The following is a 110,073-nucleotide window of genomic DNA, read 5'->3' as shown; positions in this document are numbered from 1 at the left end:
GTTCTCGAGCTCGTCGAGCGGGCCGGTGAGCGTGACGCGCACGTGCGTGCCGTCCCCGAGCTCGGAGAAGTCGACCACCACGAGATCCTCGCGGCGCTCCCCGTCCTCGTAGCCACTCATCCAGTCCCAGCTGAGCACCATCCGCTTGCCCTCGTCGAGCTGGAGGTATCGCCCCTGCACGCCGACGCCGCCGCTCGACGCAGTGAAGCGGTACAGGCCGTCGTCCCGCGCGTCCACGTCGTAGCTGGCGTCGTCGAACATCGGCCACCACCACTGCTCGAGGCCGTCGACCGTCGTCCACAGCTGCCACACCGCATCCGCCGACGCCATGACGAAGCCCTCGACCGAGGTGCGCTCCACCTCTTCCGGGATCTCGATGCGCTCGCTCATGCCGCAACGCTATCCGTGCGCGATGCGCCCCGCACTATCGTTGTGGCGTCCGGCGATCAGCGCCCACGACGAGAGGCCCTCCCATGTCTGCCCTCCCCGACGCCGCCGCCGCGACCCGCTCAGAGCGGCTCGACCGGCTCCCCTTCACGCGCAAGCACGGCCGCCTGCTCGGCACCGCCGGCATCGGGTGGGCGCTCGACGCCATGGACGTCGGGCTCATCTCCTTCGTCATCGCCGCACTCGCGCAGCAGTGGCAGCTGACGAGCATCGAGACCAGCTGGATCGCCTCGATCGGCTTCGTCGGCATGGCGATCGGCGCGACCGTCGGCGGACTGCTCGCCGACCGCATCGGCCGCCGCAGCGTCTTCGCGCTCACGCTGCTCGTCTACGGCATCGCGACCGGCGCATCCGCCCTCGTCGGCTCGATCGCAGCGCTGCTGGTGCTGCGCTTCGTGGTGGGGCTCGGCCTGGGCGCCGAGCTTCCGGTGGCCTCGACCCTCATCAGCGAGTTCGCGCCCAAGCGGATCCGCGGCCGCGTGGTCGTCTGGCTCGAGGCGTTCTGGGCGGTGGGCTGGATCGCCGCCGCCGTGATCGGCACCTTCGTCGTCGGCACCTCAGACGACGGCTGGCGCTGGGGTCTCGCGATCGGCATGGCGCCCGCGATCTTCTCGATCGTGGTGCGCTGGGGCATGCCGGAGTCGGTGCGGTACCTGATGAGCAAGGGTCGCGTCTCGGAGGCCGAGCGCACCGTGCGCTCGTTCGAGGAGGCCGCCGGCGTGCCCGCACCAGAGACCGCGTCGTCGGATGCGGCGGTGCCGGCGCCGACGGGGCCCCGGGTCTCGATCTGGTCGCCAGCGCTCCGCCGCCGTACCCTCGCGCTCTGGACGGTCTGGTTCTGCATCAACTTCTCGTACTACGGCGCCTTCATCTGGATCCCGTCGCTGCTGGTCGCCCAGGGCTTCGATCTCGTGCGGTCGTTCGAGTTCACGCTCATCATCACCGTGGCGCAGCTGCCCGGCTACGCGCTCTCCGCGTTCCTGATCGAGAAGTGGGGCAGGCGGCCGACGCTCACCGTGTTCCTCGTCGGCTCCGCGCTCGCGGCTGCCTGGTACGGCACCGCCTCGACCGAGGCGATGATCATCGCGGCAGGCTGCGCGCTCTCGTTCTGCAACCTCGGCGCCTGGGGCGCGCTCTATGCCATCGGGCCGGAGCTCTACCCGACGAACGTGCGCGGCACCGGCACAGGCGCGGCCGCCGGCTTCGGCCGCATCGCGTCGATCCTCGCGCCGCTCGCGGTGCCCTTCCTGATCGCCGGCGGTGGCTCGGTCCTGCTGTTCGGCGTCTTCGCAGCAGCCTTCGCGATCGCCGCCGTCGCGGCATGGACGCTTCCCGAGCAGCGGGGCAAGCCGCTCGACTAGCACCCGCCGCCATGGCTGCCGTCGCCGCCCTCCGCACAACGCAAGCCCGAAGGGCGAGCGCAGCGGCATCGACGCCGCGATGCGGTGGCGGGCCGCGATCGGGCTCGCGCGGGCTTGCGTTGTGCGAGCGGCGGCTCAGGGCTTGAGCGAGTCGAGCGCCTGACGCAGATCCGCCACCAGGTCGGCGGCGTCCTCAAGGCCCACCGAGAGCCGCAGCAGGTCCTCCGGCACGGCGAGCTCTGTGCCCTTGACGGATGCGTGCGTCATCTCCGAGGGGTAGCAGACGAGCGACTCGATGCCGCCGAGCGACTCCGCCAGCTGGAACAGTCGCGTGCGCCCCACCAGCTCGTGCACAGCGGGCACACCGCCCGCGAGCTGGATCGAGACCATGCCTCCGAAGCCGCGCATCTGCCGCCCGGCCAGCGCGTGCTGCGGGTGGTCGGGCAGGCCCGGATAGTGCACGGCGGTGATCGCCGGGTGGCCGACGAGCGACTCCGCGACCGCCTGCGCATTGGTGCAGTGCCGCTCGACTCGCACGGCGAGCGTCTTGAGCGAGCGGGTGGTGAGCCAGGCGTCGAACGGGCTGTTCACGGCGCCCACCGCGAACTGCTGGAACCCGACTCGCTCGGCGAGCGCCGCATCCGCCGTCACCACGGCACCGCCGACGAGGTCGGAGTGCCCGCCGATGTACTTGGTGGTGGAGTGCACGACCACGTCGGCACCGAGCGTGAGCGGCTGCTGCAGGTAGGGCGTCGCGAAGGTGTTGTCGGCGACGACGATCGCACCGGCCGCGTGGCCGATCTCGACGAGCCCCGGGATGTCGGCCACCTTCATGAGGGGATTCGAGGGCGTCTCGACCCACAGGATCTTCGTGTTCGGGCGGATGGCCGCGCGCACGGCGTCGAGGTCGGAGGCGTCAGCCGTCGAGAGCTCGACACCCCACCGCGCGTGGATCTGCGAGACCAGGCGGTGCGTGCCACCGTAGACGTCGTTGCCCATCAGCACGTGGTCGCCGGGCTGCAGCACGGCGCGCAGCAGGGCGTCCTCGCCGGCCAGGCCGGAGCCGAAGGTGAACGCGTGGGTGCCGCCCTCCAGGCTCGCGAGCTGCTGCTGCAGGGCGTCGCGGCTGGGATTGCCGCCGCGCGAGTACTCGTAGCCGTCGCGGAAGCCGCCGACGCCGTCCTGAACGAACGTCGAGCTCATGAAGATCGGCGGGATGACGGCGCCCGTGCGCGGGTCGAAGTGCTGGCCGTCGTGGATCGCCCTGGTGGCGAAGCCGTCCGCGGATGCGCCGGTGGGGTCGGTCATGTCATGCCTCCTTCGACAGGTGGGTGAGCAGGTCGGTGCGCGTGATGACGCCGACCGGCTTGGCGTCCTCGAGCACGAGCATCGCGTCGTGATCCCGCAGTGCCGCGAGCAGCGCATCCACCGACTCCGTGATGCCGATCTGCGGGAGCCTCGGCAGCAGGTGCTTCGAGATGGGGTCGGCGAGCTGCGCGCGCTCGGCGAACACCGCGTCGAGCAGCGAGCGCTCGTCGACGGCGCCGGCGACCTCGCCGACGACGACGGGCGGCTCGGCGGTGAGCACCGGCAGCTGGCTGACGCCGTACTCGCGCATGATCTCGATCGCGTCGTGCACGGTGTCGGTCGGATGCGCGTGCACGAGATCGGGCATGGCCCCGGCAGTGCCGGGCGCGAGCTTGCCGGTCAGCACGTCGCGCACGGTCGTCTCGCTGTCGGGCGCGGCGAAGCCGTAGGAGCGCATCCAGGCGTCGGAGTAGACCTTCTGCAGGTAGCCGCGGCCGGAGTCGGGCAGCAGCACCACGACGACGGCATCGGCGGGCAGCTGCTGCGCGGCACGCAGCGCGGCGACGACGGCCATGCCGCTCGAGCCGCCGACCAGCAGCCCCTCCTCGCGGGCGAGCCTGCGGGTCATGGCGAACGACGCCGCGTCGTTGACGGCAGAGACCACGTCGACGACGCTCGGGTCGTAGTTGCCCGGCCACATGTCCTCGCCGACGCCCTCGACGAGGTAGGGGCGGCCGGTGCCGCCGGAGTAGATGGAGCCCTCGGGGTCGGCGCCGATGACGGTGACGCGGCCCTCGGATGCGCGCTTCAGGAAGCGGGCGGTGCCGGTGATCGTGCCGCCGGTGCCGATGCCTGCGACGAAGTGCGTGAGCAGGCCGTCGGTGTCGCGCCAGATCTCGGGGCCGGTGGTGGCCTCGTGCGCGGCGGGCGCAGCCGGGTTGAAGAACTGGTTGGGCTGGTAGGCGCCCGCGATCTCTTCGGTGAGGCGGTTGGCGACGCCGTAGTAGCTCTCGGGGCTGTCGGGGGCGACGGAGGTCGGGGTGACGACCACCTCGGCCCCATAGGCGCGCAGCGTCGCCAGCTTGTCCTCCGAGACCTTGTCGGGGCAGACGAACACGCAGCGGTAGCCCTTCTGCTGCGCGACGAGCGCGAGGCCGACGCCGGTGTTGCCGCTGGTCGGCTCGACGATCGTGCCGCCAGGGCCGAGCAGGCCCTTGGCCTCGGCGTCGTCGATCATCGCGCTCGCGATGCGGTCCTTCACGGAGCCGCCGGGGTTGAGGTACTCGACCTTGGCGAGCACGGTCGCGGCGATGCCCTCCGTGACCTTCGTCAGCTTCACGAGCGGGGTGTCACCGATCGTGTCGACGATCGACTCTGCGTAGCGCATGGGCCCTCCTGCCTGCCGAACGAGCCTAGCGCCGGGTCGCCGTCGCCTCCCCCGGCGCCCCCGGCGCACAACGCAAGCCTGCAGCGCGGCTCTCGCGCGTTCAGCGGCGACGGTTCCCGCAGCACGCAGCGATTCGTCGCGGGGGCTTGCGTTGTGCACGAGGGGTTCGGGTCAGTGCAGGATGTGGGGGTGGATGCGCGCAGAGAGCTGGTGATCGAGCGGGTGCTGCGCTGCGTCGAGCTGGTGCCCGAGGGGCGCGTCGCCTCCTACGGGGCGATCGCCGCGATCTGCGGCATCGGCCCGCGCGAGGTCGGCTCGATCATGCGGCACTGGTCGGATGGGCTGCCCTGGTGGCGCGTCACCAACCACGCGGGCGACTTCGCCGGCGACCTGCTCGAGCGCGCCCGCCCCCACTGGCGCGAGGAGGGCATCCGCGTCAAGCCCAACGGGCTCGGCTGCCGCTACGCCGACTACGCCGCCGACATGGGCGAGCTCGAGCTGCGGTGGCTCGAGGCGACCCGCGACCTGTCGGGGCCGGAGGCCGACGGCACCGACGACCCTCGCGCATCCGACGCATCCGATCGGCCGCAGACATGACCGACGGGCGGCCCCGTGAGGAAGCCGCCCGTCGGCGATGTGCGGTCGTGCGGTGCTTCCTGCTGCAGGATGCTTCCTGCAGCAGGGTGCCCGCTACTGCTCGGTGAGCGGCGCGAGATCCTCGTTGTCGGCGTAGGCCTCAGCGGCGTTCGTCTGCGTCACGATGACCGGCTCGAGCAGGTTCGCGGGAACCTCCATCGCACCGTTGTCCGAGGTGCCGGTGGTCGTCGGCTCCTCGCCCGCCTGCAGCGCCTGCGCCATCTCGATGGCCGCGGCGACGAGCGCACGCGTGTCCTTGTAGATGGTGGAGTACTGCGCGCCGGCGACGATCGACTGGACCGACTCGACCTCGGAGTCCTGGCCCGTCACGACCGGCACGTCGCGGCCGTCGTTCTGCACCGAGGTGAGGATCGCGCGAGCGAGGTTGTCGTTCGGCGACAGCACGCCGTGCAGGTCCTGGCCCTGGTACGAGCTCTGCAGGATGGTGTCCATGCGGTTCTGCGCGTTCTCTGCCGCCCAGTCCTCGGTCGCCGTCTGCTGCACCGTGGTCTGGTCGGTGACGACCGTCAGGGTGCCGTCGTCGATCTTCGGCTGCAGCACGCTCATGGCGCCGTCGAAGAAGACAGCCGAGTTGGAGTCGTCAGCCGAGCCCGAGAAGAGCTCGATGTTCCAGGCCTCCTGGTCGCCGTAGCGCTCCGCAAGCCCGTCGAGCAGCGACTGCGCCTGCAGCTCGCCGACGTGGAAGTTGTCGAAGGCGACGTAGAAGTCGACCAGCTCGCTGTTCTGGATCAGGCGGTCGTAGGCGATCACCGTGATGTCGGCGGCGTCGGCGGCCTCGAGCTGGGTCGCCAGCTGGTTGGTGTCCGAGGCGCCCACGATGATGACCTCTGCACCGGCGGAGATCATGCTCTGGATCTGCTGCTGCTGATCACCAACCGAGTTCGACGAGCCGGCGTACTGCACGTTGCCGGTGAAGCCAGCCTCCTCGAGCCCGTTGGTGAACAGGTCGCCGGCCAGCACCCAGTTCTCGCTGGTGCGGTCGGGCAGGGCAACGCCGATCGTGGCGTCAGCGGCGAACCCGGCCTCGGGTGCGGCGCCCTCGCCCTCGGGGTCGGTGCCGGTGTCTGCGCGGCCGCAGCCGGTCAGTGCGACGCTGACGGCGGCGATGCCGGCCAGCGCCACGAAGGTGGACTTCCTCATCAGTACTCCTGTTGTTCGATGGTTGGGATGGGTCAGGATGCGGTGGGCAGGGAGTCCCTGTCGCGCCCACGTGTGAGTCCGCGCTGCAGCAGCGCGATGATCGAGAAGCGGCCCTGCCGCTTGTTGAGCACGTCGATCGCGACGGCGATCAGCAGCACGAGGCCCTTGATGACCTGGATCCAGTCGGAGCCGGTGCCGATCGCGAACAGGCCGTTCGAGAGCACGGCCATGACGAGACCGCCGATGATGCTGCCCGCCACCGTGCCGATGCCACCCGCGACCGCGGCGCCGCCGATGAAGACAGCGGCGATGGCGTCGAGCTCCCAGCCGTTGCCGTCAGCGGGGCCGGCTGCCTGCGAGCGGGCGATCCACATCATGCCCGCGACCGAGGCGAGCACCGACATGTTGGCCATCACGAAGAAGTCGATCCAGCGCGAGCGCACGCCCGAGAGCTCCGCAGCGCGTCGGTTGCCGCCCACGGCGTAGACGTGGCGGCCGAGCGTCGTGCGCTGGGTCAGGAAGCCGTAGCCGAGCACGAAGGCGACGAGCAGGACGCCCGACAGCGGGAAGCTCGTGCCCGGGCGGCCGCTGGCGAACAGCAGCGCGGTGGCGACGATCACGCCGGAGACCAGCGCGAGGCGGGTGATGAGCACCCACATCGGTGCGACGTCGGCGCCGAGCCGCTGGCGGCGCGCGCGGCCGCGCAGCTCGAAGACCACGACCGCGATGATCGCGGCGAGGCCGAGCAGCAGCGTGAGGTTGTTGTACCCGGTGTCTGGCCCGATCTCCGGCAGGTAGCCGGCGAGCGCCTCGACGAAGCCGGGGTCGACGCCGATGCCGCGCGACTGGCCGACGAGCTGGTTGAGCCCGCGGAACATGAGCATGCCCGCGAGCGTCACGATGAACGCCGGCACGCCCACGAAGGCCACCCAGAAGCCCTGCCAGGCGCCGATCAGGAGGCCGAGGCCCAGGCCGATCAGGACGCTGACGCCCCAGGGAAGCCCCCAGTCGTTCATCGAGATCGCGACGACCACGCTCGCGAACGCGGCGACCGAGCCCACCGAGAGGTCGATGTGCCCGGCGATGATCACCATCACCATGCCGATCGCGAGGAGCAGGATGTACGACTGCGACTGCACGAGGTTGATGACGTTGCCCGGCGCCAGCGTGGTGCCGCTCGTGGCGAACTGGAACGCCAGCACGATCACGATGAGCGCGCCCAGGATGCCGAACTCCTTCAGCGAGCCCTGCTTGCCGAAGAGCATGCTGAACTCCGCAAGGAAGCCGCGGCGCTCGTTCACGCGATCGGTCATTCGTGGTCACCCTTCGTCGGCGCCATCCGGCGCATGAGCATCTCCTGGTCGGCATCGGCGGCACGCAGCTCGCCCGTGATGCGACCCTCGAAGATCGTGTAGATGCGGTCTGCCAGGCCGAGCAGCTCTGGCAGCTCGGAGGAGATGAGGATGACGCCCTTGCCGGCGTCTGCCAGCTCGCGCACGATCTGGTAGATCTCGCTCTTGGCGCCGACGTCGATGCCGCGCGTCGGCTCGTCCAGGATCAGCAGGTCGGGGTCGGTGAACATCCACTTCGCCAGCACGACCTTCTGCTGGTTGCCGCCGGAGAGCGTGTCGACGCCCTGCTCGACGCTCGGCGACTTGATGCGCAGCGCCGTGCGGTACTCCTCGGAGACCTGCGACTCCTTGAGCGAGTCGACCACGCCTCTCGGAGCGATCTTCGAGAGCTTCGCAGAGACGATGGAGCGCTTGATGGTGTCGAGCAGGTTGAGGCCGAGCGCCTTGCGATCCTCGCTCACGTAGGCGAGCCCGTGGCCGATCGCGTCAGACACGGAGCGCAGCTTGATCTCCTTGCCGTCCTTGTGGATGGTGCCGCCGAGCCAGGTGCCGTACTGGCGGCCGAAGACGCTCATCGCGAGCTCTGTGCGGCCCGCGCCCATGAGGCCGGCGAAGCCGACGATCTCGCCCCTGCGCACGGTGAAGCTCGAGCTCTTCGCGACCAGTCGCTCTGCGGAGAGCGGATGCTGCACCGTCCAGTCGCGCACCTCGAAGAAGACCTCACCCACGGTGTGGGCGCGCTCGGGGAACCGCTGGCCGAGCGTGCGGCCCACCATCCCTCGGATGATGCGGTCCTCGTCGACGGCGCCGTCGGCGATGTCGAGCGTCTCGATCATCTTGCCGTCGCGGATGATCGTGATGGCGTCGGAGATCTGCTCGATCTCGTTGAGCTTGTGGGAGATCATGATCGACGTCACGCCCTTGGCCTTGAGGCCGACGATGAGGTCGAGCAGGTGCTGCGAGTCAGACTCGTTGAGCGCCGCGGTGGGCTCGTCGAGGATCAGCAGCCTGACGTCCTTCTCGAGCGCCTTGGCGATCTCGACCAGCTGCTGCTTGCCAACGCCGATGTGCTTGATGGGCGTGTCGGGATCCTCGGCGAGGCCGACGCGCGCGAGCAGCTCTGTGGCACGCAGGCGCACGGTGTCCCAGTCGATCGCGATGCCGCGGCGCGGCTCGTTGCCGAGGAAGATGTTCTCGGCGATCGACAGCTCCGGCACGAGCGCGAGCTCCTGATGGATGATGACGATGCCGGCGCGCTCGGACTCGTTGATGCTGCCGAACGCGACGGGCGCGCTCTGGTAGACGATCCGGCCGTCGAAGGTGCCGTGCGGGTAGACCCCGGAGAGCACCTTCATGAGCGTCGACTTGCCTGCGCCGTTCTCGCCGCAGATGGCATGGATCGTGCCCTTGCGCACCTCGATGCTCACGTCGTCGAGGGCACGCACGCCGGGAAACTCCTTCGTGATGTGCTCCATCGACAGGATCACCGGCTCTGCCACCCTTGGCCCCCTCATACGTGCCCGCCGTCGTCGGCGGGATCGCGGATCAACCTACGCGCGCCGGAACGTTGCGTCAAGTCATGAACGCAAGTGTCCAAATCGTTATCTTCACATGAACGCGGCCGTGCGTGCCGTCTGGCGCGCGAGCGTCACGGCGCCGAGCACCTCGGCACGAGGTCCCAGCGAGGCGCCGACGATCTGCGTCGAGGTCGCGAGGGGGTGCAGCGCGAAGCGGCGGAAGCCGTCGCGCACGGGGTGCAGCAGCAGGTCGCCGACCTCGGCGAGCGGCCCGCCGACCACCACCACCGAGGGCGCAAGGATGTTGCATGCGTTGGCGATGGTGCGCCCGATCGCGACACCGGCATCCGCCACCACGCGCCGGGTGGCGGGGTCGCCATCGATGGCTTGGTGCACGATGTCGCTGGTCGTGACGGGCCTGCCGAAGGCGGCGGAGAGCGACTGTGCCATGACCCGCACGGAGGCCAGCGTCTCGAGGCAGCCACGGCTGCCGCACACGCACAGCGTGCCGTTCGGGTCCACCTGCACGTGGCCCAGCTCGCCCGCGATCCCGAAGGAGCCGCGATGCAGCTTGCCGCCGATCACGAGACCGCTGCCGATGCCGGTGCCGATCTTCACGAAGATGAGGTCGTCGACGTCGCTGTACGGCCCGAATGCGCGCTCGGCAATCGCCCCCAGGTCGGAGTCGTTGGCGACCTCCACGGCCATCCCGAAGGCCTCGCCGATGCGATCGCGCGTCACGCCGTCCCACTCCGGCAGGATCGAGTGGCCCAGGATCGTGCCGGTGCGCAGATCGATCGGGCACGGCACGCCCACGCAGATCGCCGCGACGTTCTTGCGGGACACGTCCGCCTCGCGCAGCAGCCGATCCAGCAGCTCTGCGGCGACCGCGAGGCTCTCCTCGGCCCGATGCCCGACAGGCAGCACCACCTCGTCCTCGACGAGCACGATCGGATCGTCGGCCGCGACGGCGATGCGCACGTGCTGCCTGCCGAAGTCGATGCCGACGACCGTCGGCCCCTCGGCGCGCTCGAGCGTCACGAGGCTCGCGCGCCTGCCCTGGTGCACGGTGGGCTCCGTCGAGACGGAGCCGCGCTCCCGCAGGTCGCGCACGATGTTCGACACGGTCGCGTGCGCGAGGCCCGTGCGCTCGGCGATCTCGGACTGCGTGGCCGGCGCTCCCCGCAGCGCCTGCACGATGCGCGCCTCGTTCGCGGCGCGCAGAGCGCCCTGAGATCCGGGGCTGCGTCGCTGTGCCATTGAGCCATGGTGGCGAGAGTCGGGCTTGCTGTCAAGAAATGAACACAGAAGTCGCCTGTCTGGTGATCAGTTGGCGCCCGCGCGCCTCAGCTCACCGCCTGCTGGGCGAAGAGCGTCGCGTAGGTGCCCTCCTGCTCGAGCAGTTGGGCGTGGGTGCCGCGCTCGACGATGCGCCCGGCGTCGATGACGAAGATCACGTCCGCGTCGCGGATGGTCGAGAGCCGGTGGGCGATCGCCAGCGTCGTGCGCCCACGCGCCGCCTCGTCGAGCGCCGCCTGCACGACGCGCTCGGAGACGGTGTCGAGCGCGCTGGTGGCCTCGTCGAGCACGAGGACCGCAGGGTCCTTGAGCAGCACGCGGGCGATGGCGATGCGCTGCTTCTCGCCGCCGGAGAGCCGGTAGCCCCGCTCGCCGACGATGGTGTCGTAGCCGTCGGGGAAGCGGTGGATCGTGTCGTAGATGCTGGCCGCCCGCGCGGCGGCGTCGAGCTCTGCGTCGGTCGCATCCGGCTTGGCGTAGCGCAGGTTCTCGGCGATGGATGCGTGGAACAGATAGGGCTCCTGGCTCACGATGCCGATGTGGTCGGTGAGCGCGGACGGGTCGATCTCGCGCACGTCGACGCCCGCGAAGCGCACCGCTCCCCCCGTGACCTCGTGGAGGCGCGGGAGCAGGTAGCCGATGGTCGTCTTGCCGGCACCGGACGGCCCGACGAAGGCGGCGAAGGTGCCGGGCTCGAGCGTGAACGAGACGCCGTCGAGCGTGTTCGGCTCGCTCTCGCGCGCATCCGGGTAGCGGAACTCCACGGCGTCGAACTCGACCTCGCCGAGACGCGATGCGTCCACCGGCACAGGGTCTGCGGCCGGCACGATCGTGGGCTTGAGGTCGAGGTACTCGAAGATGCGGGCGAATAGCGCCGACGAGGTCTGCAGGTCGAGCGCGACGCGCAGCAGGCCCATGAGCGGCATCAGAAGGCGCGACTGCACCGTCGTGAAGGCGACGAGCGTGCCCGCCGTGACCCCCACATCCCCACCCGTGATCAGGAAGCCGGCGATCACGTAGATCACGGCCGGCAGGATCGAGATGAAGATCGAGACGATCGCGAAGAAGGTCTGCCCGCTCATCGTCAGGCGCACCTGCAGACCGATCTGGCGGTCGTTCTCGCTGCGGTACCTGCGCGACTCGTCGGTCTGGCGACCGAACGCCTTGGCGAGCAGGATGCCGGAGACCGACAGCGACTCCTGCGTGATGGCGGTCATCTCGCTGAGCGACTCCTGCGTCTGCGTCGCGATGCGGGCGCGCACCTGGCCGACGCGGCGCTGCAGGATGATCAGCAGCGGTGTCAGCAGCACGGCGGCGATCGTGAGCTCCCACGACAGGATCAGCATCGTCACCAGGCTCGAGAGCACCGTGACGGTGTTGCCGACCACCGACGAGACCGTGTTGGAGAGCACGTTCGCGACGCCGCCGACGTCGTTCTGCAGGCGCGACTGGATGACGCCGGTCTTCGTGCGGGTGAAGAACGCCAGCTCCATGCCCTGCAACCGGTCGAAGAGGCTGTTGCGCAGTTCGCCCATGACGCGGTTGCCCACCTTGGAGGTGAGCCAGGTCTGCCAGATGCCCAGCAGGCTCGTGGAGACCCACAGCACCACCATGATGCCGACCAGGGTCCACAGCAGGCGCAGATCAGGGCCGCCCTCTGGCGGGAAGAGCGCCTCGTCGAACACGCGCTGCGTCAGCAGCGGCGGAAAGACCGAGATGGCCGCGACCACCACCACGAGCACGATCGTGAGGATGATCGCGTTGCGGTGGGGCTTGAAGAGGCCGAGGATGCGCTTGCCCAGGTCGGGCACGCGGGGTGCGGTCGCGTTCGCCTCGCGCTGGGCGGACTCGTCGCGCATCCCGACTCGCCCACCGCGGCCACCCATGCCCATGCTCATGGGGCAACCGTAGCGCCGCGTGCGAGCATGGCACCGTGAGCGAGCCGGAGCCCTTCCTGATGCCGACGATCCCCGTGCGGCAGTGGCTCGATGCCGAGGGCAGGCCGATCGCGTACGGACAGCGCTGGAGCATGAGCGGTCCGCCGGCATCGGCGTACTCGGGGACGTCGAACACCGAGCGCTACGCGCCGCTGCACGCGATCGCGGTCGTGTTCGGCTCTGACGCCTGGGTGCCCCGCCAGCGCTGACGGGCGCTGAGGCTGGGCGGTGCGGCGACCCGCATCGTGCTCGGCGTCGCACTCGTCGCAACGACCCACCGCGACAACCGCGACTCGGCTGCACTGTGCGCGCGAGCCGGCGCTCTCGCGGGGCTTTCGGGCGTTGCGCCGGCCGCTCAGCAGCGGCGGCGGGCGGCGAGCAGCGCGCGGTGGTGCTCGAGGCGCTCGTGGCCGCACGGCTCACCGTGGCCGGGCACGAGCAGCGGCTGCGCGTGGGCTGCCAGGCGGTCGAGGGCGCGCAGCCATCCGGGCACGTCGGTCGAGTCGTCGAGCTGCGCGTCGTCGGCGGTCTCGACCAGGTCGCCGGCGACGGTGACCCCGGCCCCTGGCACGTGCACGACCAGGTCACCGCCGGTGTGGGCGCTGCCGATCGGCTCGAGCGCCACCTCCAGCGCGCCGACGCGCAGGCGGTGCGGACTCTCCACCGGCGTCGTCGGGGCGACGATCGGCAGCGCCCGCAGGGCATCCGCCGTCTCGTCGCTCGCGAAGCCGAGCACGGCGTCGCGCTGCTGCTCTCCGTGCGCCGCGAGCTCGGCGATGACGGCGGGATGCGCGTACGACGCCACATCGGCGAAGGTCGAGAGCGCGAAGCAGTGGTCCCAGTGCGCGTGCGTGATGACGACGCCGATGACGCGATCGCCTCGCAGCTCGATCGCTGCCCGCAGCTCGGCGGCGCGCTCGGGCAGCGTGCCGGGATCGACGACGAGCGCCTCTCCCCCATCGGCGATCACCACGGCGTTCATGGCTGCCTCGGGCATCACCCAGCGGTCGACGCCCGACGCGACCGGCAGGAGCACCGCCGCTGCCTCCCTGCGCGCAGCGGCCTCAGACACCCAGTCGCCTGCCCTGCTGCTCGAGCGCCACCCGCAGGATCCGCACCGCCTTCGGCCCGACGCCGTGCAGGGCCAGCAGCGCTGCCTCGCCCATCGCGGCGACCTGCTCGAGCGTCGTGACGCCGATCGCCAGCAGCGCGCTGGTGGCGGGACGGCCGATCTTGGGCAGGTCGCCGATCTGCTCCGGGGTGTCGCGGGTGCTCATGGCCACCAGCGTGCCATGCCGGAAGGGCCGCGCCTCCGAGGAATCCGGCCCGGCCCTGGTGCTCGCCAGGCGCGTTCTGCGAGGCTCGAGGCGTGACACGACCGCCTGCCCGCTGGGCCACCTGGGGACTGCTCGGATCCTGGACGCTGCACGACCTCGAGGAGGCCCTCACCATGTCGGCGTGGACGCACCGCGTGGCCGACGACCTCGACCGCCGCGGGCTCGCGGTCGTCGGCCAGGCCGTGCGTCGCTCGCGTGCAGAGGTGTGGACGGCGATCGGCCTCGTCGGTGTGCCGTTCGCCCTTGCCGCCGCGGCAGGCGCGCGCACTGCGGGCCGCAGCGCGCTCTACCAGGGCGCCCTGCTCGGCTACGGCTTGCACGCCATCTCGCACATCGGCGGCACCATCGCGTCGCGCTCCTACACACCCGGCGTGGCCACCTCCCCCGTGCTCGTCGCGGGCTTCTCGATCGCTGCCGCCGCCGAGCTGTTCGAGCGGCGGGTGCCCATGCATCCGGCCGCGACCGCCGTCGCGATGGTGCTCGGCGCCTGGGTGCCGGCATCGCACGTCATCGCCCGCAGGGCCCTGCGCCGCATCCGCGTTCGGCACTGACCGACAGGGAATGACGAAGGGCCGCACCCTCTCGGATGCGGCCCCTCATGTTCACGAGAGCGTGATTACTTGATCACGACCGTCGCGCCGGCCTCTTCGAGGTCAGCCTTGGCCTTCTCGGCGTCTTCCTTCTTCGCGCCCTCGAGCACGTTGGCGGGAGCACCGTCGACGAGAGCCTTGGCCTCGCCGAGACCGAGGGACGTCAGCGAACGGACGACCTTGATGACCTGGATCTTCGCCGAGCCGGCAGCCTCGAGGACGACGTCGAACTCCGTCTGCTCCTCGACCTCCTCAGCAGCAGCACCGCCGGCGGCGGGGGCCGCAGCGACCGCGGCGGGGGCCGCAGCGGTGACCTCGAAGGTCTCCTCGAATGCCTTCACGAACTCGCTGAGCTCGATGAGCGTGAGCTCCTTGAACTGCTCGAGCAGCTCGTCAGTCGACAGCTTTGCCATCGTCATCTCCTTGTTTCTAGTACTGACCGTGGCCTATTCGGCCGCGGACTCCTGCTTGACCCGCAGTGCCTCGACCGTGCGAACGGCCTGGGCGAGCGGTGCGTTGAACATGTAGGCAGCGCCGAACAGCGAGGCCTTGAAGGCACCTGCCAGCTTGGCCAGCAGCACCTCCCGAGACTCGAGGTCGGCGAGCTTGTTGACGTCGTCGGCCGTGAGCGGGTTCCCGTCGAAGAAACCGTTCTTGACCACGAGCGCCGGGTTCGCCTTGGCGAAGGCACGCAGCTCCTTCGCGACGGCGACAGGGTCGCCGTGCACGAATGCGATCGCAGACGGGCCGGCAAGCGACTCGTCGAACGCCGAGATGCCGGCGTTGTTGGCTGCGATCTTGGTGAGCGTGTTCTTCACCACGGCGTACGTTGCGTGCTCACTGATCGCACGGCGCAGCGTCTTCAGCTGGCCGACGGTGAGACCGCGGTACTCGGTCAGCAGAACGGCGTTCGAGGTCTCGAAGAGGTTCGAGAGCTCGGCGACCGCAGCTTCCTTGTTCGCCATGGTGCTCCTTGCATCGTTGCCGGCTTCCCTGGCTCACACATGAAAAAGAGCTCCGGCGCATGCGCTGGAGCTCGGTCCTCGACGGGACATTCGCACCTGCGCGGGCCTTCGCTCTCACGAGCAAGCCTTCGGTTGTCGCGCACCTTTCGAGCACGCGCCAACGACCAGCGGTCTTTGGTATGTCGCAAGACTACGGCACGACGGATGCGCGGCGCAAGCTCGCGCGCTGGAGCTGCGCGCCCCGCGCGACCATGAGGCTCGCCCCCAGCACCAGCGCGGCCACCGCCCACACTGCAGGCAGGCTGCCGAAGACCAGCACGGCGAGCACGCCGGCGGCCCCGAAGAGATAGGCAGCGACCATCCCCGCTGCGCGCGGCGCCGCGCCCTCGACGGTCGCTGCGATGCGGGCAGCGAGCGCTCCGGTCTCGAGCACGCCCGCCATGCGCACGACCGCGATCGTGGCCACGCCGACGGCCAGCAGCCACAGCGGACGCGACTGCCACCAGGCGTCGCTGAGCGGTTCGGGCAGCAGCGCCGGGCTGACCAGGCTGGCCCCCGCGAGCCCGATCAGCACCAGCATGTGCCAGGAGTAGATCGTCATGGCGCGCGCGTTGATCGCTCCAACGGCCCTCGCGACGACGCGCGCACCGGCGATGCGGCGCAGGCGGTCGCGCACCATCACCATCGCCGCGGCCTGCGCGACGCCCAGCAGCACCAGCACGACCGACGGCGGGTTGAGCGCCTGGAAGAGGTCGGGCGTCGAGAGCCCCGCCGCGCACACCGCGATGGCCAGCGCCAGCGCTCCGGCACCGAGCCGCAGCAGCACGGCGCGCGACCACCGATCGACGCTGCCGTCGGCGATCCAGAACCCCAGCTGCTGCGCGCTGAGCCAGACGAGCAGCAGATTCGCGAAGCCGATCGCGTCGACCCCCGTCGCTGCCCGCAGCACGTCGATGCCCAGTGCGGCCCCCGCGAGGGCGAGCGTCGTCCGCACCCGGACGACCTCGTGCATCCGCACCATCACCGGCACGAGCAGCGTGCACAGCAGGTAGACGCCCATGAACCACAGCGGCTGGCTGAGGCGGAAGCCGGCCTCGCCGACGAGCTCCGCCGGCACCCCGGCGGCCACCAGCGCGGCGAGCGAGAGCGCCGTGACGGCGACGGCACCGATGACGGGAGGCAGCAGTCGGCGCAGCCGCGTCGCCAGGTAGTCGGCGGCGGTGCGGTCGCGAGCGCGCATGCCCGTCCACTGCCGGTGCGCCGAGAAGCCGCCCAGCACGAAGAACAGCGGCATCACCTGCACGACCCAGCTCGCGAGCGGGAAGCCCTCCCAGCGATCCATCGCGTTCTCGATCACCGGGGCGCCGTCGACGACGCTGACGCCGACCATCATCGCGTGCAGACCCACGACCACGAGCAGGCAGAGCGCTCGCACGAGGTCGACGGATGCGTCCCTGCGGCCGCGCGAGACCGCATCCGCTCTGGTCGTGGTCGTCGCCCGCTCCAGCATCGTGGTCATCTCGTCGTCTCCGCTCCTGCCCGCGCCTCGGGCTCGATGCAGGGATCGTCGCGGGGAGCGCAGGGCGACGGCATCGCCCGCGAGTGTCGAGCCGCATGACCCTCGAGTAGGGGTGCGGTGCACCCTGCAGGGTGATGCCGCGAGCGCCGGCTGGCCGTAGCGTCGCAGCATGGATGTCATGCGGATGGTGCGAGCGGGTGAGGCGCGGTCGCTGTCGGTCGCCGAGTGGATCGTCTGGCCGGCGCTCGCGATCGTGCTCGCGACCCTCAGCGTCTCGCTGCACGCCTCGGTGCATCTGGTCGCGCTGCCGATCGCCTTCGTGCTCGGCCTGCTGCAGGGCGGCAGCGTGCTGCTCGCGGCGATCGTGCCGTGGGCGGGCGCGCTCGCGCAGCTCGCCGCGATCCTCGGCATCGCCCTCTCGACGACGCCGGCGGCTGGGCCGTGGCCGATCACGGTGATCGGCATGATCACGCTCACCGCCGTGCTGATCGTGGTGGCGCTGCGCTCTGCATGGCAGCTGGGCATGGCCACCTGGGCGGCGGCACTCGTGACGACCGGTGCCATCGGGCTGGTCGCCGAGCTCGTGCTCGGGGCTGGCAGCGGCTGGAGCGTGAACCTCGTCATCGCGGGCGGCGTCAGCGGCTTGGCGCTGGCCGTCGTCGTCATCGCGCGGCAGCTGCGGCGCGCTCGGCGGGAGGTCGCGGAGGCGCGGGAGGAGACGGATGCGGAGCGCGCGCAGGTGCTCTGGGCGCAGGAGCGCGCACGCATCGCGCGCGAGATGCACGATGTCGTCGCGCACAGCATGTCGCTCGTGCACATGCGCGCCACCTCGGCGGCCTACCGGCTCGACGCGCTCGACGAGGCCGCGACCGCGGAGTTCGGGCTGATCGCCGACGACGCCCGCGCCGCCATGCAGGAGATGCGCGGGCTGCTGCGGGTGCTGCGCGACCCCGACGACGTGCTCACGGCGCCGCAGCCCGGCCTCGAGCGGCTCGACGCGCTCGTCGCCTCCGCCCGCTCGGCGGGTGCGACCGTCGAGCTGCGCGTCGAGCCGATCGAGCCCTCGCCGTCGCGAGCGACGCAGCTGGTGCTGTTCCGCGTCGCGCAGGAGTCGGTGAGCAACGCCCTGCGCCACGCGCCGCACGCGCCGATCGAGATCTCGCTGCGGCAGGATGGAGCCGACATCGCGCTGCGTGTGCGCAACGACCTGGTCGACGGTGCCGCGCGCGAGGGCGGGCGCATCGACGGCCACGGCGTCCGCGGCATGCGTGAACGGGTCGCCTCCGTGGGCGGCACGGTCGAGATCGGCGCGGCGGAGATCGGCACGGACGGACAGGAAGGCTTCATCGTGGACGCGAGGATCCCCGCACGCCCGGCCGCCGGCGGTGAGCGCGCATGACGATCCGAGTGCTGGTCGTCGACGACCAGGAGATGTTCCGGCTCGGGCTCGCCTCGATCCTCGCGGCACAGCCCGACATCGTCGTCGCCGGGGAGGCCTCCGATGGGCGCGAGGCAGTCGCGCGGGTGCGTTCGCTGCAGCCGGATGTCGTGCTCATGGACGTGCGGATGCCCGAGCTCAACGGCATCGAGGCGACCAGCGCGATCCTCGCCGACGAGATCTCCGGCCATCGGCCGCGCATCGTGATGCTGACGACCTTCGACGTCGACGACTACATCTTCGCCGCGCTGCGAGCCGGGGCGAGCGGCTTCCTGCTGAAGGACGCCTCGCCGGCAGAGCTGGTCGCCGCGGTGCGAGCGGTGCACGCAGGCGACAGCCTGCTCTCCCCCGGCGTGACACGCTCGCTGATCGCCGAGTACGTCTCCGCCGCGCCCCGCAGGCGAGCCCCAGACCCCCGGCTCAACGCGCTCACCGACCGCGAGCGCGAGGTGCTCGTGCTCGTCGCGCAGGGGCTCTCGAACGCCGAGATCTCAGGCGGGCTGTTCATCTCGGAGCAGACGACGAAGAGCCACGTGAGCCGCATCTTCACGAAGCTCGGGCTGCGCGACCGCGCGCAGGCGGTCGTGTACGCCTACGAGTCGGGTCTCATCACCGCCGGCGACACGCGACGCGGCTAGCTCACGACGGGGGCGCCGACGCCGACGGCGGCACCGGCACCGAGCCGTCGACCGCTCCGGCCTCCGCGGCGCCGTCGACCGCTGCGACCTCGCCATCCGGCGTCGGCCACAGCGGCAGCCGCACGGTGAAGGCAGTGCGACCCGGCTCGCTCTCCAGGCTGATCGAGCCGTGGTGGGCATCGACCAGCGCCTGCACGATCGCGAGCCCCAGGCCAGAGGAGCCGGTCGCGCGCGAGCGGCTCGAATCGCCGCGCGCGAAGCGCTCGAAGACGGTGTGCAGCAGGGCCTCGGGGATGCCGGGGCCCGCGTCGACGATCTCGACGACCGCGTCGTCGCCTTCGGAGCGCAGCCGCACGTCGATCGTGGTGCCGTCGGGCGTGTGCACACGGGCGTTCGCGAGCAGGTTCGCGACGATCTGCTGCAGCCGCAGCTGGTCTCCTCCGACGACGACGGGCTCCTCTGGCAGCTCGAGCGAGATCGGATGCTCGCGGCCGGCGGCCTGCGCGTCGGCGACGGCCTCGACGACCATGAGCGAGAGGTCGACCTCGCCGCGCACGAGCTCGCGGCCCTCGTCGAGCCTGGCGAGCAGCAGCAGGTCGTCGACGAGCGCCTGCATGCGGTGCGCGGCCGCCTCGATGCGCTCGAGCGAAGCGCGGGTGTCCTCGCTCAGCTCCTCGTCGTGCTTGCGGGTGATCTCGGCGTAGCCGCGCACGGCGGCGAGCGGCGTGCGCAGCTCGTGCGACGCATCGGCGACGAACTGCCGCACGCGTCGCTCGCTGAGCGCGCGCGCGTCGAAGGCCTCCTCGATGTGCTTGAGCATCCGGTTCATCGACTCCTGCACACGGCCGACCTCGCTCGCCGGCTCCTCGATACGCACCCGGTTGGTCAGCTGCGCGTCTCCGGAGGCGAGCGGCAGCTGCGAGATGCGCTCGGTCGTCGCGATGACGGAGGTGAGTGGTCGCAGCGCGCGTCGGATGATCCAGTCGCCCAGCAGCAGCACGATCGTGACGGCGGCGATGGCGGAGACGGCGATGACGAACCCGAGCGCGGCGAGCGTCTGGTTCGTGTCGGACAGGGACATGCCCACGATCACGCGGACATCGCCCACCTGGTGGGCGATGACCCGGTAGGAGCCGTAGGTCGGCAATGACACGGTCGTCACAGCATCCGTCTGCGCCTCCATCACGGCCTGCTGATCACCTGACGACAGTCCGAGCTTCTGTCCGAGGCGGTTGAGCACGAAGTTCGTGCCGAGCCCGTCGCCCGACTGGATCGCGAACATCGCTCCCGCCGCGCTGTTGGGGTCGACGAGCGCCTCCCCGTTGCGGTCGACGTCGATGGCGGTGCGACTGGCGAGCTCGACGAGCTGCTCGTCGACGCGCGTCTCGAGCACCACGCGCATCGTCATGACGCTCGCGATCGCGACGGCCGCGGTGAGCAGCGCGAACAGCGCCACCACCACGACCAGAAGCCGCCGTCGCAACGACCACGACGACGGATTCTGGATGCGTCGGCCCAGCTGGGCGGCGGACGCCGCTGCCTGGGTCACGCTCGGAGGCTCCTGCCGATCACTCTGCGGCGCGCAGCTGGTAGCCGACGCCGCGGACGGTGTGGATCATGGCCGGCCCGAGCGTGTCGATCTTCTTGCGCAGGTAGGAGATGTAGAGCTCGACGACGCTCGCGCGGCCGCCGAAGTCGTAGGACCACACGCGGTCGAGGATCTGCGCCTTCGAGAGCACGCGGCGCGGGTTGCGCATGAGGTAGCGCAGCAGCTCGAACTCCGTGGCGGTGAGGTCGACCTGCTGACCGCCTCGGCGCACCTCGTAGGAATCCTCGTCCATCATCAGGTCGCCGACCCAGAGTACGCTCGACTCCTCGGCGGCGGTCGCGGTGCGGCGGATCAGGCCACGGAGTCGCGCGACGACCTCCTCGAGGCCGAATGGCTTGGTGACGTAGTCGTCGCCGCCGGCGGTGAGGCCTGCGACGCGGTCGTCGAGCGAGTCCTTCGCGGTGAGGAAGAGCACCGGCACGTCGAAGCCGGCGGAGCGGAGCCGCTGGAGGACGGTGAGCCCGTCGATGTCGGGGAGCATGATGTCGAGCACGAGGGCGTCGGGGCGGAACTCGCGCACGGCCTGCAGCGCCTGCTGGCCGTTGGCGGCGGTCTTCACATCCCACCCCTCGTACTTGAGTCCCATGGCGACGAGGTCGGCGAGGCTCTGCTCGTCGTCGACGACGACCACGCGGATGGGCGAGCCGTCCTGGCGGGTGAGGCGGGGCTGGGCTCGCAGCTGCTGCTGAGCGGTATCGGTCATGCCATCCATTTCGCCAGAGTCTCCTATGTGTGCGTCCGAATCCAGGCTATGCGCTTCCTGTGCGTCTGCTTTCAGCGCTGAGCGAACGGAACCGAGCGCTCAGGCGGGAGTGCGCGTGAAGCTGCCGGTCTCGAGCCAGTGGCGGATGCGCTGCACCGAGGTGCGCAGGTAGTCGGCGGCCTGCGCGCGCAGGTCGGCGGTGTTGCTGGCGAGCAAGGCGTTCGCGAGCAGCAGCTGCCGCGACGCCACGATGGTCTCGAAGTCGGTGTGCGCGACCTCCGGCAGCGGCGCGAGCTCTGCATAGCCAGCGCGCATCGCGGCCTCGAGCGCCGGATCCTCCCCGCGCAGGTAGAAGGCGGAGATCGCGAGATCCAGCGCCGGCAGCCCGAGGCCGGCGTCGTCGAAGTCGAACACCGCGAGCCGCCCTTCGTGCCACTTGAGGTTGCCGCCGTGCAGGTCGGCGTGCAGCGGCCGCAACCGGGCGTCGGAGAAGAGCCGCTCGAAGACCTCGTCGGCGCGAGCCCGCGCCTCGTCGAGCACCGCGCGATCGCCCGCACTCAGCCCGGGTGCGGCCGCCAGCAGATCCTCGTCGCCGAACAGCGGCTCGTCGAACCGCGGCAGCGAGCCGCCCGCCGGCAGCGCCCAGCCATCGGCCTGCGCGTGCAGCGTGGCCATCGTGCGCCCGAGCGCCCGTGCCGACACGATGTCGAGCACGTCGGCGTCGTCGCCGTCGAGCCAGCCGGCGATCGTCACGAGCAGCGAGCGGCCGAGCTCGGGGGCAGCGACCTCCACGCACCAGCGCCCGTCGGGCGTGCGCAGCGGCTCCGGCACGCGCACCTCGGTCTGCTCGCCGATGGCGGCGATCCACGCCTGCTGCGCGATCGCGTGCTCGACGGTGCTGTGCGAGTTCGTGCCGAGGCGCAGCGCGAAGCGCCGGCCATCCGGCTGCTCGAGCTCGAAGGTCGTGTTGTAGGCGTGCAGCAGCACCTCGAGCCGCGCGACGTCGAGCCCGAACGCCTCGGCGGCGCGCATCGCGACGGGTCGCAGCGCCTCGACCTGCTCGGCCTCGGTCAGGTCGTCGTATCCGCTCGCCATTGCGACATCCCATCATGTGACTCGCCCGCGCTGCGCAGGCGAGCCGGGCCCGCCGCGTCGGTGCGGCGTGGGACGATGGCTGAATGGACGCGCAGCTCGACATCTTCGGCGATCTCGCCGAGGTGATCGAGCCCGAGGGCGACGGCACCGCGGTGCCGAGCACCGCATCCGCGACCCGCATCGTCATCGCCGCGCACGTGCATCGCATCGTCGCCCACTCGAGCAATCGCGTGGCGTGGCTTCGCGCCCGCTCGCAGGGCGTGACCGCCACCGACGCGGCGAAGCTCTCGACGCCGCGCTCGATCGAGACCGTCGCGCGCGAGAAGTTCAGCCTGCGCGGCTTCACCGGCAACGCCTTCACCGATCACGGGCGTGCGCGAGAGCCGCACATCGCCAGCTGGGTGCACGACCACTTCTCGCTCTCGCCCTCTGATGCGCTGTTCCACTCGGTGCCGGAGCGCCGTCACCTCGCGACGCCCGACTGCATCAGCGACGACGGCACCGTGCTCGCCGAGATCAAGACGACCTCGAAGCCGTTCGACCGCATCCCGAAGTCGTACCTTCGGCAGATCTGGTGGCAGCAGTACGTGCTGGGCGCCGAGCGCACGCTCTTCGTCTGGGAGCAGCACCAGGAGTTCGTGCCCGTCGGCCCGCCCAAGCACCACTGGGTCGAGCGCGACGAGGATGAGATCGCCGCGCTCGTCGACCGCGCCGACCGGCTGCTCGAGCTGCTGCGCCGCTGATGCTGCTGGCCATCCACGGGCTCGGATCAGACTCGAGCGCCATGCGTGGCTACCTGGCCGGCGCCGTGCCTGCAGGCGTGCAGGTGCTCGCCCCCGACCTGCGCGCGCACGGCGCGAGCCCGCTCATCGGCGAGCCCGACGACTTCTCGCTCGAGGCCTTGGCCGGCGAGGTGGCCGACGAGCTCGTGCGCGTCGGCGACGGCTCGCCCGTGTCGATCGTGGGGGTCTCGCTCGGCGCAGCGCTCGCCACGATCATCGCCCGCTCAGGTCGCTTCCCGATCGACCGCGTCGCACTCGTGCGCCCGGCGTTCACGCCCCAGCCGCTGCCGCCGAACCTCGCGATCTTCCCGCTCCTCGGGCGACTGCTGGGCGAGCACCGGCAGCAGCGGGCGCTCGACCACCTGCGCGCATCGGGCGCATGGCGCGCCATCGCGCACGAGTCGCCCGCGCATGCCCGCGCGATCGAGGCTCAGGTGACCCAGCCCGGCGCGGTCGAGCGACGCATCCGCCTCACCGAGATTCCCCGCAACGCCGCCTACGTGCCCGGCGAGCTGCGGATCGCTGCACCGACGGTGGTGCTGGCGAGCCCCCGCGATCCCGTGCATCCGCTGCACATCGCCGAGGCGTGGCGTGACGAGCTGGGATGCCGGATGCTCGTCTCACCCGCGCGGGACGACGGCGAGGAGGCGATGCTGCGGTGGTTCCAGCAGCAGCTGGGGAGCTTCCTGGTCGGCAGCTGAGCCCGCTCACCGTGCGGTGATCAAGGTCGAGGAGCGCCGCACGCAGCGCGACGCGTGGCGAGACCCAGCGGGGCACTCAGCGGAGCGTCGAGCCGACCGGCACGCGCGCGCGGCTCGGCTCGGCTGCCACCGCGCGGTCGGGCAGCGCGTGCACGACGACCATCGCGATCATCCACAGGACGCCGATCCCGGCCGCGACGTACTCGAGGGTCGAGCCGAGGTCGGTGTTGCCGCGGGCGAGCGAGATGATGCCGCCCGTCGCGGCGATGATGCCGACAGCGAGACCGCCCGCGATCGACAGGCGCGCCACCCAGCGGTCGCGCGCGGTGGCGAACTGCAGCATCGCGAGGCAGCCGGCTGCGAAGCCGAGCACGGCGGCAACGATGTGCACCCAGTCGCGCCACTGCGCCTCGGATGTGAGCAGCGACGGGCAGCCCGCAGAGCAGGGCACTGCCGCCGCGACCAGGAACAGCGCGCCCGCGAGGACGAGCGCGGCGGCGGGCGCCCAGCGGCGCAGCACGGGCAGCCGTGTGCGCACGTCGCGCAGCACGACCGCGACCAGCAGGATGCCGGCGATCACGAGCACGAATCCCAGCTGGAACTGCGCAGCGGTCGGCATCGTGAGCGCGCCGAGCTCCGAGATGTAGAGGAAGATGCCGAGCGATGCGCGCGCCTGTCCGATGACGACCGCACCCGCGACCAGGCACGCGGTCGCGAGCGCGGCGACGACGATGTCGAGGATGGCGACGCCATCGAGCCTGGGGCGGTGGAGCACACGTGCACTGTAGCCGCGCGTCGCTGGGCGTCACGCGTCGTCATCCGGACATCTGGCCGTCACACGCGTGCGCTACCGTCGAAGAGACCCAGGAGGAAGTGCGATGCGTGCAGTGCTGGTTCGGGATTTCGGCCCGACCGATGGTGTCGAGATCGGTGAGATCGAGGCGCCGATGAAGCTCGGCACCGAGGTCATCGTCGATGTCCATGCGGCAGGCATGAACCCGATCGACTTCAAGACGGTGACCGGCAAGGGCGCAGCGAAGGCTGTCGAGCCGCTGCTGCCCTGGGTCCCGGGCGGCGACGTCGCCGGCATCGTCGCGGCGGCTCCCTACGAGGCACACGACCTGCAGCCGGGCGACGCCGTCTACGGCATCGCGAATCATTGGCGCACCCGCGGTTCGTTCGCGGAGCAGGTGGCCGTGCCCAGCCTCGCGCTGGCGCCCAAGCCCGAATCGCTCAGCTTCGAGGAAGCCGCGGCCGTGCCCTGCGCTGCGCTCACCGCCTGGGACGCCGTCGTGCGCGTCGCCAAGGCCCGCGCGGGGCAGCGCATCCTGATCCACGCCGGCGCTGGCGGCGTCGGCCACTTCGCGGTGCAGTTCGCCAAGTACTTCGGCGCGCAGGTCGCCACGACCGTCTCAGAGCGCAACGTCGACTTCGTGCGCTCGCTGGGCGCCGACGAGGTCGTCGACTACGGCAAGGATCGGTTCGAGGATGTGCTGCAGAAGGTCGACGTGGTCGTCGACCTGATCGGCAACGTGGCAGACGACACCGGCACCCGCTCGCTCGACGTGCTCAAGCACGGCGGCCTCTACCTCAACGTGCCCACCGGCTCCTGGCCGGACTACGCATCCGTCGCCGCCGAGCGCGGCCTGCGCGCGTCGGCGATAAAGGTCGAGTCAGACGGCTCGAACCTCGGAATCATTGCTCGGCTCATCGACGCTGGCGACGTGCGCGTTGAAGTGCAGAAGGTCTACCAGCTCGGGCAGGTGCACGACGCGTTCGCGACGCTGCAGGGCGGCCACGTGCGCGGCAAGCTCGTGCTGAAGGTGCGCTGAGTCGGCGAAGTCGCGCTCGGCAGGGCAGGATGGTCGCATGAGCGACGCGAAGAAGCCGCTGCTGGAGGTCTCCGGCCTCAAGATCGAGTTCACCACCCAGGACGGAGTGGTGACCGCGGTCCATGAGGCGAGCCTGTCGATCGGCGAGGGCGAGACCATCGCGATCGTGGGAGAGTCGGGCTCCGGCAAGTCCACGACCGCGATGGCGGTGATCGGCCTGCTGTCCGGCAATGGACGGGTGGAGGCGGGCAGCATCCGCTTTGCCGGCGAGGAGCTGGTGGGCGCGAGCGAGTCGAAGCTGCGCACGATCCGCGGTCGTCGCATCGGCCTCGTGCCGCAGGATCCGATGTCGAACCTCAACCCGGTCGCGAAGATCGGCACGCAGGTCGCCGAGACGCTGCTGGCGCACGGCCTCGCCACGCGCAAGGACGTCGACCAGAAGGTCATCGAGACGCTGGAGGCCGCCGGCCTGCCCGACGCCGCGGCGCGCGCGAAGCAGTATCCGCACGAGTTCTCCGGCGGCATGCGGCAGCGCGCGCTCATCGCCATCGGCCTCGCCTGCCGGCCGCAGCTGCTCATCGCCGACGAGCCGACGAGCGCGCTCGACGTCACGGTGCAGCGCACCATCCTCGACCAGCTCGAGACGATGACGAAGGAGCTCGGCACCTCGGTGCTGCTCATCACGCACGACCTCGGCCTCGCCGCGGAGCGCGCGAAGCACGTCGTCGTCATGCATCGCGGCCGCGTCGTGGAGCAGGGCCCCGCGAAGCAGATCCTCGAGAACCCCCAGCACCCCTACACGCAGTCGCTCGTCAAGGCGGCGCCGTCCGTGGCGATGGCCCGCATGCGCCCTGCCGACTTCTCGGTGAAGGCCGTGGGTGCGGATGCCTCGGAGACGGATCCGTCGGCTCTGGCCGCGTCGGCGAAGCCCGACACGATCATCGAGTTCGAGCACGTCTCCAAGGAGTTCCCCGTGCGGGGCAGCCGCGAGCCGTTCAAGGCCGTGGACGATGTCTCGCTGTCGGTGCCGCGCGGCACGACCGTCTCGATCGTGGGAGAGTCGGGCTCGGGCAAGACCACCACCGCGCGCATGCTGCTCAAGGCCTTCGCTCCGACGAGCGGCACCATCCGGTTCGAGGGCAAGGATGTCTTCTCGCTCTCGCGAGAGGAGCAGCGAGAGTTCCGGCAGAGGGTGCAGCCGGTGTTCCAGGACCCCTATTCGTCGCTCAACCCGATGTTCACGATCGAGAAGATCATCGAGGAGCCGCTGTCGTTCTATGGCAAGGGCTCGCGCTCGGAGCGCCAGAAGCGCGTGCTCGAGCTGCTCGACCAGGTGGCGCTGCCGAGCACCATGGCCCGGCGCTACCCCTCGGAGCTCTCCGGCGGCCAGCGCCAGCGCATCGCGATCGCCAGGGCGCTCGCGCTCAAGCCCGACGTGATCGTCTGCGACGAACCGGTCTCGGCGCTCGACGTGCTCGTGCAGGATCAGATCCTGCGGCTGCTGGGCGACCTGCAGCGCGAGCTGGGCTTGAGCTACCTGTTCATCTCGCATGACCTCGCGGTGGTGCGGCTCATCAGCGACGAGGTCGCCGTGATGCAGCACGGCAAGCTCGTCGAGGCGGCGACCTCTGAGGAGATCTTCACCAACCCGCGCCACCCCTACACGCGCGCGCTGCTCGCGTCGATCCCAGGCAACGAGCTGAAGATCGCGAGCTGACCCTTCGCCCTACCGCTTCCGCGTGCGCGGGTCCATCGCCTCGCGCAGCGACTCGCCGAGCAGCGTGAAGCCCAGCGCCGTGATCATGATGCAGATGCCGGGCAGGAACGCCAGCGATGGCGCGATCGCGAGCTCCGCCTGCGCGTAGGTGAGCATGCGGCCCCACTCCGCTGTCTCAGGTCGCCCGCCGCCGAGGCCGAGGAACGAGAGCGCCGCGGCATCGATGACGGCCGTCGCGAGCGTCAGGGTCGCCTGCACGATCACCGGGCCGACCGAGTTGGGCAGCAGGTGCGTCATGGTGATGCGACCGGTGCCGAGGCCGAGCGTGCGCGCGGCGAGCACGTAGTCGGAGCCGCGCTGGCCCAGCATGGACGATCGCAGCAGGCGCGCGAAGATCGGCACCTGCGCGACACCGATGGCGATCATGATCGCGAGCGGGGTGCGGCCCAGGATCGCGGCGATCGAGACGGCGAGCAGCAGGTGCGGCACCGAGAGCAGGATGTCGACCACCCGCATGATGACGGTGTCGACCCATCCGCCGAAGGCACCGGCGAGGGCGCCGAGCACCATGCCGCCCAGGAGGCCGAAGAACGTCGACACGACGCCGATCATGAGCGATGCCTGCGCGCCCCAGATGAGCTTCGAGACCACGTCGCCGCCGAAGCGGTCGACGCCGAGCGGGAACTCCGGCACCTCGCCGATCCCGGGCAGCGAGGTCGGGCGCAGGTGCTCGCGGCCGGGGGTCTCGAGCTCGGCGTACGGCGCGAGCAGGGGCGCGAGGATCGAGACCAGGATGAACAGCAGCACGATGACTGCTCCGACCCAGGCCGCAGGGTTCTTGCGCACGCGGCGGAGCACATCGCCCCAGAAGCTGCCGCTGTGACGCGGCGCCCCCGCGGGGCCGGGCTCCGGCCCCGATGCGGCCGGGAGGACGTCTGCGGCGCTCACTGGATCCTCACTCTCGGGTCGATGAAGCTGTAGGAGACATCGACGATCAGGTTGATGAGTGCGTATGCGATGGCGATGAAGAGCACGAAGCCCTGCAGCACCGGGAAGTCTCTGGCGAAGATGGCGTTCGCCAGGAAGGCGCCGATGCCCGGGAAGGCGAACACGGTCTCGGTGAGCACCGCGCCGGAGATCAGTAGGCCTGCCTGGAGACCGATGGTGGTGACGACCGGCAGCATCGCATTCCGCAGCACGAACCGGTTGCGGATGATCTGCTTCGAGACGCCCTTCGCGCGGCCGGTGCGCACGTAGTCGGCGTTGACGACCTCGAGCACGGATGCGCGGGTGATGCGCACGATGATCGCGAGCGGGATGGTCGCGAGCGCCATCGCGGGCAGCAGCAGGTGCGTGAAGGCGTTGAACGCCGCGTCGAACTCACCCGTGAGCAGGCCGTCGAGCACGTAGAAGCCTGTCGCATGCGTGGCATCGATCGACCGATCCTGCCTGCCCGTCGTGGGGAGCCAGCCGAGCTGCACCGCGAACAGCCACTTGAGCATGAACGCGAGGAAGAACACCGGGATCGTGATGCCCAGCAGGCTCGCGCCGACCGAGAGGTGGTCGAACAGCTTGCCATGATTGCGCGCAGCCCAGTAGCCGAGCGGGATGCCGATGCCGACCGCGATGATGAGCGCGAGCACAGAGAGCTCGAGTGTGGCGGGGAAGCGGTTCGCGAACTCCTCGAGCACCGGCCTGCGGGTCTCGATCGAGTTGCCGAAGTCGCCCTGCGCGAGGCGGCCGAGCCAGGTGAGGTACTGCTCGGGCAGCGGACGGTTGAAGCCATATGCCTCGTTGATCCGCTCGATCGCCTCGGGTGTCGCGCGCTCGCCGAGCAGCGCGGCCGCTGGCCCGCCCGGCAGCGCCCGCACCCAGAAGAACAGCAGCACGGTCAGACCGAACAGGGTGGGGATCAGCAGCAGCAGGCGTCTGCCGATGGTTCGAAGCACGTGGTCTCTCCGTCGGGGGCGGGCTCAGATCGACCGGTCGGCGCTCATGATGCAAGCACCGGCCGGTCGTGCCGGATGCCGTGGGACGAACCCGCCCCACGGCATCCGGATGACCGATCGAGACTACTCGCTCAGCTCGATCAGGTTGTACACCTCGTCGTTGACGGGGCTCGCCGGGTAGTTCGTCACGCGCGGGCTGAACGCCAGCGACGGCGCCGGGTGTGCGAGCGGCACACCGGGCTGGAACTGTGCGATCTGCTCGTTGATCGCCTGGTAGGCCACAGCGGCCTCCTCCGGATCCGGGATCTGCCGCGCCTCGCCGAGCGCGTCGAACAGCTCCTGGTTGTCGAAGCCCCACTCGTTGCCCTGCGCACCGAAGAAGACGCCGACGAAGTTGTCGGTGTCGTTGTAGTCGCCGGTCCAGCCGAGCAGGTGGATGCCGTGGTCGGCGGTGCCCTGAATGCGGTCGAGGTAGTCGACCCACTCGTCTGCCACGGGGTTGACCGTGATGCCGACCTGCTCCAGCTGACCCGAGAGGGCCACGAAGATCTCCTCCGGGTTCGGCATGTACGGCCGCGAGATGTTCACCGGGTAGTTGAAGGTCAGCTCGAGGCCGTCCTCGTAGCCGGCCTCGGCCAGCAGCTCCTGCGCACGCTCGGGGTCGTAGTCGTAGGTCGTGACGTCTTCGTTGTAGCCGTTCACGACCGGCGGGATGAACTGCGTCGCCGCCTCCGTGCCCTCGGGCAGCACCTGGGTCACGAGCGCATCGCGGTCGATCGCGTGGGCGATGGCCTCGCGCACGAGCGGGTCCTGCAGCTCTTCGACGGTCTGGTTGAAGCCGAGGTAGAGCACCGTGAACGGGTCGCGCTGCATGACGTTGAAGCCGGCCTCGTCGAGGGCGGCGGTGTCGGCGGGAGCGACGAGGTCGTAGCCGTCGATCTCGCCGGCCTCGAGCGCCTGACGGCGTGCGGTCGGGTCGTCGATGACGCGGAAGACGACCTCCTGCACCTGGCCCTGCTCGCCCCAGTAGTCGGGGTAGGCCTGCAGCACCACTTCGCTGCCCGGGTTCCAGGATTCGAACGTGAACGGACCGGTGCCGGTCGGGTGCGCCTCGGCGTACTCGCTGTACTCCGGTGCCTCCTCGGAGCCGCCGACGTCATCCGCACCGAACTCCTCCATCGCGGCCGGGCTCTGCATCGCGAACGACGGCAGCGAGAGCGAGGCGATGAAGCCCGAGAACGGGCGGGTCAGGTTGATGGTCGCGGTCAGCTCGTCGTCGGCGGAGCACGACTCGTAGAGCGCGTTCTCGTCGCCGGCGAAGCCGCCGAAGAGCGAGCCGTAGTAGTACGACAGGCTCTCGGTCGCGGCGATCCCGGTCCAGTTGTACCAGCGCTCGAAGTTCGTGCAGACGGCCTCCGCGTTGAACTCGGTGCCATCGTGGAACGTGACGTCGGCCTTCAGGTTGAAGGTCGTCGACAGGCCGTCCTCGGTGGTCTCCCAGGTCTCGGCGAGCAGCGGAGCCGCCTCTGCCGTGCCGGGCTCGACGCCGATGAGGCCCTCGAAGATGTTGCGCGAGATGCGGAACGACTCGCCGTCGTTGGCGAACGCGGGGTCGAGGCCCGAGGGGTCCGACGATCCTGCGAACACGAACGTGGAGTTGACATCGCTCGGTGCGGCGGAGTCGCCGCCCTCGTCGTCGCGCTGGCTCTGGACGCAACCGGTGAGCACGAGCGTCATGGCTGCGCCACCGGCGAGGCCCACGAGGAGGCGTCGCTTTGCGGATGGGATCACGGTGCTGGACCTTTCCTGAAGGGACTGTTCGCACGCGTCCGCGCTCAGCGCCGAGCGTGCGTGTGCTCCAACCTAGCCCGCGCACAGCGCAAACATCGTGTCCAGACAGTCACAATCGCGCAACGACCCTGCTCTCCGCGCGCATGCGCCTCGTCCTTCGGGACGAGATGGAGGCGGATGCCGTGCACCGGTAGGAAGCGGCGGCCTAGCCTGTGCGCATGACACTCACGCGTCTCACCGGGCTTGCCGCAACGTGGTGGCCAGCGCTGATCGCCGTGATCGTGCTGCTGGCCAACACGATCACGTGGCGGTTCACCGGCCCGCTCGACTTGATCGCGCTCGTCGCCATCTGCGGAGTGCTGAGCATCTCGGTCGCCTTCCCGCGCATCGCGTTCGCCGCAGGAGCTGCTGCGACGCTGCTTGCTGCTGGTTCGCACCCTTCGATCGGCGTCTTCATGCTCTACGGCGCGCTGGGTATCGCCTGCATCATCACTTGGTGCATCGGGCCGCTGCGCACCCGCGCCCTGCTGGGCATCCCGGTCGGCGCCCTCGCCGCCATCGCCCTGGCGACGCAGACGACAGTGCAAGAGGCGACCGGCTATGGCGGGCTCACCAACAACGAAGGCCTGCTCGCATGGGTGCTGTGCATGCTGGTCTGGGCCGCAGCGCTCGGGATCCGCGCCCTCGCCGACGCGCTGCGCGCCGAGCAGGCGAGGGAGACCGCCGTCGCCCGCACCACCGTCGTCGAGTCGGAGCTGCGCGACGAGCGGCTGCGCGCCGACCTCACGCACGACTTCCACGACGTGATGGCGCACTCGCTCGCTGTGCTCGCCGCCCAGGCCGAGGGGCTGCGCCTGAGCCACCACGCGCATCCGGAGCGCATCGACCCCGTGCTCACCACCATCAGCGACACCGCGCGGCTCGCGCTCGTGGAGGTGCGGCAGCTGCTCGAGCGCGTCGACGACGACGCCCGCCGTCCGCAGCCGACCAGCGCCGACATCCCCGGCCTCGTCGCGCAGATGCGCTCCACCGGGCCCACCGTCACCATGCTCGACGTGGGCGCCCACGGGCATCTCTCTCGGTTGGGCGACATCGCCGCCTACCGCATCGTGCAGGAGAGTCTCACGAACGCGCTCCGCCACGGCGGCAGCGACAGCGACATCCTCGTGAGCCTGACCTGGACGGGGCCGGGCCTGACCTTCGTGGTCTCCTCCCCCATCCCCGACCGCGCAGCCTTGAAGCCCGCCGGTCGCGGCATCGCCGGCATGCACGAGCGCGCCAGGCTCGCCGGAGGCACCGTCGAGATCGATGCGGACGGCGACCGCTTCGTGGTGAGCGCCCACCTGCCCTATGAGCCGGTGAGCGACGCCCCCACCGCGCCGCTCACCGAGGAGCAGCTCTTCACGCTCCCCGTGCCGCGGCAGCAGCGGCCTGAGGATGTCGTTGCGCCATGGATCGTCGAGGCGACGAGGCTGCACAGGCTGCGACACCCCGAGCAGGCTCAGCACCAGTCGGGGCAGCACCCGACGAAGCCGCTGCCCGAGAACTGGTCGGAGGCGACCGCCGTCGATCTGACGCCCGCGCCCCTGCCGGACGGCCGCATCCCGAACCCCGCCGGCCCGAACGCTGCGCCGCGGCCGACCGACGGCAGGCCGCTGGGCCCGGAGCGGGCGTGATCCGGCTGCTGCTGGTCGACGACCAGGAGCTCTTCCTGCAGGGGATCTCGATGATCCTCGAGAGCCAGGACGGCATCGAGGTGGTCGGCACCGCGCTCGACGGCGAGCAGGCGATCGCGCGCACCCGCGAGCTGCAGCCCGACGTCGTGCTCATGGACATCCGCATGCCGGTGCTCGACGGCGTCAGCGCCACCGCGGCGATCCGGCGCGAGTCGCCGGAACCGCCGCCGCACGTGATCGTCCTCACCACCATCCGCCAGGACAAGGCGGTGGTGGATGCGCTGCGCGCCGGAGCGAGCGGGTTCCTGCTCAAGGACGCCAGGCCCGAGTTCCTCGTGCAGTCGATCCGGGCGGTGGTCGACGGCCAGCAGGTGATCGCGCCGGCGGAGACGTTCGACCTGCTGCGGGCGTTCGCACCCGTGCGGCCCGCCCCGGACGCGTCGATCCTCGCCGGCCTCACCGCGCGGGAGCGCGAGCTGTTCGCGCTCGCCGCTCGCGGCATGTCGAACGCCGAGATGGCGAAGCAGCTGTGGGTGGCGGAGACCACCGTGAAGACGCACATGCGCGCGATCCTCACGAAGCTGGGCGTCGCGAGCCGTGTGCAGCTGATCGCGCTGGCCTACGAGCATCGGCTGATCGAGGTGTGAGCCCGTTCGCCGTGCCGTAGGTCGAGGAGGCCGCGGGCGTCGCTCGCAGCCGTCACGAGACCGAAGTGGAGCGCAGCACGCTGCTCCGATCTCGTGACGCGAGCGCGCTCCGCACGCGCGCTCCTCGATCTACGGGTCAGCCGATCAGCCCTTCCGCGACCTCAGCGCCAGCAGCGCTCCCGCGGCGACGAGCAGGCCGCCGAAGAGCAGCACCAGCATCGACGGCTCGACCGCCGTGCGAGGCAGCTCCCCACCGGACTGGTCGTCGCCCGGCGCGGCCGTCTCAGCCGGCTCGGTCGCTGCAGGCTCCGTCTCGGCGGGATCCGTCGGGGCGGGCTCGGTCTCCACCGGATCGGTCGGCGCGGGCGTCTCGTCGACGAGCGGCGTCGTCGTGAGCGCCCAGTTGACGTCGGCGAACTCGGCCGGATCGATCGTGCCGCGGTCGGTGGCGTAGTCGATGAGCAGCTGGCGCAGCTCGAGCAGGCCGTTGTAGACCACGGGCGCGTCGACGACGTGCGGGTAGCCGGAGCCGCCCGACTGCCGGTAGTTGTTGATGCCCATCACGAACACGTCGTCGTCGGCGATGACGGTGCCGTCCTGGTGCTCGAACTGCACGAGGCGCTCCCCCACCGGCTGCGAGATGTCGAACGTGTAGTCGATGCCATCGACGACGTCGTAGCTGTAGTCGGGGAACGGACGGCCGTCGGCCTCGTCGTAGGCACCTGCGACGTCGGCAGTGATCTCGGCACCGACCTCCTGCTCGACGAAGTAGCGCGCCGACCACTCGAGGTAGTCGCGCAGCTCCGCACCGCTCAGCTCGACGGCCATCAGCGTGTTCTCGTAGATGTAGAGCGCAGCCATGTCGCGCACCGTCATGGATCCCGCCTCGACCACGACGTCGCGGTTGAACGGCGAGGCCTGCGAGATCACCGTGGAGCCCTCATAGTCCGTGCCGACGAGCGCGTCGCGCACCGTCTCGGTCTGCACCTCGTTGACGAAGTCGATCAGCGCGGTGTCCTCGTAGCGGCTCGTGGCGCCCGACATCGTCTCGGTGAGCGTTGCGATCTCGGTGTTCACGTACTCGACGGTCGCATCGTGCTGCGCCTGCACCGCCGCGACGACGCCCGCGTGCTCAGCCACGTCACCCGACGTGTACAGCTGCTCGCCGGTGGGAGCGGCATCCGCCCAGTTGACCTCGAAGCCGTCGCCGGCCGGCACGAGCTGCAGGTCGACGCGCGAGACGCTGCCGCCCCAGTAGACCGGCTGCGTGACGAGGGCCTGGCCGCCGTCAGCCTGCTCGACGATCGTCTGCGGGTTGTCCTGGTGCGAGTGGCCCGCGACGACCACGTCGACGCCCTGCACACCGGCGACGGTGGTCGCGAGGTTCTCCTGCAGGGCCGCAGGGTCGTAGGTCTGCGACTCGGGGTCGAAGCCAGTGTGCGCCAGCACCACGACGAGGTCAGCACCTGCGGCCTCGAGCTCCGGCACGTAGCGCTCGACGGTCTCGACCTGGTCCTCGAACTCGACGACTCCCTCGACGATCGCGCGATCCCAGACCCGCACGCCAGGGGTGACGACACCGATGACGCCGACCTGCACGGTCTGGCCGTCGATCGTGCGCTCGACCATCGTGGTGGGCGGCAGCGTCGGCTCGCCCGTGCTCGCGTCGACCGCGTTCGCGCCCAGCAGCGGAGCATCGAGCTGCGCGTCGTAGGTGTCGAGCAGGTCGAGGCCGTAGTTGTACTCGTGGTTGCCGACCACCTGCGCGTCGTAGTCGAGCTCGTTGAAGGCGGCGGCCATCGGATGCGTGTCACCGGTCTCGGTGACGGGCTCGAGCATGCCGGTCAGGTAGGTCAGCGGCGTGCCCTGGATGGCATCGCCGTTGTCGAACAGCAGCACCGACTCGTCGCCCCGCTCTGCGCGCACCTGCTCGATCAGCGTGCCGGCGCGCGCCAGGCCGAGCTCTTCTCCCGCCGGGTACGGCGCGTTCGTGAAGTAGTCCCAGTTGACCGCGTGGCCGTGGTTGTCGGTCGTGGACAGCAGCGTCAGGTCGATCGGGTCGCCGGGCGCCGCCACGGCGGCAGTCGCGGGAGCGATCGCCAGGGCTGCTGCTGCGGCGGCTGCGGTGATCGCCAGGCGGGTGCGGTTGGGCATGGGTGCCTCTCTCGATGGTGCGGGGACCGGCGCGCTGGGAGCACCGCGTCTGAGCCAATCGGAACTTTGCGCACTGGTCAAGCGAGAGCAGGTGAACATCTGGTGAAACGACGAATGCCCCGCCGAAGCGGGGCATTCGAGCGAGACGGATCTCAGCCGATGGTGGTGACGTCCACCGGGATGCCGGGGCCGAAGGTGGTCGAGACCGTGGCCTTCAGCACGTAGCGGCCCTTGGACGAGGACGGCTTGAGGCGCACGATCTCGTCAAGCGCGGCCGTGACGTTGTCACCGAGCTGCTCGGCCGAGAACGAGGCCTTGCCGACGATGAAGTGCACGTTCGAGTGCTTGTCGACGCGGAACTCGATGCGGCCGCCCTTGATGTCGGTCACGGCCTGCGCGACGTTCGGGGTGACGGTGCCGGTCTTCGGGTTCGGCATCAGGCCGCGCGGGCCGAGCACCTTGCCGAGACGGCCGACCTTGCCCATGAGCTCAGGGCTCGCGACGGCTGCGTCGAAGTTCGTCCAGCCGCCTGCCACCTTCTCGATGAGCTCGTCGGAGCCCACCTCGTCGGCGCCTGCGGCGATGGCTGCCTCAGCAGCGGGGCCCTGCGCGAAGACGATGACGCGAGCGGTCTTGCCGGTGCCGTGAGGAAGAGAAACGGTACCGCGGACCATCTGGTCTGCCTTGCGCGGGTCGACGCCGAGCTTGAGCGCGACCTCGACGGTCGAGTCGGTCTTCGCCGAACCCGTCTCGCGAGCGAGCGCGACCGCGTCGACGGCCGTGTAGGACTTGTCAGCGTCGATCTTCGCCGCTGCGGCCTTGTAGGCCTTGGACTTCTGTGCCATGTGTGTCTCCTTGTTCAGAGTGCGCGGTGCGCGCCTGGCCGGCGCTTCCACTGGTGAGCCGTGCGGCTCGGGTCTGCGCGAACGCAGCGTCGAGGTCAGCCCTCGACGGTGATGCCCATGGAACGGGCAGTGCCGGCGACGATCTTCGCAGCGCCTGCGAGGTCGTTGGCGTTGAGGTCGGGCATCTTCTGCTGCGCGATCTCCTCGACCTGCGCCTGCGTCAGCTTGCCGACCTTCGTCGTGTGAGGAACGCCGGAGCCCTTCTTGACGCCAGCTGCCTTCTTGATGAGCTCAGCAGCAGGCGGGGTCTTGAGCACGAAGTCGAACGAGCGGTCCTCGTAGACAGTGATCTCGACCGGGACGACGTTGCCGCGCTGGTTCTCGGTGGCAGCGTTGTACGCCTTGCAGAACTCCATGATGTTGACGCCGTGCTGACCGAGCGCCGGACCGACCGGCGGAGCGGGGTTGGCGGCGCCGGCCTGGATCTGCAGCTTGATCAGACCCGTGACCTTCTTCTTGGGTGCCATGTCTCTTCCTTCTTGGTGTATCGCGGTCGCGGGCTCACGTGTGGAGCCCTGGACCGCATCCAGCCCACGTGGGGGCTAGAGCTTGCTGACCTGGCCAAAGCCGAGCTCCACAGGAGTCTCGCGCTCGAACAGGCTGACGAGCACGGTGAGCTTGCGGCTCGCCGGCTGGATCTCGGAGATCGTGCCGGGGAAGCCCGCGAACGAGCCCTCGGTGATCGTGATGGTCTCGCCGACCTCGAAGTCGACCTCCACCGTGAGCTGCGCGGGCTTGTGGTCTGGCATCGCCTTCTGCTGCTCGGCGAGCTGCTCGTCGGCGATGGGCTTCAGCATCGTGAAGGCCTCGTCGAAGCGCAGCGGCGCGGGGTTGTGGGCGTTGCCGACGAAGCCGGTGACGCCGGGCGTGTGACGCACGATCGACCAGGTGTCCTCGTCGAGCTCCATGCGGACGAGCACGTAGCCGGGGACGCGCACGCGATTGACGCGCTTGGCCTGGCCGTTCTTCGTCTCCAGGACATCCTCGGTGGGGACCTGGATCTCGTAGATGCCGTCGACCTGCATGTTCTCGGCACGCGAGGCGATGTTGGCCTTGACCTTCTTCTCGTAGCCCGCGTACGAGTGGATGACGAACCAGCGGCCCGGCTTCATGCGCAGCTCGCGCTTGAAGTCCTCGTAGGGATCTTCCGTCGGCTCTGCCGGCTGCTCGTCGGCAGGGACGAGGTCGTCGAGCGCCTTGTTCAGCTCGATGTCGAGGTCATTGACGTCAGACACAGTCCACCTTCTCCTTCACGTCTTGGATCGGGCTCAGCCGACGAGGCCGAAGAGCGGCAGGTCGCCGAACATCCAGCCGACGAAGGAGCCGAACAGGAGGTCGAGACCCGACACGAGGAGCATCATGAACACGACGAACACGAGCACGACGAGCGTGTAGCGGATCAACTCCTTGCGCGTCGGTGTGACGACCTTGCGGAGCTCGACCAGCACTTCCTTGAGGAAGGCGACCAGACGCGCGAACGGGTTGCGAGAGGCTCCCTCGCGTGAGCGGGGTGCCTCCTCGATCGCGTTCTCAGCCACGGTGACCCTTCGTCATATCGGCCCGGCGAGTGCCGGAGCCCGTCAGGCTCCCATGCAGGAGCCTCGAGCAGGGCGGACAGGACTCGAACCTGCAACCTGCGGTTTTGGAGACCGCTGCTCTACCAATTGAGCCACCGCCCTGGGCTGGTGGTGCCCCATACGATCGTGAGCCCGAGGGCACGCGACAGCATGGCAGTCGTCAACCACCAAGGAGACAGCATACTTCGACTCGCACGCCCCTGTCCACTTCACCACCGGGCCGCACGGCGCGTCGATCGCGACCGTTGCATCATGACCAGCACCGCTGACCTGTAGGACGGGCGTGGCGACGAGCTGCAGTCGCTCGAGACGCAGCTGCTCGTGATCGACGGCGGCGTCGCAGTCCGCGCAGGTGCAGGGCTCTGGGCGGAAGAGGACGGGGTGCTCGTCGAGCGCTGATCACACCCTGCGCGGCGCATCCGGGCCGCCGTAGGCTTGGTGCCGTGAACCGCATCTCCGCGCGCATCGCCGCGATCAACGAATCCGCCACCCTCAAGGTCGATGGGAAGGCCAAGGCTCTCAAGGCTGCCGGGCGCGACGTCATCTCGTACGCCGCGGGCGAGCCGAACTTCGCCACTCCAGCGAACATCGTTGAGGCCGCGCAGCGCGCGCTCACCGACCCGAAGAACTACCGATACACGCCTGCGGCGGGGCTGCCGGAGCTGCGCGAGGCGGTCGCCGCGAAGACGCTGCGCGACTCGGGCCTCGCGGTCGAGCCGAGCCAGGTGCTCGTCACCAATGGCGGCAAGCAGTCGGTCTACCAGGCGTTCCAGACGATCCTCGACCCGGGCGACGAGGTGCTCGTGCCGACGCCCTACTGGACCACCTACCCGGAGGCGATCGCGCTCACCGGTGCGAGGCAGGTCGACGTCTTCGCCGGCGCCGACCAGGGCTACCTCGTCACGGTCGACCAGCTCGAGGCCGCCCGGACCGCGCGCACCAAGGTGCTGCTGATGGTGAGCCCCTCGAACCCGACGGGCGCCGTCTACCCGGCCGAGCACGTCCGTGAGATCGCGGAGTGGGCCGAGGCGAACGGCCTGTGGGTGATCGCCGATGAGATCTATCAGAACCTCGTCTACGACGGCGAGCGCGCCACCTCGATCGTCGAGGCATTGCCGGCGATCGCCGACCGCACCATCCTCGTGAACGGTGTCGCGAAGACCTACGCGATGACGGGCTGGCGCGTGGGCTGGATGGTCGGGCCGGCCGATGTCATCAAGGCCGCGAGCAACCTGCAGTCGCATCTGACGAGCAACGTGAACAATGTGGCGCAACTGGGCGCCGTCGAGGCGCTCAACGGGCCGCAGGATGCCGTCGGCGAGATGCTCACGGCTTTCGACCGCCGCCGCCAGACGATCATCGGCGAGCTCTCGAAGATCCCCGGCTTCTCGGTGCCGACGCCGAAGGGCGCCTTCTACGTCTATGCGGATGTGTCGGGGCTGCTGGGCAAGGAGTGGGGCGGGGTGACGCCCACGTCGAGCCTCGAGCTCGCCGACCTCATGCTGGAGCAGGCCGAGGTCGCGGCGGTGCCCGGCGAGGCCTTCGGCCCATCCGGCTACCTGCGCTTCTCGTACGCGCTCGCCGACGACGCGCTGCTCGAGGGCGTGCAGCGGCTGCAGCGGCTCTTCGCGGCCTGAGCCTCCCCACCGATCGGTGGATGCGGGCGGGTCCGGGGCGGGCCAGCCTGGGGGCATGAGCACAGCACCGGCGGTCGTCGTCGACGGCCTCAGCAAGCGCTACGGCGATCGCACCGTCGTCGACGACGTCTCGTTCGAGATCGAGCGCGGCGAGACCTTCGCGCTGCTCGGCCCGAACGGTGCCGGCAAGTCGACGACCGTCGAGATGCTCGAGGGCTTCCGCACCCCCACCGGCGGCAGCGCCCGCGTCCTCGGCATCGATCCCCGCAAGGGCGACCGCGCCTGGCGCAGCCGCATCGGCGTCGTGCTGCAGTCCACCGGGCAGGCAGGCATGCTCACCGTGCGCGAGATCCTCACGCACTTCGCCCGCATCTTCCCCAACGCTCGCGACGTCGACGAGACGATCGCAGCAGTCGGCCTCACCGAGCACGCGAAGCGGCGCGTCGGCAAGCTCTCCGGCGGCCAGCAGCGCCGCGTCGACGTCGCGCTCGGCATCATCGGCCGCCCCGAGGTGCTCTTCCTGGACGAGCCCACCACCGGCTTCGACCCGCAGGCGCGCCGGCAGTTCTGGCAGCTCATCCGCGACGTCGCGGACGACGGCACGACCATCCTGCTCACCACGCACTACCTCGACGAGGCCGAGCAGCTCGCCGACCGCGCGGGCATCATCGCGGGCGGTCGGCTGCTGGCGCTCGACCGCGTCGGGGCGATCGGCGGCGCCGAGGCGCGCACGCCGATCGTGCGGTGGTCGGATGCCTCGGGTCGCCACGAGGTGCGCACGCTCGAGCCCGCGTCTGTGGTGCGGGAGCTGACCGGCGAGCCCGAGGACCTCGAGATCGTGCGCCCCTCCCTCGAGGACGTCTACCTCGAGCTGATCGGCGCGGCGGAGGCCGAGCCGCCTGACGGCGGGCGCGACGAGCAGCCCCGACGCAGCACCGAGACCGAGGAGGTCGCAGCATGACCGCCCACGCCACCCCTCCCGCGGTCGCGCGCCAGGGCATCCGCTCGGGTCACACCGTGCGCTGCGCCATCGACCGCATCCGCGTCGAGCTGCTGCAGTACGTGCGGCGCAGCGACGCGATGGTCTTCACGTTCCTGTTCCCGGTGCTGCTGTTCGTGATCTTCGCGAGCGCCTTCAGCGCCCTCGACCCGCTGCTCGAGATCGACGGACAGACGGTCACGCAGCCGCACCTCTACCTGCCCGCGATGCTCGCCGCCGGCGTCTTCCTCTCTGGCGTGCAGAACCTCGGCATCGAGATCGCGGTGGAGCGCAACGACGGCACGCTGCAGCGGCTCGCTGCCACGCCGCTGCCGGTGCTCGCCTACTTCATCGGCAAGCTCGGGCAGCTGATCATCACCTCGCTCGTGCAGGCGGCGCTGCTGCTGCTCGTCGCACGCTTCGCCTTCGGCATCGAGCTGCCGAGCGAGCCCGCGCGCTGGCTGACGCTCGCGTGGGTGTTCTTCGCCGCGCTCGTCTGCTTCGCAGTGCTGGGCGTCGTGATCGCGCAGCTGCCGCGCTCCGTGAACTCCGCCTCCGCCGTCGTCATCCCGGTGGCGCTCGCGCTGCAGTTCATCTCGGGCATCTTCCTGCCGTTCACGATCCTGCCCGAATGGCTGCAGTCGATCGCGAACGTCTTCCCGCTCGCCTGGGTCGGGCACGGCTTCCGCGCCGCGCTGCTGCCCGACATCGCGCGCCACCTCGAGGTCGGCGAGGCCTGGAACCTGCCGATGGTCGCGATCGTGCTGGGCATCTGGGCGGTCGTGGGTAGCGTGGTGGCAGCGGTGACGTTCCGCTGGATCAAGCGCGGTTGACCGACGCGGGAGGGGCGACGATGACGGATGCGCCGCTCCGGCCCCCGCCCACCGACGACCCCCGCATCTGGGACGCGATCGTCACCGTCGGCACGGTCGTGCTGCTGGTCATCGCGTGCTTCGCGGGCGATCCGATGGGGATCGCGCTCGGCGTCACCGGCGTGCTGCTCATCTCCGGCGCCTACCTCGCCTTCGGCCGGCGAGTGCTGCGCACGGAGCAGCCGAGCGTCGCCTTCCAGCTCGTGGCGATCACCGGGGCGGCCATCGCGGCCTACGGCTTCGGTCCGCTGGGCGCGGCGCAGGGGCTCGCGGCACCGCTCATCTGGCTCGCATCGGTCACGAGCTTCCGCCGCGCGGTGATCGCGAACCTCGGCCTGTTCGCCGCAGTGCTCGCCGCCTTCGTCGCGGATGGCGGGTCGGTCTGGCTGCTCGTCACGGTGCAGGTGCTGGGGTTCGGATTCAGCATGCTCATCGGCATCTGGATCTCGGGCCTCGCCCGCGCCAACACGGAGCGCGAGCGCCTCATCGTCGCGCTCGAGCAGGCGCAGGCGTCGATCGCGCGGCTGAGCGGCGAGCACGCGACGGCCGCAGAGCGCGCCCGCATCGCCCGCGACCTGCACGACACGATCGCGCAGGACCTCGCGGGCATCGCCATGCTCGCGCAGCGGGGCAAGCCCGACCTCGACAGCCTGCGAGCGATCGAGCAGCTCGCGCAGGGCGCGCTCGCCGAGGTGCGCGGCCTGGTCGCCGCGCACGGCGGCGTGGGACTCGATGCCGGCCTGCCGGTCGCGCTCGAGCGCCTCGGCGCCCGCTTCCAGGCCGAGACGGGCATCGCGGTCACGGTGTCGGCGGCGCCGGTCGAGCTGCCCGTCGACGTCGAGGTGGCGCTGCTGCGCACCGCGCAGGAGGCGCTCGCCAACGTGCGCAAGCACGCGGCGGCCACCGGCGCGACGGTGACGATGACGACGGATGCGTCGGGCGTCGTCCTGCGCGTCGCCGACGACGGGCGCGGCTTCGACCGGGCATCGCTCACCCGCGGCCTCGGCCTCCAGGGGCTCGACGAGCGGATGGCCCTCGCGGGCGGCAGCCTGCAGATCGACTCCTCCCCGGCGGGCACGACGGTGACGGCGCGGCTCGCCGAGGCGGGCGCGGCATGATCCGGGTCGTGGTGGCCGACGACCACCCCGTGGTCCGGGGCGGACTCGTGGCGCTGCTGGCCGAGGCGAGCGACATCGAGGTCGTCGGTCAGGCGGCAGACGGCGAGGCACTCGTGCTCCTCGCGCTTGAAGAGCGGCCGGATGTCGTGCTCACGGACCTGCGCATGCCTGGTGTCGGCGGCGCCGAGGCGACGCGACGCATCCTCGCAGCGCTCGAGGGCACGCACGTGCTCATCCTCACGACCTACGACACCGACGCCGACATCCTCGCCGCGACTGAGGCCGGCGCGACCGGCTACCTCCTGAAGGCGGCACCGCCGCTCGAGATCTTCGCGGCCATCCGCGCGGCGGCGCGGGGCGAGCGCGCGATGGCGCCGAGCGTCGCGCGGGCGCTGGCCGGGCGGCAGCGGACCCCGGCGATCGCGCTGTCAGCGCGGGAGCGGGAGGTGCTCGCGCTGATGAGGCAGGGCTCGACCAACGCGGCGATCGGCAGGGCGCTGTTCATCGGCGAGGCCACCGTGAAGTCGCACGTGCAGGCGATCTTCGCGAAGCTGGGAGTGCGCGATCGGACGAGCGCGGTGGCGGTGGCGCTGGAGCGGGGGCTGGTGTGAGGCCTTCGAGCGGCAATCGGCCGTCCGTGACCCGAGACGGGCCACGGCGCTGGCGTCGCGCGCAGGCCCGAAAGGGCCTGCGCATGAGCTCCAGCGCGCGACCTTGAGTCCTCCGGCGTCAACGCGCTGCGCGCATTGCCCCCTCCGGACTCACACGTGCTGGGCGTAGGTGCGGTAGCGCTCGAGCAGCATGGGCCAGTCGGCGTGCTTGCGGCGCCCCTCCGCGTTCGACTCGTTCCAGCCGGAGTGCGAGAAGCGCACGCGCGTGCCGCCGTGCGGCAGATCGTCGAACTCGAGCGTCACGATCGTGGCGTCGCCGCCGTGGGAGAGCCGGAACGTGTGGGAGAAGCGCTCGCCCGGCACGGCATCCACCACCTCGCCCCACACGTGCTCGTCGCCATCCCGGTGATGCTCGAGGATGCGGCCGCCAGGATGCGGCTCGACCTCGATGCGGTCGAGGCCGGTGCCGAAGCTGGTCCAGCCGGGGTGCCACCACTCGCTCATGCCGTGCACGTAGGCGTCCCAGGCGCGGGCACGGCTCACGGCGATGTCGAGCTCGTGCTCGATCGGCGCAGTCTCGTCGGTGCCAGCCTGTGCGGTGTCGTGCTCATCCATGGTGTCCCCCAAGAGACGACTCTCCCATGCGCGCCGCTGGCGATCAACCGCCGGCGGACGCGGTTCCGCCGACGAAGCGCTCCTCGCCGTCGAGCTCCTGGAAGATCGTCAGCTGCAGCTCGGCGGGAGCGTCGAGCCGCGAGTTGAGCGAGCGCCACGGCGTCTCGATCGGCGCCGCCACGAGCGTGGCGCCGGCCGCCTCGAGCCGCTGTGTGACGCCCGCAGCGTCGTCGACCTCGAAGGCGATGCGGATGCGCGGGCTCGGCTGGCCGCCCGCCTCCACCCGGTCGATCATGCGCTTCTGCGCGGGGTTCGCGAGCTCGAGGGTGGCGCGCCCTGCCTCGAGGATCGCGACGCGCGCATCGCCCTCGCCCTCGAAGGCGGCGACCTCCGGGAGCCCGAGCGCGTCGCGGTAGAACGCGAGCGCCGCGTCGATGTCGTCGACCTCGACGACGAGCCTGAGCTGCTTCGGTGCATCTGCCATGGTCTCGGCAACGCGGGCGCGGCACCGGCGATTCCCGGCGCACAACGCAAGCCCACCGACGCAGGTGGTGGGCGGATGCGGCGACTCCGGCCCCGCGGTCACGGATCGGCGCCTCAGGGCTTGCGTTGTGCGCAGTGGCTGCCGCGTATCGGGCAGCGGGCGCGGGCCAGCGAGGCTAGAGCGGCAGGCCGACCAGCACGGGCTCCGGCACCAGGTGCACGCCGAACTGGTTCTCGACGCGCGCCTGCACGAAGCGGGCGAGCTCGGCGACCTGCTCGCCCGTCGCGCCGCCGCGGTTCGTGATCGCGAGCGTGTGCTTGGACGAGATCGCCGCGCGCGAGCCTGGCAGGGCGAAGCCGCGCTCGATGCCGGCCTGCTCGATGAGCCACGCAGCAGAGAGCTTCACCTGCGGCACCGGCCGGTCGAGCGAGGGCACGGCGTCGATCGCGGGAGTGTCGGCGTCGAGCGGCAGCACGGTCGCCGAGAGCTGCGGCGACACCGACCAGCGCGGCGCCTCCTGCGGCAGCTGCTTGGCGAAGCGGGCGGAGACCATCGGGTTCGTGAAGAACGATCCGGCGCTCACCGAGTCGGGGTCGGCCGAGAGCACCATGCCCTTCGAGCGCCGCAGCTCGAGCACCGTGGCGCGCACGTCCTCGAGCGGCACGCGGGTGCCGAGATCCACCCCGAGCGCGGTCGCGAGCTGCTGGTAGGCCACCGGCTGGCTGCGCCCATCCGTCGAGCGCCGCAGCCGCAGGTCGACCGAGAGCACCACCCCGGAGAGCAGGCCGCGCTTGATCGCCGAGTCGCGATACCCCAGCCGCAGCTCCGAGGCGGGCACCTGCCGCACCTCGAGCGTGTCCTGCTCGAGCAGCTCGACGCCCAGCAGCGTGGCGGCGACCTCCTGGCCATAGGCGCCGATGTTCTGGATCGGCGCCGCCCCGACGGAGCCCGGGATGCCGCTGAGCGCCTCGAGTCCCGCCAGGCCGTCGGCGACGGTCTGGGCGACCAGCGCATCCCACCCCTCGCCGGCCTCGACGCGCAGCACCACCGAGTCGTCGCTGGGCGGCTCCTCGCCGGCGGGGCGGTGGGGTCGCGCAGCGATGGGCAGGGCGCGGATGCCGCGGGTCGCGATGTGCAGGACGGTGCCGTCGAATGGCGCGCTCGCCGCGACCGTGTTGGAGCCGCCGCCCAGCAGCAGGAGCGGCGTGAAGTCGTCGGCGATCGCCTCGGCATAGGCGGCGGCGATCTGCTCGCGCGTGGTCGCCTCGACCCAGGTCGCGACCTCGCCACCGACGCGCATGGTGGTCGCCTCGGCAAGCGTTCGCGGGCCCAGCTGCTCGGCGCTCACCGGCTGCGCTGCACCCACCGACTGCTCCGCGCTCACCGGTCGGTCGCGACGATGACCTGCGCCTTGCCCAGCACGGTGCGCTCGTCGACGGAGACGGTGAGGTCGATGCGCGCAGTGCCTTCGCCGAGCAGACCGACCTTCGCGACGACGTGCAGCGCAGCGCCGGCCTCGGGGTCGACCACGACGGGGCGTGTGAAGCGCACCTGGTAGTCGAGGATTCGCGAGGGCCCTGCCCAGTCGACGACCGGCTGCACGGCGGCGCCCATCGTGAGCATGCCGTGCGCGAGCACGCCCGGCAGTCCGACGGAGGCGGCGATGTCGTCGCGATAGTGGATGGGGTTGAAGTCGCCGGACGCGCCGGCGTACCGCACGAGCGAATCGCGCGTGAAGGTGAGGTCGCGCTCTGCGACGACCTGCCCGACCTCGAGGCTGCTCAGCTGTGCGCTCATCAGACGTCTCCTCGCACCACGAGCGTCGACGTGGCCGTGACGACGTGGCCGCCCGACGCATCCGTGATGACGCTCTCGCTCGTGACCATGGCGTTGCCGCCGAGCGACTTGACGCTCGTGACCGTCAGCTGCGCGGTGAGCTCGTCGCCCGCCACGATGGGGCGGGTGGCCGTGAACCGCTGGTCGCCGTGCACGACCCGCGTGAAGTCGACGCCGGCGCTCTCGTCGCCGAGCAGCTGCTGCAGCGTGAGCTCCTGGACGACGATCGGGAAGGTGGGCGGCGCGACGAGGTCGGCGTGGCCGGCGGCGCGCGCAGCTTCGACGTCGTGGTGCTCTGCGTGCGTCGCCTGTACCGCGCGGGCGAACTCGCGCACCTTCTCGCGGCCGACGAGGTAGGGGGCCGTGGGCGGGTACTGCCTGCCCTGCAGCTCGGGATTCACTGGCACCCGCTCAGCCTAGCGAGGGACGCGGCCGAGCCCGGGAACGACAAGAGGCCCGGTCTGGGACCGGGCCTCTCCTGACGGTAGCGAGGGCGGGGTTCGAACCCGCGACCTCACGATTATGAGTCGTGCGCTCTCACCAACTGAGCTACCCCGCCAGAACGCTCGCCCAAGCACGAAGCATCAAGCGAACGCGAGCCCCGAGCGAGGATCGAACTCGCGACCCCTTCCTTACCATGGAAGTGCTCTACCGCTGAGCTATCGGGGCGATGCCCTGCAGGCAACCGAAATATCGTACCACCGCGCGGGGCCCTGCTCGCGACCCCTCATCCGCCGAGCGGATCGGCACCGGCGATGGCCGCGGCGCACCGCTCCAGCGCCTCGATCGTGTGGCGCACGACGGCGCGCTCGGCGACGTCGCGGCGGGCGAGCGCGCTCACGGTGCGGCCGGTCGGCACTCCGGCGAGCGGCAGCAGGGCGATGCCGCCGCCGGGCCGCGTGCTGAGGCGCGGCAGCATGCCGATGCCGTGACCCGCAGCGACGAGCGCCTCGACGAGCCGGTTGTCGCGCACGCGCTGCATGATCACGAACGGCTCCCCCGCTGCCGCCTCGACGGCGATCCGCAGGTCGTCGAAGGGGAAGCCCTCCGGCACGCCGATCCAGCGGAGCCCTGCGATGTCCGCCGGGCGCACCGCGGAGGCAGCGGCGAGCGGATGCGCAGCAGGCACAGCGATGTCGATCGGCTCTCGCAGCAGGTCGACGACGCGCAGGCCGCGCCAGCCGGGTGGCGGCGACGGGGTCATCCGGTGGCCGATCACGAGGTCATGGTCGCGGGCGAGTGACGCGTAGTCGGCCTCTGGCACGTCGTGGTCGTGCACGCGCAGCTCCACGGCTCCGTCGAGCTCGGCGATGAGCGCGGGAAGCAGCACGACACCCGCGCTCGGGAGGACCGCGATGTCGATCCTGCCGCTGACGCCGTCGCGGAAGGCCCCCAGCCGCGCTTCGACCTGCGCCACGACCGCAGCCACCTCGATGGCACCGGCCGCCAGCATCCGCCCCGCCTCCGTGAGTCGCACACCGCGACCGACGGGCTCCGTCAGCGCGAGACCCACTGATCGCTCGAGCAGGCGGATGCGCTGTGACACCGCGGAGGGCGTCACGTGGCTCGCACGCGCCACGGCGGCGAGGCTGCCGCGCTCGTCCAGCTCGCGCAGCAGCGCGAGGTCGCGGAGCTCCATGCAGCAACGCTACACAGTGCCTCCACGATTGATCGCTTGTGCTGCACGATGCCGCGGTGCTCGTCTCGTGGCATGACGACTCGTGAGCGACTGCTGGGCGTGCTGGTGGCCGTCCTGTGGGGCCTGAACTTCCTGGCCATCCATCTCTCGCTCGAGCAGTTTCCGCCGTTCTTCCTGGTCGCGCTGCGCTTCGCGCTCATCGCGGTGCCGACGATGCTGCTGGTGCCACGGCCCGACGTGCCGCTGCGCTGGCTGATCGGCTATGGGCTCGGGTTCGGCACGCTGCAGTTCCTCTTCCTCTACTGGGCGATGGCGACCGGCATGCCGACCGGGCTCGCGTCGCTCGTGCTCCAGGCATCGGCTCCGTTCACGGTGGTGCTCGGCTCGACGCTCCTGCGCGAGCGGCTCGACCGCGGACAGGTGGCAGGCATCCTGCTCGCCGTCGCGGGCCTCACCGTGATCGGCGTGCAGCAGCTCGGCACCGCCGCGCTCGGCCCCTTCCTGCTCACGCTGCTCGGCGCGCTCGGCTGGGCGCTCGGCAACCTCTCGAGCCGCCTTGCCAAGCCCTCGAAGCCGCTGCACCTGGCACTGTGGATGTCGGTGGTGCCGGTGCTCCCGATGCTCGTGGTCTCGCTCTGGGTCGAGGGGCCCGCGCGCATCGCGCAGTCGTTCGTCGGCCTCGCGACGCCGACGGGCCTGCTGGCCATCGGCGGGCTCGCCTACACGATCCTGCTCGGCACCGTCGTCGGCAGCGGCATCTGGACCTGGCTGCTCAGCCGGCATCCGGCAGCGCGGGTGGCGCCCTTCTCGATGCTCGTGCCGGTCGTCGGCCTGCTGGCGGCATGGGTCGTGCTCGGCGAGACGCTCGACGGTGTCGAGATCGCGGGCGCCGTGACCGTGGTGCTGGGCGTGCTGCTCGGCTCCGGCGCGCTGCCGGCGATGCGGGGCCGCGCGGCTGCGGAGGTCGAGCCGCACACCGCGCACGCACCGTGAGCACCCGCCATGTCGCGCCGAGATCGGGACGGTAGCGTGCAGGCAGCCCGGCGATCGCGGATCGTCGGTGCCGCCAACGCACTTCCGGGAGGTCACCGTGACAGACGTCGTGATCGCAGGAGCAAGCGGTTTCATGGGCCGGCACCTCACCGCCGCCATGCGACGCGACGGGCGCACCGTGCGCACCGTCGGTCGAGGGCCCTCGGCAGATGCGGCGTGGGGCGACACCGACGGCATCGCACGGCTGGTCGACGGTGCAGGGCTCGTCATCAACCTGGCAGGCAAGCCGGTGCACGCCCGCTACGGCGACGCCACTCGGGCAGAGATCCTGCGCTCGCGCGTGGAGACGACGCGCGAGCTGGGCACGGCGCTCGCGCGGGTGGCCACGCCACCGCCCGTGTGGCTGAACGCATCGACCGCGACGGCCTACGCGCACTCCACGGAGCGCGCCCACACGGAGTCGGATCCGACGAGCCAGCAGGGCTTCTCGGAGGACGTCGCGCGAGCGTGGGAGCGCGAGCTCGAGGCGGCCGACACCCCCGCGACCCGCAGGGTGGCGCTGCGCACCACGATCACGCTGGGGCACGACGGCGAGGCGACGCAGCTGCTGTTCCGGCTCGCGCGACTGGGACTGGGCGGCCCGCAGCTCGACGGGCCGTGGTTCAAGCACGAGCGCTACCGCGGGCTCGCTGCCGATCGCGGCACGGCAGAGGCTGCGGCGCCCAGCACCGGGCGGGCGACGCACGGCCGGCAGCGCTTCTCCTGGATCCACATCGATGACGCGGTCGGCGCGGTGCGGCACATCGAGGCAACGCCCGAGCTCGTCGGGCCGGTCAACCTCGCCGCCCCGCAGGCGGTGACGAATCGGCAGCTGATGGCGCTGCTGCGGCAGACGGTGGGCATGCCGTTCGGACTGCCGGCGCCGCGCTTCGTGCTGGAGCCTGCGATGTGGGCGCTGCGCACCGAGAGCGAGCTGGTGCTCAAGAGCCGCTGGGTGTCGCCCGGGAAGCTCTTGCAGACCGGCTTCGCCTTCCAGCATCCGCGGCTCGACTGGGCGCTGCGGGCGATCTGGGCGCGGCTTCGGGCGCCCGTCGAGTAGCGCCCGCGGGCACGTATCGAGGCGGCGTAGCGCCAGGATCTCGATACGGCGGCTCTGCCGCCTGCTCGATCACCGTGGAGCTCACCCCTCGAGCGTGTCCTTGCTCCATGCGGCCGTGAGCGTCGGGGCGACCGCCTCGCCGTGCGCGAGCGCGGCATCCTGCGAGGCGTTCTCATCAAGCAGCGTTCGCTGCTCGAGCTCCTCGTCGCGGTCGGCGCGCGGCGCCTCGATGCCGGGCAGCGACCACGCGGCGAAGGCCGGCCCTGAGCCGGTCAGCCGCAGCCCGGTCTCGCCGAAGACCTCGACGCCGCCATCGCCGAAGAGCCGCTGCGGCTCACCGATGCGCCACAGGTCGCCCTCCTCGATCACCACGTCGTAGAAGCCGCGGGCCGCCACGCACAGCACGCTCGACGCCTTGGCCTCGCGCACCCAGACGAGCACCTCCTCGCCCACGTGGAGCCAGCGCATCCCACCGCCCCGGAGCGCGGGCTGCTCCGCACGCAGCGCGAGCAGCTCGCGGTGCAGCGCGATGGAGTCGGCGTGCTCGTCGAGGGTGTCCCACGGCATGGGCGTGCGGGAGTCCTCGCCGTTCACGCCCGTGAGGCCGAGCTCGTCGCCCGACCACACCACCGGGATGCCCGGCAGCGACACGGCCATGCCGAGCGCGACCGGCACCGCGCCCGGCAGCGCGTTGGTGAGGAAGCGCGGGGTGTCGTGCGTGTCGAGCGCGTTCATGTTGTGCAGCCGCGTGCGCCACGGGATGCCGGCGATGAAGCGCTGGTGCTGCGCGTGCAGCTCGACACCCGAGTAGGAGGGAATGACCGAGCGCGCCATGCCGAGGCCGCCGAAGGCCGCAGAGCCCGGCACGGACAGCCAGCCCCACACCGGCCGCGTGAAGTTCGCGTAGGTCATCGCGCCGTGCCACGCGTCGCCCTGGAAGTCATCCGTCGCGTCGTTCGTCGACTCCCCCAGCAGCAGCGTGTCGGGGTTGATGTCGATCATCGTCCTGCGGATGATCTGGCGCACCTCGGCGTTCAGGTCGTCGGTCTCGTAGCGGCCGGTCATGTTGGCCACGTCGATGCGCCAGCCGTCGAACGAGAAGGGCGGGCGAAGCCACCGGCCGACCACCGAGTCCGGGCCCTCGATGAAGCGATCGCGCAGCTCCTGCGAGTTCCAGTTGAGCTTCGGCAACGAGCCGTGCCCGAGCCACGAGGCGTAGGTGCCGCCGTCGTGGAAGTAGTAGAACGCGCGCTCCGGCGCTGCCTCGGACGCCTGCGCCGCCTGGAACCAGGCGTGGGTGTCGCCGGTGTGGTTGCTGGTCAGATCCCCCATCACCTTCAAGCCGCGCGCATGCGCCGCCTCGACGAGGGAGATGAGCGCCTCGTCGCCGCCGAGCAGCGGATCGACGACGTCGAAGGTGGATGCGTTGTACCGGTGGTTCGACGCCCCCGGGAAGACGGGGGTCAGGTAGAGCACCGTGGCCCCCAGGTCGACGAGGTGATCCAGATGTGCCTCGACGCCCGGCAGGTCACCGCCGTAGAGCTGGGACGAGACGCCGTCGCCCGAGCCGATCACGGGCTCGTCCCACGCGCTCGCATGAGCCCACGCCGGCGTCGGGTGCAGATCGGCCTGCTCCGACCGCGCGAACCTGTCCGGGAACACCTGGTAGAGCACCGCATCCGTCGCCCACGCCGGCGGCGCCGGATGCGCCACGAGCGCGAAGTCGGCGTCATCGCGGGTCTCGATCGGGTGCACGCCCTCCTGGTTGATCCAATCGGTGTGGCCGGAGGCGTAGTGCACGAGCCAGCGGTAGCGATGCACGGGGTTCGCCACCCGGATCTCGGCCTCCCACCAGTGGTAGGCGCCGGCCGTGCCGATGTGCAGCGCCTTGTTGAAGAACGGCTCGCGATCGGGGTTCGAGCGCACGAGCACCTCGAGCGGGGCATCGTGGGCGACGGGGATGCGCAGGCGCACCTTGACAGTCTCACCCAGCGCAGGCGACAGGGTGGAGACGTGGAGGGCAGAACCGTCGTGGTGAGGCTGGAGCACGCGACAACGCTAAGTCACGACGCCGAGCTTCCCGAAACGGTGCGGATCTCGGGCGATCCGCACGCGCTCGGGAAGCTCGGCGTCAGGGGGTGCTCTCGGGGCGCGCCAGGGCGCCGCCGCGGCGTCAGTGCTCGGTGGCCTTCTCCGAGCCGGCGCCGGTGAAGGAGCGCACCTCCATCTCGGCCTGCTTCGCGTCATGGTCGGCCTCGGGCTTCGACACGTAGGTGCCGATGATGCCCAGGATGAACGCGAGCGGGATCGAGACGATCCCGGGGTTCGCGAGCGGGAAGATCGACCAGTCGGCATCCGGGAACATCGACTTCGGGCCGCCAGAGACGGCCGGCGAGAAGATGATGAGCACGACGCACGAGATGAGCCCGCCATACATCGACCACAGCGCGCCGCCGGAGTTGAACCGCCGCCAGAACAGCGAGTAGAGGATGGTCGGCAGGTTGGCGCTGGCGGCCACGGCGAACGCGAGCGCCACCAGGAAGGCGACGTTCTGGTTCTGCGCGACGATGCCGCCGAGGATGGCGATGACGCCGATCACGACCACCGTGTAGCGCGCCACCTTCACCTCTGCGCCTGGCTTCGTGTCGCCCTTCTTGATGATGGAGCCGTAGATGTCGTGCGCGAACGAGGTCGCCGCCGTGATCGCGAGCCCGGCGACGACCGCCAGGATGGTCGCGAAGGCGACCGCCGAGATGATCGCCATCAGGATCGGCCCGCCGAGCGCGAGCGCGAGCAGCGGTGCGGCAGCGTTCTCGCCGCCGGGGGCGTTGGCGAGCACCTCCGGGCCGACCAGCGCACCTGCGCCGAAGCCCAGCACGAGCGTGAACAGGTAGAAGATGCCGATCAGCCAGATCGCCCAGACCACGCTGCGACGGGCCTCCTTCGCCGATGGCACCGTGTAGAAGCGCATCAGCACATGCGGCAGGCCTGCGGTGCCGAGCACGAGCGCGAGCCCGAGCGAGATGAAGTCGATCGGGTTCGTGTAGCGCAGCCCGGGAGCCAGGATCGCCTCGCCCTCCGGCGAGGCCTCCACGGCCAGCCGCAGCAGCTCGTTGAAGTCGAAGCGCACGACGATCAGCACCATCAGGGTCATGATGGCCGCGCCCGCGATGAGGAGCACAGCCTTGATGATCTGCACCCAGGTGGTGCCCTTCATGCCGCCGAAGATGACGTACACGATCATCAGCACACCGACGACGGCGATGGTGATCGATGTCGCGGCCGGGTCGTCGAAGCCCATGAGCAGCGCGACGAGGCCGCCTGCCCCGGCCATCTGCGCGACCAGGTAGAAGAAGCACACCGCGAGCGTCGCGAGCGCCGCAGCCATGCGCACGGGGCGCTGCTTGAGACGGAAGCTCAGCACGTCGGCCATGGTGAAGCGGCCCGTGTTGCGCAGCAGCTCGGCGACCAGCAGCAGGGCGACGAGCCAGGCGACCAGGAAGCCGATCGAGTAGAGGAACCCGTCGTAGCCGGCCACCGCGATCGCCCCGCAGATGCCGAGGAAGCTCGCTGCCGAGAGGTAGTCGCCCGCGATGGCGATGCCGTTCTGCCTGCCGGAGAAGGATCGGCCGGCGGCATAGAACTCGTTCTCGGTGGCCTTCCTGCGCGAGACGCGGAAGACGATCACGAGCGTGAGCGCGACGAAGGCCGCGAACACGATCATGTTGATGACTGGATTGATCTCCTGAGGCATCAGAGCGCACCCCCCGTCGCGCGCTCCATCTGGGCGGCGAGCGGATCTGCGGCGGGGTCGTAGACGCGATTGGCCCAGCGGCTGTAGAGCATCGTGAGTGCGAAGGTCGAGACGAACTGGCCGAGGCCGAACAGCAGCCCGACGGTGAAGTAGCTCTGCCCCAGCCGGGTCGCGAAGAAGTCGGGCGCGAAGCTCGCGATGAGCACGTAGGCGAGATACCAGGCGAGGAAGACGATCGTCATCGGGAGGATGAAGGTCATGAACGTTCGTCGGAGCCGCTGGAACTCCGGCGAGCGCTGCATCGCGATGCTGTGCTCGGCGACTGAGGTGGAATCCGGCATGTGGTGCACTCCCATTCCCAGACGCTCATGTCGCGCCTGCTTCAACGTTGAAGTGTCGCGATCCTATCCGCATCCTCAGCGCGGACTCAGGATTTCCTCAGTGCGACATCCGCCGGAGTCAGAGGTCGCGCATCGACTCGCTCGGCTCCTGCCCCTTGAATCGCACGAGGCTCACGATCGCCGCCGCGAGCCCGCCCCACAGGACGACCATGGCGACGACCATCATCGCAATCGCTCCGCCCGTCATCGGACCACCTCCTCATCGTGCTCCGGCGCCTCGAGGGGCGTCGTCGCCTTCCACTTCGGGATCGACAGCAGCACCCCGGCGGCGAGCGCCGCGCCCGCCACACCCCAGCCGAAGATGCCGAGCATCCACGTCGGGTAGCCCTCGTAGGGCGTCGAGATCGCGGTGATCATCTCGAGCACCAGCATGAGCAGCAGCAGCACCGGCGTGATCACCATGATGAGCACGACCCACCAGCGGCCCAGCCTGATCGATCCGAAGCGACTCATGTGCTCGGCGAACGCGGGCACGCGACGGACGCCCCAGCCGACGGCGAGCATCGCGACGAATGCGGCCAGCAGGATGCCGAAGCGGTTGATGAAGTAGTCGGCGATGTCGAGCACCAGGATGCCGCTGGTGGTGGAGAACAACAGGATGCTCATCGTCGCGAGCGGCACGGTCACGATCAGCGTCGCCCGCAAGCGCCCGAGCTCGAGCTTGTCGCGCACAGCCGAGATCACCACCTCGAGGATGCTCACGAGCGACGTGAAGCCGGCGAGCACGAGCGAGGTGAAGAACAGCACGCCCAGCAGGGCGCCGAAGGGCGCTTGCGAGATGATCGCAGGGAAGGCGACGAACGCGAGCCCGATGCCGCCTGCGACGACGTCGGCGACCGCTGCGCCAGAGGCCTGCGCGAGGAAGCCGAGTGCGCTGAAGACGCCGATGCCCGCGAGCAGCTCGAAGCCGGAGTTGGCGAAGCCGACCACGAAGGCCGAGCCCGTCATGTCGATCTTCCTGCCGACATAGGAGGCGTAGGTGATCATGATGCCGAAGCCCACCGAGAGCGAGAAGAAGATCTGCCCGAAGGCGCTCGCCCAGACGGCCGGGTCGGCGAGTGCCGCCCAGTTGGGCGCGAACAGCGTCTGCAGGCCGTCGATCGCTCCCGGGAGCGTGAGCGCCTGCACGACGAGCACACCGAAGGCGACGAGCAGCACCGGGATGAAGATGACCGCGGTCGCGCCGATGCCGCGCTGCACCCCGAGGGCCATCACCACGATCGTGACGAGCCAGATGATGACCATGGGGATGAGCACGGCGGGCACGAAGTCGAGCGTGATGGTGTTGTCGGCGGCGCGCAGGAACTCGCCGAAGAAGAACGCCTCGGGGTCGTCGCCCCATGCCTGTGTGAACGAGAAGCCGATGTACTGCGACGACCACGCGAGGATCGCCGCGTAGTAGACGGCGATCACGACGCAGATCGAGACCTGCCACCATCCGATGAACTCGAGCTTGCGCGACAGCCGCGCGAACGAGAGCGGCGCGGAGCCGCGCTGCGAATGCCCGACCGCATAGTCGAGCAGCAGCAGCGGGATGCCGGCGACGAGCAGCGCGATGAGGTAGGGCAGGATGAACGCGCCGCCGCCGCCCTCATAGGCGACGTAGGGGAAGCGCCAGATGTTGCCGAGCCCGACCGCCGAGCCGATCGCGGCCATGATGAACACGGTCTTGTTCGAGAACCGACCGCGGTCGATGGGTGCCTTGGAGACGGTCATGGCGGGCCTTCCTCCGGTCGCGCCGGTGCAATCGAGGACGGCCCCACCCTGCCACAGCCAGCGTGCTGCTGGAGAGGCGCTACTTGACGGCGCCGGCCGTCAGCCCGCTGACGATGTACTTCTGCAGATAGAGGAACAGGGCCATGACGGGGATGGCTGCGAGCACGGCCCCAGCCGCGAAGACCGGGTAGTTCGTGTTCGTCTCCTCGGAGACGTAGCGGAACAGGCCGACCGCGAGCGTCAGCTTGTCTGGACTGCTGAGGATGACCGACGCGAGCAGGAAGTCGTTGGTCGTGCCGATGAACGACAGCAGCCCGATGACGGCGAGGATGGGCGCCACCAGCGGCAGGATGATGGTGAAGAAGATGCGGGCGTGCCCCGCGCCGTCGATCTTCGCCGCCTCGTCGATCGAGGCGGGCACCGTGTTGAAGAAGCCGTACATCAGGTAGGTGTTCACGCCCAGGGCGCCGCCGAGGTAGATCATGATCAGGCCGATGAGGGTGTCGAGGCCGACAGCGGGGAAGACCTCGCTGATGCCCCGCATGAGCGCGTAGATCGCCACGACGGCCAGCAGCTGCGGGAACATCTGCACCAGGATCAGGCCGAAGAGACCCTGCCTGCGACCGGTGAACCGCATCCGCGAGAACGCGTAGGCGGCGAGCGCGCCGAGCAGCACGGTGCCGAGCGAGGTCACGATGCCGACGATCAGCGTGTTGCCGAACCAGGCGCCGTAGGGGCGGCGCGAGTCGCTCAGCAGCTGCACGTAGTTGTCGATCGAGAAGGCGCGGAACAGCTGGTTGGAGCCGGTGAGCGTGCCGCCGGGGTTCAGCGATGCGCTCAGCACGTAGACGAGCGGGAAGATCGCGAAGATCACGATCGCGATGCCGACGAGGTGCCGCCAGCCGAGCACGCGCAGCCACTTGCCGAAGCGCATCCGGGGCTGCCGGGCGACAGCCGGCTTGCCCGGCTTGCCGACGGACTCCGGGTGGATCGCCATGGGATCGATCTCCGTGCTCATCAGTTGAGCTCCTCTAGCGCCTTGGTCCGCGAGAACGCGACCGCCGAGACAGTCGCGACGATCAGGAAGATCAGGATCGACAGCGCCGAGGCGAGGCCGTAGTCACGGGTGCCCGCCTCGAACGCGGTCTTGTAGACGAGCGTGATGAGCAGGTCGGTGTGGCCGACGTTCTCATCGACCCCTGCGATCCTGGGCCCGCCTCGCGTCAGCAGGTAGATCGTGTTGAAGTTGTTGAAGTTGAAGGCGAACGAGGAGATCAGCAGCGGCGCCGTCGACACGAGCAGCAGCGGGAACTTGATGCTGCCGAACACCTGCCACGGGCTGGCGCCATCGACCGTCGCCGCCTCCGTGAGCTCCTCGGGGATCGACTGCAGGGCGCCCATGCAGATGAGGAACATGTAGGGGAAGCCGAGCCAGACGTTGACGATCAGCACCGACACCTTCGCCAGCCAGGGGTCGGTGAGCCATGGGATGTTCGCCGAGCCGAACAGCGCCTCGTTCACGAAGCCGAACTCGGTGTTCAGCAGGCCGAGCCAGACGAGCGCCGACAGGAACGACGGGAACGCGTACGGCAGGATCGACAGCGTTCGGTAGACCTTGCGCGATCGCATCCTCGGATCGTTCAGGGTGAGCGCGAGGAACAGGCCGAGCACGAACGCGAGACCGACCGAGAGGATCGCGAACGCGAAGGTCCAGAGCGTGACCCCCAGCAGCGCCTCGCCGTACTTCGGGTTCTGGAACGGGTAGAGGAAGTTCTCGAAGCCGACGAGGATCTGCCAGCCGGTGCCGAGCACCTCGCCGTCCTCCGTCTCGAACTGCCCGTTGCCGAGATCGCGGTAGACGGTGCCCGCCTCCGTGTCGGTCATGGTGTCCGCGGCCTCGTCGTAGACGAAGTTCGACTGGAACACGAATGCCTGGATCGCGTTCGAGGTGCGCAGGAACCCGGCAGAGAGATCGTCCTCGAGCGGCACCTGCAGCGCGGTGATCTCCTGCTGCCGCTGCAGCACATCCTGCATCGACAGGCTCGTCCAGCCCTCGAGGGCCGTCGCGCGCGGGCCGTCCTGCGTGACCGCCCCCGGGTCGACCGGTGCGAGTGCATCCTCGGCGGTGCCGACGAGCACCTCGCCCTCTGGCGAGGTGGCGAGCAGACCGAGACCGCCAGCACCCTCGACGACCTGCACCTGGTAGACGGGCGAGCCCTCGATGCGCTGGGTGTTCTGCGACACCAGCGCCGAGATCGCGTCGTCCTTGGTGGAGTTGTGGCCGTCGCCGTAGTTGGTGAAGGCGATGTAGCAGGAGTAGAGGACGACGAAGATCTGGAACACGGCCAGGAAGATCAGGCCGGGTGTGAGGTACTTCGCGGGCAGCAGCCCTGGCGAGAGGTAGATGACGTTGACCAGCAGCGTCACCGCTCCCAGGATCACCAGCACCAGCCAGCTCTCCTGGAAGAACAGGATGGTCATCGCGAACACGGCGATCGCGTCGACGATCGCGAGCAGGGCGATCTTCACCAGCATCGATCGCGCGCTGGGCGGCTGGTGCATGATGCCCCGCTTCGGGGCGATCCTGCGCTCTGGGGTCGACGTCGTCGTCACTCGGGCTCCTGGCGGGCGATGCGGGATTGCCTGCGTTGCAGGCGGGGTGTCATGCGGCGGATGCGGCGGTCGGCCCCGCGAGGAGCCGACCGCCGCGTCACAGGGATCAGCCGTCGAGCGTGCTCTGGATCTTGTCGGCCATCGCCGTCCAGGCGGCGGCAGGATCCGCAGCGTCACCGCTGATGATCTGCGCCTCGGTGGTGCCCCAGTCTGCCCACAGCGCATCCATCTCGGGGATGTTCGGCATCGGCACGCCCGTGGCGCCGACAGCGCCGAAGGCTGCGACATCCTCGTTCGACTGCGCAGCCTCGAAGGCGCTGGAGAGCGCCGGAGCGCGCTGGCCGGACTCGAAGATGGCCGACTGGGCCTCCTCACCGGCGACGTACTCGGTGAGGAACTGCGCGGCGACGATCGGGTTGTTCGCGTACTCGGAGACGAAGAAGCCCTGCACGCCCACGAACGGCGTGGCAGGCTGGCCGCCCGCCGAAGGGATCTCGCTGATCGCGTAGTTCACACCGGCCTCCTGGAAGGCGGTGAGGTTCCACGGACCGGTGATCGTGTACGGCGAGGCGCCGTTCGCGAACTGCTCCTTGGCGATGTCCTGCGAGATGTTCAGGTTGATGAGGCCGGACTGGCCCCACTCCGCGAGCGCGCCGGCGAAGGCCACGTTGCCCTCGTTGCCGAGCTGCAGGTCGTCGGGGTTGTAGGAGCCATCGTCGTTCAGCCCGAACACCGGGCCGCCGAACGAGGCCTGCATCGGGTACAGGTGGAACGGGTCGGAGTTGTTCGGGTCGATGCCGACGAGCAGCGGGAACTCCGCCTCGCCGGACTCGACAGCGGCCTGACCGGTGGAGACGAGGTCATCCCAGGTGGCGGGCGCGTCGGGAGCGAGATCGGTGTTGCGCACGAGCGCGAGATTCTCGATCGAGACCGGAACGCCGTAGACCGAGCCGTCGTAGGTCATGGCCTGGATCGAGACGTCCTCGAAGTCGCCGGCGAGATCGCCGAGCTCGACCGGCGAGATGACACCGTTCTGCACCAGCTTGCCGATCCAGTCATGGGCGCCGAGGACGACATCGGGGCCCTCGCCGGACGGCGCCTGGGTGGTGAGGTCGTCGCGGATGGCGCCGAAGTCCTTCACGACCACCTCGACGGTGGTGCCGGTCTCCTCCTCGAAGGCTGCGATGACGCCCTCGAGGGCCGTCGCGCGGTTCTCGTCCATCCAGATGACGAGCTCGCCGCCGCCCTGCGGGGCCTCGGACTCGCCGCTGCTGGTGGGTGCGGGCGTGCCTCCGCCCGCGCAGGCCGCCAGCGTCAGCGCGAGTGCGCCGACTCCGGCCGCCTTCATGAGGCTGCTGTGCTTCATGGTGCCTTCTCTCAGCTGTCAGGGGCACTCCCCCGACGAGCGTCGGCGTCACTGCCCGGCTCATGGTGGCCGTAGCGGTGCGCGCACCGCAAGCCGGCGGTCGGCCCGCCGCGCAATCGTTGGCAAGTCGTGACAATCCCGCCGCCGCTTCCCCGCGCGGCACGCATCCGCATAGCCTGGGACACATGACCGAAGCCTCGTCGCAGCCCGTCGTGCAAGACACCGCAAGCGCCCCCGGTGCCGAGTGGTGGCGCTCCGCCGTCATCTACCAGATCTATCCGCGCTCGTTCGCCGATGCATCCGGCGACGGCGTCGGCGATCTGCCTGGCATCACCTCGCGGCTGCCGCAGATCGCTGAGCTGGGCGTCGACGCCATCTGGCTGAGCCCGTTCTATCGCTCACCGCAGAAGGATGCGGGCTACGACGTCGCCGACTATCGCGACGTCGACCCGATCTTCGGCACGCTCGACGACTTCGACCGGATGCGCGAGACGGCCCACGGGCTCGGCCTGCGGGTGATCGTCGACCTGGTGCCGAACCACTCCTCGGACCAGCACGCATGGTTCCAGGAGGCGCTGGCAGCAGGGGTCGGCAGCGAGGCGCGGCGGCGCTACATCTTCCGCGACGGCGACGGCGAGCAGGGCGAGCTGCCCCCGAACAACTGGCAGAGCGTGTTCGGCGGACCGGCATGGACGAGGGTGCCGGACGGCCAGTGGTACCTGCACCTGTTCGACACCTCGCAGCCCGACTTCGACTGGGACAACCCCGAGGTCGGCGACATGTTCGTCGACGTGCTGCGCTTCTGGCTCGACCGCGGCGTCGACGGATTCCGCGTCGACGTGGCCCATGGGAACGCGAAGGCTCCGGGGCTCCCCGACGTCGACGAGGTGCTGCTGGCTGCGGGCTCCATGGAGTCGCCGTACTTCGGTCAGGAGCACGTGCACGAGATCTACCGCCGCTGGCACGAGGTGCTGGAGGAGTACGAGGGCGATCGCGTGCTGTGCGCCGAGGCGTGGGTGCAGCCGCTCGAGAAGATGGCCCGCTTCGTGCGGCCGGATGAGATGCACCAGGCCTTCAACTTCGTCTACCTCGAGACGCCCTGGGACGCGAAGCGCCTGCGCGCCGTGATCGATGACTCGATCGAGGCGTTCGGCGCCGTCGGCGCGCCACCGACCTGGGTGCTCTCGAACCACGACACGATCCGGCACCGCACGCGGCTGGCGCTCGTGCCCCCGCCGCCTCATGGCGCCGGCATCGGGCCGACGTCGGTCTCGAAGGCCGACCCGACCGTCTCGCTCCGACGAGGCCGGGCTGCCACGACGCTGATGCTCGCCCTGCCGGGAGGCGCCTATCTCTACCAGGGCGAGGAGCTCGGACTGCCAGAGGTCACGGCCATCGAGCCCGCTGAGCGCCAGGACCCGACCTTCGCGCGCACGGGCGGCGAGCTGTGGGGTCGAGACGGATGCCGTGTGCCGATCCCCTGGGAGGCGGATGCGCCGGGCTACGGCTTCAACACGACCGGCGAGAGCTGGCTGCCGCAGCCCGCGGAGTGGGCGGCGCTGGCGCGCGATGCGCAGGCAGGGGTGGAGGGCTCGACGCTCGAGCTCTACCGCCGGGCGCTGCAGCTGCGTCGCGAGCTCGCGCTCGGCACGGGTGCGCTCGAGTGGCTCGACGTGGGTCCGACCGCACTGGCCTTCCGCAACGGATCGGTGACGGTGGTGGCGAACTTCGGCCACGACGCGGTCGACGTGCCGCGCGGCGAGATCCTGCTGACCTCATCGAAGCTCGACTCGGCGTCGGTGTGGGCCGACGAGGTCGTCTGGGTGCGCACTTCGAAGCCCTCTGTCTCGTAGATCGAGGAGCGCGTCGGTGCCTCGTGGATCGGGGAGCGCGTCGGGCGCAGCCCGGCACGCGTCACGAGATCGAGCGCTGGCTCCGGTCTCGTGACGCGAGCGGCCCTTCGGGCCGCGCGCTCCTCGACCTACGACGGGCTCGCGCTCCTCGACCTACGACGGGCTCGCGCTCCTCGACCTACGACGGGCTCGCGCTCCTCGACCTACGACGGGTGAGCGCTAGCGGTTCTCGAGATTCATCTCGCGCGACTGCAGCCACAGCATCGGGTCGAACGAGACGTAGTCGGCGTTCTTGAGCTCGAGGTGCAGGTGCGGGCCGGTCGACCGACCGGAGCTGCCGACCTGGCCGAGGACGTCGGTGATGTCGACGACCTGGCCGACCTCGACGGTGATCGAGCCGGGCATCATGTGCGCGTACCAGGACTGCACGAACTCGCCGTCGATCTTGTGATCGATGAAGACCGCGTAGCCACCGCCACCGGGATTGTTGCCCTGCCAGACCGCAGAGACCACGCCGTTCGCGATCGGGCGGATCTCGGTGCCGATGCCCGGGGTGAGGTCGCTGCCGCCGTGGAAGCCGCCGGGCCGGTAGCCGAACTGGCTCGACATCGGCACCTGGTCCAGGTTCGGGAAGGGCGTCTGCACGACGCCGGTGTCGAGCATGTCCCACACCTGCGGGAACGCCGGGTCGCCCGTGTAGGACGGGCCGGGCGTCTCGCCGTCGGCGACGGCCTGATAGGCGGCGCGCTCGCCCTCGGACATGCGCGCGGCGGCGACCTGGTCGTTCACCGTGACGTTGTCGCGCGCGAAGTAGGTGGTGGCTTCAGCGGTGACGCTCTCGATGGTCTGCACGTCGTGGATCTGCGCGACCTCGGGGTCGATGCCGTTCGCCGTCTGCACCGCCTGCGCGGGCAGCGAGGTCACGACGACCAGCGAGCCGATGAACAGCAGCGCGCCGCCCGCGGAGATCTTCTGCGCGATGCGGCGGGCGCTGCGTGCGGGCCGCGACGGCGGTGCGACGGGCGCCTGACGCACGACGCGAGGCGTGAACGGCCGTGCGCGCACCCCGGGGACCGTCTCGCCGCCGTTGCCGAGCGACGGCGCGTCGACCGTGATGATCGGCGCGGTGTAGGTCGACTCGGCGATGCTGACGGAGAGATCCTGCGCGACGCGGGTCGCGGCCTCGCGCATGGCACGGCGGCTGGTGTAGAGCGGGGCTGAGCCCTGGACGACGGTGACACGCTCAGCGGCGCGGGCCTCGTTCGCCGTCATCGCGATCGACTCGGATGCACGCTCGAGATCGCGCATCTCGCGGCGGGTGACGGGCCGGTCGGAGTCGGGTCGCGCAGCGTCCACAGCTGACGAGCGCAGTGCTCGTCGGGTGGGGTGCGTCACGCTTTGGCCGTCCTACAGGTCTCTGGGGTCACAGGTCGCGCTGCGCTCAACTGAGCGACGGGCGGCCCTGCCGGCATCGATCGTCGCATGAACCGGCTCTCGGGTGCAAAGGCATGCCGATGACACACGCTTCACGTTCTCCAACGCTCTAATGTAACGGATTGATAACGGCCTGGCAAGGCTCACACCTCGTCGGGCCGCAACGGGGCCAGTAGTGCCATGAGCTCGTCGGCGAGCGCCGGCGCTGCCGCCAGCAGGAATTCGGTGCTCGCAGGCTCGCCGTTCCAGCCGGTCACAGCGCCGCCCGCCTCCTCGACGAGCAGGGCGCCGGCAGCCATGTCCCACGGCTGCAGCCCGCGCTCGAAGTAGGCGTTCAGCCGGCCGCTCGCGACGAAGGCGAGGTCGAGCGCGGCGGAGCCGATGCGGCGAATGTCGCGCACGGAGCCGATGAGCCCCTGCACCACCGCGGCCTGCCGCTGCCTGCGCTGCGCGTCGTACCCGAACCCGGTGCCGACCAGCGCGATCTCGGCGGGCACCGCATCCGCCACCCTGATCGCACGGCCGTCATGCCGGGCCCCGCCGCCGCGCTGCGCCTCGAAGACCTCGCCGGTGGCGGCGTTGACGACGGCCGCAGAGATCGCGCGCCACGTGGTCGGATCGGGCTCACCCTCGACCAGCGCGATCGAGACGGCGTAGGCCGGGATGTCGTAGAGGTAGTTGACGGTGCCGTCGATCGGATCGATCACCCAGGTCAGGCCCGAGGTGCCGGCGATGCTCGTGCCCTCCTCGCCGAGGATGCCGTCGTCTGGCCGGGCGGCGCGGATGCGGTCGACGACCAGGCGCTCGACCTCGCGGTCGGCCTCGGTCACGATGTCGACGAGGCTCGACTTGCTCGCGGCGATCGTGACGCCCGCCGCACGGCGGCTGCGGGCGAGGATCGCGGCGTCGACGGCGAGGCCGACGAGCAGGTCGTGGAGCTCGCTCATGGGTCGAACCTATCGCCGTCTGACGAGGCGCCGCGGAGGTCGTCGACGGCCCTGTGAGCCATGTATGCTGGACGGCGGCCTTGATCGGCCACGGCGAGTTACCCTAGCGGCCAAAGGGATCTGACTGTAAATCAGACGGCTCAGCCTTCGGGGGTTCGAATCCCTCACTCGCCACGTTCCGAAGCCCCGTCCATGCGACGGGGCTTCTGCGTTGCGTCAGCCGCCACAGCAACCCCGTGACGCCTGCTGCGATGGACACAGGCGCTCGTGCGCAGCAGGAGTCGGCAGCCGAGCTCTAGATGTGCTCGCCCACGGCGGCGAGAAAGGCCTTCGGGTCGTCGGCCCAGAGCCGCACCGTCGAGATCTGCTGCTCGCCGCCCTTGGGGTTCGAGCCCGGCAGCACCACCCGCGTCGCGCCCTCCAGCACGATCGAGATGTTGGTGGCGTCCGACACCCGCACGGCGAGCGTCGTGGCGTCGTCGACGAGACGCGGAGACTTCGGCTCGTCCGTGACGGTCCCGATCGTCACGGAGTAGACGTCACTCCAGGGGACGTGCACGTCGAGGTCGAGCCCGTCTCGCACGCGCACGCCGTCGGGCCCCACGGTGTGGGGCCGCATGACATGCGCGCAGAGCAGCCCCGTCATCCACACCACACCCCAGATGCCGACGATCAGCAGCACGAGGCGTGGGATGAGCCACTGGTGCACGATCAGATCGACGATGACGATCTCGAAGGCGGAGAGCACGATGAAGATGACGAGCACCGTGATCGACTGGCTGTGATAGCCGAATCCGTTCGCCCCGACCGGCACGGCCGGCCGACGCAGCACCGCACGACCGATGCTGCCGTAGATGAGCTTCTCGAGGGCCGCCATGCGCGTGACGAGCGCCCAGACCGGCGAGCGCGCTCTCTCACCGGCGGCCGCGCGGGCGACAGGGCCGCTCACGTCGCCGTCTCCTCAGCCTCGGTCAGCGTTCGCAGCCGTTCGTGGACGGCCGCCAGCGCTCGCTCCACTGCCGGCAGATCACCTGGCTCGACAGCGTCGACGAGCGTGGCGGTGAGCTCCCGGTGCTCGCGCTCCATCGCAGCCATCGTCGTCGCCGCGCCCTCGGTCAGCTCGAGCAAGACCGCTCTGCGATCGGAGGGATGCGGCGATCGGGTGACGTAGCCGCTCTGCTCCAGAGCATCGACGAGCGTCGACACGTGCTTGGCACTGATCTCGAGCGCGGCTGCGACCTCGCGCTGCGTGGAAGGGCCCTGCGTCTGCAACGTCCAGAGCACGGCAGCACGCGATTCCGTCAGGGGCGTCCCGTCGAAGGCCCGTGCCATGTCGCGCCGCAACAGGTCGCTGATGGCGAGCAGCTGGTTCAGGATGTCGGTGCTCATGAGATCTGCGAGAAGAGGGTGCCGATGTCGGTGACGATCCACGCCTCGACGATCCGCCCCGCCTCGATCCGGTAGAAGTCGTGGCTCATGACCTCTATGGAGCGCCCGCTCGCCTCGATGCCAGTGAAGGAGCCGCGGTGCGTGCCAGTGATGACGCTCCGCACCGCGACACGATCGTCAGACGCAACGGCGTCGAGCACGGAGGTGCGGAGATCCGGGAAGGCGGTCGACATCTCCAAGACACCGCCCATCCACGCATCTCGTCCTGCGATCGCCTCTGGGACGCCGGCCATCGTCACGACCAGGTCGGGATGCATTGCCGCCTCACAGGCCAGCGCGTCTCCGCGGTCAGCGGCAGCGAGCGCATCTCGCACCAGCTGCACATTCTGCGCTTCGTCCATGGGCTCCACATTTCGTTACTTGCGGTATTAGTTACCAATGGTACATGAATGCGCCAACCGCGCGAGCGCTTCTTGCAACGAGCGCTCGAGCCTGTGGAGCCGCGGGGCCCGAGCGCCCTCTGCGATGCCCGCATCGGGTGCGTAGGATCGGGGCATGGCAGATTCCTCGTTCGATGTGGTCAGCAAGGTCGACAAGATGGAGGCCGACAACGCCGTCAACCAGGCGCGCAAGGAGGTCGAGCAGCGCTACGACTTCAAGGGCGTCGGTGCCGACGTGGCCTGGAGCGGCGAGAAGCTGCTGCTGAAGGCCTCCTCCGAGGAGCGCGTCAAGGCGGTGCTCGACGTCGTGCAGACGAAGTTCATCAAGCGCGGCATCGACCTCAAGATGCTCGAGCAGGGCGACCCCTACCCCTCTGGCAAGGAGTTCCGCATCGAGATCGCCCTGAAGGACGGCATCTCGACCGAGGACGGCAAGAAGGTCACGAAGCTGCTGCGGGAGCAGGGCCCGAAGTCGATCAAGAGCCAGATCCAGGGCGAAGAGGTGCGCGTGAGCTCCAAGAGCCGCGACGATCTGCAGGCGGCCATCCAGCTGCTCAAGGGCGCCGACTTCGAGTTCGACCTCCAGTTCGTCAACTTCCGCTGACGCCGGCACCCCGCCGCCGTGCGATCGCCGCTGCCGTGAAGGCGATCCTGTGGAGCTGACGTTCACCCAGGCGCTCACCGCGCTCTACGTCACGGTCGACGTGGCGCTGCGACTGCTGGCGCTCGTGGTCGTGCCCTACAACCGCAGGCCCGCATCCGCCATCGCCTGGCTGCTGATCATCATGATCCAGCCGATCGCGGGCTGGATCATCTTCGGGCTGCTCGGCAACACCCGGCTGCCCGCCGGCCGCCGCAAGAAGATGGCGGCCATTCAAGAGCTGATCGGCGAGAGCACGATCGACATCGGCGATGCCGAGGCCCTGCCCGGCAGGCCCAGCTGGCTGCCCGGCGTCATCGAGCTCAATCGCCAGCTCTCGTCGATGCCGCACGTGGGCGACACGAAGGCCCGCGTGTGGGATGAGTTCGACGACCAGCTCGAAGCCATGGCCCGCCGCATCGATCAGGCGAGCCGCTTCGTGCACGTCGAGTTCTACCTCATCGTGGCCTCCGAGCGCACCGAGGTGTTCTTCGCCGCGCTCGAGCGGGCGGCAGCGCGCGGCGTGACCGTGCGGGTGCTCGTCGACCACCTCACGAGCGTGCGCTACCCGCGGCGCACCGAGACGGTCGCGCGGCTCGAGCGCATGGGGGCAGAGCTGCGCGACATGCTGCCGCTGCGGCCCTGGAAGGGCGACTGGCAGCGCCCCGACCTGCGCAATCACCGCAAGCTCGTCGTGATCGACGGCGATGTCGGCTTCACCGGCTCGCTCAACCTCATCGACCCCTCCTACCTCTGGAAGCGCAACCTGCGCCGCGGGCTGCAGTGGCGCGACTCCTGGGTCGAGCTGGAGGGCCCCTCCGTCGTCGCCCTCGACGTGCTCTTCTGGTCGGACTGGTGGGCAGAGACGAACGAGCTCGTGGAGCTCGCCAGCGACCCCCCGCCGGCCGACGGCGACCTCAACGCATCCGTCGTGCCCTCCGGCCCCGGCTTCGAGGGCGAGATCAACCTGCGCATCTTCCTCGAGCTCGTGCACGCCGCCGAGGAGCGCATCACGATCGTCAGCCCCTACTTCGTGCCCGACGAGGCCATGCGCTACGCGATCACCTCTGCTGCCATGCGCGGCATCGATGTCGAGCTGTTCGCGAGCGAGGTCGGCGACCAGTTCTGGACCTACCACGCGCAGCGCTCCTACTACGAGGAGCTGCTGCGCGCCGGCGTCAAGATCACGCTGTTCGCCAAGCCCACCGTGCTGCACTCGAAGTTCATGACCTTCGACGACCGCGTCTCGGTGATCGGCTCGTCGAACATCGACATGCGCTCGTTCGGCCTCAACTTCGAGGTGTCGATGCTCATCGAGGGCGCGTCGATGGTCGACCAGCTGCAGGCGACGGCGGATGGGTACCGTCGGCAGTCGACGACGCTCACGCTGGAGTCGTGGATGGCCCGCCCTCGCATCACGCAGGCGTTCGACAGCATCGCCCGCCTGACCTCCGCGCTGCAGTAGCGCTGCGCCTGCCGCAGCCCGGTCAGCCCAGCAGCATCGAGAGCCCCACCCAGAGGGCGAAGCCGATCACGAGCGCGCGCAGCGCCCACGACGGCACCCGCCGCGAGAGCCAGCCGCCCGCGACGCCACCCACCAGGGAGCCAGCGAGCATGATCGCGACCACGCCCCAGTGCACGAGCGGCGAGAAGGCGAGGATGAGCACGCCGGAGCCGTTGACCACCAGGGCGGTGAGGTTCTTCAGCGCATTGTGGTGCTGCAGCGAGTCGTGGATCACGACGCCGAGCACCGCGAGCATCATGACGCCGATGCCCGCCCCGAAGTAGGAGCCGTAGACGCCGATCGCGAGGAACGCGAGCCGCACCGGCCAGCCGCCCGTCGCCTCGGGATCGGGCTCCCCCTCGGCGTTGCGGCGCACGATGCGGGTCACGAGCGGCTGCAGGGCGAACAGGCAGGCGGCGGTGAGCACCAGCCACGGCACGATCGCCGTGAACGAGTCGGAGGGCGTGAGCAGCAGCAGCGCCGCGCCCACCAGCCCGCCGACCGCCGCGAAGGGCGCGTTGGCGAGGAAGCGGCGCCTCCGGCTGCGCAGCTCCGCGCGGTAGGACCAGGCGCCACCCAGGCTGCCGGCCAGCAGCCCGACCGACGAGGTGATGTTCGCCGCCAGCGGCGTCATGCCGGCCGCGAGCATCGCCGGGAAGGTGATGAGCGTGCCGCCGCCGGCCGCCGCATTGATCGCCCCGGCACCCATCGAGGCGAGCGCGATCAGCAGGAAGCCGCCGGGCTCCAAGTCAGCGCTCGTCGCGCGAGACCGCGATCATCTCGTCGCGGGGCACGACCTTCACCCGTGCTCGGCCATGCGGCTCGCCCAGGCCGATCTCGTGCTCGTCGAGGCGGATCCAGCCCGCGATGTCCGTCCAGGCCACGCCGCGCTCGGCGAGCAGCTGCGGCACCGCCTGCTCGTCGTACGCCTCCGGCGTCCACCAGGAGTGCTCGTCGCCGAGCAGCTGCTCGACCGTCTCCTTGGCATCCGACTTCGTGTGGCCGATGAGGCCGACGGGGCCGCGCTTGATCCAGCCCGTCGCATACATGCCGGGCAGCGGGCGCGAGCCGTCGTGCACGCGGCCGGCGATGTTCGGGATGACGCCGCGGCGCTCGTCGAACGGCACGTCCTGCAGCGGGGAGGAGAAGTAGCCGACCGCGCGGTAGACCGCCTGCACGGGGATCTCGCGGAACTCCCCCGTGCCCTCCAGGCCCTGCTCCGTCGGCCGGGTGCGCTCGATGCGCAGTGCCTCGACGCCATCCTCGCCCAGCACCGCATCCGGCCTCGACCAGAAGTGCAGGTGCAGTCGCCGGCTGGCGGTGCCCGTCTCGCGCTGCCGCCACTGCTCGAGCACGCGCGAGATCACCAGGATCTGCTTGTTCTGCTTCAGCGACTCCTCATCGGGGTCGACGCCGAAGTCGTCGTCGTGGAGGATCATGTCGACATCCCGCAGCTCGCCGAGCTCGCGCAGCTCGAGCGGCGTGAACTTCACGTTCAGGGGGCCGCGGCGGCCGAACACGTGCACATCGGTGACGGGGGATGCCTCGAGGCCGTCGACGACGTTGGGCGGCACCTCGGTGGGCAGCAGGTCCTCTGGATGCTTCACCAGCATGCGGGCGACGTCGAGCGCGACGTTGCCGTTGCCGATCACGGCGATCTCCTTGGCCTCGAGCGGCCACTCGCGCGGCACGTCGGGGTGGCCGTCGTACCAGGAGACGAAGTCGGCTGCGCCGTAGGAGCCGTGCAGCTCGATGCCGGGGATCTCGAGCGGGGCGTCCCTCGTGGCACCGGTGGCGAAGATCACGCCGTGGTAGTGCCGCTCGAGGTCATCGAGCGTGATGTCCTCGCCGAAGCGCACGTTGCCGAACAGCCGAACGACGCCCGCCTGGAGGACCTCGCGGAGCGCGGCGATGATGCCCTTGATGCGCGGGTGGTCGGGCGCGACGCCGTAGCGGACGAGCCCGTAGGGCGCAGGCAGGTGCTCGAAGAGGTCGATGAAGACGTCGCGCCCCTGCTCGGCAGCGGACCTTTTCAGGATGTCGGCGGCGTAGATGCCGGCGGGGCCGGCGCCGATCACGGCGATGCGGAGCGGTGCGCTCACGGTTCTCCTTCAGCGTGCGGGGCGGCTGCGCCGCCGGTAATCAGCGGGTGCGCGAGACGACGTGCTCTGCGAAGGCCTCGAGCGCGCGCCGGACGGTGCCGCCCGGCAGCTCCCGCAGCGCGTCGAGAGCGCTGCGCTGCCAGTGCTCGGCGGCGGCGACCGACTCGTCGACGACGGGATGCTCGGCGAGCTCGGCGATCGCGGCTGCCAGGTCGGCGTCGTCGGCGGGCGACGCGAGGCGAGCCCGCAGCGCCAGAGAGGCCGCGTCGTCGCGCTTGGCCAGCAGCAGCACGGGCAGCGTCGCGACGCCGGCGCGCACGTCGTTGCCCTGATCCTTGCCGGTTGCGGGGTCTGCAGAGAGATCGATCACGTCATCGACCAGCTGGAACGCGACGCCGATGCGCTCGCCGAACTCGCGCAGCGGCTGCCGGTAGGCGGCCTCTGCACCGCTCACCAGCACGCCGAGCTCGGCGGCGGCGGCGATGAGCGAGCCCGTCTTGTCGCCCAGCACCTGCAGGTAGTGCTCGACCGGGTCGGTGTCGCCTGCGCCCAGCGTCTCGTGCAGCTGGCCCAGGCACAGGCGCTCGAAGGTGCGGGCCTGCAGCTTGGCGACCTCGGCGCCGAGCGGGGCCGCGACGGCTCCGGCCCTGGCGAACAGCAGGTCGCCGGCGAGGATCGCGACGGAGTTGCTCCAGACGACGTGGGCGGCCGGCACGCCTCGGCGGGTGTCCGCCTCGTCCATCACATCGTCGTGGTACAGGCTCGCGAGGTGCGTGATCTCGACCACCTCTGCGGCCGCGAGCACGTCGCCGTCGATGCCCTTCCCGAGGTGCGCGGCGAGCATCAGCAGCAACGGCCGTGCGCGCTTGCCGCCGGCCTCCTTCAGGTAGCGGGCCACCGCATCCGCTACCGGGTCGGCGATGCGCAGGTGCTCGTCGAGCGCCGCCTCGAGCCGCTCGAGACCGGTCTCGACAGCGTCGATGGTGCGCTTGTCGGCGGGCGATGCGAAGCGCGGCCCGCGGAGCCCGAAGGCCGAGGTGACCGAAGCCATCAGGCGTCCTGCTCCTCCGACTGGGCGTGGCGGGCCAGGCGCATGGCGCTCGTGATCTCCGTGGGCTTGCGACCGCGGTGCAGGGCGACGACGCCGAGGGTGAGGTTGCGGTGCGCGACCCGCGTGAAGCCGGTCGTGCGGATCCACTGCGAGAGCGTCTGCTGGTCGGGCCACGACGAGATCGACTCCACCAGGTAGCGGTAAGCCTCTGGGTTGCTGCTCACGGCCCGTGCCATGCCGGGCAGCATCGTGCGCAGGTAGAGCTCGTAGCTCTTGCGCACCACGTTGACGGGCGGCTGCGAGAACTCGCAGATGACGACGCGGCCACCGGGCTTGAGCACCCGGAAGAACTCGCTGAGGGCCACACGGGGGTGCTGCACGTTGCGCAGGCCGAACGAGATGGTGACGGCATCGAAGCTGTCGCTGTCGAAGGGCAGCTCCTCTGCGGAGCCGAGCACGAACTCGACGTCGGCGTGGCGCTTGCGGCCCTCTTCGAGCATGCCGTCGCTGATGTCGAGCGCGGTGACGAGGGCGCCGGCCTTCGCCATCGGTGCGGCCGAGGCGCCCGTGCCTGCGGCGACATCGAGGATGCGCTCACCCGGCTGCGGGCGGACGGCGCGCTGCATGTGGATGCGCCAGAGCTTGTCATTGCCGCCGGAGAGCAGCGAGTTGAGCAGGTCGTAGCGCTTCGCCGTCGCGTCGAACATGCCCGCGACCTCTTCCGGGTCCTTCTGCATGTCTGCTCGGCTCACCTCTCCATCCTAGGCTCCCGCACGTGCCGCCTGATCGGCAGGCGCACAGGTGAGCGACGGACGTGCACGGCACCAATATGCTGGCTGCATGCCAGGCCTGCGGGTGCGCACCGAGCGCGCGGAGCTCGGGCGCCTGCTGGAGCACGCCGACCCGCGCTCCCCACTGGCCGTCCGACGCGGCGCCGACGGCATCGTCGGCCGCGGCGAGGCGCTGCGGCTCGAGTTCCACGGCGCGGGGCGCTTCACCGAGGCGGCGGATGCGTGGCGCGACGTCGCGCAGGCGGCCGACGTCGACGACGCGGTCGGCGTGCCGGGCACCGGCCTGATCGCCTTCGGCGCCTTCGCGTTCGACGACGCCTCCGCTGCCACGAGCGTGCTGATCGTGCCGCAGGTGGTCGTCGGCCGCCGCGGCGATGACGAGTGGGTCACCTGGATCGGCGAAGAGGGCAAGCTGCACCCGACCGCGGTCGACGAGGTGCGCGTGGAGCTGACCGACGGCGCCATCGACGCCGAGCGCTACCGCTCCGTCGTCGCGGAGGCGACGGAGCGCATCCGTGCCGGCGATGCCGAGAAGGTCGTGGTGGCGCGCGACCGGGTCGGGCAGCTGCCGCAGGACGGTGACGTGCGATCGGTGGCTGTCGGGCTGGTGCAGCGGTACCCGGATGCGGTGACGTACGCCGTCGACGGGCTGATCGGCGCGAGCCCGGAGACGCTCATCGCCGCGCATCGCGGCCACTTCTTCTCCCGCGTGCTGGCCGGCACCGCTGCACGCGGTGCGACGCCGGCGCTCGACGCCGACATCGCCGAGTCGCTCGCGGCTGGCGACAAGGACCTGCGGGAGCACCGCTTCGCCGCCGAGTCGGCGTTCGAGGTGCTGCGCGAGCTCGCACCAGATGCGCGGGCCTCAGAGCCGTTCCCGCTGCGACTGCCCAACCTGTGGCACCTGGCGACCGACATCACCGGCACGCTCGGCCACCGCTCGACGCTCGAGGTGGTCGCGCTGCTGCACCCGACCGCCGCGGTCGCCGGCACCCCGCGCGCCGCAGCGCTCGCGATCATCCGCGAGCTCGAGGGCATCGACCGCGGCCGCTACGCGGGGCCGGTCGGCTGGATCGACGGCGAGGGCGGCGGCGAGTGGGTGATCGCGCTGCGCGGCGCCGACATCGCGGCGGACGGCTCGATCCGCGCGTTCGCGGGCGCCGGGATCGTCGCTGGCTCGGACCCCGAGGCGGAGCTCGCCGAGACCGCCGTGAAGCTGCGGCCGATCACCGACGCGCTGGCCGATCCGCTGCCTGCGGCCCGGCCCGAGACGCCGGCACCCGCCACGCGCGTGCCCGGCCACCAGTAGCGACGGGGCGGCGACTCCGGTCTCGTGACGCGTGCGCCTTCGGCGCGCGCTCCTCGACCTACGACCTCTTCTTCGCCTGCTTCTTCGACTTCTGCTTGTCCTTCTTGCCGGACTTCTTGCCGGACTTCTTGTGGGCCTTGCGCGGCACCTCGACCTCCGGCTCCGGCTCCGGCTCCGGCGCCGGCATCCTGCCCGTCGCCAGCAGCCGCTCGCGCTCGACCGCGACGTCGAACTCGGCGGCCGGCCACTGCGGGTCGATCTCGTCGAGCGCCTCGAGCAGCAGCTCTCCCACCGCGAGGCGGGCGTACCACTTGCGATCCGCCGGCACGACGTGCCACGGGGCGGCGGCGCGCGCCGTGCGGTTGATGGCGACCTGGTAGGCCTCCATGTACTCATCCCAGTGCTCGCGCTCGTCGACGTCGCCCGGGTTGTACTTCCAGTGCTTGTCGGGTCGGTCGAGCCGCTCGAGCAGCCGCGCGCCCTGCTCCTCCGGCGAGATGTGCAGCATGACCTTCACGAGCCGGATGCCGCGCTCGGCGATCGATCGCTCGAACTCGACGATCTTGCCGTAGCGCTCCTGGATCTCATCGGCGGGCGAGAGCTCCTGCACCCGGTGGATCAGCACATCCTCGTAGTGCGAGCGGTCGAAGACGCCGATCGTGCCCGGCGTCGGCAGCGCCCGCTCGATGCGCCACAGGAAGTCGTGCTTGCGCTCCTCGGCCGTCGGGGCCTTGAACGCGGTGATCCGCACGCCCTGCGGGTCAACCTGTCCGATCACGTGGCGCATGATGCCGCCCTTGCCGGAGGTGTCCATGCCCTGCACCATCAGCAGCACCGAGCGATCACTGCCTGCCTTGCTGGCTGCGAACAGGCGCTCCTGCAGCTCGGCGAGACGCTCGGCGCCGGCGACGAGCGCCGCTGCACCGCCGGCCTTGTCGCCGGCGAAGCCCGGCGTGGATGCGGGATCCACCTCTGCGAGGCGCACGGAACGGGTGATGCGGAGAGCGTCGGTGATCTCGGTCATGCGCCGACACTACTGCCCAGATCAGCCCGGCGGCGGCTTCACCGGTGCCCGGCCCTGCACGCCGGGGCCGATGGCCCTGCCGATCTTGCCCTCGCGCGGATGGTCGATCTTGTTCGCGATGACCGTGCTGACCCACGCGAGCTTGGGATCCGGGTCGATGAGCAGCGTCTTCACCGCGAGCGTCGCGGGCAGCGCGAGCAGCGCGCCGACGGGGCCGAGCGCGAACGCCCAGACCAGCAGCGAGAGGAAGGAGGTGGCGGGCGTCACGCCCACCGCATCGCCAGCGACCTTCGGCTGGATGAGCGACTGCATCACGAAGTTGATGACGCTGAACAGGATCGCGGTCAGGAGCGCGTTGATCGGCCCGTTGGCGAGCAGCGCCATGAGCGTCGGCGGGACCGCGCCGAGCACGAAGCCGACGTTCGGGATGTAGTTGGTGACGAACGCGAACACCGCCCACACGAGCGCGAGCGGGACCCCGAGCGCCGAGAGCGCGACGAAGTCGAGCGCGGAGACGACGAGGCCGAAGACCGTCGCGACCACCCAGTAGCGCTGCACCCCTGCAGCGAAGCGGTCGATGCCCTGCACGATGCCGGGGTTGGTCGCCGCGATGCTCTTGATCCGCTGCGGCAGCCCCATGGAGTCCCAGGCGAGGAAGAAGATCACCACGAACAGCGTCGCGAGGAACGCGAGCGCTGTGCCGGCGTCGGAGGCGATCGCGCCGATGCCGCTCGCGATCGCGCTCGGGCTGAACGCGTTCTGCAGCTGCTCCAACGCCTCGTCCTGCGAGATGCCGAGGGATTCGAGCCAAGCCAGCAGATCGCGGTACATGGTGTTGAACTCGGCCGAGTAGCCGGGCAGCTCGGTCACCAGCGACTGCACCGACCAGTAGATCGACCAGAACAGGGCGACGAGGAAGGCATAGATCGTCAGCAGCGCCGCGAGCGCCGCCAGCACCTTCGGCGTGCCGATCCGCAGCAGCCACTGCTGCAGCGGCATCACCGCGATCACGAGATTGATGCCGAGGAAGATGGGCGTGACGAAGGTCGCGACCTGGCTCAGCAGGATGAGCACCGCGAAGACCGCGATGATCGAGAGCAGCACGATGAGGGTGCGCGGCAGCATCCACCGCTGCTGCGCTGCCTCCGACAGCTGCGGCACCGGCGGCACCGGCTGCTGCTTCTTCTGCCACGGCCAGCGCATCAGCGGCTTCCCGCCCGGTCGGCGGTGTCCCCGGCGGCCTCGGACGGTCGGCCCGTGAAGCCGTCCATGCCCTCGTTGAGGCCGAGCGCATCCGCCACCCAGTCGCCGACGGCCGTCGGCAGCAGCTTGATCGCCGGCACGATGCGCACCAGCGGCGGCAGTGCGAGCAGCGTCGCGCGCGACTCGATGGCGCCGAGGATCCGGGTCGTGACGTGCGCCTGCGACAGGATCGGCAGCAGTGCGGGCACCTTGCTCTGCACGCCCTCGAACATGCCGGTGTCGATGTAGAACGGCGCGACGGTGAGCGCCGTGATGGGCGAGCGCTCCTTGCGCAGCTCGGCGCGCAGCGACTCCATGAAGCCGACGGCGGCGAACTTGCTCGCGGCGTAGTCGGTCTGACCGGCGACGCCGATGAAGCCCGCGGCGCTCGCGACGGTGACCACGCGACCGCGGCCGGCGTCGCGCATGGCGGGCAGGAATGCGCGCGTGACGAGCATCGGCGCGATGGCGTTGACGCGCATCGTCAGCTCGATCTGGGCGGCGGTCAGCTCGGTGAGCGGCTTGCCGGAGACCACGCCCGCGTTGTTGATGAGCACGTCGACGGGGCCGAACATGAGCGTCTCTGCCGCCGCGAGCTCGATCGCGTCGGCGTCGACCAGGTCGACCACCACGGCGTTGCCGCGCCCGCCCGCCTCGACCGCTTCGTGCGCGACCAGCCGGGCGGCGGCCTCGTCGCGGTCCCAGACGATGACGTGCGCGCCCTTGCGGGCCGCGCCGAGCGCGACCAGCCTGCCGATGCCGCTGCCGCCTCCTGTGATGACGATGCGCGTGCCGGCACCGATCCGATCAGAGCTGCTGCGCATCCGACTCCTCCTCCAGTACGGCTTCGATGATGCCCGGTCGGGACTGCGAAAGCGCCCGGCGAAGCCCCGCGCGATCGGTGACGCGCTCGAACGGCCAGCCGTAGGCCGCGGCGAGGTGCTCGAGGTCGATGTCGTGGGGTGTGCGCTGCACGCGCTCGAAGTCGCCCGGGTCGGCGCTGCCTGCGACCTCGAGCAGTGCGAACAGGCTGCCGCCGCGATCGTTGCCGACCACGATCTGCAGTCGCGGGCGCTCCTCGCCGGGCGGCACGTGCAGGCCGCCGGCATCGTGCAGCAGCGCCAGGTCGCCGATGAGCAGGCGCGTGAAGCCGGGCGCGCCCGAGCGTGCGTGCGCGATGGCGATGCCGGATGCGGTGCTGACGGTGCCGTCGATGCCGGCGAGGCCGCGGTTGGCGCGGGCCGTCACCGCCTTGGGGCCGGCGACGTCGTCGAGCACGCGGATCAGGCGGGATGCGGCGACGACCAGCCGGTCGTGCGGCCACGTGCGCTCCCACACCTGCGTCGCGAGCTCGCTCCGCGTGATCGGGGTGCGGCCCTCGGCGAGCTCGGCGCGGGCGTAGGCGGCACGGGAGAGCTCCGAGTCGGGGGCTGAGTCGGCGTCGCGCTCGGCAGCGAGGCCGCGGCCGGCGTCGACCCATCGATCGATCCAGGTGCGACCCAGGAGCGCGCTCTCTGCTTCGGCCTCCTCGACGCGAATGCGGCCGGTCAGCACCGTGGTGGTGCCGGAGCCGCGCACATTGTCCTGCCCCTCCCGGCCGAGCACGACGACCTCGACGTCGGGCCGGCGGATGAGCGCGGTCACCGCTCGCGAGAGCGTCGGATGGCCCAGCACGACGACGCGGCGCACCTCGTCGCCCAGCTGCGCGAGCACCTCGCGTGCGTGCTGCACGAGCACCGGACCGAAGCGCGCACCGGAGGTGGGCTCGGCGATGAGGGGCGCGCCGATGGCCTCAGCCAGGTCGACGGCCACGGCGCCTGCGTCAGCGCCGGCGATCACGACCGTGCCGGCCGCCGGCCACAGCACCGAAGCCGGCAACGGGGGCCGCGCGACGCGCTCGACGGGCAGCGAGACGGCGGGAGCGCCGCCCGAGAGCGGTTCGCGGAACGAGATGTTGAGCTGCACGGGGCCCGGCTCCGTATGCACAGCCGCGGCGTGCTCGGGCTTCGCGTGCGCACGCTCCGCGCCCTCGGGCTTGCGCCAGCCGAGGGCTGCTCGCACGGCGGCGACCGCGTCGCCCTCCGGGTCGTGCAGCGCATCCGCCCCCACATCGAGCACGACGCGGGCGGCCTCACCGAAGATGCCGGGCTGCCGCGTCGTCTGGTTCGCGCGCATGCCCTGCAGCTCTGCGGGGCGGTCGGCGGTGACGGCGATGAGCGGCACGTCGCTGTGGTGCGCCTCGAGCAGCGCAGGGTGCAGGTTCGCGAGCGCGGTGCCGCTCGTGACGACGATCGCCGCCGGGCTGCCGCTCTCGCGTGCGAGCCCGAGCGCCAGGAAGGCCGCGGTGCGCTCGTCGATGCGCACGTGCAGGTCGAGCAGACCCTCGCGGGCCGCGCGCGCGGCGGCGAGCGCGATCGCCTGCGAGCGCGAGCCCGGGCAGACGACGAGATCGGTCACACCGGCTGCTGCGAGGGCGGCGACCAAGCGGTCGGCGTATGCAGCGGCCGGCAGTGCCTCAGGCACGTGCGGAGTCGCCACCGTCGCCGGGCGCACGATGGCCCTGACCGTCGACGTCGTCCTGGGTGCCCTCCGGGGCATCCGCCTTCGGCTTCGACCGTGGCTTCGGTGTGGCCTTGGGCTCCGTGGCCTTGGGCTCCGGCTTCGCCGGCGGCTCCGGCTTCGGCTCGGGACCCAGCACCGGGCCCGAGGCAGCTGGTCCCCCCTCGAAGTCCTCGTCGTCGAGCGCGGCGAGCTGCGCCTCGAGCTCGGCGATGCGGATGTCGGCCTCCTCGTCGGTGACATCCGAGGAGCGGGAGAACGAGGGATCGTCGTCTGGCGCCATCGGTCGGGCGTCGGCGCGAGCGCCCTTGCCCCAGGCGAGCCAGCCGATCGCGCCGAACACGGGCAGCACCACGATCAGCACGACCCACAGCACACGGTTCAGGCGGCGCACTCGGCGGTCGTCGGTGACCGTGAGGTCGACGAGCGCGTAGACCGTGACCACGAGGGCCAGGATCCCGCCAATGATGAGCCAGCGCATGCCCCCAGGGTAGGCCCCTTCGCTGTGGGGCGCTCATAGACTTGGTGCATGTCCCCCTCGATGCGCTACCTCGTCGTGCGCGCGCTGCTGTTCGTGGTGCCGTTCACCGTGCTGATGATCGCCCAAGTGCCGTGGTGGCTCTCGCTGCTGGTGTCGCTCGCGTTCGCCTTCGCGGCGTCGATCGTCTTCTTCGGCAAGCTCCGCGACGCAGCCGCAACCGACCTGCAGCGGTTGCGCGCCGGCCGCAAGCGCGACGGTGCCGGCCCCGACGATGCCGACATCGAGGATGCCGCGGTGGAGGATCGGGATGCCGACCTCGAGGCTGAGGGGACGGCCGACGAGGTCGACCAGGTCGACGAGGTCGACGAGCGCGTTGCGGGCGACCGCCCTGCCGACGGCACGGGCGACGGCGCCGAGCCCGACGCATCCGGCCGCCCCTGAGCCGGCGACTCAGACGGCGCTGACGAAGCCTGCCGGGCCACCCCAGATGGCGATCGCCAAGCCGACGCCGTAGAGCAGCGCCGTCAGCCCGGTGAGGCCGAGCGCCGTGATGAGGTCGCGCGGGGTGCGCGCCATCGCCACGATCACCATCGCGGGGCCTGCGAGCAGCAGCACGGCGAAGACGGCGATGCCGTAGGCGAGCGCGTAGGCGAAGATGCCCAGGATCACGAGCGGCACGAGCATCAGCACGACGAAGAGCACCTTGGAGGCGCGTCGGCCGATGAGGGTCGCGAGGCTGCGCTTGCCCGCGGCGCGGTCGGTCTCGATGTCGCGCAGGTTGTTGCACAGCATGAGGGCCGCCGAGATGGCGCCGATCGCGATGCCCAGCGCGACGGAGTCCTCGGTGATGCGGCCGAGGATCGCGTAGGTCGTGCCCATCACCGCGACCGGGCCGAAGAAGAGGAACGCCATCAGCTCGCCGAGCGCGTAGTAGCCGTAGGGACGCTTGCCGCCGGTGTAGGTCCATGCGGCGATGATGCAGACGACGCCGACGAGCAGCAGCCACCAGCGACCCGAGACGAGCACGACGAGGATGCCCGCCAGGGCACCGGCGGCGAGGAAGCCGATCGCGACGTTGCGCACGGTGGTCGGCGCCGCCTTGCCCGCACCGACGAGCCTGCCCGGCCCGACGCGCACCGCATCCGTGCCCTTGACGCCATCGGAGTAGTCGTTGGCGAAGTTCACGCCGATCTGCAGGAAGACCGCCAGCGCGAGGCAGGCGAGCGCGATGCCGAGGTGGTAGCCCTCGGCGTTGAACGCCGCCGCGGTGCCGAGCGCGACCGGCGCGATCGCCATGCCGAGCGTGCGGGGTCGGGCTGCGGCGATCCAGTCGCGGGGGGTCGCGGGGCTCGGAGCGGTGCCGGCGAGCTGCGCGCGCTTGGCGGGGTTGCCGGATCGAGGAGAGGCCATCCCCACGATGCTAGCCGCGCTGGCCAGGCTCGCAGGTGTCGCACCTAGGGTTGAGCGATGAAGCTGCGCGCGCCCCTCGCCATCGTTGCGGTGACTGCCATCGCGGCGCTCACGGGCTGCATGCTCGCACCGCCGCAGGATGAGACGGTGACGGTGTCGCTCGAGACGGCAGACGGCCAGCTCCTGGAGCTCGAGGCGACCATCCCCGGCGGCGCGTCGAACAGCGGCCCCGTGGCAGTCTCCGGCTGCGTCGACGATGCGGAGGCATGGGAGCTGCCCTTCATCGACCGCGGCATCATCTCGTTCGCGACCACCTCGGCCGCGACCGCATGCCCAGATGACCAGCCATTGAACGGCCGTTTCCCGAGCTGGGCCTCCGCTGCCGAGCTGCCGGCCAGCGCCGTCGAGGTCGCGGTGCCCGGCGTGCAGCGCGCGCACCGATTCGCGCTCGACTACACCGAGTGCACCAACTTCTGCCGCTCCTGGCCGCGCGAGCTCGCCCTGCTCGAGCTCGACGGCGCGACCGTGCTCGTCGCAGCGACCGGACCCGACGCCGAGCGCTTCGACCGGCTGGTCGCGTCGATCCTGGTGTTGCGCTAGCCGAAGATGCCGCGGCGCCGGCGCTCCTGCGTGCGGCTCGCGACAAGGCGCTGCAGGCGCTTGCGGTCGGGCTTGCCGGATGCGGTGGTCGGCAGCACCGACACCGTGACCAGGTGGTTGGGGCGGGCGGGCTTGCCGAGCGCGTTCGCGACCGCCGAGCGGATCTCGGCGAGCGATGGCTTGAGGGTCGTGACGACCGCAGGCACCTCTCCCCACTCCGGATGCGGAGCCGCGACGACGACCGCGTCGGGCGCGAACACCTGCACGACGTGCTCGACGGCGGCCAGCGAGATCTTGATGCCGCCCGAGTTGATGACGTCATCGATGCGGCCGGAGACCTGCAGCGTGCCGCCGATCAGCGAGCCCGCGTCGCCGGTCTTGTACCAGCGGGTGCCCGTGCCGTCGGTGTGGAAGCGCTGCTCGGTGAGCGCGGGGTCATGGTAGCCGTCGGCGAGCTGCGGGCCCGAGATCTCGATCTGGTCGGTGAGGCGCACCTTCACGTCACGGAGCGGGATGCCGTCCCAGACGCATCCGCCGACCGTCTCGGTCGCGCCGTACGTGCGCGTGATGCGCCAGCCGAGCCGCGCGGCGCGCTCGATGAGGCCGAGCGGCGCGCGCTGGCCGCCGAGCAGGATGCGGTCGAGCCGAGCGATCGGCCCGATGAACGAACGGTCGAGCTGCGCGGCGTCGACGAGCCTGGCAAGCTGCGTCGGCACGAGCGATGTGTACTTGCGGTCGTGCTCGAGGCTCTGCACGGCCTCGACGAAGGCCTCGGCGGTGAAAGCGCCGGCGGTGCGGACGAGGGGCGCCCCGCTCGCCTCGTTGCGCCAGATCACATTCATGCCTGCGATGTAGTGGTCGGGCAGTGCCAGCACCCACTGCCCCGGCGCACCGAGCCGGTCGATCGCGGCGTCCGTCGACGCCTGGATCGCCTCGTCAGAGAGCAGCACGCGCTTGGGCACGCCGCTGGATCCACTCGTCTCGACGACGACTCCCACGATGCACCTCCTGTGCGCTCTGCGCTCCTGCTCCTGCTGCGGTCCTGCCCGATCAGTAGTGGTACGGGTAGGGCGACCAGTCCGGCTCCCGCTTCTCGAGGAACGCATCGCGCCCCTCGACCGCCTCGTCGGTGCCGTAGGCCAGCCGCGTCGCCTCGCCGGCGAAGATCTGCTGCCCCACGAGCCCGTCGTCCACCGCGTTGAAGGCGAACTTCAGCATGCGGATGGCCGTCGGGCTCTTCGTGAGGATCTCACGCGCCCAGTCGAGTGCGACGTGCTCGAGCTCGTCATGGGGAACGGATGCGTTGATCGCGCCGGCCTGCAGGGCACGGTCTGCGCTGTACTCGCGAGCGAGGAAGAACACCTCGCGCGCGAACTTCTGGCCCGTCTGCCGCGCCATGTAGGCCGAGCCGTAGCCGGCGTCGAACGAGCCGACATCCGCATCCGTCTGCTTGAAGCGCCCGTGCTCTCGGCTGGCGATCGTGAGGTCGCAGACGACGTGCAGCGAGTGGCCACCGCCCGCCGCCCAGCCGGGCACGACCGCGATGACGACCTTCGGCATGAAGCGGATGAGGCGCTGCACCTCGAGGATGTGGAGCCGGCCGCTGCGCGCTGGGTCGATCGTGCCCGCCGTGTCGCCGTCGGCGTACTTGTAGCCGTCGCGCCCGCGGATGCGCTGGTCGCCGCCGGAGCAGAACGCCCAGCCGCCGTCCTTCTCGCTCGGCCCGTTGCCGGTCAGCAGCACGACGCCGATGCGGCTGTCCTGCCGCGCGTCGTCGAGCGCGCGGTAGAGCTCGTCGACCGTGTGCGGGCGGAAGGCGTTGCGCACCTCAGGCCGGTCGAAGGCGATGCGGATGATGCGGCCGTCGCGCGAGCGGTGCACGGTGATGTCGTCGTACCCGGGCGCTGCGTCGGCCCATTCGGCGGGGTCGAACAGCGGCGAGATGGTCACCTGGCCAGCCTAGCGATCGCGACGTCCGGCGGGAGGCTCGATCGGCTCATTCGGGCGCCGGGCAGGGGTCGGTCGGGCTCTGGGCCGAGGCCGGCTCGGCGCAGAGCCACTCCGAGGGTGCGCCGGTCTCGTCGAGGATGAGTCGGAGCGAGACGTCGTACCATTCCCCGCCCGAGTTCGAGCCCAACATCACCGGCACGCCGATGTCCACGGAGTCGCCGACGATGTTCCGCATGTAGGCCTGATCCGTCGCGCGCAGTTCGACGTCGGCAGGGATCGCACACGACTGCGCCGCTTGGCACTCGAGCGCAAGTCGCAGCCCCAGATCGGTCGCGTACCGCGCGATCTCGGGCTCCAGCTCCGGCTGCATGTAGGCGTCGATGGGGGTGCGGGGATCGCCATCGACGGTGATCGGCGGCGCGCTCGTGGAAAAGACCTGATTCGTGCCCGTGTCGAACTCGTAGCGCCCCGGGTAGAGCGAGGTGTTCGTCAAGTCCCCTGTCGCCCTGACGTCCTCGCCCGCGATCTGCAGCGGGAATCGCGCCCCGTATTCGAACAACTGCAGCGGCTCGGCCAGTGAGGTGCTGATGCGCCATTCGCCGTCGACCCGCTCGGCGTCGAGGTCGTGCGCGATGTCGCTGCGCACGACCTGGAAGCCCACCTCGACCGTGGCGGCGTCGCCGTCGATGTGGACGAGCCGCACCTCGGGCTCCGTGATGCGCTCCGCCGACTGCAGCACGGCATCCGATGCCACCGTCGCCGACGACGACAGCGGCACGATCGCCGTCGCGTCGGCCGCGCGGCCCTCGGCGATGGCCGTCAGGTAGTCCATCGCGACCGTGCGCAGGCTGTCGGCGTCGCCGTCGGCCGCCGCGCGCTCGGCCAGCTGGATGCCGCCGGGGATCGCGGCACCGATGATCGCGCCGATGACGCCCGCGATCAGCAGCTGGCGTCCGCCCCTGCCCGCGCGACGCGGCCCGAGGTCGTCGGATGCGTCGGCCTCGGCCGTGTGGTCGGGGCGCAGCGTGGTGGGCGGCGCGGTGTGCTGATCGGGCGGAGCGGGCACGTCGACGACCGCTGGCATCTCGAACTCGGGCATCGGCGGCGACACCCGCTCATCATGGCGCGAACCTGCTGAGAGCGCACGCTTCGTTCAGTGTGGGCGCCGAGCGGCGGCACAATCGCCGCCGATCAGAGCCTGCAGGCGTAGAGCGCTTCGCTCTCGCCCGGCTCGCCGCACCGCCACTCGGTCGGCGCGCCGTCGTCGTCGAGGATCGCGCGCAGGCGCACGTCGAACCACTGCGTGTCGGCGCCGTCGATCGCCATGATCGGCACCGACAGCTCGATGGCTCCCGCCGCCTCGTCGACATCGACCGGGTAGGGCTCGCCGACCGGCAGCAGCTGCAGCCCGTGGGGCACGGGGCAGCGGGCGCGCATCTGGCAGTCGGCGACGGTGTCGAGCGCGAGCTCGGTGGCGAGGTCGCGGATGCGCGGCACGACGCCAGCGGTCACGTACGGCACGGTGGGGGTGCGCAGGTCGCCGTCGACGACGAAGCGATCGCCTCCGGAGAGGAAGAACGGGCCTGAGAACGCGTCGATCGTGTAGCTGCCCGGATAGAGCAGCACGGGCGTGCCGCCGTCGAGCGGCACGCCGGCCACCTGCACCCGCGCGATCGGATCGGTGAAGGTCACGTCTGCGACCTCTGCGAGCGAGGTCGTGAGCCGCCACTCCCCCTCGACGAGCTCGGCCTCCAGCGCCCGGAACACCTCGGTGCCGCCGATCCGGTAGCGCACATCCGCAGACCCGTCGGCGCCGTCGACCTGCACGAGCTGCACCGCGTAGTCGGTGATCGGCTGTGCCGACTGCAGCACCGCATCCGGAGCCACCCGGCCGCTCTGCACCGGCACCAGCTCGCTCGCAACGCCAGCGCGGCCGGACGCGATGGCGGTGAGGTACTCGAGCGCCACCGAGCGCAGGTGCTCAGCCTGGGTCGCGGCCGCCGAATGATCGAGGGCCTGCATCGCCGCGGGGATGGCGCCGCCGACGAGCGCGCCGACGAGTCCGGCGATCACCAGCTGCCGCCAGCCGAAGAGGCGCGTGAGCCGTGGTGCCGTGCCCGGACTGAGGGGGTCGTCGAGCGTTGCGGCATCCGCAGGGGCGGCGGGACGTGCTTCGGGCCGAGCGGCAGCCTCCGCCTGTGGCGGCATCTCGAACTCCGGCATCGCCGTCGACACAGCATCATTCTCGCGCTGGTGCGGCGGCGGGGGAAGGGGCCAGTTGCCCTCGAGTGATCGGACGCCTGCTGCTGAGCGGCTCAGACCGGGGCGGAGAGCGCCTCGAGGAAGCCCCAGCCGAACGAGGTCGCTGCGGCGAAGAGCACGACGAACGCGATGCCCAGTGCTGCTCCGAACACGCCCGTGCGTCGCCCATCCGTCGTGGTCGCGCCCATGATGCCGCAGACCACACCGACGAAGGAGACCAGCGAGGCGAGGATCACGACCGTCAGCAGCAGCGGGAACGCACCGGGCCGAGGCGCGAAGAGGTAGCTGAACTGCTGCGCGAGCGAGACGACCTGCAGCACGACCGCGAGCAGCAGCAGCCAGAGCGAGATCGGGCCCAGGCGGGCGCGGCGGCGCTCGTGCGGAGAGCGCGCCTGTGCACGTCGGGGCGCCTCGTCGGCGAGCATCAGTTCTTCGATCACACCGTGATGCTACGAACCCGATGCGATGTGCGCGCGGAGGCGCGCCACCGCCTCCGCTACTGCAGCAGGCCGAGGCCCAGCGCGACGATGAGGAAGACCACCGGGTTCGAGATGACGAGCAGGCCGCCGGAGATCGCCGCCATGGTGATGTTGGCGCTGCCGCGCTTGACGAAGGCGGTGATCGCGAAGGCGATCGCGAGCAGCGTGACGATGCCCCAGACCGGCAGCAGCCAGAAGACCAGGCCGTCGAGGTCGACCCACGCGATGCCCATGCCGACCAGGAAGCTGGCACCGCAGAGCGCGGATGCGACGAGCGCGAGCACTCCCCAGATGGGATTGCGGCGTCGGGTCGTGGCGCGGGTCTCGATCACCCATGGCAGCTCGGTCACTCGTCGATTGTGCCAGGCGTGCGAGCATGAGCGCGTGGACCTCGCCTTCGAACGGCTCGCCGACCGCATGCACGTCGTGTCGCTGCCCCTTGCGACGCGCTTCCGCGGCGTCGAGCATCGCGAGGTCGCGCTGTTCTCCGGGGCTGCCGGCTGGGGCGAGTGGAGCCCGTTCCTGGAGTACGAGCCCGAGGAGGCCGCGCGGTGGCTGCGGGCCGCGCTCGAGGACGCCGAGCTCGAGCGGCCTGCGGTCGTGCGCGAGCGCATCCCGGTGAACGCGACGCTGCCTGCGGTGGGGCCGGATGCCGTTGCGGGTTTGCTGGCGCGCTATGACGGGTGCCGCACCGTGAAGGTGAAGGTCGCGGAGCGCGGGCAGTGGCTGGACGAGGATGTCGCGCGGGTCGCGGAGGTGCGGGCGCTGTTGCCTGACGCGCGCATCCGGGTGGATGCGAACGGCGGTTGGAGCGTCGACGAGGCAGAGACCGCGGTGCGGGCGCTCGAGCACTTCGACCTGGAGTACGTGGAGCAGCCGTGCGCGAGCGTGCCCGAGCTGGCCGAGCTGCGCACGCGACTGCATCGGCTGGCGATCCCGATCGCGGCCGACGAGTCGGTGCGCAAGGCCGAGGATCCGCTGCTCGTCGCTCGCGCCGGTGCCGCCGACGTGATCGTGGTGAAGGCGCAGCCGCTGGGCGGCATCCGCGCGGCGCTCGCCATCGTCGAGGAGGCAGGGTTGCCCGCAGTCGTCTCGAGCGCGCTCGACTCGTCCGTGGGGCTGTCGCTCGGCGCGGCGCTGGCCGGCGCGCTCCCCTCGCTGCCCTACGACTGCGGGCTCGGCACCGGAGCGCTGCTGGCCGCCGACGTCGCGTCGACGCCGCTGCTGCCCGTCGGGGGCACGATCCCCGCGGGCCGCGTCTCCCCCGACCCGGCACTCCTCGCTGCCCACGCCGCTGCCCCCGAGCGGCTGGAGCACTGGCGCGCGCGCCTCGCCGCCTGCATCCCGCACCTCTGACGCGAGGGCCGACTGCGCGCCTCTGCGCGCCGCGGCTGCGCGCTTCTGCGCGCCGCGCATCCTGCGCCGGCCTGGCCGGCCCCGTCGCGCCAACCGGTGCGCACCGCCTCGGGCGGGACTATCGCGGCGGCCCGGTGCTCACCGGTCGACGGTGCGGGCCGCTCTCCACACCCGCGGCCTTCGCCGCAGCGGGACGCTCCCGAGTGCACGACGATGCCGCGATGGACTTCCTGCACTGGCTCGCCACCGCGGGCGGCGTCTGCACGACGGCTATCGCGAGCGAGCACATCAGCGAGCGCGAGCTGCGAGAGCTCCGTCGCCGGGGTGCGCTCCGGGTGCCGCTCCGAGGCTGGGTCGCTCTCGACGGCGTCGACAACGACGTCACGCGGGCCTTGGGGCTCGGCGGTGTCGTCAGCTGCGTCAGCGCGTTCCGCAGCCTGGGACTCTGGACGCCGCATGGCGACCGCGACCTCCACATCCGCGTGCATCGCGAGACCCACAGCGCGCGCCTCGCGCGCGCATCGCGGGCTGACGGCATGCGGGTGCACACACTGCTCCGACACCTCCCGGAACGCCGGCCGTGGGACGGCACCGACTCGATCCCCACCTCGCTCGCGGTGGCAGCAGGGTGCGTTGCAGAGGTCGACCTGATCGCCGCCGCAGACAGCGCGCTGCGCGCCAAGAAGCTGCACCGCGACGAGCTCCACGACCTCACGCGACAGCTGCCCAAGGCGCTCCGTCGCTCGCTCGAGCGCGCCTCCGAGCAGTCGGGGTCCGGGTCGGAGTCGACGTTCGCCGCGATGCTGCACCGCGCGCAGATCGCATTCACCCAGCAGCCCGAACTGCTGCCCGGCGAGTTCTGCGACTTCCTGATCGGCAAGTCGCTGGTCGTCGAGGTCGACTCACTCGAGTGGCACGGCTCGCGCAAGCAGATGGCGAATGATCGCAGGCGAGACGCCGCGCTCACGATGCTCGGCTACCGCGTGCTCCGCTTCACCTACGAGCAGGTGATGTTCGAGCCACAGGCCGTGATGGCGATCGTGCTCGACCTGGTGCGACGCAATGTCCACAGGCGGGCACCGATCACCCGAGACGCGTGACCGTCAACCGGTGAGAACCGGCTTCGACGTGATTATCGCGGCGCAGCCGCTTCTGGCCGGTTGAGCGTCAGCGACCAGCTGCCGATGACGGTGGCGGTGGTGCGTCCTGCTCGGGCAGCGCAGCAGCCCGGCTCAGAGGCCGGAGTAGGCGTGCAGGCCCGCGAAGAACTGGTTCACGATCGTGAAGTTGAAGATGATCGCGGTGAAGCCGATGATCTGCAGCCAGGCAGAGCGAGAGCCGCGCCAGCCCCGGGTCGCGCGCGCATGGACGTAGCCCGCGTAGATGACCCAGATCACGAAGGTCCAGACCTCCTTCGTGTCCCAGCCCCAGTAGCGGCCCCAGGCGTGCTCCGCCCAGATCGCGCCGGCCATCAGCGTGAAGGTCCAGAAGATGAAGCCGATCACGCCGACGCGGTAGGCGAGATCCTCGAGCTGCACCGGGCTCGGCAGCGACCGCAGGAAGCCGTTGTCGCGCTTCTCCTTGATGAGCTGCAGGATGCTCAGGCCGGTGCCGAGGCCCATGAATCCGGTCGCGAGCGTCGCCACGAAGACGTGGATGACGAGCCAGTACGACTGCAGCGCCGGCGGCAGCGGCGTGACCTCGACGTAGTAGTTCACGGTCGCGACGCCCAGGAACACGGTCGCGAGGCCGGTGATGAACACGCCGAGGAAGTTCAGGTCCTTCCACAGCCGCGACAGCACGAAGACGCCGACGATCACGGCGACGCCGGTGAGCGCGAACTCGTACATGTTCGACCAGGGCACGCGCCCGGCCGCGAGGCCTCGCAGCAGCGCGCCGCCGAGGTGCAGCGCCCACGCGAGCACCGTGAGCGCGAAGCCGATCCGAGCGCCGCGACTTGCGGTCGTGAGGGGGGCGGATGCGTCGGGGCGGGCAGGTGCGTCGGGGCGGGCAGGTGCGTCGGCGCCGGCGAGCGCACCCGCGCCGACCAGCTCGCGCGCCTCGGCAGGCACCGGCTTCGCCGCCGAGCGGCGTGCGACGTCGACCGCGTAGGCGATGAACGCGAGCGTGTACACGGCCATCGCCGAGTAGACAAGCGTCAGCGAGTAGGAGTCGAAGTCGGCCGGGGTCACGAGTCGATCGTACCCTCGCGACGGCTGCCGGGCTCGGGCTCGGCATCGCCAGCGTGCTCCGCGACAGCGGGCTCGGCCCCGCCCCCGAGCCGCTTCGCCAGATCGTCGACCGCGCGCTCGAGCGTCGGGTCCTCGCCACGCGCGAGTCCGGCGAGCTCGAGCCTGCCGCCCACGGCCTTCACCCACAGGCGGCGCCGCGGGATGAGCAGCGAGCCGAGCAGCGAGACCATCAGCACCACCGCGATCCAGAACACCGGCGTCTGCGTGTGATCCACATGCACGTCGATCACCCCGTAGCGCCGCACATCCTCGAACGTGATCGTGCCGAGCCCGCCCGGAATGTCGACCGTCTGCCCCGGTGCGATCGTCAGCGCATCGGTGCCCGATTCCCCGCCCGCGATCTGCGTCATCTCGTCGGTCTCGAGCGCATACACCGAGCGCGGGACCCCGGCGTCGAGGCCCAGATCCCCCGTGAACGCCTGCAGCGACAGCACCGGGTTCGCGAGGTCTGGGTAGGCGGATGCGAGGGCGCCGGTGTCGAGCGGCACGGCCGTCGGGTAGAAGAAGCCGCGTAGGCCCAGCTGCTCCCCGAGGCCATCCGGCAGCTTCATCACGCCCAGGCTCGTCATCTGGTCGTCCTGGGCGAGGAACGGCGTGTACTCGTCGTAGACGAGATCGCCCTCGGCGTCGCGCACCGAGATGCGGGGCGCGTAGCCGTTCGAGATCAGGTAGAGGTCGGCGCCCGCGACGTTGAGCGGCTCGTTCACCTTGATCTGCGCGTCGCGCTCCGCGCCATGCTCGGTGACCGACACGTGCGCGGTGAAGTCGAGCGGTGCGCCGACGGCGTTCGGGTTCTCGGTCTCGTAGACCACGTCGAGGTCGTCGAGCTGCACCGAGAACGGATCCAGCGCCGCGTCGTCGAACCACTGCCCCGCCGTGAACGTGTCATAGCTCGACAGCGTGTTCGCGAAGCCGCGCCCCTCGACCACGAGCCGCTGCCCGTTGTAGCCGAAGCCCGAGCCGAGGCCCACCACCAGGATCATCGCCAGCAGCGAGATGTGGAACAGCAGGTTGCCCGTCTCGCGCAGGTAGCCGCGCTCGGCAGAGACCGAGTCGCCGTAGCGCGTCGTGCGGTACCCGAGCCTCTTGAGCACCCCATCCGCACGGTCGAGGTCGGATGCGTCGCCCGCCACGGTCTGGAAGCCGACGAGGCGAGACAGGCGGGCGGGGGTGCGCGGCGGCAGCGCGCGCATGGCCTTCCAGTGGTGCATGAGGCGCGGGATGACGCAGCCGACCAGGGAGGTGAACAGCAGGATGTAGATGGCCGAGAACCATGGGCTCGAGTAGACGTCGTGGAGCGACAGCGCGTCGTAGAGCCACACCAGATCGGGATTGTCGGCGCGCACCTGGATGACGCCGTTCGGGTCGCTCGAGCGCTGCGGCACGAGACTGCCGGGGATCGCGCCGACCGCGAGCAGCAGCAGCAGCACGATCGCCGTGCGCATCGACGTGAGCTGCCGCCACAGGAAGCGCAGCCAGCCGACCACGCCGAGCCTCGGCCCGCTGCCGGGCGCGCTCTCGGCGGGCTCGGCCGAGTCGATGTGGTCGCCCGGGCGCAGCGGGTCGGAGCTAGATGATGGTGACAACGGAGGCGATCCAACCCTGGAGCGATTGCATGATGGCGTTCCACGCGCCGGTGACCATGAGCAGGCCGATGGCCATGAGCATGGCACCGCCGACGATGTTGACGAGGCGGATGTGTCGACGCAGCCACGCGACGGCACCGCCCGCCCAGCCGAGCCCGAGCGCGATGAGCAGGAACGGGATCCCCAGGCCGAGCGCGTAGGCGAGGCCGAGGATCGCGCCCTGCCAGGCGCTGCCGGTCGTGACCGTGAGCGCGCTGATCGCGGCGAGGGTCGGGCCCGAGCAGGGGGTCCAGCCGAGCGCGAAGACCACGCCGACGACCGGCGCGGCCCACATGCCGCCCGACTTCACCTGCTGCGGCTTCCAGATGCGCTGCAGGAAGGAGAACTGCCCGACGAAGACGAGCCCGAGGAGGATGAGCACCACGCCGAGGATGCGCACGAGCAGATCGGCGTACTGCAGCAGGAACGAGCTGGCCGCCCCGACGATGGCGTTGCCGAGCACGAACACGAGCGTGAAGCCGGCGATGAACAGCGCGACGCCCGCGATGAGGCGGCCGCGGCCACCCTCCTTGTCGCCGACGAGCGAGCCGACCAGGCCCAGATAGCCGGGCACGAGCGGCAGGATGCACGGGCTCGCGAACGAGACGAGCCCGGCGAGCAGCGCGATCGGCACCGAGACGAGCAGCTGCCCGCTCAGCACGGCGCCCGCAGGGTCGAACGCGGCCACGTCGAAGGCGGTAAGGGGCGCGAGCGAAGCCGCGGCGAAGGGGACGGCGAAGGTCACCGCTCGAGCTCCTCCCGCAGCAGCGTCGAGAGGATGCTGGTGTCGGTCACGGCGCCGGAGATGCGGGCGGCCACGCGGCCCTCGGCGTCAAGGATGATCGTCGAGGGCACGGCGTTCGGGGCGACGATGCCGGTGAACGCGAGCTGCGCCTCGGCGGATTCGTCGTCGAGCACCGAGGGGTACTCGATGCCGAACTGCTCCTCGAAGGTCGCGGCCTGCGCGGCGCCGTCGCGCACGTTCACACCGATGAAGTCGACCTCGTCGCCGAGCTCAGCGTGCAGCTCGGCGAGCACCGGTGCCTCGACCCTGCACGGCGGGCAGGCGGCGTACCAGAAGTTGACGAGCGAGACGCCGTCGAGCTCGGCCGAGTCGAACTCGCCGCCCTCCGCGAGCGGGCCCGAGAACGGCTCCGGCGCCGTGCGATCCTCGGGCGCGAACTCCGTGACGAAGCCGTCGCCGGCGATGTACCCGGCGTCGCCGACCTGGCCCGCCACGCCGTCGGCCGAAGCACAGCCCGCGAGCGCGAGCGCAGCGAGCGCGATGCCGGCCACGCGCATCCGACGCCGCATCACACCGCCCCCGTGTCGATCGCGTCGACCGCGGCGGCCGGCTCGACGTAGTCGACCTCGGCGAAGCGGCCGTCCATGCGCGCGAAGCTCGTGATCGATGAGAGCTGGCAACGGCGCGAGCGCGGGTCGTGCCAGAGGTGCCTGCCCGCGATGTCGAGGTGCGCCATCCAGATCGGCGACTGGTGGCTGACCATCACGATGTCGCCGTCGTCGCCGGATTCCTCGAGCTCGTCCCAGGCATCCTCCATCGCCGCGCGCATCCGCTGGGCGATCGCCTTGTACGGCTCGCCCCACGACGGGCGGAAGGGATTGCGCAGCAGCGGCCACGACGAGGGATGCGTGAGCGCGCCGCTCGCCTCGAAGGTCTTGCCCTCGAACCGGTTCGTCGGCTCGATGATGCGGTGCTCGGTGCGGATCTCGAGGCCGAAGGCATCCGACCACGGCTGCGCCGACTGCTGCGCACGCTCGAGCGGGCTGGCCGCGAGCCGCACCACCGGTCGGGCCGTCTCGCCGCTGGAGAGCTGCTCGACGGCGAGCTGCGCCATGCGGTGGCCGCGCTGGGAGAGGGTGTAGCCCGGCAGCCGCCCGTAGAGCACGCCCTCCGGGTTGTGCACCTCGCCGTGGCGCACGAGATGGAGGCGACGGGCGGGCATGGGTCCGATCGTACCGGCGGAACCTATGGGCAGCGGCGCGACAGAATGGAGCACATGCCCCTCCTCGTGCCGCTGCTCGTCGCGCTCGTCGTCGTGCTCGCCGCCACGATGCTGTGGGTGTGGGCCGGCTCGATCGCCCACGTGCGGCACGGGCTGCCGGTCGCCGGGGCGGTCGCGGTGCTCGCCGCGGCGGGCCTGTGGCTGCTCGTGGCATCGGAGACTGCGGATGGGGTGCCCGCGTGGGCGGGCTGGGTCGCGCTGACGGCCTCGGCCGTCGCGCTCGTCGTCGGCTGGATCGGGCTGGCGCGCTGGGGCGTGCCAGCGCATCGGTAGGATCGAGCCCGTGACTCAGCGGACTCTCATCAAGGACCTCGCATCGCTCCCCGACGGCCCCGTGAAGGTGGCGGGATGGGTGGAGACGGTGCGCGACCAGAAGCGCGTGCAGTTCGTGATCCTGCGCGACGAGTCGGGCTCGGCCCAGCTCGTGAACCCCGTGAACGAGGAGACGGCGGAGACGGCCGCGAAGGTCTCCGCGCTCATGCACGGCTCGTTCATCACCGTCGAGGGCGACCTCAAGGCCGACGAGCGCGTCAAGCTCGGCGGCCTCGAGGTGAAGGTGCACTCGCTCACGGTCGAGTCGGCGGCCCTGGACTCCCCCATCGCCGATGACTCGTCGATCGACAAGCGCCTCGACTGGCGCTTCCTCGACCTGCGCCGCCCGGAGGCGCAGCTGATCTTCCGCGTGCAGACCACCATCGAGCACGCGATGCGCCAGCACTGGGTCGACGAGGGCTTCATCGAGCTGCACACGCCGAAGCTCATGGCCACGGCCTCCGAGTCGCGCGCCGAGCTCTTCGAGGTGCCCTACTTCGAGACCACTGCCTACCTCGCGCAGTCCCCGCAGCTGTTCAAGCAGATGGCGCAGTCTGCCGGCTTCGGGAAGATCTTCGAGATCGCCCCGGCGTTCCGCGCCGATCCCTCCTTCACGAGCCGCCACGCGACCGAGTTCACCTCGGTCGACAGCGAGATCTCCTGGATCGACTCGCACGAGGACGTCATGCAACTGCACGAGACGCTGCTGACGAAGGCGGTCACGGCGGTCGTCGAGAAGCATGGCGCCGAGCTCAAGGAGCACTTCGACATCGACCTGCAGGTGCCGACGACGCCGTTCCCGCGCATCACGCACGCCGAGGTCAAGGCGATCGTGGAGGCCCGCGGCCACACGATCGAGCGCACCGACGGCGACCTCGACCCCGAGGCAGAGCGCCAGATCTCGCAGCACGTGCAGGACGAGCTGGGCCACGACTTCGTCTTCGTGACGGAGTTCCCCTCGAGCGTGCGACCGTTCTACCACCTGCGCCCCGAGGGCCGCCCCGAGGTCACGAACTCCTACGACCTCATCTACAACGGTGTCGAGATCTCCACCGGCGCGCAGCGCGAGCACCGCGTCGATGTGCTCGAGGCGCAGATCGTCGAGAAGGGCATGAGCCCCGCGGAGCTCGAGGAGTACCTCGACTTCTTCCGCTACGGCGTGCCCCCGCACGGCGGCTTCGGCATGGGCCTGGCCCGCGTCGTCATGCTCATGCTTGGCCTCGGCTCGATCCGCGAGACGACCTTCCTGTTCCGCGGGCCGGCGCGGCTCACGCCGTAAGGCGGGCCTGGATGCGGTCGGCCAGCTTCGCGGGGTCGACGCGCCACGACGAGTGCGGGCGCCCGTCGATCAGCACGACCGGGATGTCGTCGGCCCATCGCGCCTCGAGCGTGGGGTCGTCGAGGATCGAGACCTCGGTGAGCGTCGCGCCCTCGAAGCCTGCGACGACACGCTCGACGATGGGCCGTGCCTCCTCGCAGAGGTGGCAGCCGGGCTTGGCGATGAGGGTGATCTCGACCATCGCGCCAGCCTAGGCGCCGCGCGTGCGGTCGAGCCGCTGCGGCATCGGCACGAAGCCTGCTGAACGATAGGTGGCGACAGCCCCGAGGCGCTCGCTCTCGGTGCACACCTGTGCGCTCGAGGCACCCAGCTCGCGCAGCGCGGCCGCGGCGGCCTGCGTGATGGCGCGCGCGTGGCCGCGACCGCGGTGCTCCTGGTGCACGCCCATCGGCTCGACGAGTCCGGGTCGCCCCTCTCCCGCCGACCAGACGATGATGCCTGCAGCAGCGTCATCACCGTCGAACCCGAGCAGGCAGCGAGCGTGCTCGAACGGTGAGCCCGCCGCCATCGCGTACCAGCGCTCGTCGACGGCGGCCGCCGTGTCGAAGGCCGAGCGCTGCACGGCGGCCCACGCCGAGACCAGCGCTGGGTCGGAGCCGTCGACCTGCACGATCCGCAGCGGGCGCTCGCTCTCGTCGACCTCCACCGCATCCGTCAGGTCTCGCTCGAGCGGCGTCCATGGCTCGCCGCTGCTCCAGCCCGCGTCGGCCAGCCGCGCATCCAGCAGTGCGCCCGTCGGCGCCTCCACGCTCACGCGGCCAGCGGGCAGCACACCGCGCTCCGGACGCACCAGGTCGTCGATCATCGAGGCCGCGAGCGACTCGTCGTGTCGCAACTCGGGCGCGGTGGTGACGCGCAGCAGATCGGCACCGTCGAGCAGCCCGACGGCGGCCACCTCGCCATCCAGGCGCCACGTGCGCACCGCATCGGCCGCTCGCTGTGCACCGAGGCGCCAGAACCAGCCGATGTCGCCGGGGTGCAGCTGCAGCGGGTCGCGGCTGCGCTGCCAGCTGGCAAGGTGTCGCACCGCGTCGTGCAGCCCTTCGGTGTCAGGGGTCGCGAGCTCGATCGTCACCCACTGATCTCACCACAGCAGGCTGAGCGGCACGCGCAGAGGCCGGGCACCTGCAGATGCAGGGCCCGGCCTCTGAAGCAACCGCCTACTTCTTGTTGCGGCGCTGGTGGCGCGTCTTACGAAGCTGCTTGCGGTGCTTCTTCTTCGACATGCGCTTGCGGCGTTTCTTGACCACAGAACCCATTGAGGTTCCTCACTTCCGTTGGAGATTGCTCGTCGACGCTGCGCGATCGCCAACGCCTCGAGGCGATCGGCATCAGCGCAGGGAAAACGCTCGGGACATCGTACCGGAATCCGGCATGGCACCGCATTTCGGCGGTTCAGCGGATGCCCCAGCGCGAGACGGGCCGAGGAGCTGGCGTCGCAGCGGAGCCCAGCAATGGTCTCCGCTCACAGCTCCAGCGCTCAATCGAGCTTGGCGTCGTCGCCCTCTCGAGCTGGCCGGTCATCGCCGGCCTCGACCTCGTCGCGGCTGCGGATCCTGTCGCGCACGCCATCCAGGCGCTGCGAGGCGCGCGACTGCATATCATGCAGGCGATCCTGCACGTCCTGGATGCGGTCCCTTGCCTCCTGGACGCGGTCCTGGAGGTCGTGGACGCCTTCCGCTGCCTTGCGTCCGAGCGACGCGCCGACGGGCGCGGGGTGCTCGACGCGCTCTGAGACGCGCGCGAGCGCGGCCTCCGCGGCGACGCGTGCCTGCTCGGCGGCCTGTCGCGCCTGATCGGCGGCGGCACGCAGCGGTGCCTGCACATTGACGCCCGCCCACGCGGCGAAGGCGGCAGCGCCGAGGCTCGCCTCCTCCTGGTCGCTGTCGGCGAAGATGAACGGCATCAGCCAGTCGTCGATCTCGTCGAAGGGCGAGAGCACGATGGCATAGAAGCGGTGCTGGCCGTCTTCGCGGACGGTCACGAGGCCGGCGTCGCGCAGCGTGCGCAGGTGCTTCGACACGGTCGGCTGCGGCACGCCGAGCGCCTCGACGATCTGACTGACGCTCGCCTCTCCCGACGAGTCGCGGCGATCGAGGAGCACGCTGAGGATGTCCCGTCGCGTGCTGTCCGCGATCACGGTGAAGATGTCGGCCATGCGCAAAGCATGCCAGCGCGGCGCGGGCGCGACAAACCACCCCACCCCGAGGGGCTACGCTGGGCCCGTTCTGCGCCGAGATGCGGCGCTCAGATCTGCGGAGGCGCAGCACGTGGCAGAGCTTGGGACCTCAAGCGCGAGGTCGACGCTCGTGCGTCTGCGCGATCGGATCGAGGCGTTCACCGGCGCCTATCCCGCGCGCTTCGCGATCTTCGTCTTCGCGGGCCTGAACCTCGCCTTCATGCTGCTGTTCATGACGCCGCTCGCTGCGGCGGACGGACAGGGGACGCCGCTGGTCGACGCCTTCTTCCAGGCCGTCAGCGTCGTCTGCGTCACGGGGCTGTCGGTCGTCGACATGGCCACCCACTGGAGCCCATTCGGCAACGCGGTCGTGATGATCGGCGTCGAGGTCGGAGGCATCGGCGTGTTGACGCTCGCCTCGCTGCTGGGCATGACGGTGGCGCGCCGACTCGGGCTGCGCCAGCGCCTGATGGCGGCGAGCGACTCCAATCCGTCGCGCGTGCGCAAGGGCGTCGTGAAGGAGGGTCAGGCCATCCGCCTCGGCGAGGTCGGCGGGCTGCTGCGCACGGTCGCGCTCTCGGTGCTGGTGTTCGAGGCGGCGCTCATCGTGCTGCTGTTCCCGCGCCTGCTCCTCGCCGGCAAGGATCCGCTGACGGCCCTCTACGAGGCGACCTACTGGTCGATCATGGCGTTCACGAACTCGGGCTTCGTGCCTACGGTCGAGGGCCTCGACCCCTTCGCGTCCGACCCGTGGTTCCTGATCGTGCTGATGCTCGGCGTCTTCATCGGATCGCTCGGCTTCCCCGTCTACTTCGTGCTGCTGAAGCACCTCGGGCATCCGCGCCAGTGGTCGCTGCACGTGAAGCTCACCATCTCGGCCTCGCTCATGCTGTTCTTCGCCGGCGGCCTCGTCTACCTCGTGCTCGAGTGGGGCAACCCAGACTCGTGGGGCACCGACGAGTTCGGCCAGCAGGTGCTGCACGCGTTCTTCCTCTCGTCGATGGCGCGATCCGGAGGCTTCGCGGTCGACGACCTCGGCCTGCTCCACAACTCCAGCCTGCTGGTCACCGACATGCTGATGTTCGTGGGCGGCGGCTCCGCGTCGACCGCGGGCGGCATCAAGGTGACGACGCTCGCGATCCTCTTCCTCGCCGCGATCGCCGAGGCCCGCGGCCGCAAGTCGATGGAGGCCTTCGGCCGGCGCATCCCCTCCGACGTGCTGCGCCTCGCGGTCTCGGTCACGCTCTGGAGCGCGACGATCATCGCCACGGTCACGGTCGTGCTGCTCGAGATCACGGGCGCCCCGCTGTCGTTCGTGCTCTTCGACGTCATCAGCGCGTTCGGCACGGTGGGGCTCTCGACGGGCTTCACGCACTCGGGGCTGGAGGACAGCGCCAAGGTGATCCTGGCGCTGACGATGTTCGCCGGGCGCATTGGTAGTGTGACGCTCGCCGCAGCGCTGGCGGCGAGCCAGCGCACGCAGCTGTTCACGCGCCCCGAGGAGAGGCCGATCGTTGGTTGAGAGCGACCGACAAGCCCGCGCCGGCTCTACCGCCACGCGGGCACGATCCGATAAGGCTCACCCCTGGCTTCGCGGTGTCTTGGTCGGCGGGAGCGGCTACTCGCCGTCGGCTATGCGCTGCTCCAGCTCGGCGCGGGTGTCCTCGATGTGGCCGGGTTGGCCGGGCTGATCCTCGATGGAGCGAGAGAAGCCTTCGGTACCGACGCGGATCTCGTCGCCCGCCTGAGCGGCGATGGCGTGGTACTCGTCGTTGGTGACGAACGACGCGACCTGTGCGTGGGTGAGCGGGTCGAAATTGCCGTTCAAGGCGGGTTCGATCACGGATCGGTAGTACTCCGTGTCGGTGCCGGGCTGCTCAGGGTCGAAGTACATGCTGCGGACGGGGCTGGCGTAGCCGTCGACTAGCGCCTCGAGGTGGGCAGCGACGTCGTCCGGCTCGCCGCTGAGGTGGTGGGCGTAGGCGGCCGTCGCGGTCGCGGCCTCCCAGTAGAGGTACGCCTCGGCCGCGCCGGTGCCGCGCTGGTACTCCGTGACGGTGCCGAGCGACCGCGGCAGCGCGGTCGGCCAGGTGTAGCCGTCGGGCAGGGCGAGCGGGAACGTGGCCGCGGCGGCGTGGAACTCGTCCTCGACGCCTTCGCCGTCGAGCCACACGGTGTCGGTGTCGGGGCCAGGCCCGAACTGGTCGACGAACGCGGCGACCGGGACGGGGGCGGGCGACTCGACGGCGTCGGTGACCGGAGCGGACGTCGGCGCGGGGCTGTCGGCCGGAGCGGAGTCGGCGGACGAGCAGGCCGCGAGCGCCGCGATGGTCGCGGTGGCGACTGCTAGGGCGGCGGTTCGCTTCATGGGATGCATGACTTCACATTCGCATCCTTGCTCCGCCGAAAGCCAGCCCTGTTGCCGGACCGTTACCAGTTTCCGTCGACAGCGCCGATGTCGGAGCGGGGTGGAGCCGCGGTCAGCCGGTGGGGCCTAATCTGTAGCGCATGGTTGACAGGATCCCGCACGACGCCCCGGTGCTCGTCATCGGGTTGGGGCGCTTCGGCGCCGCCACCGCCGGCCAGCTCGCGCGCCTCGACCGCGAGGTGCTCGCGATCGACGACGACATCAACCTGGTGCAGAAGTGGTCGGAGCGCCTGACGCACACGGTGCAGGCCGACGCCCGCTCGATCGACGCGCTCAGGCAGCTCGGCGCCCAGGACTTCTCGATCGCGGTCTGCGCCGTCGGCTCCTCGATCGAGGCGTCGGTGCTCATCGTCGCCAACCTCGTCGACCTCGGCATCCCGCAGATCTGGGCGAAGGCCATCAGCCAGTCGCACGGCAAGATCCTCAGCCGCATCGGCGCCAACCACGTGATCTACCCGGAGGCAGAGGCCGGCGAGCGCGTCGCGCACCTCGTCTCGGGGCGCATGCTCGACTACATCCAGTTCGACGACCACTTCGCGATCGTGAAGATGTACCCGCCGAAGCACATCCGCGGCGTCACCCTCGCCGAGTCGAAGATCCGCTCGAAGTACCACTTGACGGTCGTCGGCGTGAAGAGCCCGGGTGGCGAGTTCACCTACGCGACGCCCGAGACGATCGTCTCGAATCATGACCTGATCATCGTCTCCGGCAAGCAGACCGACATCGAGCGCTTCGCCGGTCTTGGTTCGTGAGCCTCACCGGGGCCCGCTCGTGATCGACGACGCCGCCCGCTGCCCCTGCGGCACCGGCCTGACCTTCGGCGAGTGCTGCGCCCCCGTCCACCGGGGCGAGCGCGAGGCGGCGACCGCAGAGGCGCTGATGCGCTCGCGCTTCACCGCCTTCGCCGTCGGCGACGTCGACTGGCTGCTGACCTCGTGGCACCCATCCACCCGACCGCGCTCGCTCGAGCTCGACCCCGGCATCCGCTGGCTGCGGCTCGACGTGCTCGCCACCACCGGAGGCGGCCCGTTCGACCGCGAGGGCACCGTCTCGTTCGAGAGCCACTGGGTCGCAGAGGGCACGCGAGGATCGATGCGAGAGCTCAGCCGCTTCCGCCGCGACGCCCGCTGGCAGTACGTCGACGGCGACAGCATCTGAGGCTGCTCAGCCGCCTGCGAGCTCCTGCGCGCGCGCCAGCGCCGCCGCGGTCGCGCGGTCGAAGACCTCACCGAGTGCCGCCTGCTGCAGCACGCCGATCGCCTGCTCGGTCGTGCCCTTCGGGCTCGTCACTCGACGCCGCAGCTCTGCGGGCTCCGAGCCATCGGCGGCGAGCAGCTCGGTCGCGCCTCGGAACGTGCCCTGCACCATCGTGGCCGCCTGCTCGGGTGTGAAGCCCATCCGCTCCGCCGTCTTCGTGAGCTCCTCGATGAGCAGGAAGACGTAGGCGGGGCCAGAGCCCGAGATCGTCGAGAGGGCATCGATCTGCGACTCGTCGAGCACGATCACTTCGCCGACCGCTTCGAACACGCGCGCCACCAGCGCGACATCCGCCTCGCTCGCCCGGCTGCCGCCCGCGACGCCCGTGACGCCCAGTCCGACGGTGGACGGCGTGTTGGGCATCGCCCGCACGACCGAGACGGATGCGGGCAGTGCGGCCTCGATGGATGCGGTCGTGGTGCCGGCCGCGATCGAGACCACCACGGCGTCATCCGCGAGGTGCGGCGAGATCTGCCGTGCCAGGTCGACGATCCCGACCGGCTTGACGCCCAGCACCACGAGCCGCGCGCCCTCGACGGCGCGCGCGTTGCCCTCCGGCTCGTCGGCGAGCGCGATGGACTCGACGCCTTCGAGCTGGATGGCGGCGGCCTTCTCGGCCGTGCGGTTGGTGACGACGACGCGCTCTGCCCCGTGCTGCACGAGGCCCTGGAGGATGGCGCCGCCCATGGAGCCGACGCCGAGCATGGCGATGGGAGGGAGGAGTTCGGTCATGCCCGCCAGGCTAGCTGCGACTGCGCACTGCGTCAGGCTCGCGCGCGTAGACTTCCCGCGTGAGCGCATCCCACGGTACGAAGGCAGTCGTCGCGGCATTCCTCGCGAACACCGGCATCGCCATCACGAAGTTCATCGCCTGGTTCTTCTCGGGCTCCGCGTCGATGCTGGCCGAGGCCATCCACTCGGTCGCCGACGCCGGCAACCAGCTGCTGCTGCTGCTCGGCGGCAGGCTGGCGAAGCGGAAGGCCGACACCGAGCACCCCTTCGGCTACGGCCGCGAGCGCTACGTCTGGGCGTTCATCGTGGCGCTGGTGCTCTTCTCGGTCGGCGGCCTGTTCTCGATCTCCGAGGGCATCTCCAAGATCCAGGAGCCGCACGAGATTGACGTCGTGTGGCTGCCGCTGGTGGTGCTCGGCGTCGCGATCGTGCTCGAGAGCTTCTCGTTCCGGACGGCGATCAAGGAGGCCAACCAGGTGCGCGGCAAGGCCGGCTGGTGGCAGTTCATCCGCAAGGCCAAGAGCCCCGAGCTGCCCGTCATCCTGCTCGAGGATCTCGCGGCACTGATCGGCCTCGTCTTCGCATTCGTCGCCGTCGGCCTCTCGGCGCTCACGCACAACCCGCTCTTCGACGCGATCGGCACGCTGTTCATCGGTGTGCTGCTGATCGCCGTCGCCGCCGTCCTCGCAGTCGAGATGAAGTCGCTGCTCATCGGTGAGGGCGCCACGAAGGAGGATCACGCCGTCGTGCAGCGCGTGCTCAACGAGCACCCGGGCGTGGAGTCGGTCATCCACATGAAGACCCTCTACCTCGGCCCGGACGAGCTCATGATCGCCGCGAAGGTGGCGTTCCCGCCGCACTCCGACATCGAGCACATCGCCACCACGATCAACGACCTCGAGGCCTCGCTGCGCGACAAGGTGGCGCACGCGCGCGTCATCTACATCGAGCCCGACCTCTACATCGAGCAGCCCGAGATCGCGCCGTCGACCGACCACATCGTGATCCAATCCGGCAACTGATGCTGCCGGATCCTGTTGTGTAGGCTGTCTGCATGGACTTCCTGCATTCGCTGCTCGTCGCCGCTCACATGGTCGGCCTCGCCCTGCTCGTCGGCACCTTCTTCCTGCAGATGCGCGCCAAGTCGGGATTCAACTTCACGATCCTGCTCACCGGCGCCTCGATCCAGCTGGTCTCGGGCATCGCGCTCTACGGCCTGGCGATGGCTGGCGACGGCGAGGCCAACCACATGAAGCTCGGCATCAAGGGCCTCATCGCGGTGGTCGTGTTCATCGCCGCGCTCATCGGCTTCCTGCGCACCACCGCCATCCGCAAGGAGAAGGCAGCGCTGCAGCAGGGCGGGGCCGTCTCGGTGGGCAACGTCGAGGTCGGCGAGCGCCGCCTCAAGACGTTCTTCCACATCGCCGGCGGGCTCGCGCTGCTCAACCTGCTGATCGCCGTCTTCTGGCAGTGAGCTGAGCGGATGCCCTGGGTCGACGTCGCGGCATGGGTGCTGGTGCTCGGCGCCACGGCCGTGATCATCGCGCTCGGCCCTCGCATCTGGCACAGCGCCAGCGTGCAGCGCTCCCGTCGCATGGGCGGCCTCGGGGTCTTCGACGAGATCTGGCGGCCCGCGACCTACGAGCAGCGCATCGCCGAGGAGCGCGCCGCCGAGGCAGGTGACAGCATCGAGCAGCTGGAGCCGAAGCGCCCCTCGAGCGCCGACGTCAGCCGGGCCACGGATTGAACCGTCCGCGCCCAGCGCGCGTCCGTTCGGCTGGCTGAGGAAGCCCCTCCGCCGTCGTCCTGTCAGCGCCGGTCCGCGAAGAAGGCCTGCAGCTGCGCCCGAGCCTCCTCGGCGAGCACGCCGGCGACCACCTCGACCCTGTGGGGCAGCCGGCGCTCTCGCAGCACGTCGACCACGCTGCCGGCGGCGCCGGCCTTCTCATCCCATGCGCCGAACACCACGCGCTCGATCCGGCTCGCGAGGATCGCCCCCGCGCACATGACGCACGGCTCCAGCGTGACGACCAGCGTGCATCCGTCGAGCCTCCACGAGCCGAGATGCGCAGCGGCCTCGCGCAGCGCGACGACCTCGGCGTGCGCGGTCGGGTCGTTCCGGGCCTCGCGCTCGTTGCGGCCGAGGCCGATGACGGCGCCGGATGCATCCACGACGAGGGCGCCGACCGGCACGTCGGCCGTGGTCTCAGCCGCCCTGGCCTGCTCGAGCGCCTGGCGCATGAGCGCCTCGTCGTGCGCGACCGACTGCATCCGAACCCCTCACAGCACTCTCTGCCTCATGCCGGCGCTGTGCCTGCGCGGCACAGACCTGGCATCGGGCGCGTGCCTGCGCCCACTAGCCTGAACCCTATGCGAGTCCACGTCGCCGACCACCCGCTCATCACCCACAAGCTGACCGTGCTGCGGGATGAGGCCACGCCCTCCCCCACCTTCCGCGCGCTCGTCGGCGAGCTGATGACCCTGCTCGCCTATGAGGCGACGCGCAACGTGCGCGTCACCCCCAAGGAGATCCGCACGCCGGTCACGACGACCACTGGCGTCGCGATCGCCGAGCCGCGACCGCTCGTGGTGCCGATCCTGCGCGCGGGCCTCGGGATGCTCGAGGGCATGACGGCGCTCGTCCCCACCGCCGAGGTCGGGTTCCTCGGCATGGCCCGCAACGAGGTCACGCTCGAGCCGACCACCTACGCGGAGCGGCTGCCCGACGACCTCTCCGACCGGCAGTGCTTCGTGCTCGATCCGATGCTCGCCACCGGCGGCTCGCTCTCCGGCGCGATGCAGTTCCTCTTCGATCGCGGCGCCGTCGACGTCACCGCGATCTGCCTGCTCGGCACCCCCGAAGGGCTTGCTCGCCTCGAGCGCGACATGGAGGGCCACGACGTCACGATCGTGCTCGGCGCGCTCGACGAGCGCCTCGACGAGCGCGGCTTCATCGTGCCCGGCCTCGGCGACGCCGGCGACCGGCTCTACGGCACCGTCGGAGACTGACCACGGTCTCCGTCACACTTCGTCACACTGTTGCGTTGTTTGACATCGCTCGATCGAACCAGCGATACTGGCAGACATGACGACCACCTTCCGCCCTCAGTCCGTCCTCGCGACGAACAGGACGAACGGCATGATGATGCCGAAGGTCGCCATGCGTCGAATGTGTGCTTGAGCACAGCTCGCACCGTCCGACCGCTCCTGAAGGGGAGTCGCTGACGCTTCCGCGTCGCACACCTCTGGCTTGAGCAGCCCCGCTGGGTCCTCCCCGCGGAGCGGTCGCCGAACCGGATCCGGTTCGCACACGACAGATCGACATCTCGCGTCGACGGCTGCATCACCCGTACCCACATGGCACGGACCAGCCGCCGACCGCACGCCGGAAGGCTCATCATGACCATCACCGCTCTTGCCACCCCGCTGGCCACCCGCACCCGCCGCCCCTCCTACGAGCTCCCCGCCACGCATGGCACGAGCGCACTCGCCCGCCGTGCCGTGGCCCCCGCGCCGCAGCAGCCCGCGACGCCGAGCCCGGTCCGGGCCGTCCCCGAGGGCTCCGAGGCGCGCGGCTTCGTGCTCTACGTCGGACTCGGCGAAGGCGCTGCCACTGCCGATCGCATCGAGCTCGCACGCCTCGTCGGCGAGCTTCGCGCGCTCACCTCCAAGCTGGCGCCGAGCGCCCAGACCCACGCTGCCGTTGCGCTCGCCCCCGCCGGCTCCGGTGGCCGCGACGTCGACGTCGTGCGGCGAGCGCTCGGCGACCCCGCGGTGCAGCAGCCCGCTCCCGAGGTCGACCTCGGCATCGTCATCGACCTGACGCGCAAGCGCGTCGCGATCGGCGACGACGTCTCGCCGCTCACCTACCGCGAGTTCGAGCTGCTGCAGCACATCGTGCTGCGCGAGGGATCGACGGTCGGCCGCTGCGACATCATCGACGCCCTGTGGCAGGCCGACGCCGAGGATCGCCCGAACGAGCGCACGATCGACGTGCACATCCGCCGCCTGCGCTCGAAGCTCGGCGCCTACGCCGAGATCATCCGCACGGTGCGCGGCGAGGGCTACCGCTTCGACCGGCACGCCGACGTCACGGTGCTCGCCAGCGGACCCAGCCCCGATCGCTTCTGAACCACAGCAGAATCACAGCGAGATCTAGGCGCGCTCGTTACCAATCCGTTATACGTTCGACGCACGTTGATCGTAGTGCTGTGGCGGTCAACGGAAGCGAAGGCCAATCGCCTCGCTTGGTGCAAGGGACTGGGGCCGGCTGAGAGAACTCAGCCGGCCCTGCACCTTGTCACGAGCGCGATTGCTCCGCCTTCACCGCATGTGCTCCTCGATGAATGCGGATGCAGTGCGCCGGAAGGTGCCAGAGGTCGGCGCGTTCACGTGGTTGCGGCCCGGGATCGCCTCGAACCTGCCGTCCTGCAGCAGCGGCAGCAGCGTCTCGGTGTCGTCTGCGCGGCGATCCTTGTCGCCCGTCATGAGCAGCGTCGGCACCACCGGCGGCGCCTCCTCTGCGTCGAAGAGCGTCTGCGACACCTCGCCCGCGAGCGTCACGAGGGTCGACGCGTCATGCTCCGGGAAGATGCCCGCGAGGTCGACGATGAACGATTCCATCGGGCCCGGCTCCTCCTCGCCCGCGAGCGCTCGGTGCGCCAGGTCGACGTCGAAGCGCTGGAACGGGTCACCCGCAGGCAGACCGCCGAGCACCAGCGCCCTGAACGCCTGCGGCCGGGTGCCCGCATGCCGCCACAGCAGTCGCGAGCCCATCGAGTAGCCGATCGCGCCCGGTGCCTCGTCGAGAGCGAGCTGCTCGAGCACCGCATCGACGTCGTCGACGAACTGCTGCACCGCGTACCCGATCGAGGGGCGGTCGCTGTCGCCGTGGCCGCGCAGATCCATGGCGATGCCGCGCAGGCCGACGGCTGCAAGGCTCTCGCCCCAGCCGCTCTCGATCCAGTTGCGCCGCGCGTTCGAGGAGAAGCCGTGGATCATCAGCACCGGCCTGCCCTCCGGGTCGCCGAGCTCGTGGAGGGCGATCCTGACACCGTCGGGTGCCATCGCGAAGACGGTCATGCTGCTCCTGTCGTGCTGTGCTGTCTGGTGCGCTCGCTTAGGCTAGCCCGCAAAGAGAGAGGCCCTGCATTGGCGCGTTCCGTCCTGTTCATCAAGCACATCGAGTACGAGACGGGCGGCCACGCCACGAGCCTGCTGTCGCACCTGCCGACGCGCGAGGCGGTGTTCCCCGAATCGCTTCCCGAGCTCGATGCGCTCGCCGGCGTCGTCATCCTCGGCGGCCAGATGAGCGCCGCGGACGTCGACGCGTTCCCGTCGCTGCAGCGCACTGCCGACCTCACGCTTCGCGCCATCGACGCCGAGATCCCTGTGCTGGGCCTGTGCCTCGGCCACCAGATCCTCGGCCGCGCGCTCGGCGGCACACACCGTGAGGGCGCGGTCGACGATGTGGGCATCATCGACATCGACGTGCTCGAGCCTGACCCGTGGCTGGGCAGCCACGTGGGTCGCATCGGCGCGATGCGCTGGAACAGCGATGTCGTCTCGCTGCCACCTGGCGCGACGCTGCTGGCCCGCAGCGAGCACGTCGAGAATGAGGCCTTCCGCTTCGGATCCGCCGTCGGCATGCAGTTCCACCTCGAGGCCGATGACCGCGTGATGCGACTCTGGGACTCGGTCGCGAGCCCGACGCTCTCGGAGCTCAGGACTGCGGATGCGGTGGCCGGCTGGCGCTCGCACCTCGCCACCGACGCCACGCTGCTGGGCGTCGTCGAGCGCGGCTTCGGCGCGTTCGCGGAGGCGTGCGCGCAGCGGCTCTAGAACGGCCTGTCCGAATGGGGCAGCTGCGCCCGAACGGGGCCTGCGCGCCAGCACCAGTCGTGCGCAAGGGCCCCACTCGCACCAGCGCGTTCGATCGGCCTGAGCACACCACCGACCGCCATTGTGGCCTCGGCCCCCGCTCAGGCCGATCGAAGCAGCGGCCTACCCGTCAGAGCCGCAGCTGGAGCGTCGCCTCGGGCTCCGGCACAGCGGTTGCGAACTCGACGACGGCAGCGTCGGATCCCGACAGCTCGATCGTCAGCGTGTGCGTGTCACTGACCGTCGTGCAGGCGGAGGGCATGCAGCCGCTGGCCCCCATGGCGACGAGCAGCACGGTCGTCGCTGCGAGAGCGGATCGTGGCCCGAGCGCCATGTCGAGTCGCCTCGGCTCGGGTCAGATCGCGACGCGCAGGCGTCCGACGGGCACGTCGGCGCTCAGCTGCAGCAGGCCGAGCTGCTCGGCGAGCCGATCGAGGGTGCCTGCAGGGAGCGCGCCGGCGCGCTCCAGCATCGCGAGCGCGACCGGCGAGCCCGCGCGCCGCGCACCGTCTGCCGTCTTCACGACCGCGGTGGTGCCGTCGGGGGCGACCATCGCCTGCGTGCCCTCCGCGCCGAACTTGGTGGTGCATCCGGTCTCTGCGATCACGACGGCGTCGGGCCTGCCCGCGCCGTCGATGAGGGTCGGATGGGCGCGGATGGCTTCGCCGACGAACCGGTGCGCGCCGCTGCCGTCCGGCGCCAGGCGACGGAAGGCGCGGGCGAGGCCGACGGGCGTGGTCGGGAAGACGAGCGCGCCGCAGCCATCGTGCGCGAGCTGGCGGATGGGCTCGTCGGTCGCGGCGGCGAGGCCGTCGCGGAGCACCGCGGCCAGCGGGTGCTCGTCTGCCCAGTAGTCGGCGGAGGCGCCCATCTTGCGGGCCGCGGCGGCGAGCGCGATGTGCTTGCCTGCGCACATGTGCGCGAAGCGGCGCTGCGCGCCGTCTGGGGCCCGCATGGGCGGGCAGCGCAGGGCGTCCTCCTTGACGCCATGGGCGGCCGCCATCGCCGCTGCCGTGTCGATGTGCTCCTGATCGGCCCAGTGGCTCGCGCTCGCGAGCGCCGCGTGCGCGGGCTCGAGCTCGATGAGCCCCGCGTCGATGAGCGCCGCGGCGTAGAGCGGCTTGAGGCTGCTGCGGGCCAGGAACGCGTTGGTGATGTCGCCGTGGGACTCGATGACGCCGCCGTCGGGATCGATGAGGACGGCGACGCCGTGGTGCTCGGACTCGACGAAGCCGTCGCGCTCGATGACGGCGAGGAGTGCGGTGGTGGGCATGGGATCCACGGTAGTGGGGTCGCGTCTCGATACGACCCTGCGGGCCTCCTCGACGAGCGTGAGGGCCCACTGCGTCGGGCCTACGCTGCAGACTCGATCGTGAGCAGCAGCCGCTTCGCCTCCACACCCCCCGCGTACTGCCCGATGCCGCCGTCGCTGCGCACGACGCGGTGGCAGGGCACCGCGATCGGCAGCGGATTCTTGCGGCAGGCCGTGCCGACCGCGCGCACCGCCTTCGGCGAGCCCACGGCCTGCGCCACCTGCGCATAGCTGCGCGTCTCGCCGTAGGGGATCTCGCGCAGCCGCTCGACGACCTGCCGGCCGAAGCCGTGCGCGAGCGTGAGGTCGAGCGCGCCGTCGAAGCTGCGGGCGCTGCCGCCGATGAGGCGCTCGAGCGCGCGCGCTGCATCGTCGAGCCTGGCGGGCGCCTCGAGCACCCGAGGGCTGAGCGTGGCGGCAAGCCGCTCCAGCGTGGCATCCGGATCGTCGCCGTCGAAGGTGACGGAGACCAGCCCCGCAGGCGTCGCCGCGAGCAGCAGTGTGCCGAGCCCGGTGTCGAGCCGACGGTAGGCGACGTCGAGCAGATCGTTCGCGGCTGCGCGCTCGATCAGCCGGGCGTGCAGCGCGTCGAGCGGCGGCGCCGGCAGCGAGCCCGGCAGCGCATCCAGCCCCGGCTCCGCCAGCGAGCGTGTCGGCTCGTCGAACCGCTCAGGCATCGCGCTCCCCCAGCAGCTCTCGCAGCCGACGCACGCCGTCTGACGAGGCGCGCCGCGCCGCATCCGCCGACGACCCGACGACGGCCGCCACCTCGGTGAACGGCAGCCCACCGAGGTGGTGCAGCACGACGGTCTCGCGCTGGCGCTGCGGCAGCTGCGCGAGCGCCCGCGCGAGGTCGAGGTCGCGCGCGCGCCCCGGCACGGTCGAGTCTGGTGCCGGCCGATCGGGCACGTCGCCGATCGTCAGCCCCGAGCGCCGGCGCAGCACATCGATGGCCTTGCGGTGCGCGATCGTCACGAGCCAGCCCTCGATGCTCGTGTCATGCGCGAGGCCCGGATAGGCCTCGAGCGCAGCCAGGAACGTGTCGCTCCAGGCGTCGTCCGCGTCGGGCTCGTCGAGCAGCGCCCTGCACACCCGCCACACCCTCGCGCCGTGCTGCGCGACGATCGAGTCGAAGGGCGCACGGGTCACGCGACCGAATCTAGCCCGGTCGCGACATCCAGCGCGGAGCCGGCCTCGTGGTCGAGCAGGAAGCGCTTGCGCTCGACGCCGCCCGCGTAGCCCGTGAGGGCTCCGCTCGCACCCACCACGCGGTGGCACGGCACCAGGATCGACAGTGGATTGCGGCTGTTCGCCAGGCCGACCGCGCGCACCGCTGTCGGATGGCCGATCTGCGCGGCTATCCAGCCGTAGGTGCGGGTCTCGCCGTAGGGGATCGTGACGAGCGCGTTCCAGATGCGCAGCTGGAAGTCGGTGCCGACGGGCGCCATCGGCAGGTCGAAGCCGGTGCGCTCCCCTGCCCAGTACTCGCCGAACTGCTGCACCGCATCCGCGAAGGCGTCGTCGTCGCGCTCGCCGAACGTCGCCTCGTCGGGCGCGGGTCGATGGCCGGGCATGTAGACACCCGTGAGGCCCGCGTCTTCGCGGACGAGCGTGAGCGGGCCGATGGGACTGTCGATGATCGTGTGCGTCATGCTGCAATTCCTCTCATACCTTGCCAACGCTCGGGGGGCCCGAGATGTGAGGTTGTGGATTGTCGGCGCCGGAGCCGCCCTAGGCTCGAGGCATGGAGATCGCCCTCGTCAGACATGGCCAGACCGACTACAACCGCGACGGCCGCCTGCAGGGCTCGAGCGACATCCCGCTCAACGAGACCGGCATCGAGCAGGCGCACACGGCAGCGCGGCTGCTCGCCGATGAGGTGTGGGATGCGGTGGTGTCGTCGACGCTGGAGCGAGCGGCCGTCACCGCCGACATCATCGCCGCGGAGCTCGGCCTCGAGGTCGGCGGCCGCTACGCGAGCCTGATCGAGCGCGCCTACGGCGAGGCCGAGGGGCTCACCAAGGCGGAGGCGGTCGCTCGCTTCGGCGACGACTGGCCCGGTGAGGAGTCGTTCGAGGAACTGCAGCGCCGCGCCGTCCCCGCGATCGACGAGGTCGCCGCCGCGCACCCGGTCGACGCACTCG

At 70.6% G+C, this 110,073-nt stretch carries 116 protein-coding genes, 4 tRNA genes and 1 pseudogene (2 of these 121 running past the window's edge); 40 read left to right on the top strand and 81 right to left on the bottom strand.

Annotated features, from left to right (window positions below; all coding sequences use genetic code 11):
• A protein-coding gene (locus MKD51_RS04525; RefSeq protein WP_240238625.1) for an SRPBCC domain-containing protein crosses the window boundary here: on the bottom strand, positions 1–390 show its 5' portion. The gene continues 57 nt to the left of window position 1, outside the view; the window shows 390 of its 447 coding nt (coding positions 1–390); the start codon lies at positions 388–390; the stop codon falls past the left edge of the window.
• 83 nt (positions 391–473) lie between these two features.
• Between MKD51_RS04525 and MKD51_RS04520 the strand changes: the two genes are divergently transcribed.
• Entirely contained in the window at positions 474–1,808 is a 1,335-nt protein-coding gene (locus MKD51_RS04520) for an MFS transporter (RefSeq protein ID WP_240238624.1), read from the top strand.
• 135 nt (positions 1,809–1,943) lie between these two features.
• Here the strand turns inward: MKD51_RS04520 and MKD51_RS04515 are convergent, their stop codons facing one another.
• Entirely contained in the window at positions 1,944–3,116 is a 1,173-nt protein-coding gene (locus tag MKD51_RS04515) for a cystathionine gamma-synthase (protein ID WP_240238622.1), read from the bottom strand.
• 1 nt (position 3,117) lies between these two features.
• A complete protein-coding gene (locus tag MKD51_RS04510; protein WP_240238620.1) occupies positions 3,118–4,503 on the bottom strand; it encodes a cystathionine beta-synthase in 1,386 nt (461 codons plus the stop codon).
• Between the two features lie 189 nt (positions 4,504–4,692).
• Here MKD51_RS04510 and MKD51_RS04505 point away from each other — a divergent pair, with 189 nt between their 5' ends.
• On the top strand, positions 4,693–5,100 hold the full coding sequence (locus MKD51_RS04505; protein ID WP_240238617.1) for an MGMT family protein: 408 nt from the start codon (positions 4,693–4,695) through the stop codon (positions 5,098–5,100).
• A 93-nt stretch (positions 5,101–5,193) separates the two neighbouring features.
• Here MKD51_RS04505 and MKD51_RS04500 read toward each other — a convergent pair whose 3' ends face one another.
• The 5 genes from MKD51_RS04500 to MKD51_RS04480 all read right to left on the bottom strand — a co-directional run bounded on the left by MKD51_RS04500 (position 5,194) and on the right by MKD51_RS04480 (position 12,366).
• Positions 5,194–6,300, bottom strand: coding sequence for a sugar-binding protein (locus tag MKD51_RS04500; RefSeq protein WP_240238616.1), 1,107 nt, complete (start codon positions 6,298–6,300; stop codon positions 5,194–5,196).
• 32 nt (positions 6,301–6,332) lie between these two features.
• Positions 6,333–7,613: a multiple monosaccharide ABC transporter permease gene (gene mmsB / locus MKD51_RS04495; RefSeq protein WP_240238614.1), complete on the bottom strand. Its 1,281-nt coding sequence runs from the start codon at positions 7,611–7,613 to the stop codon at positions 6,333–6,335.
• Positions 7,610–9,127: a multiple monosaccharide ABC transporter ATP-binding protein gene (gene mmsA / locus MKD51_RS04490; RefSeq protein WP_240240822.1), complete on the bottom strand. Its 1,518-nt coding sequence runs from the start codon at positions 9,125–9,127 to the stop codon at positions 7,610–7,612. The genes mmsB and mmsA overlap by 4 nt, the downstream gene beginning before the upstream one ends.
• A 132-nt stretch (positions 9,128–9,259) precedes the next feature.
• Positions 9,260–10,429 (bottom strand): ROK family transcriptional regulator, encoded by a 1,170-nt coding sequence (locus tag MKD51_RS04485; RefSeq protein ID WP_240238607.1) that lies wholly within the window; start codon positions 10,427–10,429, stop codon positions 9,260–9,262.
• Positions 10,430–10,515: 86 nt separating this feature from the next.
• Positions 10,516–12,366 (bottom strand): ABC transporter ATP-binding protein, encoded by a 1,851-nt coding sequence (locus MKD51_RS04480; protein WP_240238605.1) that lies wholly within the window; start codon positions 12,364–12,366, stop codon positions 10,516–10,518.
• A gap of 35 nt (positions 12,367–12,401) precedes the next feature.
• Here MKD51_RS04480 and MKD51_RS16175 point away from each other — a divergent pair, with 35 nt between their 5' ends.
• Positions 12,402–12,614 (top strand): DUF6226 family protein, encoded by a 213-nt coding sequence (locus MKD51_RS16175; RefSeq protein ID WP_240238603.1) that lies wholly within the window; start codon positions 12,402–12,404, stop codon positions 12,612–12,614.
• A gap of 146 nt (positions 12,615–12,760) precedes the next feature.
• Here MKD51_RS16175 and MKD51_RS04470 read toward each other — a convergent pair whose 3' ends face one another.
• Both MKD51_RS04470 and MKD51_RS04465 read right to left on the bottom strand, forming a co-directional pair.
• Positions 12,761–13,477, bottom strand: coding sequence for an MBL fold metallo-hydrolase (locus MKD51_RS04470; RefSeq protein WP_240238600.1), 717 nt, complete (start codon positions 13,475–13,477; stop codon positions 12,761–12,763).
• Complete coding sequence (locus tag MKD51_RS04465) at positions 13,470–13,682, bottom strand: hypothetical protein (RefSeq protein WP_240238598.1); 213 nt, start codon at positions 13,680–13,682, stop codon at positions 13,470–13,472. Before MKD51_RS04465 ends, MKD51_RS04470 begins: the two co-directional genes overlap by 8 nt.
• Positions 13,683–13,774: 92 nt before the next feature.
• Here MKD51_RS04465 and MKD51_RS04460 point away from each other — a divergent pair, with 92 nt between their 5' ends.
• Positions 13,775–14,293, top strand: coding sequence for an HXXEE domain-containing protein (locus tag MKD51_RS04460; protein WP_240238596.1), 519 nt, complete (start codon positions 13,775–13,777; stop codon positions 14,291–14,293).
• A 65-nt stretch (positions 14,294–14,358) separates the two neighbouring features.
• Here the strand turns inward: MKD51_RS04460 and rplL are convergent, their stop codons facing one another.
• The 3 genes from rplL to MKD51_RS04445 all read right to left on the bottom strand — a co-directional run bounded on the left by rplL (position 14,359) and on the right by MKD51_RS04445 (position 16,816).
• On the bottom strand, positions 14,359–14,745 hold the full coding sequence (gene rplL, locus MKD51_RS04455; protein WP_240238594.1) for a 50S ribosomal protein L7/L12: 387 nt from the start codon (positions 14,743–14,745) through the stop codon (positions 14,359–14,361).
• Positions 14,746–14,778: 33 nt separating this feature from the next.
• A complete protein-coding gene (rplJ, locus tag MKD51_RS04450) occupies positions 14,779–15,297 on the bottom strand; it encodes a 50S ribosomal protein L10 (RefSeq protein WP_240238592.1) in 519 nt (172 codons plus the stop codon).
• A gap of 190 nt (positions 15,298–15,487) precedes the next feature.
• Complete coding sequence (locus MKD51_RS04445) at positions 15,488–16,816, bottom strand: acyltransferase (RefSeq protein WP_240238590.1); 1,329 nt, start codon at positions 16,814–16,816, stop codon at positions 15,488–15,490.
• Positions 16,817–16,985: 169 nt separating this feature from the next.
• On the opposite strand from MKD51_RS04445, the gene MKD51_RS04440 reads away from it, so the two are divergent.
• Both MKD51_RS04440 and MKD51_RS04435 read left to right on the top strand, forming a co-directional pair.
• Entirely contained in the window at positions 16,986–18,215 is a 1,230-nt protein-coding gene (locus tag MKD51_RS04440) for a histidine kinase (protein ID WP_240238588.1), read from the top strand.
• Positions 18,212–18,892 carry a response regulator transcription factor gene (locus MKD51_RS04435; protein ID WP_240238587.1) on the top strand — a complete coding sequence of 227 codons (681 nt, stop codon included), beginning with the start codon at positions 18,212–18,214 and terminating at the stop codon, positions 18,890–18,892. Before MKD51_RS04440 ends, MKD51_RS04435 begins: the two co-directional genes overlap by 4 nt.
• Position 18,893: 1 nt before the next feature.
• On the opposite strand, the gene MKD51_RS04430 is transcribed toward MKD51_RS04435, so the two are convergent.
• The 3 genes from MKD51_RS04430 to MKD51_RS04420 form a co-directional block, all read right to left on the bottom strand.
• Positions 18,894–20,441, bottom strand: coding sequence for a HAMP domain-containing sensor histidine kinase (locus MKD51_RS04430; RefSeq protein ID WP_240238585.1), 1,548 nt, complete (start codon positions 20,439–20,441; stop codon positions 18,894–18,896).
• 19 nt (positions 20,442–20,460) lie between these two features.
• Positions 20,461–21,204, bottom strand: a complete 744-nt coding sequence (locus tag MKD51_RS04425; protein WP_240238583.1) for a response regulator transcription factor — start codon at positions 21,202–21,204, stop codon at positions 20,461–20,463.
• Positions 21,205–21,303: 99 nt separating this feature from the next.
• Positions 21,304–22,299 (bottom strand): phosphotransferase, encoded by a 996-nt coding sequence (locus MKD51_RS04420; protein ID WP_240238581.1) that lies wholly within the window; start codon positions 22,297–22,299, stop codon positions 21,304–21,306.
• An 83-nt stretch (positions 22,300–22,382) separates the two neighbouring features.
• On the opposite strand from MKD51_RS04420, the gene MKD51_RS04415 reads away from it, so the two are divergent.
• Positions 22,383–23,042, top strand: coding sequence for a YqaJ viral recombinase family protein (locus MKD51_RS04415; RefSeq protein ID WP_240238579.1), 660 nt, complete (start codon positions 22,383–22,385; stop codon positions 23,040–23,042).
• Positions 23,042–23,782 carry an alpha/beta fold hydrolase gene (locus MKD51_RS04410; protein ID WP_277603912.1) on the top strand — a complete coding sequence of 247 codons (741 nt, stop codon included), beginning with the start codon at positions 23,042–23,044 and terminating at the stop codon, positions 23,780–23,782. The genes MKD51_RS04415 and MKD51_RS04410 overlap by 1 nt, the downstream gene beginning before the upstream one ends.
• A gap of 76 nt (positions 23,783–23,858) precedes the next feature.
• Here the strand turns inward: MKD51_RS04410 and MKD51_RS04405 are convergent, their stop codons facing one another.
• Positions 23,859–24,557 (bottom strand): DUF998 domain-containing protein, encoded by a 699-nt coding sequence (locus MKD51_RS04405; protein ID WP_240238575.1) that lies wholly within the window; start codon positions 24,555–24,557, stop codon positions 23,859–23,861.
• Between the two features lie 103 nt (positions 24,558–24,660).
• On the opposite strand from MKD51_RS04405, the gene MKD51_RS04400 reads away from it, so the two are divergent.
• Both MKD51_RS04400 and MKD51_RS04395 read left to right on the top strand, forming a co-directional pair.
• Positions 24,661–25,614 (top strand): NADP-dependent oxidoreductase, encoded by a 954-nt coding sequence (locus tag MKD51_RS04400; RefSeq protein ID WP_240238573.1) that lies wholly within the window; start codon positions 24,661–24,663, stop codon positions 25,612–25,614.
• Between the two features lie 37 nt (positions 25,615–25,651).
• Entirely contained in the window at positions 25,652–27,331 is a 1,680-nt protein-coding gene (locus MKD51_RS04395) for an ABC transporter ATP-binding protein (protein ID WP_240238571.1), read from the top strand.
• Between the two features lie 9 nt (positions 27,332–27,340).
• On the opposite strand, the gene MKD51_RS04390 is transcribed toward MKD51_RS04395, so the two are convergent.
• The 3 genes from MKD51_RS04390 to MKD51_RS04380 all read right to left on the bottom strand — a co-directional run bounded on the left by MKD51_RS04390 (position 27,341) and on the right by MKD51_RS04380 (position 31,017).
• Positions 27,341–28,279 carry an ABC transporter permease gene (locus tag MKD51_RS04390; RefSeq protein WP_240238569.1) on the bottom strand — a complete coding sequence of 313 codons (939 nt, stop codon included), beginning with the start codon at positions 28,277–28,279 and terminating at the stop codon, positions 27,341–27,343.
• Positions 28,276–29,280 (bottom strand): ABC transporter permease, encoded by a 1,005-nt coding sequence (locus tag MKD51_RS04385; protein WP_240238567.1) that lies wholly within the window; start codon positions 29,278–29,280, stop codon positions 28,276–28,278. The genes MKD51_RS04390 and MKD51_RS04385 overlap by 4 nt, the downstream gene beginning before the upstream one ends.
• A gap of 123 nt (positions 29,281–29,403) precedes the next feature.
• On the bottom strand, positions 29,404–31,017 hold the full coding sequence (locus tag MKD51_RS04380; protein WP_240240821.1) for an ABC transporter substrate-binding protein: 1,614 nt from the start codon (positions 31,015–31,017) through the stop codon (positions 29,404–29,406).
• Between the two features lie 272 nt (positions 31,018–31,289).
• On the opposite strand from MKD51_RS04380, the gene MKD51_RS04375 reads away from it, so the two are divergent.
• Positions 31,290–32,747, top strand: a complete 1,458-nt coding sequence (locus tag MKD51_RS04375; protein WP_240238565.1) for a histidine kinase — start codon at positions 31,290–31,292, stop codon at positions 32,745–32,747.
• The gene (locus MKD51_RS04370) at positions 32,744–33,394 is read left to right on the top strand and encodes a response regulator transcription factor (protein ID WP_240238563.1); all 651 of its coding nucleotides are present in this window, start codon (positions 32,744–32,746) and stop codon (positions 33,392–33,394) included. Before MKD51_RS04375 ends, MKD51_RS04370 begins: the two co-directional genes overlap by 4 nt.
• A 144-nt stretch (positions 33,395–33,538) precedes the next feature.
• Here the strand turns inward: MKD51_RS04370 and MKD51_RS04365 are convergent, their stop codons facing one another.
• The 6 genes and pseudogenes from MKD51_RS04365 to MKD51_RS04340 form a co-directional block, all read right to left on the bottom strand.
• Positions 33,539–35,548: a 5'-nucleotidase C-terminal domain-containing protein gene (locus MKD51_RS04365; protein WP_240238561.1), complete on the bottom strand. Its 2,010-nt coding sequence runs from the start codon at positions 35,546–35,548 to the stop codon at positions 33,539–33,541.
• A gap of 152 nt (positions 35,549–35,700) precedes the next feature.
• A complete protein-coding gene (gene rplA / locus MKD51_RS04360; protein WP_240238559.1) occupies positions 35,701–36,393 on the bottom strand; it encodes a 50S ribosomal protein L1 in 693 nt (230 codons plus the stop codon).
• Positions 36,394–36,488: 95 nt separating this feature from the next.
• Complete coding sequence (gene rplK, locus MKD51_RS04355) at positions 36,489–36,920, bottom strand: 50S ribosomal protein L11 (protein ID WP_240238557.1); 432 nt, start codon at positions 36,918–36,920, stop codon at positions 36,489–36,491.
• Between the two features lie 75 nt (positions 36,921–36,995).
• Positions 36,996–37,649: pseudogene (gene nusG, locus MKD51_RS04350) on the bottom strand (transcription termination/antitermination protein NusG); the annotation flags it as partial.
• A gap of 72 nt (positions 37,650–37,721) precedes the next feature.
• Positions 37,722–37,991: a preprotein translocase subunit SecE gene (secE, locus tag MKD51_RS04345; protein WP_240238555.1), complete on the bottom strand. Its 270-nt coding sequence runs from the start codon at positions 37,989–37,991 to the stop codon at positions 37,722–37,724.
• 68 nt (positions 37,992–38,059) lie between these two features.
• Positions 38,060–38,132: transfer RNA gene (locus MKD51_RS04340), tRNA-Trp, on the bottom strand.
• 341 nt (positions 38,133–38,473) lie between these two features.
• Here MKD51_RS04340 and MKD51_RS04335 point away from each other — a divergent pair.
• Genes MKD51_RS04335 through MKD51_RS04315 form a run of 5 tightly spaced genes read left to right on the top strand, consistent with a single transcriptional unit; the run spans position 38,474 to position 43,247 of the window.
• Positions 38,474–39,667 carry a pyridoxal phosphate-dependent aminotransferase gene (locus MKD51_RS04335; protein WP_240238554.1) on the top strand — a complete coding sequence of 398 codons (1,194 nt, stop codon included), beginning with the start codon at positions 38,474–38,476 and terminating at the stop codon, positions 39,665–39,667.
• Between the two features lie 55 nt (positions 39,668–39,722).
• Positions 39,723–40,628, top strand: coding sequence for an ABC transporter ATP-binding protein (locus MKD51_RS04330; protein WP_240238553.1), 906 nt, complete (start codon positions 39,723–39,725; stop codon positions 40,626–40,628).
• Positions 40,625–41,479, top strand: coding sequence for an ABC transporter permease (locus tag MKD51_RS04325; RefSeq protein WP_240238551.1), 855 nt, complete (start codon positions 40,625–40,627; stop codon positions 41,477–41,479). Before MKD51_RS04330 ends, MKD51_RS04325 begins: the two co-directional genes overlap by 4 nt.
• Positions 41,476–42,636 carry a sensor histidine kinase gene (locus tag MKD51_RS04320; RefSeq protein WP_240238549.1) on the top strand — a complete coding sequence of 387 codons (1,161 nt, stop codon included), beginning with the start codon at positions 41,476–41,478 and terminating at the stop codon, positions 42,634–42,636. Before MKD51_RS04325 ends, MKD51_RS04320 begins: the two co-directional genes overlap by 4 nt.
• On the top strand, positions 42,633–43,247 hold the full coding sequence (locus MKD51_RS04315; RefSeq protein WP_240238547.1) for a response regulator transcription factor: 615 nt from the start codon (positions 42,633–42,635) through the stop codon (positions 43,245–43,247). Before MKD51_RS04320 ends, MKD51_RS04315 begins: the two co-directional genes overlap by 4 nt.
• 150 nt (positions 43,248–43,397) lie before the next feature.
• Here the strand turns inward: MKD51_RS04315 and MKD51_RS04310 are convergent, their stop codons facing one another.
• The 8 genes from MKD51_RS04310 to MKD51_RS04275 form a co-directional block, all read right to left on the bottom strand.
• Complete coding sequence (locus MKD51_RS04310; protein WP_240238545.1) at positions 43,398–43,862, bottom strand: SRPBCC domain-containing protein; 465 nt, start codon at positions 43,860–43,862, stop codon at positions 43,398–43,400.
• A 43-nt stretch (positions 43,863–43,905) separates the two neighbouring features.
• Positions 43,906–44,346 (bottom strand): VOC family protein, encoded by a 441-nt coding sequence (locus tag MKD51_RS04305; RefSeq protein WP_240238544.1) that lies wholly within the window; start codon positions 44,344–44,346, stop codon positions 43,906–43,908.
• A gap of 175 nt (positions 44,347–44,521) precedes the next feature.
• Positions 44,522–45,712 (bottom strand): UDP-N-acetylmuramate dehydrogenase, encoded by a 1,191-nt coding sequence (locus MKD51_RS04300; RefSeq protein WP_240238542.1) that lies wholly within the window; start codon positions 45,710–45,712, stop codon positions 44,522–44,524.
• Positions 45,713–45,726: 14 nt separating this feature from the next.
• Entirely contained in the window at positions 45,727–46,143 is a 417-nt protein-coding gene (locus tag MKD51_RS04295; RefSeq protein WP_240238540.1) for a MaoC/PaaZ C-terminal domain-containing protein, read from the bottom strand.
• Complete coding sequence (locus MKD51_RS04290; protein WP_240238538.1) at positions 46,143–46,589, bottom strand: MaoC family dehydratase N-terminal domain-containing protein; 447 nt, start codon at positions 46,587–46,589, stop codon at positions 46,143–46,145. The genes MKD51_RS04295 and MKD51_RS04290 overlap by 1 nt, the downstream gene beginning before the upstream one ends.
• A gap of 78 nt (positions 46,590–46,667) precedes the next feature.
• Positions 46,668–46,741: transfer RNA gene (locus tag MKD51_RS04285), tRNA-Met, on the bottom strand.
• A 38-nt stretch (positions 46,742–46,779) separates the two neighbouring features.
• Positions 46,780–46,851 (bottom strand) — tRNA-Thr (locus MKD51_RS04280).
• A 58-nt stretch (positions 46,852–46,909) separates the two neighbouring features.
• Complete coding sequence (locus tag MKD51_RS04275) at positions 46,910–47,821, bottom strand: LysR family transcriptional regulator (RefSeq protein WP_240238536.1); 912 nt, start codon at positions 47,819–47,821, stop codon at positions 46,910–46,912.
• Positions 47,822–47,893: 72 nt separating this feature from the next.
• Here MKD51_RS04275 and MKD51_RS04270 point away from each other — a divergent pair, with 72 nt between their 5' ends.
• Both MKD51_RS04270 and MKD51_RS04265 read left to right on the top strand, forming a co-directional pair.
• Positions 47,894–48,814 carry an EamA family transporter gene (locus MKD51_RS04270; protein WP_240238534.1) on the top strand — a complete coding sequence of 307 codons (921 nt, stop codon included), beginning with the start codon at positions 47,894–47,896 and terminating at the stop codon, positions 48,812–48,814.
• A gap of 97 nt (positions 48,815–48,911) precedes the next feature.
• Complete coding sequence (locus tag MKD51_RS04265) at positions 48,912–49,913, top strand: DUF1731 domain-containing protein (RefSeq protein ID WP_240238527.1); 1,002 nt, start codon at positions 48,912–48,914, stop codon at positions 49,911–49,913.
• A gap of 81 nt (positions 49,914–49,994) precedes the next feature.
• Here MKD51_RS04265 and MKD51_RS04260 read toward each other — a convergent pair whose 3' ends face one another.
• The 8 genes from MKD51_RS04260 to MKD51_RS04225 all read right to left on the bottom strand — a co-directional run bounded on the left by MKD51_RS04260 (position 49,995) and on the right by MKD51_RS04225 (position 59,763).
• On the bottom strand, positions 49,995–51,962 hold the full coding sequence (locus MKD51_RS04260) for an alpha-amylase family glycosyl hydrolase (RefSeq protein ID WP_240238525.1): 1,968 nt from the start codon (positions 51,960–51,962) through the stop codon (positions 49,995–49,997).
• Between the two features lie 124 nt (positions 51,963–52,086).
• Positions 52,087–53,667 carry a cation acetate symporter gene (locus tag MKD51_RS04255; protein ID WP_240238523.1) on the bottom strand — a complete coding sequence of 527 codons (1,581 nt, stop codon included), beginning with the start codon at positions 53,665–53,667 and terminating at the stop codon, positions 52,087–52,089.
• Positions 53,667–54,008, bottom strand: coding sequence for a DUF485 domain-containing protein (locus MKD51_RS04250; RefSeq protein ID WP_240238521.1), 342 nt, complete (start codon positions 54,006–54,008; stop codon positions 53,667–53,669). Before MKD51_RS04250 ends, MKD51_RS04255 begins: the two co-directional genes overlap by 1 nt.
• A 118-nt stretch (positions 54,009–54,126) precedes the next feature.
• On the bottom strand, positions 54,127–54,255 hold the full coding sequence (locus tag MKD51_RS04245) for a methionine/alanine import family NSS transporter small subunit (protein ID WP_240238519.1): 129 nt from the start codon (positions 54,253–54,255) through the stop codon (positions 54,127–54,129).
• On the bottom strand, positions 54,252–55,784 hold the full coding sequence (locus MKD51_RS04240; protein WP_240238517.1) for a sodium-dependent transporter: 1,533 nt from the start codon (positions 55,782–55,784) through the stop codon (positions 54,252–54,254). Before MKD51_RS04240 ends, MKD51_RS04245 begins: the two co-directional genes overlap by 4 nt.
• A 79-nt stretch (positions 55,785–55,863) precedes the next feature.
• Positions 55,864–56,718: a sugar ABC transporter permease gene (locus MKD51_RS04235; protein ID WP_240240820.1), complete on the bottom strand. Its 855-nt coding sequence runs from the start codon at positions 56,716–56,718 to the stop codon at positions 55,864–55,866.
• A gap of 83 nt (positions 56,719–56,801) precedes the next feature.
• Positions 56,802–58,397 (bottom strand): ABC transporter permease subunit, encoded by a 1,596-nt coding sequence (locus MKD51_RS04230; RefSeq protein WP_240238515.1) that lies wholly within the window; start codon positions 58,395–58,397, stop codon positions 56,802–56,804.
• A gap of 106 nt (positions 58,398–58,503) precedes the next feature.
• A complete protein-coding gene (locus MKD51_RS04225; protein ID WP_240238513.1) occupies positions 58,504–59,763 on the bottom strand; it encodes a maltose ABC transporter substrate-binding protein in 1,260 nt (419 codons plus the stop codon).
• Between the two features lie 185 nt (positions 59,764–59,948).
• On the opposite strand from MKD51_RS04225, the gene MKD51_RS04220 reads away from it, so the two are divergent.
• A complete protein-coding gene (locus MKD51_RS04220) occupies positions 59,949–61,616 on the top strand; it encodes an alpha-amylase family glycosyl hydrolase (protein ID WP_240238511.1) in 1,668 nt (555 codons plus the stop codon).
• A 219-nt stretch (positions 61,617–61,835) separates the two neighbouring features.
• Here the strand turns inward: MKD51_RS04220 and MKD51_RS16295 are convergent, their stop codons facing one another.
• Together MKD51_RS16295 and MKD51_RS04210 are read right to left on the bottom strand one after the other, a co-directional pair.
• A complete protein-coding gene (locus MKD51_RS16295) occupies positions 61,836–63,011 on the bottom strand; it encodes a M23 family metallopeptidase (protein WP_240238509.1) in 1,176 nt (391 codons plus the stop codon).
• A gap of 182 nt (positions 63,012–63,193) precedes the next feature.
• Entirely contained in the window at positions 63,194–63,997 is an 804-nt protein-coding gene (locus MKD51_RS04210) for an inositol monophosphatase family protein (RefSeq protein ID WP_240238507.1), read from the bottom strand.
• Positions 63,998–64,089: 92 nt separating this feature from the next.
• Between MKD51_RS04210 and MKD51_RS04205 the strand changes: the two genes are divergently transcribed.
• Positions 64,090–64,171: transfer RNA gene (locus tag MKD51_RS04205), tRNA-Tyr, on the top strand.
• 121 nt (positions 64,172–64,292) lie between these two features.
• On the opposite strand, the gene MKD51_RS04200 is transcribed toward MKD51_RS04205, so the two are convergent.
• The 3 genes from MKD51_RS04200 to MKD51_RS04190 are packed head-to-tail and all read right to left on the bottom strand — an operon-like array spanning position 64,293 to position 65,787.
• Complete coding sequence (locus tag MKD51_RS04200; RefSeq protein WP_240238505.1) at positions 64,293–64,946, bottom strand: hypothetical protein; 654 nt, start codon at positions 64,944–64,946, stop codon at positions 64,293–64,295.
• A complete protein-coding gene (locus tag MKD51_RS04195) occupies positions 64,943–65,386 on the bottom strand; it encodes a MarR family transcriptional regulator (protein ID WP_240238503.1) in 444 nt (147 codons plus the stop codon). The genes MKD51_RS04200 and MKD51_RS04195 overlap by 4 nt, the downstream gene beginning before the upstream one ends.
• Positions 65,383–65,787, bottom strand: a complete 405-nt coding sequence (locus MKD51_RS04190; RefSeq protein ID WP_240238501.1) for an ester cyclase — start codon at positions 65,785–65,787, stop codon at positions 65,383–65,385. The genes MKD51_RS04195 and MKD51_RS04190 overlap by 4 nt, the downstream gene beginning before the upstream one ends.
• A gap of 154 nt (positions 65,788–65,941) precedes the next feature.
• Between MKD51_RS04190 and MKD51_RS04185 the strand changes: the two genes are divergently transcribed.
• The gene (locus tag MKD51_RS04185; protein WP_240238499.1) at positions 65,942–66,430 is read left to right on the top strand and encodes a YajQ family cyclic di-GMP-binding protein; all 489 of its coding nucleotides are present in this window, start codon (positions 65,942–65,944) and stop codon (positions 66,428–66,430) included.
• A 49-nt stretch (positions 66,431–66,479) separates the two neighbouring features.
• A complete protein-coding gene (locus tag MKD51_RS04180) occupies positions 66,480–67,931 on the top strand; it encodes a phospholipase D-like domain-containing protein (protein WP_240238497.1) in 1,452 nt (483 codons plus the stop codon).
• A gap of 22 nt (positions 67,932–67,953) precedes the next feature.
• Here the strand turns inward: MKD51_RS04180 and MKD51_RS04175 are convergent, their stop codons facing one another.
• Genes MKD51_RS04175 through MKD51_RS04160 form a run of 4 tightly spaced genes read right to left on the bottom strand, consistent with a single transcriptional unit; the run spans position 67,954 to position 71,875 of the window.
• A complete protein-coding gene (locus MKD51_RS04175) occupies positions 67,954–68,718 on the bottom strand; it encodes a sulfite exporter TauE/SafE family protein (RefSeq protein WP_240238495.1) in 765 nt (254 codons plus the stop codon).
• A 1-nt stretch (position 68,719) separates the two neighbouring features.
• Positions 68,720–70,072, bottom strand: coding sequence for an FAD-dependent oxidoreductase (locus tag MKD51_RS04170; protein WP_240238493.1), 1,353 nt, complete (start codon positions 70,070–70,072; stop codon positions 68,720–68,722).
• A 40-nt stretch (positions 70,073–70,112) separates the two neighbouring features.
• Positions 70,113–71,123 carry a polyprenyl synthetase family protein gene (locus MKD51_RS04165; protein WP_240238491.1) on the bottom strand — a complete coding sequence of 337 codons (1,011 nt, stop codon included), beginning with the start codon at positions 71,121–71,123 and terminating at the stop codon, positions 70,113–70,115.
• Positions 71,123–71,875, bottom strand: coding sequence for a class I SAM-dependent methyltransferase (locus tag MKD51_RS04160; protein ID WP_240238489.1), 753 nt, complete (start codon positions 71,873–71,875; stop codon positions 71,123–71,125). The genes MKD51_RS04165 and MKD51_RS04160 overlap by 1 nt, the downstream gene beginning before the upstream one ends.
• Positions 71,876–71,963: 88 nt before the next feature.
• Between MKD51_RS04160 and MKD51_RS04155 the strand changes: the two genes are divergently transcribed.
• Positions 71,964–73,223, top strand: a complete 1,260-nt coding sequence (locus tag MKD51_RS04155) for an isochorismate synthase (protein WP_240238487.1) — start codon at positions 71,964–71,966, stop codon at positions 73,221–73,223.
• Between the two features lie 58 nt (positions 73,224–73,281).
• On the opposite strand, the gene MKD51_RS04150 is transcribed toward MKD51_RS04155, so the two are convergent.
• The 5 genes from MKD51_RS04150 to MKD51_RS04130 are packed head-to-tail and all read right to left on the bottom strand — an operon-like array spanning position 73,282 to position 78,529.
• Positions 73,282–74,247, bottom strand: a complete 966-nt coding sequence (locus tag MKD51_RS04150; RefSeq protein ID WP_240238485.1) for a PPK2 family polyphosphate kinase — start codon at positions 74,245–74,247, stop codon at positions 73,282–73,284.
• 21 nt (positions 74,248–74,268) lie between these two features.
• Positions 74,269–75,450 (bottom strand): AI-2E family transporter, encoded by a 1,182-nt coding sequence (locus MKD51_RS04145; protein WP_240238483.1) that lies wholly within the window; start codon positions 75,448–75,450, stop codon positions 74,269–74,271.
• A complete protein-coding gene (locus MKD51_RS04140; RefSeq protein WP_240238481.1) occupies positions 75,450–76,313 on the bottom strand; it encodes an SDR family oxidoreductase in 864 nt (287 codons plus the stop codon). Before MKD51_RS04140 ends, MKD51_RS04145 begins: the two co-directional genes overlap by 1 nt.
• Entirely contained in the window at positions 76,297–78,012 is a 1,716-nt protein-coding gene (gene menD / locus MKD51_RS04135; RefSeq protein WP_240238479.1) for a 2-succinyl-5-enolpyruvyl-6-hydroxy-3-cyclohexene-1-carboxylic-acid synthase, read from the bottom strand. The genes MKD51_RS04140 and menD overlap by 17 nt, the downstream gene beginning before the upstream one ends.
• The gene (locus MKD51_RS04130) at positions 78,005–78,529 is read right to left on the bottom strand and encodes a PLDc N-terminal domain-containing protein (protein ID WP_240238477.1); all 525 of its coding nucleotides are present in this window, start codon (positions 78,527–78,529) and stop codon (positions 78,005–78,007) included. Before MKD51_RS04130 ends, menD begins: the two co-directional genes overlap by 8 nt.
• Positions 78,530–78,577: 48 nt before the next feature.
• Here MKD51_RS04130 and MKD51_RS04125 point away from each other — a divergent pair, with 48 nt between their 5' ends.
• Entirely contained in the window at positions 78,578–78,970 is a 393-nt protein-coding gene (locus tag MKD51_RS04125) for a DUF4229 domain-containing protein (RefSeq protein WP_240238475.1), read from the top strand.
• Between the two features lie 9 nt (positions 78,971–78,979).
• On the opposite strand, the gene MKD51_RS04120 is transcribed toward MKD51_RS04125, so the two are convergent.
• Positions 78,980–79,939 (bottom strand): 1,4-dihydroxy-2-naphthoate polyprenyltransferase, encoded by a 960-nt coding sequence (locus tag MKD51_RS04120; RefSeq protein WP_240238473.1) that lies wholly within the window; start codon positions 79,937–79,939, stop codon positions 78,980–78,982.
• Positions 79,940–79,996: 57 nt separating this feature from the next.
• Here MKD51_RS04120 and MKD51_RS04115 point away from each other — a divergent pair, with 57 nt between their 5' ends.
• Positions 79,997–80,539, top strand: a complete 543-nt coding sequence (locus MKD51_RS04115) for a hypothetical protein (RefSeq protein ID WP_240238465.1) — start codon at positions 79,997–79,999, stop codon at positions 80,537–80,539.
• Here MKD51_RS04115 and MKD51_RS04110 read toward each other — a convergent pair.
• The 6 genes from MKD51_RS04110 to MKD51_RS04085 form a co-directional block, all read right to left on the bottom strand.
• Positions 80,536–81,537 carry an AMP-binding protein gene (locus MKD51_RS04110; protein ID WP_240238463.1) on the bottom strand — a complete coding sequence of 334 codons (1,002 nt, stop codon included), beginning with the start codon at positions 81,535–81,537 and terminating at the stop codon, positions 80,536–80,538. The two genes, MKD51_RS04115 and MKD51_RS04110, sit on opposite strands and share 4 nt — an antisense overlap.
• A 52-nt stretch (positions 81,538–81,589) precedes the next feature.
• A complete protein-coding gene (locus MKD51_RS04105; RefSeq protein WP_240238461.1) occupies positions 81,590–82,489 on the bottom strand; it encodes a 1,4-dihydroxy-2-naphthoyl-CoA synthase in 900 nt (299 codons plus the stop codon).
• A 46-nt stretch (positions 82,490–82,535) separates the two neighbouring features.
• The gene (locus MKD51_RS04100; protein WP_240238459.1) at positions 82,536–83,600 is read right to left on the bottom strand and encodes a hypothetical protein; all 1,065 of its coding nucleotides are present in this window, start codon (positions 83,598–83,600) and stop codon (positions 82,536–82,538) included.
• Positions 83,601–83,680: 80 nt separating this feature from the next.
• Positions 83,681–84,724 carry a hypothetical protein gene (locus tag MKD51_RS04095; RefSeq protein WP_240238457.1) on the bottom strand — a complete coding sequence of 348 codons (1,044 nt, stop codon included), beginning with the start codon at positions 84,722–84,724 and terminating at the stop codon, positions 83,681–83,683.
• A gap of 80 nt (positions 84,725–84,804) precedes the next feature.
• Positions 84,805–85,191 (bottom strand): hypothetical protein, encoded by a 387-nt coding sequence (locus MKD51_RS04090; RefSeq protein ID WP_240238455.1) that lies wholly within the window; start codon positions 85,189–85,191, stop codon positions 84,805–84,807.
• Between the two features lie 56 nt (positions 85,192–85,247).
• Positions 85,248–85,580, bottom strand: a complete 333-nt coding sequence (locus MKD51_RS04085) for a hypothetical protein (protein ID WP_240238453.1) — start codon at positions 85,578–85,580, stop codon at positions 85,248–85,250.
• Between the two features lie 34 nt (positions 85,581–85,614).
• On the opposite strand from MKD51_RS04085, the gene MKD51_RS04080 reads away from it, so the two are divergent.
• Positions 85,615–86,586 carry an o-succinylbenzoate synthase gene (locus MKD51_RS04080; protein WP_346986687.1) on the top strand — a complete coding sequence of 324 codons (972 nt, stop codon included), beginning with the start codon at positions 85,615–85,617 and terminating at the stop codon, positions 86,584–86,586.
• Positions 86,587–86,807: 221 nt separating this feature from the next.
• Positions 86,808–87,686, top strand: a complete 879-nt coding sequence (locus MKD51_RS04075; RefSeq protein WP_240238445.1) for a DUF559 domain-containing protein — start codon at positions 86,808–86,810, stop codon at positions 87,684–87,686.
• Positions 87,687–87,818: 132 nt separating this feature from the next.
• On the opposite strand, the gene ccsB is transcribed toward MKD51_RS04075, so the two are convergent.
• Genes ccsB through MKD51_RS04050 form a run of 5 tightly spaced genes read right to left on the bottom strand, consistent with a single transcriptional unit; the run spans position 87,819 to position 92,430 of the window.
• On the bottom strand, positions 87,819–88,727 hold the full coding sequence (gene ccsB, locus MKD51_RS04070; protein WP_240240818.1) for a c-type cytochrome biogenesis protein CcsB: 909 nt from the start codon (positions 88,725–88,727) through the stop codon (positions 87,819–87,821).
• A gap of 47 nt (positions 88,728–88,774) precedes the next feature.
• Entirely contained in the window at positions 88,775–90,424 is a 1,650-nt protein-coding gene (locus MKD51_RS04065; RefSeq protein ID WP_240238443.1) for a cytochrome c biogenesis protein ResB, read from the bottom strand.
• Positions 90,408–91,151, bottom strand: a complete 744-nt coding sequence (locus MKD51_RS04060) for a cytochrome c biogenesis protein CcdA (RefSeq protein WP_240240816.1) — start codon at positions 91,149–91,151, stop codon at positions 90,408–90,410. The genes MKD51_RS04065 and MKD51_RS04060 overlap by 17 nt, the downstream gene beginning before the upstream one ends.
• Before the next feature lie 53 nt (positions 91,152–91,204).
• Positions 91,205–91,765, bottom strand: coding sequence for a TlpA disulfide reductase family protein (locus MKD51_RS04055; protein WP_240238442.1), 561 nt, complete (start codon positions 91,763–91,765; stop codon positions 91,205–91,207).
• A gap of 11 nt (positions 91,766–91,776) precedes the next feature.
• The gene (locus MKD51_RS04050) at positions 91,777–92,430 is read right to left on the bottom strand and encodes a histidine phosphatase family protein (protein WP_240238441.1); all 654 of its coding nucleotides are present in this window, start codon (positions 92,428–92,430) and stop codon (positions 91,777–91,779) included.
• 54 nt (positions 92,431–92,484) lie between these two features.
• Between MKD51_RS04050 and MKD51_RS04045 the strand changes: the two genes are divergently transcribed.
• A complete protein-coding gene (locus tag MKD51_RS04045) occupies positions 92,485–92,763 on the top strand; it encodes a hypothetical protein (RefSeq protein WP_240238440.1) in 279 nt (92 codons plus the stop codon).
• Positions 92,764–92,773: 10 nt separating this feature from the next.
• Positions 92,774–94,081, top strand: a complete 1,308-nt coding sequence (gene aspS / locus MKD51_RS04040; RefSeq protein ID WP_240238439.1) for an aspartate--tRNA(Asn) ligase — start codon at positions 92,774–92,776, stop codon at positions 94,079–94,081.
• Here the strand turns inward: aspS and MKD51_RS04035 are convergent.
• The 4 genes from MKD51_RS04035 to MKD51_RS16290 form a co-directional block, all read right to left on the bottom strand.
• Entirely contained in the window at positions 94,071–94,322 is a 252-nt protein-coding gene (locus MKD51_RS04035; protein ID WP_240238438.1) for a glutaredoxin family protein, read from the bottom strand. The two genes, aspS and MKD51_RS04035, sit on opposite strands and share 11 nt — an antisense overlap.
• 9 nt (positions 94,323–94,331) lie before the next feature.
• On the bottom strand, positions 94,332–95,216 hold the full coding sequence (locus tag MKD51_RS04030; protein WP_240238436.1) for a GNAT family N-acetyltransferase: 885 nt from the start codon (positions 95,214–95,216) through the stop codon (positions 94,332–94,334).
• 85 nt (positions 95,217–95,301) lie between these two features.
• Complete coding sequence (locus MKD51_RS04025) at positions 95,302–95,400, bottom strand: AURKAIP1/COX24 domain-containing protein (RefSeq protein ID WP_074712200.1); 99 nt, start codon at positions 95,398–95,400, stop codon at positions 95,302–95,304.
• 221 nt (positions 95,401–95,621) lie between these two features.
• A complete protein-coding gene (locus tag MKD51_RS16290; RefSeq protein WP_346986686.1) occupies positions 95,622–96,299 on the bottom strand; it encodes a metalloregulator ArsR/SmtB family transcription factor in 678 nt (225 codons plus the stop codon).
• A gap of 112 nt (positions 96,300–96,411) precedes the next feature.
• On the opposite strand from MKD51_RS16290, the gene MKD51_RS04015 reads away from it, so the two are divergent.
• A complete protein-coding gene (locus MKD51_RS04015; RefSeq protein WP_346986685.1) occupies positions 96,412–97,842 on the top strand; it encodes a potassium transporter TrkG in 1,431 nt (476 codons plus the stop codon).
• A 96-nt stretch (positions 97,843–97,938) separates the two neighbouring features.
• On the opposite strand, the gene MKD51_RS04010 is transcribed toward MKD51_RS04015, so the two are convergent.
• The gene (locus MKD51_RS04010) at positions 97,939–98,688 is read right to left on the bottom strand and encodes a hypothetical protein (protein WP_240238434.1); all 750 of its coding nucleotides are present in this window, start codon (positions 98,686–98,688) and stop codon (positions 97,939–97,941) included.
• A gap of 140 nt (positions 98,689–98,828) precedes the next feature.
• Between MKD51_RS04010 and MKD51_RS04005 the strand changes: the two genes are divergently transcribed.
• Both MKD51_RS04005 and MKD51_RS04000 read left to right on the top strand, forming a co-directional pair.
• Positions 98,829–99,500, top strand: coding sequence for a TrkA family potassium uptake protein (locus MKD51_RS04005; protein ID WP_240238432.1), 672 nt, complete (start codon positions 98,829–98,831; stop codon positions 99,498–99,500).
• A gap of 22 nt (positions 99,501–99,522) precedes the next feature.
• Positions 99,523–99,906 (top strand): YchJ family metal-binding protein, encoded by a 384-nt coding sequence (locus tag MKD51_RS04000; protein ID WP_240240813.1) that lies wholly within the window; start codon positions 99,523–99,525, stop codon positions 99,904–99,906.
• A 6-nt stretch (positions 99,907–99,912) separates the two neighbouring features.
• Here the strand turns inward: MKD51_RS04000 and proC are convergent, their stop codons facing one another.
• On the bottom strand, positions 99,913–100,737 hold the full coding sequence (gene proC / locus MKD51_RS03995; protein ID WP_240238430.1) for a pyrroline-5-carboxylate reductase: 825 nt from the start codon (positions 100,735–100,737) through the stop codon (positions 99,913–99,915).
• Positions 100,738–100,796: 59 nt separating this feature from the next.
• On the opposite strand from proC, the gene MKD51_RS03990 reads away from it, so the two are divergent.
• Genes MKD51_RS03990 through MKD51_RS03980 form a run of 3 tightly spaced genes read left to right on the top strand, consistent with a single transcriptional unit; the run spans position 100,797 to position 102,484 of the window.
• Entirely contained in the window at positions 100,797–101,759 is a 963-nt protein-coding gene (locus MKD51_RS03990) for a cation diffusion facilitator family transporter (RefSeq protein WP_240238428.1), read from the top strand.
• A 32-nt stretch (positions 101,760–101,791) separates the two neighbouring features.
• The gene (locus MKD51_RS03985; RefSeq protein WP_240238426.1) at positions 101,792–102,211 is read left to right on the top strand and encodes a hypothetical protein; all 420 of its coding nucleotides are present in this window, start codon (positions 101,792–101,794) and stop codon (positions 102,209–102,211) included.
• Positions 102,212–102,220: 9 nt separating this feature from the next.
• Positions 102,221–102,484 (top strand): hypothetical protein, encoded by a 264-nt coding sequence (locus MKD51_RS03980; RefSeq protein ID WP_240238424.1) that lies wholly within the window; start codon positions 102,221–102,223, stop codon positions 102,482–102,484.
• A gap of 62 nt (positions 102,485–102,546) precedes the next feature.
• On the opposite strand, the gene tadA is transcribed toward MKD51_RS03980, so the two are convergent.
• Complete coding sequence (tadA, locus tag MKD51_RS03975; protein ID WP_240238417.1) at positions 102,547–103,008, bottom strand: tRNA adenosine(34) deaminase TadA; 462 nt, start codon at positions 103,006–103,008, stop codon at positions 102,547–102,549.
• Between the two features lie 99 nt (positions 103,009–103,107).
• On the opposite strand from tadA, the gene upp reads away from it, so the two are divergent.
• Both upp and MKD51_RS03965 read left to right on the top strand, forming a co-directional pair.
• Positions 103,108–103,746: a uracil phosphoribosyltransferase gene (gene upp / locus MKD51_RS03970; protein WP_240238415.1), complete on the top strand. Its 639-nt coding sequence runs from the start codon at positions 103,108–103,110 to the stop codon at positions 103,744–103,746.
• Positions 103,747–104,136: 390 nt separating this feature from the next.
• Positions 104,137–104,868: a winged helix-turn-helix domain-containing protein gene (locus tag MKD51_RS03965; protein WP_277603910.1), complete on the top strand. Its 732-nt coding sequence runs from the start codon at positions 104,137–104,139 to the stop codon at positions 104,866–104,868.
• Between the two features lie 192 nt (positions 104,869–105,060).
• Here MKD51_RS03965 and MKD51_RS03960 read toward each other — a convergent pair whose 3' ends face one another.
• On the bottom strand, positions 105,061–105,819 hold the full coding sequence (locus MKD51_RS03960; RefSeq protein WP_240238411.1) for an alpha/beta hydrolase: 759 nt from the start codon (positions 105,817–105,819) through the stop codon (positions 105,061–105,063).
• Positions 105,820–105,888: 69 nt separating this feature from the next.
• On the opposite strand from MKD51_RS03960, the gene MKD51_RS03955 reads away from it, so the two are divergent.
• A complete protein-coding gene (locus tag MKD51_RS03955; protein ID WP_240238409.1) occupies positions 105,889–106,578 on the top strand; it encodes a type 1 glutamine amidotransferase in 690 nt (229 codons plus the stop codon).
• A gap of 169 nt (positions 106,579–106,747) precedes the next feature.
• On the opposite strand, the gene MKD51_RS03950 is transcribed toward MKD51_RS03955, so the two are convergent.
• The 5 genes from MKD51_RS03950 to MKD51_RS03930 all read right to left on the bottom strand — a co-directional run bounded on the left by MKD51_RS03950 (position 106,748) and on the right by MKD51_RS03930 (position 109,581).
• Positions 106,748–106,951, bottom strand: coding sequence for a hypothetical protein (locus MKD51_RS03950; RefSeq protein ID WP_240238407.1), 204 nt, complete (start codon positions 106,949–106,951; stop codon positions 106,748–106,750).
• A 21-nt stretch (positions 106,952–106,972) separates the two neighbouring features.
• Positions 106,973–107,890, bottom strand: coding sequence for an asparaginase (locus MKD51_RS03945; protein ID WP_240238405.1), 918 nt, complete (start codon positions 107,888–107,890; stop codon positions 106,973–106,975).
• 80 nt (positions 107,891–107,970) lie between these two features.
• The gene (locus tag MKD51_RS03940) at positions 107,971–108,606 is read right to left on the bottom strand and encodes a methylated-DNA--[protein]-cysteine S-methyltransferase (RefSeq protein WP_240238403.1); all 636 of its coding nucleotides are present in this window, start codon (positions 108,604–108,606) and stop codon (positions 107,971–107,973) included.
• A complete protein-coding gene (locus MKD51_RS03935; RefSeq protein ID WP_240238402.1) occupies positions 108,599–109,078 on the bottom strand; it encodes a sigma-70 family RNA polymerase sigma factor in 480 nt (159 codons plus the stop codon). The genes MKD51_RS03940 and MKD51_RS03935 overlap by 8 nt, the downstream gene beginning before the upstream one ends.
• Positions 109,075–109,581, bottom strand: coding sequence for a methylated-DNA--[protein]-cysteine S-methyltransferase (locus tag MKD51_RS03930; protein ID WP_240238400.1), 507 nt, complete (start codon positions 109,579–109,581; stop codon positions 109,075–109,077). Before MKD51_RS03930 ends, MKD51_RS03935 begins: the two co-directional genes overlap by 4 nt.
• A 92-nt stretch (positions 109,582–109,673) precedes the next feature.
• Between MKD51_RS03930 and MKD51_RS03925 the strand changes: the two genes are divergently transcribed.
• Positions 109,674–110,073 carry the 5' portion of a histidine phosphatase family protein gene (locus MKD51_RS03925; RefSeq protein WP_240238398.1) on the top strand. It continues 146 nt past the right edge of the window, so the window shows 400 of its 546 coding nt (coding positions 1–400); it begins with the start codon at positions 109,674–109,676; its stop codon lies off the right edge, out of view.

The sequence above is a fragment of the Agrococcus sp. ARC_14 genome (genome assembly GCF_022436485.1).
Taxonomy (GTDB): domain Bacteria; phylum Actinomycetota; class Actinomycetes; order Actinomycetales; family Microbacteriaceae; genus Agrococcus.
This window is presented reverse-complemented; position numbering and strand designations above follow the sequence as displayed.

Coding starts and splice junctions, on each gene's coding strand:
- MKD51_RS04515 (WP_240238622.1), bottom strand. CDS start 3,116: ATGACCGACCCCACCGGCGCATCCGCGGACGGCTTCGCCACCAGGGCG.
- MKD51_RS04255 (WP_240238523.1), bottom strand. CDS start 53,667: ATGCCTCAGGAGATCAATCCAGTCATCAACATGATCGTGTTCGCGGCC.
- MKD51_RS03940 (WP_240238403.1), bottom strand. CDS start 108,606: ATGCCTGAGCGGTTCGACGAGCCGACACGCTCGCTGGCGGAGCCGGGG.
- tadA (WP_240238417.1), bottom strand. CDS start 103,008: ATGCAGTCGGTCGCGCACGACGAGGCGCTCATGCGCCAGGCGCTCGAG.
- MKD51_RS04225 (WP_240238513.1), bottom strand. CDS start 59,763: ATGAAGCACAGCAGCCTCATGAAGGCGGCCGGAGTCGGCGCACTCGCG.
- MKD51_RS04415 (WP_240238579.1), top strand. CDS start 22,383: ATGGACGCGCAGCTCGACATCTTCGGCGATCTCGCCGAGGTGATCGAG.
- rplA (WP_240238559.1), bottom strand. CDS start 36,393: ATGGCACAGAAGTCCAAGGCCTACAAGGCCGCAGCGGCGAAGATCGAC.
- MKD51_RS04165 (WP_240238491.1), bottom strand. CDS start 71,123: ATGGCTTCGGTCACCTCGGCCTTCGGGCTCCGCGGGCCGCGCTTCGCA.
- MKD51_RS04330 (WP_240238553.1), top strand. CDS start 39,723: ATGAGCACAGCACCGGCGGTCGTCGTCGACGGCCTCAGCAAGCGCTAC.
- MKD51_RS04315 (WP_240238547.1), top strand. CDS start 42,633: ATGATCCGGGTCGTGGTGGCCGACGACCACCCCGTGGTCCGGGGCGGA.
- MKD51_RS04375 (WP_240238565.1), top strand. CDS start 31,290: ATGACACTCACGCGTCTCACCGGGCTTGCCGCAACGTGGTGGCCAGCG.
- MKD51_RS03985 (WP_240238426.1), top strand. CDS start 101,792: ATGGACTTCCTGCATTCGCTGCTCGTCGCCGCTCACATGGTCGGCCTC.
- MKD51_RS04150 (WP_240238485.1), bottom strand. CDS start 74,247: ATGACCGAGATCACCGACGCTCTCCGCATCACCCGTTCCGTGCGCCTC.
- MKD51_RS03965 (WP_277603910.1), top strand. CDS start 104,137: ATGACCATCACCGCTCTTGCCACCCCGCTGGCCACCCGCACCCGCCGC.
- proC (WP_240238430.1), bottom strand. CDS start 100,737: ATGACCGAACTCCTCCCTCCCATCGCCATGCTCGGCGTCGGCTCCATG.
- MKD51_RS04500 (WP_240238616.1), bottom strand. CDS start 6,300: ATGAGGAAGTCCACCTTCGTGGCGCTGGCCGGCATCGCCGCCGTCAGC.
- rplK (WP_240238557.1), bottom strand. CDS start 36,920: ATGGCACCCAAGAAGAAGGTCACGGGTCTGATCAAGCTGCAGATCCAG.
- MKD51_RS04220 (WP_240238511.1), top strand. CDS start 59,949: ATGACCGAAGCCTCGTCGCAGCCCGTCGTGCAAGACACCGCAAGCGCC.
- MKD51_RS04425 (WP_240238583.1), bottom strand. CDS start 21,204: ATGACCGATACCGCTCAGCAGCAGCTGCGAGCCCAGCCCCGCCTCACC.
- MKD51_RS04435 (WP_240238587.1), top strand. CDS start 18,212: ATGACGATCCGAGTGCTGGTCGTCGACGACCAGGAGATGTTCCGGCTC.
- MKD51_RS04140 (WP_240238481.1), bottom strand. CDS start 76,313: ATGCGCAGCAGCTCTGATCGGATCGGTGCCGGCACGCGCATCGTCATC.
- MKD51_RS04055 (WP_240238442.1), bottom strand. CDS start 91,765: ATGCGCGTGGCCGGCATCGCGCTCGCTGCGCTCGCGCTCGCGGGCTGT.
- MKD51_RS04380 (WP_240240821.1), bottom strand. CDS start 31,017: ATGACGCTCGTGCTCACCGGTTGCGTCCAGAGCCAGCGCGACGACGAG.
- rplL (WP_240238594.1), bottom strand. CDS start 14,745: ATGGCAAAGCTGTCGACTGACGAGCTGCTCGAGCAGTTCAAGGAGCTC.
- MKD51_RS04210 (WP_240238507.1), bottom strand. CDS start 63,997: ATGAGCGAGCTCCACGACCTGCTCGTCGGCCTCGCCGTCGACGCCGCG.
- MKD51_RS04190 (WP_240238501.1), bottom strand. CDS start 65,787: ATGGACGAAGCGCAGAATGTGCAGCTGGTGCGAGATGCGCTCGCTGCC.
- MKD51_RS04235 (WP_240240820.1), bottom strand. CDS start 56,718: ATGCGCTTCGGCAAGTGGCTGCGCGTGCTCGGCTGGCGGCACCTCGTC.
- MKD51_RS04420 (WP_240238581.1), bottom strand. CDS start 22,299: ATGGCGAGCGGATACGACGACCTGACCGAGGCCGAGCAGGTCGAGGCG.
- MKD51_RS04410 (WP_277603912.1), top strand. CDS start 23,042: ATGCTGCTGGCCATCCACGGGCTCGGATCAGACTCGAGCGCCATGCGT.
- MKD51_RS04270 (WP_240238534.1), top strand. CDS start 47,894: ATGACGACTCGTGAGCGACTGCTGGGCGTGCTGGTGGCCGTCCTGTGG.
- MKD51_RS04400 (WP_240238573.1), top strand. CDS start 24,661: ATGCGTGCAGTGCTGGTTCGGGATTTCGGCCCGACCGATGGTGTCGAG.
- MKD51_RS04510 (WP_240238620.1), bottom strand. CDS start 4,503: ATGCGCTACGCAGAGTCGATCGTCGACACGATCGGTGACACCCCGCTC.
- MKD51_RS04045 (WP_240238440.1), top strand. CDS start 92,485: ATGCCCCTCCTCGTGCCGCTGCTCGTCGCGCTCGTCGTCGTGCTCGCC.
- MKD51_RS04050 (WP_240238441.1), bottom strand. CDS start 92,430: ATGCCCGCCCGTCGCCTCCATCTCGTGCGCCACGGCGAGGTGCACAAC.
- MKD51_RS04155 (WP_240238487.1), top strand. CDS start 71,964: ATGCCAGGCCTGCGGGTGCGCACCGAGCGCGCGGAGCTCGGGCGCCTG.
- MKD51_RS04310 (WP_240238545.1), bottom strand. CDS start 43,862: ATGGATGAGCACGACACCGCACAGGCTGGCACCGACGAGACTGCGCCG.
- MKD51_RS04195 (WP_240238503.1), bottom strand. CDS start 65,386: ATGAGCACCGACATCCTGAACCAGCTGCTCGCCATCAGCGACCTGTTG.
- MKD51_RS04125 (WP_240238475.1), top strand. CDS start 78,578: ATGTCCCCCTCGATGCGCTACCTCGTCGTGCGCGCGCTGCTGTTCGTG.
- MKD51_RS04275 (WP_240238536.1), bottom strand. CDS start 47,821: ATGGAGCTCCGCGACCTCGCGCTGCTGCGCGAGCTGGACGAGCGCGGC.
- MKD51_RS04480 (WP_240238605.1), bottom strand. CDS start 12,366: ATGAGCATGGGCATGGGTGGCCGCGGTGGGCGAGTCGGGATGCGCGAC.
- mmsA (WP_240240822.1), bottom strand. CDS start 9,127: ATGGAGCACATCACGAAGGAGTTTCCCGGCGTGCGTGCCCTCGACGAC.
- MKD51_RS04145 (WP_240238483.1), bottom strand. CDS start 75,450: ATGCGCTGGCCGTGGCAGAAGAAGCAGCAGCCGGTGCCGCCGGTGCCG.
- MKD51_RS04035 (WP_240238438.1), bottom strand. CDS start 94,322: ATGGTCGAGATCACCCTCATCGCCAAGCCCGGCTGCCACCTCTGCGAG.
- mmsB (WP_240238614.1), bottom strand. CDS start 7,613: ATGACCGATCGCGTGAACGAGCGCCGCGGCTTCCTTGCGGAGTTCAGC.
- MKD51_RS04120 (WP_240238473.1), bottom strand. CDS start 79,939: ATGGCCTCTCCTCGATCCGGCAACCCCGCCAAGCGCGCGCAGCTCGCC.
- upp (WP_240238415.1), top strand. CDS start 103,108: ATGCGAGTCCACGTCGCCGACCACCCGCTCATCACCCACAAGCTGACC.
- MKD51_RS04365 (WP_240238561.1), bottom strand. CDS start 35,548: ATGCCCAACCGCACCCGCCTGGCGATCACCGCAGCCGCCGCAGCAGCA.
- MKD51_RS04185 (WP_240238499.1), top strand. CDS start 65,942: ATGGCAGATTCCTCGTTCGATGTGGTCAGCAAGGTCGACAAGATGGAG.
- MKD51_RS04305 (WP_240238544.1), bottom strand. CDS start 44,346: ATGGCAGATGCACCGAAGCAGCTCAGGCTCGTCGTCGAGGTCGACGAC.
- ccsB (WP_240240818.1), bottom strand. CDS start 88,727: ATGGCCGTGTACACGCTCGCGTTCATCGCCTACGCGGTCGACGTCGCA.
- MKD51_RS04485 (WP_240238607.1), bottom strand. CDS start 10,429: ATGGCACAGCGACGCAGCCCCGGATCTCAGGGCGCTCTGCGCGCCGCG.
- MKD51_RS04010 (WP_240238434.1), bottom strand. CDS start 98,688: ATGAAGCGAACCGCCGCCCTAGCAGTCGCCACCGCGACCATCGCGGCG.
- MKD51_RS04005 (WP_240238432.1), top strand. CDS start 98,829: ATGGTTGACAGGATCCCGCACGACGCCCCGGTGCTCGTCATCGGGTTG.
- MKD51_RS04130 (WP_240238477.1), bottom strand. CDS start 78,529: ATGCGCTGGCTCATCATTGGCGGGATCCTGGCCCTCGTGGTCACGGTC.
- MKD51_RS03980 (WP_240238424.1), top strand. CDS start 102,221: ATGCCCTGGGTCGACGTCGCGGCATGGGTGCTGGTGCTCGGCGCCACG.
- MKD51_RS04440 (WP_240238588.1), top strand. CDS start 16,986: ATGGATGTCATGCGGATGGTGCGAGCGGGTGAGGCGCGGTCGCTGTCG.
- MKD51_RS04115 (WP_240238465.1), top strand. CDS start 79,997: ATGAAGCTGCGCGCGCCCCTCGCCATCGTTGCGGTGACTGCCATCGCG.
- MKD51_RS04445 (WP_240238590.1), bottom strand. CDS start 16,816: ATGACCACGATGCTGGAGCGGGCGACGACCACGACCAGAGCGGATGCG.
- MKD51_RS04025 (WP_074712200.1), bottom strand. CDS start 95,400: ATGGGTTCTGTGGTCAAGAAACGCCGCAAGCGCATGTCGAAGAAGAAG.
- MKD51_RS04395 (WP_240238571.1), top strand. CDS start 25,652: ATGAGCGACGCGAAGAAGCCGCTGCTGGAGGTCTCCGGCCTCAAGATC.
- MKD51_RS16290 (WP_346986686.1), bottom strand. CDS start 96,299: ATGGCCGACATCTTCACCGTGATCGCGGACAGCACGCGACGGGACATC.
- MKD51_RS04325 (WP_240238551.1), top strand. CDS start 40,625: ATGACCGCCCACGCCACCCCTCCCGCGGTCGCGCGCCAGGGCATCCGC.
- MKD51_RS04075 (WP_240238445.1), top strand. CDS start 86,808: ATGGACTTCCTGCACTGGCTCGCCACCGCGGGCGGCGTCTGCACGACG.
- MKD51_RS04250 (WP_240238521.1), bottom strand. CDS start 54,008: ATGCCGGATTCCACCTCAGTCGCCGAGCACAGCATCGCGATGCAGCGC.
- MKD51_RS04520 (WP_240238624.1), top strand. CDS start 474: ATGTCTGCCCTCCCCGACGCCGCCGCCGCGACCCGCTCAGAGCGGCTC.
- MKD51_RS03945 (WP_240238405.1), bottom strand. CDS start 107,890: ATGCCCACCACCGCACTCCTCGCCGTCATCGAGCGCGACGGCTTCGTC.
- rplJ (WP_240238592.1), bottom strand. CDS start 15,297: ATGGCGAACAAGGAAGCTGCGGTCGCCGAGCTCTCGAACCTCTTCGAG.
- MKD51_RS03950 (WP_240238407.1), bottom strand. CDS start 106,951: ATGGCGCTCGGGCCACGATCCGCTCTCGCAGCGACGACCGTGCTGCTC.
- MKD51_RS04240 (WP_240238517.1), bottom strand. CDS start 55,784: ATGACCGTCTCCAAGGCACCCATCGACCGCGGTCGGTTCTCGAACAAG.
- MKD51_RS04295 (WP_240238540.1), bottom strand. CDS start 46,143: ATGAGCGCACAGCTGAGCAGCCTCGAGGTCGGGCAGGTCGTCGCAGAG.
- MKD51_RS03930 (WP_240238400.1), bottom strand. CDS start 109,581: ATGACGCACACGATCATCGACAGTCCCATCGGCCCGCTCACGCTCGTC.
- MKD51_RS04245 (WP_240238519.1), bottom strand. CDS start 54,255: ATGACGGGCGGAGCGATTGCGATGATGGTCGTCGCCATGGTCGTCCTG.
- MKD51_RS03960 (WP_240238411.1), bottom strand. CDS start 105,819: ATGACCGTCTTCGCGATGGCACCCGACGGTGTCAGGATCGCCCTCCAC.
- MKD51_RS04465 (WP_240238598.1), bottom strand. CDS start 13,682: ATGAGCACCCGCGACACCCCGGAGCAGATCGGCGACCTGCCCAAGATC.